Source organism: Bacillus sp. RSS_NA_20 (assembly GCF_020165915.1).
GTDB lineage: Bacteria > Bacillota > Bacilli > Bacillales > Bacillaceae > Bacillus > Bacillus altitudinis.
On sequence record NZ_JAIUKW010000005.1, the window covers coordinates 920,153 to 1,035,495 of the forward strand.

The window sequence follows — 115,343 nt, forward strand, 5'->3', positions numbered from 1 at the left end:
TAGCTTCCAAGATGTTTTGTGATAAATTCTAATATATTGATGGCTGCTAATTCACCAATCTCCTCTTCTCGTTCTTCAGCAAAGTAACGCTGAATGGCAATCATCATCTGGTTTTTTTCTTCTTTTGTTAATGGTTTCAAAGTATCTCCTGCTTTCTTACAGCATGATCACACGCTTTTTAGATGTGCACTTTCACTTATTTTTAGAGCTGCAAATGGTGACACTCACAAATACGAATGTTTGTTCTCTTATCATATCACAAAAACGTGTCCATCACACCCTAAAAGAAAAAGCGTGTTTTAATCAATGGATCAAAATACGCTATCTTTATATAGACTATTTATTTCAATATGGATAGGATCGTCGCTACAGAATGATCTACAAATGAACGCTCTGGGCGAGTTTTCATGAGGACTGTAAGTCCAATAAAAGAAACAACCAGCGCCTGTGCTAAGGCTTTGGCATTCAGACTGCTTTCGAGCTCACCCGAGCGAATACCTTGTACAATTTTTTCTTCAAAAATGACCGAAAGATACATCTGATGCTCTCTTGTGAGAATTTCAAATTTCTCTTCATGGGGGGCAAGCTCGACTATTGTATTGATGCAGAAGCACCCTTTACTCGGCCCATGTCCATATTCCTCTTCTATTAATTCAGCAAATAATGTATGAAATGCTTCCTTTGCAGATAGATTGTTTTGAAGTTTTGTTCGAATGTGGGCAGCATGCTGAGTTGTATATTTGCGTAATGCCGCTTCAAACAATTCCTCTTTATCACCGAACGCTGAGTATAAGCTTGGCCGCTGTATTCCCATTTTTGCAGTTAAGTCGCTTAATGTAGTGGCTCTGTACCCCTTCTCCCAAAAAAGCAACAAAGCCTCATCTAACGCTTTTTCCTCATCAAATTCCCGTTGTCGAACCATCATCAACCCTCATTTCTATCATAAAAATCTCTTCACTAGATCAATCATCTATTTCTTATAAGGATATTTTTTACTTATCGGTACATTATCATTTTATTTTATTGACATATCATTGTCAAATTGACTAGATCTTCACTACATCATCTTGACTTTAAAACGTTTATCTGGTTATCCTTAACAGGAATCATTTTATACCAATCAGTATATTATACTTTTCAGTACAAAAGGAGCTGCTGACATGCATGAAAAAAGAAAAAATGAATGCCGTTGAACATTCTGATCTGGAAACAACTCATTTACAAATAAACACCCGATCAACGATGACTCGCAATATGGCTCTACTGTTTGCGACAGCCTCCGGGATGGCAGTTGCAAACATATACTTTGCACAGCCATTATTAGACTCTCTCGCATCCGAGTTTGGTATCAGTTATTCATCCATTGGTATGGTCATTACGATTACTCAGCTTTGTTATGCGCTAGGACTGCTACTAATCGTACCACTTGGTGATCTGTTCAACCAACGGCGGCTCATCGTAGCTCAAATGCTAGTTTCCGTGTTATCTCTCATTCTAGTCGGTATCGCCCCTACCGCCACCGTCCTATTCATAGGACTAGCTGCGGTGGGACTGCTTGCTGTAGTCACTCAGGTACTCGTAGCATTCGCAGCGACATGGGCCGCTCCTGAAGAACGTGGCCGCATAGTGGGCTTGGTTCAAAGTGGAATTGTGATTGGTATTCTTCTCGCACGAACGTTTGCTGGTGTACTAACCGATCTCGCCGGCTGGAGATCAGTCTATCTCGTTTCCGGCGTGATGATGCTGATCATTACTGGCGTGTTGTACCGGTATCTTCCGCGTGCTGACAGCAAGAGAGTCTCCATATCCTATGTGAACTTGCTCGCTTCAATGTTTATATTGTTCAGACAAGAACGAATTCTACGTATTCGTGGCGTACTGGGTTTTCTGATCTTTGTTGTGTTTGGCACGCTGTGGACTTCACTTGTGCTGCCTCTCAGCACTACGCCATACAATCTGTCACATACGGCGATTGGTGCATTTGGCCTTGCTGGAGTTGCCGGAGCATTAGGTGCCGCTCGAGCTGGAAGCCTTGCTGATCGAGGCTTAGGACAGTTAACAACGTGCATCGCCCTTGTCCTATTACTCTTTTCATGGTGTTTTATTTTTTTCACTGAATATTCCCTCATTTTATTAATCGTTGGTATCATCATTCTTGACCTATCTGTGCAGGCCGTTCATGTGACCAATCAAAGTATGATTTTCATGGTCCGGCCTGAGGCGAGAAGCCGGCTGACTGCTGCTTATATGATTTTTTATTCCCTCGGCAGTGCGCTCGGTTCTATTGTATCAACTAACATATACGCAAACGCTGGCTGGAATGGGGTATGTCTATTTGGAGCCTCAATCAGCGCCTTAGCCCTTTTATATTGGATGATCACCTACCGCTTCACGGCACAGATCACAGGAACATCAGATGTAAAATAAAAAAACACCGCAATTAAGCGGTGTTTTGGATTAAGCATCGATCACTTCGACTTTTTCCATGCCTTGTCCTTGTTCCATATCAAGAACAGCTTCGATACCAGATGTTACTTTGCCAAAAACAGTGTGAACACCGTTTAAGTGCGGCTGTGGGTCATGTACGATAAAGAATTGGCTGCCGCCAGTATCTTTACCAGCGTGTGCCATTGATAATGAACCTCTCTCGTGCTGATGAGGGTTTCCTTCTGTTTCACATTTAATTGTGTAACCAGGTCCTCCAGTTCCATTACCGTTTGGATCGCCGCCTTGGCTTACGAACCCTGGGATCACGCGGTGGAATTTCAATCCGTCGTAGAAGCCTTCATTCGCTAATTTTTCAAAGTTTGCTACTGTACCTGGAGCAGCCTCTGGGTAAAGTTCAAACTCAATTTTCTTTCCATTCGTTAATTGTATGTATCCTTTTTTCGCCATTTTTCACATTCTCCTTTCAGGTTAAACAACGCTCATTATAGCACATTTTCGGTGATGTTAAACATCCCCTGCTTACCTAATGTGATTTACCTCTTTTGCCATCATTGATAAAATAAAAGAGCTTGATCCTTTTCTCCTAAGGAAATGATCACAGACTGAGCAAATCACTTCATCATATTGGAGGTTTCAAACATCTTTAAAAGAAAATTGAAACGTCAGACTGATTTGTTACGTCTATATGATGGAGTACGATTCAAATCATGTACTCAAAGATGAGTTTCTCACCATCGAGAAACGCTTTCGACTTGAAGGAGGTCAACATGTTTAAAAAAACAATGCTTGGTATGATGGCAGCGCTCCTTTTACTGATTGGTGCGCCAAAAGTCAGCTTAGCGGATGCAGCTGTCGGCGATGTCATCGTCACACTCGGGCAAGACTTAACACCGGCTGATCGCCAGAAGGTGCTTGACGAGTTGAATCCACCTGAAAATGCGACAAAAATTGAAGTAACCAATAAAGAAGAGCACGAATATTTAGGAAAGTATATCCCTCGTTCTCAAATCGGGACTCGAGCATTATCATCTTCATCCATCACCATTGAAAAATCAGGTGCGGGTCTGACCGTGGATACACATAACATTAAGACCATTACAGATGAGATGTATTTAAATGCTTTAATGACCGCAGGCGTGAAAGATGCAAAGGTTGTCGTGACGGCGCCGTTTGAAGTATCTGGCACAGCAGCACTGACAGGTCTATTAAAAGCCTATGAAGTGTCAAGCGACAAAGCCATTCCTGAAGATGTGAAACAGGTGGCAAACGAAGAGCTTGTAACAACATCTAAACTGGGAGACTCTATTGGAAAAGACAATGCTTCTGCCCTGATTGCAAAAATCAAAGATGACATTGCCAAAAATGGAGTTCCTAAAACAACAAAAGAAGTGGAAGAAAAAGTAGATCAAGCCGCTTCTGATTTGAACTTAAATCTGACGCAGGATCAAAAAGATCAACTTGTCTCTCTCTTCGATAAAATGAAAAATATCAATATCGATTGGAAACAAGTCGGATCTCAAATTGATAAAGCAAAAGACAAGATTACAAAATTCATAGAATCAGATGAAGGGAAAAACCTTCTACAGAAGATTTGGGATTTCTTTGTCTCTATTTGGAACGCGATCGTCTCTGTATTTACTGGTGGAAAATAAATGTCATAGAAAAAGCTGCCTGATGATCAGGCAGCTTTTTTTAAGTCGATGATTTCACTTTTGATTGATAAGGTAAATCCAATTTGACAATGTCCTCATATGTCTCACGCTCAACGACAAGCTGCGCTTCCCCATCTTCTACAAATACTACAGCCGGGCGCGGGATGCGGTTATAGTTGTTTGACATGCTGTAGCCATAAGCTCCTGTACAAAAGACAGCTAACAAGTCTCCCTGTGATAACTCTGGCAAATCAATATCCCAAATGAGCATATCTCCACTCTCGCAGCATTTCCCTGCAATGGACACCGTTTGATCATGCGTTTGGCTCATTTTATTGGCGCTCGCTGCTTCATATTTTGCTTGATATAAAGCAGGTCGAATGTTATCACTCATTCCGCCGTCAATGGCTACATAATCGCGAATGCCAGGTACATGTTTGGATGAGCCGATCGTATAAAGAGTGGTTCCCGCATCTCCAACAAGGGAGCGGCCCGGCTCAATCCAAATTTCAGGCATCTTAAACTCATAGCGGGCTACATTTTCTTTCACCGCTTGAATAATTTTCTCCACGTATTCAGTTGCTGGAAGTGGTTCGTCCTCTTCTGTATAACGGATGCCAAAGCCTCCGCCTAAGTTCAGCACTGTGGAAATAAAGCCAAATGATTCTCTCCATTCATCCAGCTTCAAGAAAATTTTATCTGCTGCAAGGACAAAACCAGCTGTATCAAAAATTTGTGAGCCGATATGACAATGAACACCTAAAAGCTCGATCACTTCTGATTTAAGCACTTGTTTGACCGCTTCGTCTGCTTGTCCATTATGAAGATCAAAACCAAATTTTGAATCTTCTTGACCTGTTGTAATATAGTCATGCGTATGTGCTTCAACACCCGGCGTGATGCGGAGTAGTACTTTCACCTGTTTTGACAGCTCTTGACCAAGCTGTTCAATGAGTGTCATTTCATAGAAATTATCAACGACAATACAGCCAATTCCGTGCTCTAGTGCCATCTTTAATTCTTCTCTGCTTTTGTTGTTACCATGGAAATGAATTTTTTCTACTGGAAACCCGGCACAAATGGCTGTGTGCAGCTCCCCGCCTGAAACGACATCAAGTGATAAGCCTTCTTCTTTTGCCAGCTGGAACATGGCAATAGAAGAAAACGCCTTACTCGCATATGCCACCTGAGCCTTTAGTTCTTCTTCAATAAATGCTTTCTGAAAGCTTTTTGCACGCTCCCGTATTAAAGCCACATCATATACATAAAGTGGTGTCCCATACGTTTCAGCTAAAGAAACGGCATCAACACCACCAATTTCTAAATGTCCGAGTTCATTTTGTCTGCAAGTGCCGTGTAAATACAATGTCATTCCCTCTTTCTCCGCCTCGGCTGAAAAAAGACAGCTGCACAAGCTGCCTTTTGCCGTTTCTCAAAGTTAAAAATACAATATCACAATCTTCAGCCACTTTCAACGAGCGTTAAGAATTTGGCGGAATTTTTGATCTGTTCTGAGGGTGAACGATGCTTGGCCTTACTTTTGAGCCAGGAACAGACGTCCGAATGAGCACTTGCCATAAAGCCTTTCCATTAAAAGGAATAAACGGCCACATATAAGGCGTCTGTAAGGAACGAATGGATGTTAAATAAATAAGTAACAGCGTAAAACCGATGATCAATCCATTCAGCTTAAAGATCGCTACTAGTGCTAATATGATCAGTCGGATGATTTTATTAGCGACACTCAGTTCATAACTTGGAGTGGTGAATGTGCCGATGGCTGCTAGCGAGACGTATAATATGACCTCTGGTGTAAATAAACCGACATCAATTGCAATTTGTCCAATTAAAACGGCCGCAATCAAGCCCATGGCAGTCGACAAGGCGGTCGGCGTATGGATCGCCGCCATTCGTAAAAATTCCACCCCAAAATCAGCAAGGAATACTTGGAGAATGACAGGGATATGAGAAGGTTTGTTAAATCCAATATAGCTTAGATTGTCTGGCAGAAGATTCGGTTCTAGAATAAAAAGAAACCAGATCGGCAAAAGAAAAGTAGAACATAAGATGCCTAAAAAACGCACCCATCTTAAAAAAGTCCCAACTGCTGGCGCCTGGCGGTATTCTTCAGCATGTTGAACGTGATGAAAAATAGTGGTTGGTGTAATGATGACACTAGGAGATGTATCCGTAATGATGATGACATGCCCTTCTAATATATGGTTAGCGGCTACATCTGGGCGCTCGGTGTATCGCACAAGCGGGAAGGGATTATATCCTTGCTTAATGATAAATTCTTCTATTGTTTTATCAGACATCGTCAGTCCGTCAACTTTAATCCCAGACACTTCCTTTTCGATAATATCAACAAGATCAGGATCAGCAATGTCTTCAATATAACAAACACAGACGTCTGCTTTAGAACGCTCGCCTACTTTAAGCATTTTGTATCGCAATTTTTCATCCCGCACTCTTCTGCGAATGAGTGCTGTGTTCACAATGATGTTTTCAACAAAGCCGTCTCTTGCACCTCTGACAACCTTTTCTGTATCCGGTTCCTCCGGCATTCTGCCAGGGTAGCTCCTGACGTCAATGATAAATGCGTAATTTTCACCTTCGACAACGACTGCTACAAGTCCAGACAACACTTGATCCACTGCTTCATCAAGCGTTTCAACTTTTGAGACTTGCTGATTGACAAGACGGTTTTCTACCACACGTGCAAGATCATCTGATTCAGGTTCGTTGTCATTGATTTCAATCAGTTCTTTTAATAAATAGATCACATATTGTGTATCACATAATCCATTTACATAGTAAAGCTGGATTTCCTGATCATGGACATAAATTTTCCGAACGCCAAGGTCAAAGCTGAGACCCATCCCGACATTGTCTTTGAAAAAATCTTCATTTTTCTTCGGATCTCGGTACACGTGCACCTTGTCTTTCTTCATGGAAACCGCTCCTTTCTAAAATTAATTCGACTGCCTTCATTGTGATGGGGGACCCTTTGCTTAGATCATCTTTCCGTCCCATCTTGCCAATATCTCCAATGCCGACAACAATCGGAAGCTGTAGTGAATCGAGACAATACACTGTATCTCCACTCATTTTGTGTGGTTCCATTTCTGGAAGTCCATGTTTGTCAACGCCGTATTCTGTCAGTTCACCTTCCCGGTCAATGGAGACATGTACCTTTGTCCATTCCGCTTGATGGGTTTTAGATGCCACTGCAATGGCGCCAATCACTTCAATTTCAGGGTGACGTGCTACGTGCTTCATCGCCGTCTCCCCTGTTCCTTCACCTGTTAAGCCAGAATCATCAAACATGACAAACACTGGGTCATACGGCGTTTTTAAAATCATCTGGACCAGTTCTGGTCCTGTTCGTTTGCTCGGATTCCCTTTTGAGCTGGAAATACATCTTCCGCCGACTTTCTTTGCGACAAGCTCAATCGTTTTGGCAGCATATATATCTCCGTCTGTCACTAAAATGACTTTGCGTCTTTGCCCCATATTAGGTTATCCTTTCGGTTTAAAGATAAGTGCAATGATAAATGAAAATAAAATTGCAGCTGATATTCCAGCAGAGGTTAACTCAAAAATCCCAATTCCGATTCCAATAAATCCATGGACATCAGCCTGATGCATCGCCCCATGAAGCAAGCTATGACCAAAGCTTACGATAGGGACGGTAGCACCCGCTCCTGCAAATTCAATAAATTTATCATAAATACCAAACCCGTCTAAAATCGTCCCTGCCACAACAAAGGTCGTCATGACATGTGCTGGTGTGAGTTTCAGTACATCAAGTAAAAGCTGGCCGATCACGCAAATCAGTCCGCCTGCAACAAAAGCAATCAAATAATCCATTAGCTTTCTCCTCCTGCACGCTCAAATACAACTCCGTGCGCAATGGTTGGAATGGTCTCTTTTTGCTGAACCATCATTGGGCTGAGAAGCGCCCCGGTTGCTACAACCAATACTCTTTGTAAATTCCCTGCTTTCATTTCTTGAAAGATGTGACTGAATGTCACGACAGCTGAGCAGGCACAGCCGCTGCCTCCAGCGAATACATTTTGATCAGGTGTGTATATGATTAATCCGCAATCATCATGCTTTCGTCCAAGCTGAATGCCATCTTCTTTCAGAAGATCCTTTAAAATAGGCGATCCAATTCCAGATAGATCTCCTGTTAGGATGAGATCATAATCATCTACTGTTCTTCCTAAGTCTTCTAAATGTTGTTTGATTGTGTCTGCCGCTGCAGGTGCCATAGCTGAACCCATATCGAATGGATCTGTAATCCCAAGATCCATCACCCGTCCGACGGTGGCACTTGTAATTTGAATTTGGGAAGGTTCTTGGCTGATGACGACAGCACCGCTCCCTGTCACTGTACTTGTGGCTGTATCTGGTTTTTGCCCACCATATTCTGTTGGATTACGAAATTGCCGCTCTGCCGTCGCATTGTGACTGCTTGTCGCAGCAAGTGCTCTATTGGCAAACCCACCATCTATTAACGCTGAGGCAATGGCGACTGATTCCATAGATGTGGAGCAGGCACCAAATAAACAAAGAAACGGGATTTTGAGTTCTCTTGCCACATAGTTGGCTGTCACGTTTTGGTTCAGTAAATCTCCTGCCAGCAAAAGGTCAATATCACTTTTTTGCAAATTCGCTTTTGATAAGGCCATTGATATGGCATCATCCATGAGCTGCCTTTCAGCCATTTCCCAGTTCTTTTGATAACAGTGCATTTCATCATAGGTTTTATCAATGAGATGACCGATTGGGCCTTCTTTTTCTTTCGGTCCTGCAGCTGTTCCTTCCGCATTCACATAAAGCTTGTGTTCAAATACCCAAGATTGCTTACCTGTTAGTTTCACGTTTTATTCCTCCTACGAAAACATCTTTTCCAAGACGTATCGAATAATCCCTACGACATATGCCGAGACGACACCAAACACAATGACGTTCCCAGCCAGTTTAAACATGTTGGTCGCTACACCTAACACAAGCCCTTCACTTTTATGCTCAAGAGCCGCACTTGTCATGCTATTTGCAAATCCTGTCACCGGGACAGCTGATCCCGCTCCAGCAAACTGGCCGATTTTATCGTAAATACCAATACCAGTTAAAATAGAAGAAATTAAAATAAGGGTCGCCACCGTTGGATTCCCTGCTGTCTTCTCATTAAAATCAAAAAAAGTAATATAGAAATTTTGCAATCCCTCGCCTATCGCACAAATCAAACCGCCGACAAGAAAAGCCTTGATGCAGTTCAGTACATAAGGAGGTTTCGGCTGATACGTTTTCACTTTAGATGGATAGTTCTCTTTTAAACTTGACACGTGTTGTTCCCTCCACATTTTTAAATATAAATAAGCCAATGAAATAGCGAGCCAAACACCTTTCCTAAGACGATGGCCATGAGCAGCAGCACTATTTTCCCGTCCATTCCAATTCTTTTCGTTAAGATAGGAAGTACATTTAACACTTCAGTGAGTGCGGCAGCAAGCATGCCGACAAAAATGCCAGATAAAAGACCGATCGGTAGCGCCAGCCATTTGGATAAATGCAAATGGACTTGACTTAAAGTAGCCCAGCCGCCAACGACCGCTCCACTTATCACGGCAGCCTCATATCCTTGAATAAAACGCTGCGTTTTCGTTAATTGCATTAATCGAGGGATAATACCAAGCACTGTGAGAAACGCCACAAATCCTGCCCCTACCGTTAAACCGCCGCCGAGCCCAACAAGCACCACAAAAAGCCATTTACCGATCATGGATATCTTTCAATGTTTCTTTGTTTTCATTGAGTGCGACATAATGATCAAGATCGAGCTGATATTTAAACATTTCCACTTCAAGCGGGCTTGGCTCTTCGTTTAAACGCTTTTTAAACACATGATTGAAAAATAAAATCATGCCCAAACCGAGTCCAAAGCTATATGGAATTTGTAATAAATACGGATGCTCAACCGTGTTTCCAGTAATCATCTCGTAAAGGCGGATATGAACAAGCCGCATACTAACATCCTCATGGAAATTCATGATGGCAAGGGCCGCTCCGACAAATAAGAGGAGCCATACAAACACGAATAATACGGGGGACAGCTGACGTTTGCCTGTGTCTATTTCAACAATGACTTCTGAGCCTCCGACTGTTTGAATGTCGATGTCAGGCCATGTTTTTTTGATCGTTTTGACCACATGCATGATATCTAACACAACGATGTGACGATCCTTTTTGCTGACATGGTATATTGGCATTTTGCTCAGCTTTTGCACAGCACTGTCATCTCCAGTGATTTGGGCAATATCCTCTAAATAGATAAGCTGATCATTACCAGTCTTAATCCGATGGCGCAGCCGAATAAAGATTTGTCCGTCCATCCAAGTCACTTCCTATACGATGGGTTAAAAATAGTATGTGGTGAAAAATGGTTCTCATACTGAAAGAACTTGATTTACCGGTAATTACCACACAAAAAAAGCCAGCCGAATTGGCTAGCTGTCTTTTTGATCCATTTGCATTTGGATTTGTTTTAAAATTTTCTTTTCAAGCCGTGAGACTTGCACTTGGGAAATTCCGAGTCTTTCTGCTACTTCTGATTGTGTTTGGTCTTTATAATACCTTAAATAGACAATCAGTTTCTCACGCTCTTCTAATTCTTTAATCGCCTCTTTTAGCGCAATTTTATCAAACCATCTTTCTTCTGAATGATCGGCAATTTGATCGAGCAACGTAATCGGATCGCCGTCATTTTCATACACGGTTTCATGAATAGATGATGGTGAGCGGACCGCTTCTTGAGCGAGGACAACATCCTCAGGTGTGATGTCCAGATATTCAGCGATTTCCTGAACAGTCGGCATTCGTCCATGAGATTTAGACAATTCGTCCCTTGCCCGCCTAATTTTATTTCCAAGTTCCTTTAAGGACCTGCTGACTTTGACGGTTCCATCATCACGAATGAAACGCTGAATTTCACCAATGATCATTGGAACGGCATAGGTCGAAAACTTCACATCATAAGACAAATCAAATTTATCAACAGATTTCAGCAGGCCAATACAGCCTATTTGGAACAGATCATCTGGTTCATATCCTCTATTTAAAAAGCGCTGAACAACGGACCAAACAAGACGCATGTTTTTTTCTACGAGGAGGTCTCTTGCTTGTTGATCTCCGCCTTGGCTTTTTTTGATGAGCTGTTTCACTTCATCATTAGACAGCTGTGCTTTTTTTGCTTGCTTTTTTACCTCCACATCCATATGAGCAGCTCCTTAATTACAAAGCGCTTTGCTTTTTGATAGATGCTTTGTTAAGCGGATTGTTGTGCCCATTTCTGGAGATGAGTCCACCATGACATCATCCATAAAGTTCTCCATGATCGTAAAACCCATCCCGGAACGCTCTAAGTCTGGTTTCGTCGTAAAAAGCGGCTGCCTTGCTTCCTCAAGATCTGAAATGCCCATGCCTTCGTCTCGAATCGTCAGATACACAATATGGTCATCCAGTGTGACGCTAATGTGCACCTTGCCGTCTGGATTCCCGTCATACCCGTGAATGATCGAGTTCGTGACCGCCTCTGATACGACTGTTTTGATTTCTGTTAGCTCATCTAATGTTGGATCGAGCTGAGCGATGAATGCTGCCACCGTTACTCTCGCAAAGGATTCGTTTTGACTTAAAGCAGAAAAAGTCAGATTCATTTCATTTGTCATGATGCCACCCCCAATGTTTGCAGCGCAGTTTGCTCTGAAGGCTCCATACGAATAATTTTAAACAAGCCGGACATATCAAATAAACGGTTCACTGCTGGCGAGATCGCACAGACGACCATTTCACCGCCAAGCTGTTTAATTTCTTTGTATCTTCCTAAAATCACTCCGAGCCCAGAGCTGTCCATAAACGATAAATCAGCTAAATTCAGCACGATGTGGCGAATGTCCTCTGTTTCCAAATAATTCGTCACCTTTTGTCTCAATGTCTCTGCGGAGTGATGATCAAGCTCCCCTGTCAACCGAATGCAAAGTACGCTCTCTTTTATTTGAAAATCAATACCAAGGCTCATCTTTTATTCCTCCTTGCTCTATTTTCGGATAAAGAATGTTTCTCTTTCTTCACATGCAAATCCTTCACCATGACAAAACTAGTGATCATTCGTCACATTTAGATGTTCTTTTCGTTCATAGCAAAAAAGACTGCCAGTTGCAGCAGTCTTTCACCTTTTACTTCCATTTAACAAATTCGGCCATCGCCCGTTTGAAGAACGTCCAAACACCGGCTTTTTCCATATCTTCTTTCGCTTCAACAGGACTTTCATGAAGCACTTTTCCATCTTTTTTCAAGATGATGGTGCCAAGTTTCGTTCCTTTTGAAAATGGGGCTGTGACATCTTGAGTTAATTTAATTTCTTTTTTGATCTGATCGACATTTTCGCCTTTTTTCGTTAGAAGAGAAATCGGTTCAGACGTGACAAGCTGAATTTTTTTCTTTTTCCCTTTGCTCACTTTGATCTCTGCTACGTCTTGACCACGCTTGTACAAAGGATGCGTTGTATATTGACTAAAAGCGTAATCCAGCATTTTGACGACTTGGGCATTTCTGTCTTTTGGTGTACTTGCGCCGAATACAACAGCAATGACGCGCATGTTCCCTTTTTTAGCGGAAGCCGTTAGACAGTATTTCGCCTCGCCTGTAAACCCTGTTTTCACCCCATCCACACCTGGATAAAATTTAATGAGACGGTTTGTATTCACAAGCCAGAATTTTTTATCCGTGTTCTGACGAAGATAGTCTTCGTATACACCTGTGAACTTGGTGATCTCTTCATATTTCAACAGCTCTTTTGCCATTTTTGCCATATCATGAGCCGTGCTGTAATGATCTTTTTCAGGAAGTCCTGTTGGATTTTGAAAGACCGTTGAGGTGAGCCCTAGCTCTTTTGCCTTTTTGTTCATTTGCTCAACAAACTGTTCTTCAGATCCAGCAATATGTTCTGCCATGGCAACTGAAGCATCGTTTCCTGACGCAATCGCAATGCCTTTTAGCATGTCTTTAACCGTCATTTCTTCTCCCGGTTCAAGGAAAATTTGTGAGCCTCCCATAGATGCTGCATGATCGCTCGTTCTTACTTTATCAGTCATTTTTAATTTTCCTTGATCCATCGCTTCCATGATGAGAAGCATCGTCATGATTTTGGTCATACTTGCAGGGGCAAGCTTTTCATCACTGTTTTTGTTGTAAAGCACTTTTCCCGTGTCACGTTCCATTAAAATCGCTGATTTGGCTTCATGCGCCAATTCTGATGTTTGTTTTTCTCCTGGCTTTTCAATCTTTTCTTTTGCCATCGCTGATGGTGAAACCATTGAGATAAGGATCATTAAAGTAAACAATGCACATATATGACGTTTCAAGTGGCAGACCTCCATTATCGTAATCCTTTCTATTTTTTCCTCATAAAGGCTGTTTTATTCAGAGATCGTTTGATTGCCATAAAAAAAGCCCTCTGTTTCATGAACAGAAGGCTTTTTCACACGATCTATGAGAGTTGTTTGACAACATCTTTCACTAAATCAAGGAAACTTGCTTTCACTTTTTCCGTCACTTCGATCACTTCATCATGAGAAAGCGGCTGATCTAAAATACCTGAAGCCGCATTAGAGATGCATGAAATACCAAGTACTTTTATGCCTGCATGACGTGCTACAATCACTTCTGGCACAGTCGACATACCGACTGCATCAGCGCCAAGCGTTCTGAGGAAACGAACCTCTGCCGGTGTTTCATATGAAGGGCCTGTCATTCCTGCATAAACCCCTTGCTGCACAGATATGCCTAAATGTTTAGCCGTTTTCTCTGCAAGTGCCAGCAAATCTTTATCATACGGTGCAGACATATCAGGGAAACGAACCCCTTGACTGTCGTTTGGTCCAATTAACGGATTGGTCCCCATCATATTGATATGATCTGTAATCAGCATAAGATCGCCAGGATGGAAGGATGTATTCACACCACCCGCTGCATTTGTCACAATACATGTCTCAATGCCGATTTCTTTCATCACACGGACAGGAAATGTCACCTGCTTCATATCATACCCTTCATAGTAATGGAAACGTCCTTGCATGGCACAAACGACCGTGCCTTTCAGCGTTCCAATGACGAGCTGGCCTGCATGCCCTTCTACTGTTGAAACAGGGAATCCAGGAATATCTTCATATTTCAATTTGATTGGATTTTCAATCTCATCGGCTAAAATGCCAAGACCTGAACCTAAAATCAATCCAACTGTTGGTACATATGTCGATGCTTGTTTAATATATGCCGCCGCTTCTGAAAACTGTGCTCCCACGTGATTTCCCCCTATTTGAGTTTAGATAAAAAGCTTGTGCCGTATTTTGGCATCGTTGTCTTGAAATTGTCTGCGACCGTTGCCCCAAGATCAGCAAATGTTTTCGCTGTTGGCAGCTCATTCGCTTCTTGATGCTTTTTGCTGTAAGCAATAAGCGGAACGTATTCTCTTGTATGATCTGTTCCGTGATGAACCGGGTCATTTCCGTGATCTGCTGTGATCACAAGCAGATCATCCTCTTTTAATAGATCAAACACTTCAGGTAGACGTGCGTCAAATTCCTCTAGTGCCTTACCGTAGCCTTCTGGATCTCTTCTATGTCCATAAAGCGCATCAAAGTCGACCAGATTTAAGAAGCTCAGCCCAGTAAAGTCTGTCTTCAGCGTCTCCACTAGCTTGTCCATTCCATCCATGTTGGATTTCGTTCTGAGTGAAGAGGTGATTCCTTCACCATCATAAATATCAGAGATTTTTCCGATCGCAATGACATCAAGTCCATCATCTTTCAATTCATTCATGACGGTACGGTCGAATGGTTTTAATGCATAGTCATGACGATTTGGTGTTCTAACAAATGCCCCCGGCTCTCCGACAAATGGACGAGCGATGATGCGCCCTACCATATATTTTTCATCTAAAGTCAGTTCACGTGCGATTTCGCAAATGCGGTAAAGTTCGTCTAATGGCACAACTTCTTCGTGTGCAGCAATTTGCAGCACAGAATCTGCTGAAGTATAAACGATTAAATCGCCTGTTTTCATGTGCTCTTCGCCAAGCTCATCCAGAATTTCTGTACCAGACGCTGGTTTATTTCCAATGATGCCGCGCCCTGTTTTTTCTTTTAATTCATTTAACAGTTCATCTGGAAAGCCGTCTGGAAAGACTTTAAATGGTGTGTCGATGTAAAGACCCATGATTTCCCAATGTCCTGTCATTGTGTCTTTCCCATTGGATGCTTCTTGCATTTTCCCATAATACGCAAGCGGTGTTTCGTCCGCTGGAATTCCTTTAATTTCTTTAATATGACTTAGCCCAAGCTTCGCCATATTCGGCATATGAAGCCCGTTCATTTTTTCAGCAATATGTCCAAGTGTATCTGCACCTACATCATTAAAATCAGCAGCATCAGGTGCTTCCCCGATTCCTACTGAATCCATCACAATGAGGAAAATACGTTTATACTGATAATCAGGCATAAAAAAGCGCCTCCTTCAATATTCTTGTCCTTTCACCTTTCACAACTGGAGAGGTCAGACATCTCAAGTATAAACCGTTTTCAAGTCAATTGACAACCATAAACGGTCCAAACATAAAAAAGCATGATACACGTTCACCGTGCCATGCTTTACTTATGCCCTTGGATGGAATTTGTGATACACGTCTTTTAATCTTGTTTTTGTGACATGTGTGTAAATTTGAGTAGTAGAAATATCGGCATGTCCGAGCATTTCCTGTACGGCTCTAAGATCCGCACCGTTTTCAAGCAAATGTGTCGCAAATGAATGTCTGAGCGTATGAGGCGTCAATTCTTTTTGAATACCTGCTTCTATGGCTCGTTTCTTTAAGTTCTTCCAAAAGCCCTGCCGCGACATTTTTTTTCCGTGATGATTCAGAAACAAAGCATCGGCCGGCTGTTTTTTGAGCAGCTTGTTTCTGCCTTTTTCTATATACACTTCAATCGCACTTGCAGCAGCTTCACCAATAGGCACGATCCGCTCTTTTCTTCCTTTTCCAAAACAGCGGATAAACCCCATGGTCAGATGCACATCTGCAAGAGTCAGATCAAGCATTTCACTTACGCGAATACCTGTTGCATATAAAAGTTCGAGCATGGCTTTGTCACGGTAGTCAAATGGTGTTTGCTGCTTAGGTGTATCGAGCAGCTTTTCTACCTCATCTAATGATAGAACTTTCGGTAATTTCCGCTCTGTTTTTTGTGATTCAATGTTCCATGACGGGTCATCTGTTGTCACTTTTTCACGGAGCAAAAATTGATGAAAGGAGCGTATCGATGATAGATGACGGACGGACGTTTTACTCGATTTCCCTTCGTCTTTTAACTGTTTTAAATAATGAATAATATGAAGGCGAGTGACGTCTTTTACATCTGTCAATTGTTCATGCGTCATTAAAAAAGACAAATAGCTCTGTAAATCTCTTTTATAAGAGACAATGGTATTTTCAGAGAGTCCTCTCTCTACTGTCATAAAATGAATAAAGTCGGATAATTGATCCTTCAATGGTTTCTACTCCCCGTTTTGATAAAAATAAATCAATCGATCCTGCCAGCTGTCTTGTTTCGGCTGATCCATTTCCATCACTTTTATCGCTGCACCTTCTGGTTTATCATAACGATGATAGCTTTCATATTCTGAATTTATCCATATCATAGCATAATAGAACAGGACGGTAAAACCAGTGAACAAGATAAATACTTTCATTACTTCCCCTGTTGTTTTGAGCCATTTTCGCATGTTCTTCATGTCCTTTCTCGTGTTCTCATTACTTCAGCATATGCCAGGTGGGACAAGGAATATACAGCGAACATGCAAAAAACCTTTTCATTTTGAATGAAAAGGTTCCAATTCGGATTATTTGCCGGATTCATCATCATGACACCGGTGGCAAATACCATGGAATGTCAATCTATGATCCTTAATTTTAAATTTCCAATCGCGTTCAATAATTTCTTCAACATCTTCTAATAAATCATCTTCTATCTCATCGACTGTCCCGCATTCCATGCAGACAAGATGGTGATGGAAGTGAGCGGCTCCTTCTTTGCGAAGATCATATCGCGAAACGCCGTCTCCAAAGTTAATTTTATCAACAACTTTCAGTTCAGTAAGCAATTCTAACGTCCGATAAACAGTAGCAAGACCAATTTCAGGAGACTTCTCTTTTACGAGGAGGTATACATCTTCTGCACTTAAATGGTCTTCTTCATTCTCAAGCAGTACTCTTACTGTTGCTTCACGCTGTGGCGTGAGCTTATAGCTGGAAGAATGAAGCTGTTTCTTAATTCGATCAATCCGATTTTCCATTGACTTTCCCTCCTACGCCACATTACTTGATCATTATATCAAATGATGTGCAGAGAGCCAACTATAATCATTTTAAATTGATAAATAAATTGATTATTATTTAATAACGATTATAAAATCATCAAAACAGAACACCTGCCAGCTTTTTCATCAGCATGAATGATAAGTATGATTCAAAAAAGGACGAAAGAGCAGCGAGGGTTAAAATCATCAGTAGAACAGAAGCATACCGGCCAAACCAATGGATTGGCGCTTGACTGATGGTTTTTTTCATAAAAAGCTGACCAATTAAACGAATGGAGAACGCAATCGCACAAGTTCCGATCACTAAATACGCTGGAATGAGCAAGATATTTTGAGGAAGCACCGAGACAAAAGATAGAAAAAAACCGCTAAGCCCCATTTGATTGACCAAAAAACCGACAGTAAACCCAACTACAATCCCTTTTAAAAAAATCATCAGAAAAATAAGCGGCAGGCCAATGATGGAAATTCCGAGTATCCACATGAGGCCCAAATATTTCATATGATGCAAAAAGCTTTGCAAAAACATTTCTTTTGATTCTGCTGCTTTCTCATTCGTCAGTTGACCAAAAAATTGATTTAAATAATAGAATAAATCCTCTTTCTGACTCATTGTCATACTATTGACGATAATGGCTCCAAAAATGACGCCCATTAAAAATAGTACAGAAACAAACAAATAAATTGATAAATGATCTTTCACGTGCTGAAGAAGATGTTCTTTCCAAGACTTTTTCCGCATGCGCCTTCCTCCCAAATAGTAAAGGTTACTAGATTCTATGAGAGAGCAGACGAAACATGACAGTTTTATAAAAAGAAAAACGAGAAAGCAGCTGTACACTGCTTTCTCGTTTCCTTTATCGTGCAGCTTTTTGTACGTTCACAAGCCCAGCGCCATAATAAAAAGGTTCGCCAAGTTTTGTTGCCGTTTTTGTCAGCCTTTCACGCAATTCATCATTTGTCAGATTCGGATGTTTTGATAGAATGACTGCCGCAGCACCAGCTACATGAGGTGATGCCATAGACGTTCCACTCTTATATCCATATTCGTTATGAGGAATGGTACTTAATGTTGAAACACCTGGTGCTGATACTTCCACTTCTTCCCCAACAGAGGAATCAAAGGCTCTTTGCTTTCGTTGATCCACAGATGCGACTGCCATGACAGAGCTGTATTTGGCCGGGTAATCTATCGTATTAAGTGACCCGTAGCTCCCAGCATTTCCTGCAGATGCGACAATGAGAATCCCGTTGTCATATGCTCGATCGACCGCTTCTTTCAGCGCCTCCGATTCACTTGCTCCCCCCATACTAATATTGATGACATCCATCTCATTCTCAATCGCCCATTCAATGCCTTTAATGATCCAGCTATAGTAGCCGTCACCATTTTCATCTGCCACTTTCACCGCATAGATCGAAGCTTTTGGTGCCACACCAACCACGCCTACCTTATTATCTAATGCTGCGATCGTGCCTGCAACGTGGGTTCCGTGTTCATGCGGGTCAACGAGCGGATCGGACTCTGTTGGAACAAAGCTGACACCACCAGTTACATGTAAATCTTCATGCTTGCCGTCGATTCCACTGTCAAGAACAGCTACTTTGACATTCTGTCCGGCATATCCTCGTTTATGTACCTTTTGTGCTTTAATGCTTTTGATGCCATAAGGGACGCTTTGACCGCTTGTTTTTGCTTTTTGGTCTTCCTCAATAAAAGTAACTTCTTTTGCTTGATGTAGTTTTTCTTTTGATGCTTCGTTCAACGAAACTTTCATCATATCTATTTTATCTATTGATTCTTTCACATGACCGCCAGCTTTTTCAACAAGCTGTTTTTGTGTTTTGTCTTGAACGGAAGAAGAAAAACCGATCATATACTCTTTTTTTGCTTGATCCTTTGCAGATACATCTGATGCGCCGAATGTCATCGATGCCAGTAGCATACTTGCCATACAAAGCCCTGCTCCAAATGATTTGACCTTCACGATACCCACTCTCCCTTTCATTTCTTTTTGTCATTTAACTACATTTTTAGACAAAAAGAAACGACCGTTTGTCCTATTTTTTAAAATTTTTCCAATTATTTGATCTACTTGTCACAAAAAAGCAAAATAAAAATGCTTATGATCCTGTTCATAGCGATCATAAGCATTCCTACCTTTATGTTTTTTCATCATATGCTGCAAGGCTTCTTGTTTTGTTTTTGTCTTTCTTTCGTGTGTACTAAAATGCGGCATATTTCCTCTCGATTGTTCTGGATTTCGGCTGTGCTGCCTTTGAAGGTGTTCTCTCTTTTTCTTTGCTTTGCTTTTTCCCATTTCGCAAAACCCCTTTCGTTGTCGTTATGATACATGAACGCATCTAAAAAAGATAGACGTATACACGCCTATCTTTCTTTTCTCACCATATCAAGATGCGGAATTCCATCCTCATCATAACAATCTGAGACAGCTTCGAAGCCAAACGATTCGTAGAACGATTTCAAATAAGCCTGTGCTTGGATTTTAATCTTTGTTTCGCCTAATTCACTGAGCTTTTTTATCGCCTGATCGAGCAGGATCTTCCCGTAACCTTTTTTCCGGCCGGTCTTCGTCACAAGGACACGGCCAATGGATGCCTCTTTGTACATGATCCCGCTTTGGAAAATGCGGCAATAAGCCACAATCGTGCCGTTCTCTTTTGCGATGACATGCAGCGCCTCTTGATCACGATGATCAATTTCAGGATAAGGACATGTTTGTTCTACAACAAACACATTTACCCTTTCCATTAAAATCAAGTAAAGGTCCTCTTTAGACAGTTGTTCAAATGTGTGACATGTCCATTTAAGTTGATTCATGATTGATATCCACCTTACCGTAGACTCCGCCTCCGCCAGCGATCAGTCCAACTTCACCTTTTCTTGCTTTGATGATGTAATCGGCTGTTTTCTCAGGCAGGACCGCTTTTAATTCTTGTTCTGTTGCTTGATGAAGAATATTCATCTCTGTATGAAAGACAGCTTTTAACTTTTCTAACGTTTTGGCTCCAACACCTGGAATAAATTGAAGGGGAAGCTGGTGAACATAAGGAGGCCTTATTCCTTTGTCACTTTCTTGGTCAGCAAGCTCCTTTAACCGCTCACTCACCCCTTTTGTCATTCGGGTATGGCCGCATGCTTGGCACTTTTCTTGCTCCTGACTGTCAGGTCTTACCCCGCATTTCTCACAGGTCGTATGATAATACTTTCCGAGCCGCGGAGCGAGCCCATAATTTCCAGTGATATTTCTGCCATCTTTTCCTTGAAGCGCTAGCTCAAATTCAGCAAAGGAGGCATGATCCATTCGGATCTTCGTATATTCCCGCGCAATTTTCCCTAAAGAATGGGCATCTGAATTTGTTAAAAAAGAATAACGGTTTAGCTCACTTAGCTGGGAGGCCATAGACGTATCACAGCTAAGGCCAAGCTCAACAGCATCAATGAGTTCTGGATCGAATACTTCGGTTAAAGACGTATTGACCCCTTTGCCGTATAAACTTTTATGTGGCGTAAAAATATGGGCAGGAATAAATAATCCCCCTAGTTCCTTCACCTTATGCTGAAGCGTTCTCCCATCCACATATAACCGCTGTGAACTCAAATGCACATTTTTCATATGAAGAGAAAGCCATGCGGAAAACTCAGACATTTTACGAAGCGTGGGCATAAAGGCAAGCACATGAATCGGACCTTTTGATTGGTCATCATTGATTTCTAGCTCACTGCCTAAAAGCAAAACGGTCTTTCCAAATGATAACCCGCCATCGCTTAGTTCCGTGTATATGCCTTCCTCTACACCTTCTATCAATTCTTCTAGGACTTCAGGAGATTGTGCATCAATCACACCAATCATTCCCATCCCTTTACTTTGAGACGCTTCAATGAGAATTTGGTCAATGGTCAGTGACCTTGCACCTGTAATTTTGACAGCCCTGCCTGTTCTTGTTCGACCAATATGAATATGGATATCTGCAAAGAATTCCCTCATTTTGTAGACTTAAGTACCTCTTGCAATTGTAAGTATTGAATGGCATAGGCTGTTTTCGCATCATAAATATGTTGTTTTTCGATGAGGTGCAGTGCTTCTTCTAGTGAAACTTCCATCACTTCGACAAATTCATCCTCATCCAGCTCTCGTTTTTCTTCAAGCGGGACGAGCTGATCAGCAAGGTAGATGTGAACAATTTCATCCGCAAACCCTGGTGATGTATAAAAGGCTGTCAGCTTTTGGAGCGCCTGAGTTGTATAACCTGTTTCTTCTTCTAATTCTCTCAGTGCTGTATGTGCCGGCTCTTCTCCTTTTTCTAATTTTCCAGCCGGAATCTCAACGATGGATCTCTCCAGTGCTTTACGGTATTGCTTGACCAAAATGATTTTATTTTCGTCTGTACGTGCAATGACTGCTACTGCACCTGGATGTTTAATGATTTCGCGTTTGCCTGGTTTTCCGTTCGGCAATTCTACATCTTCAAGAACCAAGTCAATGATTTTTCCGTTATATAATGTTTTTGACGATAATGTTTTTTCTTCAAAGTCCTTCAATTTTGTCAGCTCCTCGTTCTACTTTCACTTTTTACTTCATTCATTTTAACATAGATGTTTTAGGAGAAGCCAAAATGCGGATGCCTGCTTCAATGCGCCTTTTGAAATCACCTAGCTTGAATTCCAGAATTGTTTCACTTAATGTGAAAGGATAGGAGTGTGATTGAATTGAAAAAAAGACGAATTGGCACCTCTGATCTCTTGGTTAGTGAGGCGGCACTAGGATGTATGTCCCTTGGGACTGAAAAAGAAAAAGCGCTCTCTTTATTAGATGAAGCCATTGATCTTGGGATTAACTATTTGGATACAGCTGATTTATATGATTTTGGAACAAATGAGGAAATCGTCGGGGAAGCCATTAAGAACAGACGCCAAGATCTGATTTTGGCCACAAAAGGCGGCAACCGCTTTGAAAAAGGCAAACCTGGCTGGGATTGGAATCCTTCAAAAGCATATATAAAAGAGGCAGTGAAACAAAGCCTGAAACGACTTCAAACAGATTATATTGATTTATATCAATTGCATGGCGGCACAATTGACGATCCAATTGACGAAACCATCGAGGCATTTGAAGAATTGGTTGAAGAAGGTGTCATTCGCTATTACGGCATATCGTCGATCCGTCCAAATGTCATTAAAGAATACGCCAAAAAATCAAACATCGTGAGTGTGATGATGCAATATAGTTTACTCGACCGCCGCCCAGAAGAATGGTTTTCTCTTCTTGAAGAACAAAGCATTAGTGTCGTGGCAAGAGGTCCTTTAGCAAAAGGATTATTAACTGAAAAACCCCTTTCGCAAGCAAGTGCGGCGATTCAAAAGAACGGGTATCTTGACTATTCATTTGAAGAGCTTCAGCAAATCATTCCTTCGTTAAAGAAAGTCGCTTATGACCTATCACTGACAGAGCTGTCCATTCAATACTTGCTTAAGCATTCTGCAGTCAGCTCTGTTGTTTTTGGCGCAAGCTCGGTGAAACAGTTAAAAGAAAATGTGGCAGCGGCAAATGCACGTTCATTAAGCGACCAAGAAGTTAAAGCTTTGTCATATTTCACAAAACAGTCTGTGTATGAGACGCATCGTTTGAATCAATAGAAGACAAATGGAAGAACAGCTTGTCACTTATGTTTTATTTTGAATGTACAACCCTATTGATGCGATTCTGAAATGAAATGATACGAGGGAGTTAGACGTGTTTTCTCTCAGGCTCATGTAGTATGTATTCATCTCAATGATATAACATAAAAAAGGGAGCATCGCAGCTCCCTTTTTTAACTTTTATACTTTCTCCAGTCTAAATGACTTTCATCTAGCAGCTCTGAGAAGCTTTTATTTTTTTCTTTTTCTTTCTGTTGCCGAAGGAGGTCTTGTCGTTTTTGTTCTTCTCTTTTTTCTGTCTCGGCGGCCAGATTCTGCTTCATTTGAAGGAGCTGCTGTTTCACATCATCCTTTATGCCGTCCTTTAGCTTTGCTTGATCTTGATTGGTCTTTTTCACTTTGCCTCTCTCCTTTTGCTTTAGTGTATCACCCGTTTTATTTGCTCAGCAAGAGTCACGCCAAACTCCCAACATGTGGTATGATCTTCATAGAAACCCTTCGGAAAGGAAGAATCAGCTTGAAGAAGAAATGGCTCGCTATACTCGCCTTGGTATTATTTCCACTCGCTGCAATCGGCATTTTTTTTACCAATAAAATGATGTATATACGAAAATTAACGGATGAAGAGCTCATCAAACGAGAATCAGATGAAGGGCACTATCATCACGAGGAGTTTCAACAGCTGCAAAAAGAGAAAGTTTGTATTCCTTCAGCATTTGGTTACGATCTTCATGGCTATTTTGTACCGCTCCCTCATACAACACGCACCATCGTTCTTTGTCACGGGGTTACCGTCAGTTTGATCAATTCCGTGAAGTATATGAAATTATTCCAAAAGCTTGGATGGAATGTGCTGCTCTATGATCATAGAAGACATGGGATGAGCGGCGGAAAAACAACGAGCTATGGATATTATGAAAAAGAGGATTTGGCTCAAGTCGTCAAGTGGCTGAGAAAAAAGCTTGGGGAAAAAGCAATCATTGGGATACACGGAGAATCGATGGGCGCAGTCACAACTTTATTATATGCTGCAAAACCGGATGCAAACGCCAATTTTTACATCGCTGATTGTCCTTTTGCTTCTTTTGAGGATCAGCTTCTGTATCGATTAAAAACAGATTTTCGTCTTTCAGGACAGTGGATTCTTCCACTAAGTGATCAAGTGTTGAAATGGCGGGACGGATACAGCATTCGGCAAGTTTCTCCACTTGATGTAATCGATCAGGTGAAAGAACCTATCCTTTTTATTCATAGTCTCCACGATGACTATATCCCTTGTGAGCAAAGCGAGCAGTTATACGCACGCAAAAAGGGTGATAAACGGCTATTTATTGCGCCACATGGTGCGCATGCGATGTCTTATAGCGACAATAAGGAAGTCTATGAACAAGAGGTCGAAGCATTTCTGGAAGCATTTCAATTTAATCAAAATGAAAGAGGAGAATGAACAGCCGTTCGTCTCCTCTTTTTGCTAACTTATACGATAGTCACCACTGTTGTATGGTGTCTGCCCGCCAGCTCCATATGGCTCTCTTCCGATTGCTGCTGACTCATGACCGATAACCCTGCAGTTGCTGCCAATAAAAGAACTATCAAACTCATTTTCATATAAATGACCTCCATTTTGAATTTTTGATATGGCTTGAATTTTCCTTTCGTAATACCGGGTAGAAACTTCAAATAATCCAAGCTCATTATAATAATGAGCCGCATCAAGTGCCAGTTCCTCAATATCTGGGTATAAACGCTTGTCCTCCAACAAATCTAATGTATCGTCTATGATTTTTATTTCTGCATCAACGTATAATGCTTTTAAAAACTGAAACTTGCAGATGTAAATTTCATCTTCTAATTCACAGGCTTTCATAATACCTTGTTGATAGAGGGTTAACGACTCTTCTATTTGTTTTTGTTTAAACAGGATTTGGGTCAGCATAAATAGTGGGTCTAGAGAGCGATTCAGATGGGTTAAATTCTCCTTTTCAAACACTTCAAGAGAGTCTTTGAGATAGCGACTTGCTGTAGCAAGATCGTTCATTTGGTAATAGCAGTTACCTAAGTTGAAAAGGGCCGAACCTATGACTCGAGGGTTTCCAATTGAGCGTGCTCGCTTTAGAGCATTTTTAAAGTAGGGCAATGCATGTTCATAGCATTTCAAATCATCATAGTTTGCACCGATGACAAATTCACAGTGGATGATTCTCAGCGTGTACGTTCTGTAGGCAGAGTACGTATCTAACGCTTGCAAAGCATAGTGCATCGAAAAGTGGGTTTGTTTCATGTGGTAGTATATTTCTGCTAATTTAAAATAAAATTCTGCTCTTTCTATATCATCTGATATGAGATTGAGCTTTTTTTCTGCGGAACGGTAATAAGCAATGGCGCTCAAATAGTTTCTCTGTTCAAATTCAAACATTCCTGTAAAAAAATGAACATAGTATTCAAGCATATCTGTTAATTTGGTCTGCGAATGTTCAATTGTTTCTAGAAGCTTCTTAATCTCCTCATCATTCGAGGCTTTTTTTGCCGGTTCAAAATATTCAAGCATGACCTTATGTCGAAAATCCATCAGCTGGTAAAAAAGCAGCAAGTTCTGATCTTGCTCCATCTCAAGGATTTCCTGCTCGATCTCGGCCTTTAGCTTCTCTGCTTTCATGACATGAAATCCGCAAATCTGCCTATACCATTCGTTTATTTTGATTCCAACCTGAGGCGATGACAGCTTGAGCTTCAATTCACCTTAGCACCTCCCTCCTCATGTACGATACATGTTGTATTCTATCATATTTCCTCGAATGGAAGAAATATGAAATTTCGTTTTTCGTAAAGTTTTCGGTATCCCGCAATAACCGCTTCCATTGCCGATTTTTCGGCATTTACAGTCTCTATTTTTCTCTTTCTATTCTTCTCATTTTGTCTAAATGTTTGTTAAAAATGACTTTTTATCGTTGAAAAATCTCATTTTTCAAATTAGACAGTTCTTCTGTTTGATGAGATGATGATGGCACAAAAAAAGCCCTCTTCAGCAAAGGGCTTATAACACATCTGTTACGTGTTCCATATTCTCTTTTATCCAACTGACTGCTAATTCAAGCGTTGGAAATTCTTCCGTTTCAAATGTGACTTCATCTTGGAGAAGCCAGACGTCCTTTTTTACTGAATCCATTCCACCGATTGACCAGTGCAAAAGGCTATATGGATGATTATTATTTAAAAACGACACCCACGTTTTATTTTGTGCCGTATTTTGTATCACTTTCAGCTTTTGATCCACTACGTTTCCACCTTACTTTACAAGTATACCCATTCTCGGGCTGAGTATTTGTTGAGGACTTTTCAACATAAGTGTATTGGCTTTTTCATTAAAATCAATCGTCATTTCCTCGTCAAAAAACACCTTTTGTGCTGTGTGTATATATAGTTTTAAATGTTGGCTATTTTTAAGTGGTTCCCATTCACCTGTTCTTTCACTTGTTAACCAAAGCATTGGTACGCCACTCACTGCACAGCCACAACCTTCTGAATCGTAGCGAAGCAGTAACTCCTTCGTCACGTTTCCTGTTTGCTGTTTTTCTATATACGTTTTAGCCAGTTCTGTGATGTGAATATACATGGCGAACATCCTTTTTAAATTGATGCTTACATTGTAACACATAAAACACCATAAAACATGACACACGACTAAATCCGAAAGTCACACTCTTTGAAATACACCCTCTTCTCACTATGATTATATCTATCTATTGGCTCTTTCTGCATCCTGTTTTTTAGAATTATACTGATGACGCTATCAATTTTAAAAGAAGAAACAGGAGGTTTTAGATCGTGAAAAAAAGATTATTTCTCTGCTTTATCGGGGCGCTGATATTGATGTTGAGTTTCACTATGCCCAACATGAAAGCGGCATCTATCCTTGATGAAGTACGAGAAAGCTATGCGACTTATACGGGATCTGGTTACTCAGGGGGCGCCGCTTTATTAGATCCTATTCCCTCTGACATGAAAATTACGGCTTTAAATCCCCATGACTATAACTATAAAGAGGTAAATGCGGCACTTGCAGGGGCTTATCTTGAAGTAACGGGGCCAAAAGGAAAAACCGTTGTGTATGTAACCGATAAATATCCAGAAGGAGCAAAAGGAGCTCTTGATCTTTCTCCTAATGCCTTTACCAAAATTGGCAATATGGAAGATGGGAAAATCCCGATTAGTTGGAAAATTATAAAAGCACCGATTAGCGGAAATGTAGCTTACAGAATAAAAGAAGGTAGCAGTGAGTGGTGGGCTGCGATTCAAGTGCGCAATCATAAATATCCGGTTATGAAAATGGAATATTACAAAGATGGACAATGGGTGAACATGGAAAAGACAGACTACAACCATTTCCTTGGCTTTCATATGGGGTCTACATCTCTTCCTGTTCGAATCACAGATATTCGCGGGGTCATAGTAAAGGATCAATTACCCGCTCTTCCATCTACTGCTGCTTCACAGGCCTATATTGTAAAAGGCAATGTTCAGTTTCCTAATTAACGAGGAGAAGAGGCAGCTTATTTAAGAGCTTCCTCTCTTCCTTCTTTATCCCAGCGATATGCCTCATTTTCTATTTCTTTTATGATTTCATTCTTTCCCGCCATATAGCTTTGTATATCTTCCGGATACTGTTTTGCTAATTGTTCCTTGACAGACGCATACGCTTCAGATCGTTCTGGGTGGAGTCTTAAGTAATCTCGAAACAATAAATGTCTTTTTACATCAGGATGATTTCTTTCATAAACATGGACATGATGCGTACGATTCAAGCCACCCTTTTGAAAAAAACGTCTCCCTTTTATACCATTTTCACCGAGCACTTCGTATCCAAGGTGTTCAAATCTCTCTTTTTTCCTATCAATCTCTTCTATATCGCTTACTTCTATTAATATATCTATAATTGGTTTGGCAACAAGTCCTGTAACTGACGTGCTGCCAATATGGTATCCTTCTATCCAGCTCTTTTGAATGATTTGCTTGAGTCGCTGCTTTTCTTGACGGAATTCTTCATGCCATTCTTTTTTGAATTCGACAACCTCAACCTTGCGTCGCGGTGTCCATTTCATTTTTGATAGGGTGAGCTCTTTTGCCACATGAATCACATTTGTTTCAAAAAACCCCAATTTTTCATATAGCCTTTTTGCAGGGGTGTTTTCTTGCCCTGTGGTCAGTTCTATCGGGACATTCTTCTCCATAATTGTCGACATAAGTCTTGTTCCAATCCCCTGCTTTAGCGCTTTTGGATGCACAGCCAATCGACTAATGATCAAACAATCTTTCAGCTCTTCATAAGAGGCTACACCTAATAAGAGATCATGTTGCTGAAAACCAATAAATTGCTCTTTTGCTTTCATGACATCTTGAATGGTCTCTTTTAATGGCGGAAGATCAGCATAACCAATTTGTTCAGCTTCTTGTTGGTATGCAGCTAGTTGAATATGTAAGATCTGCTTTGCTACATCACTTATTGTGTGATCTAAATGAACAATCATTTCATCGCCTCCAGCTTCTTCACAAATAACACACGGTCTTCATGAATGCCATCGTAATCTGAAAAGACTGAGATGCCATCTACTGTTTTATCTCCCTTTTCTATCTGAAACCCGAGTTTTGTATGATAAGCAATGGAGACTTTATTGATAGGAGCTGTGACAGCTTTAATGGTTGTTCTTCCTTCCTTTTCAGCCGCTTCATAAAAAGCTTGATAGAGGATTTTACCTATCTTTAATTTACGGTGATCTGGGTGGACGCCAACAAAGTGAATATAGGCTTCATCCGAATGAGATTGCGATAAAAAGCCAACCAAAAAGCCGATCAGCTCTCCCTTTTCAACGACAACAAAACTTGTTTGCTGGAAATGTTCAAAAAAGAGCTTTGGCAATTTTGCACGCAAATCTCTGCCTCCCCACCAGTTTTGAATGACGGATGTGACTGCGTAAAAATCTGACGGTTTCACTTGACGTATCATGATGGCCTCGCCCCTTTTTCCATTTTGGCTTTCCTTTGATTCGTTTTTTCTCAAAAATGCGATTGTTTCAATAGTCTACTGTCTGATCAAATGGTTGTAAAGACAGCATGCCCGTCTTTTTTCATGTTCACTTGTTGGTTCTTCGTCTTTCAGCCGTCATCTCCTTTTAAATCTTCACACTTATTTCAAAAAGTTCACTTTTTGTGCGAAAGTTTCATTCATTTGTTATGTTAAGATGGTTCATATAGGAAATGGTACAAATGTTTATTGGAGATGATGAGATTGGTTTGGGTTGTTATTTCGCTTGTTGTGTTTAGTCTTTTAAAGCTGCTTGTCACCTCTTTGCCTTCTGGTGTTGTTGAGCGCCTTTTTAGCCGCTACGCCGTACATGCTAAAGTAACAAGTGAGCAAACAAATATTACTTTTCAAGGTCGTTCGCTTGATAAGCAGCGAGCAGCTGAAGTCATTCAACATTTTAATGATGCGATCTTTATTGAACGCTATTATATTTACCCAGGTGATGAAGAACGTTTTCTTCATCCGAATGAAGGGCCAACGCCGCTTACTATGCAAACAAAGCATGGGAAACATGATGTCACCCTTTATCTGTTCCATTATGATGACCATGTGGATGTGGTTCGGCAGTTTACACATAAGCCAAAGAAAAAGCTGATGGCTTATCGTCTGCGTTCTGAACCGCTCCAAACATTCCACAACATGGCACATGCCTAACAATCGTTGCAGCAGACGAGACGAAGTGTTCATCACTTCGTCTTTTTTGTATGGACAGCTTTTGAATGATTTACCAGTATGAATTTCACCTCATGTTGTTTACAATAGATACAGAACATACGTTCTAAGAGGTGAAGTACAATGAATGAACGAGCCATTCTGCTTGTGGATATGCAGTCATTTTATGCATCAGTTGAGAAGGTGGAGGCGCCTCATTTGGAGAATGTGCCGCTCATTGTCTCTGGAGATCCAGAACGAAGAAGCGGAGTCGTCCTGGCAGCCTGCCCTCTCGCGAAGAAACGTGGCGTACAAAATGCATCAAGGTTATGGGAAGCACAGGAGAAATGTCCTGAAGCAGTGGTCGTACGTCCACGTATGCAGCGCTATCTCGATATCTCTGTCATGATTACAGAACTGCTTGAACAATACACAGACCTTGTCGAGCCATATTCCATTGATGAACAGTTTCTTGATATTACAGGCAGTCTTACACTATTCGGCTCTCCACATGAGATCGCTCAACATATACAAACAACGATTATGAACCAGACTGGCATTTACGCACGTGTGGGCATAGGCCCTAATAAAGTGCTCGCTAAAATGGCCTGTGACCATTTTGCCAAAAAAAACAGAACCGGCATCTATGAACTGAGTGCCGACCGAGTTGCTGCTGATTTATGGCCGCTTCCAATCGGGAAATTATTTGGCGTCGGCAAACGAATGGAGCATCATTTGAAACGAATGGGCATCAGTACCATTGGCACACTTGCTACTTATCCGTTAGACCGATTAAAAAAACGCTGGGGAATCAATGGGGAGCTTCTGCAGCGAACAGCTTTAGGACACGATCCCTCCCCAGTCACTATTCACACACATGATCAGCAAAAAGCCGTTGGGCATCATATGACCCTTCCCCGTGATTACGCATCTTTTGAGGAGATCAAAGTTGCTCTTCTTGAATTGAGTGAGGAAGTCGCTCGGCGGGCACGTTTTAAGCATTATCTCGGTCAAACGGTGTCTGTTGGTGTAAGAGGGGCTGATTTTTCACATCCAACAGGCTTTCATCGACAAATGAAGCTTCATTCACCGACACAGTATGGCTCAGATATTGCAGAGGCAGCGATTCAGCTATGCCAGCAGCACTGGGATGGCCAGCCCATTCGCAGTGTAGGCATTACCCTCTCACAGCTGCAGCCTGACAGCCACTATCAGCTGACTTTATTTGATCATCATTTGAAGAAAGATCAACTCAGCAAAGTATTTGATGCGATCCATCTGAAATATGGACCTGCGGCATTATTGCATGCTTCGTCACTGACAAGCGCAGGGCAGGCATATCACCGCGCCGAAAAAATTGGCGGGCATTACAAATAACGGAGGCGAACAAGCATGAATCCCAATAAATTAACACCTGGATACAACATCATGTGGGAATCAAGCCGAATGATGCTACCAGAGCACCGGGAGCAACTACTTGCTCAAAAACGAAAGAAAAAAGAATATACACCTCTACCGCTCAGCTCCGATCAGCTAGAGGAAATGAATGTTTTGATCACACAGTCGATTACCGAGGATCAAGCGATTTGCGTGACATATGTCTCATCCGGCATGAAAGCACAGTTTTGGGGCTGGGTGAAAGCCATTCATTATGAAACACGCCAAATGAAAATCGTGAATGACGAAGATGTTCTAAACCTTTCCTTACATCAAATTATTGCCATCGATCTCAATTGATTTTCACAAAACGAAAACATGATCATTGAAAAACCCGCTTCGTTTTTCTGAAAAAATCATGACCCATCAAGGCTTAAAACCTTGAAAACGAGGCATATGCTCTTCGAATGAACGGAACGGTTCAAGCTTCTCTGTCATTTGACGGATGACTCCTCCATCAAATTGTGTATTTAATTTGCACAATTTTTCATGTATGATTGGAACATCTTACAAACTCAGGGGAGACACAGCATGAAAAATAACTTACGCACTTTACATCCACTTAGTTGGACGATCATCATCGGCACGATATTTGGCCGAATGGCGACATCCATGAGCATTCCCTTTTTAGCCGTTTATTTGACACAAGTCAAAGGCGCCTCAGCCTCTTCAGCTGGATTGATCATTGCCGTCAGCTCTCTTATTGGGATTGTTGCGAGTTTTTACGGCGGCTATGTTTCCGACCGAATCGGCAGAAAAAAGGTCATGCTTTTATCCATCTTTGGCTGGACACTTGTCTTTGTTGGCTTCGCGTTTGCAGATGCCATTTGGGTCTTCTTTTTTATGAATGCTTTAAATGGACTGTGCCGGGCGCTGTTTGAACCAACGTCTAAAGCACTCTTATCCGATGTCACCCCATCGAGCATTCGGTTGTTTGTCTTTAACTTACGGTATACGGCCATTAACATTGGTGTCATTTTCGGCCCGCTGCTTGGCTTATATCTCGGGTCATCAAAAACGACTTTTCCATTTCTCGTCGCTGCCCTCATTTACTTGTTGTACGGGTTAACGCTGGCATGGCAATTTCAAAAGCATCCAGTGGCTGCTCCAGAAAGCACCAAACAAATCGGCGTCAAAAAAGCTCTTTCCATTATTCAGAAAGATACGGTCTTTAGCATCATCCTCATTGGCGTTACTTTATGTTCATTTGGCTATTCACACCTAAGCTCAACACTGCCTCAATATTTATCGGCATCCCCTATGATTGAGGATGGCCCTAAACTGTTTGGGTATCTTTTATCCTTAAACGCAGTGGTTGTCATTGTCGTTCAGTACCCGCTAATTATGATCGCTAAGCGCTATTCAACGATTTTGTCGTTAACGACTGGGAACGTGCTTCTAGCAGGCAGTTTGTTTGCCATTGCTTTTTCACAAAGTCTCGGTACGCTTGCTTTTATCATTGTCGTGTTTACGATTGGTGAAGTGCTGCTCTTTGCGATGATGGATCTGTTTGTAGACAATATTGCAAAACCTGAAGTGAAAGGATCATACTTCGGCGCAATGGGGTTTTCTCAGCTCGGCAGCGTCGTCGGACCGTTTGTCGGAGGATTGTGTATTGACTTATTTGGCGCAGCCCATCCCCTTTCTATTTTTTCAGTCTTGGCGATTGTCACCGCTGCAGGCGTTCCGTTTTTACTTATCGGATACTACCGCCTAAAAAAACGAACGGCGGCTGCCGTGGCTGTGAAAGTAAGTGGAGGTCATTAAAAAAACCGCTCTCAATTGAGCGGTTTTCTTTATACCCTGCGGATGGCGATCTCTTCCACCTTATGCTGATCGCCTTTTTTTAAAATCAAATCGGCTCTATATTTTGTCGGCAAAATATTTTCATATAAATTTGGCCGGTTCACTGTATTCCAAATCGTACTTGCCATCTGATCTGCTTCTTCATCCGTCAAATCTTTGTATTGATGAAAGAAGGATTCAGGGTCTTGGAAGGCTGTTTCCCGCAGCAAACGGAACCGTTCTTTATACCAGCATTGAATTTGTGTCTCAGCGGCATCTACATAAATCGAAAAATCGAAGTAATCTGATACAAACACGCGCGGCTCATCCTTCAGATCATCCAGTGCCGGTGATTGCAACACATTGATCCCTTCAATGATGACAATATCTGCATCCTCTACTGTTTCATACACCCCTTCAAGACGATCATAGGTCAGATGTGAATATACAGGTGCATGCACAGTTTGTTTCCCTGATTTTAATTCATTTAAAAACGAAAGTAGCGCTTTAACATCATAGCTTTCCGGGAAGCCTTTCTTTTCCATCAGCCCCCGATCTTTTAACTCTTTTTGAGGATACAAAAAGCCGTCCGTTGTTACGAGACTCACCTTCAGCCCATCTCCAAGCCTTGATAAAAGTGTTTCAATAATACGTGCTGTCGTGCTTTTTCCGACGGCCACACTTCCTGCAATCCCAATTAAAAAAGGGATTTTCGCATGATGCGGGTAGTTTAAAAAAGCATTGACATGCTGATTTTTTTGTTTTTCTGCAAAGACGTGTAATGTCAGAAAACGAATAAGCGGTATGTAAATATCTCGAACTTCTTCTAGCGATAAGTAGTCGTTTAATCCTTGAAGTGCCCTCACTTCTTCTTCTGAAACAGATACCGGCATATATTCTCCAAGAGCGGCCCATGCCTCTCTCGTATGGCGTGTATATAGTGTATTAAAATCTAGTCGTTCGTCACCCAAAGTCTTTCCCACCAATCTAAACTAAACTCATAACCAAAAAGACGATAATCCGATTGTAGCTTAAAATGAAGGCGCTGTCTTTATTTTTCAACGAAAGTTTGCTTCTTTTGCGAAAAAAAAAGCATTAAATAAAGGAAAATGAGGGTAAATAAGAGTATTCAGTTTGATAGATAGAAGGGAGCACACCAAATGAAATATGTGATGATTGGCGGAGATGCAGCAGGAATGAGCTGCGCTATGCAAATATATAGAGAGGATCCAGACGCGCAAATTGTAGCTTTTGAAAAAGGAGAGATTTTCTCATATGGACAGTGCGGACTCCCCTACTTGATCGGCGGTCTCATTGATCATCACAGAAAACTCATCGCACGTAGCGCTGAAACTTTTCGTGACAAATACGGAATTGATGCCAGATGCTTACACGAAGTGACCTCAATTGACCCGGAGCAAAAAACAGTATCGGGTATTCATTCTAAAACAAAAGAGCCCTTTACAGAAACGTATGACCGCCTGTTAATTGCGACAGGAGCAAGCCCCGTCACACTTGATCTAGACAGTCATTCATTAGAAGGTGTCCACGTATTAAAAACAATCCCGCATGCGCTGTCTATTTTAGACAATCTAAAAAAAGACGTCACACATATCACGATCATCGGCGGAGGATATATCGGCTTAGAAATGGCAGAAAATTTAAAAGAGCTAGGCAAAGACGTTCATATCATTCAGCGGGGTGCAACACTTGGGCCAGGCTTTGATCCCGATATGGCAAAATATCTGAAAGAAGAAGCGGACAATCAAGGCATTCAAGTAGTACTTGGTGAAACAGTGCAAAAGTTAAAGGGTAAGACACATGTAACAGCTGTTCAAACAGACAAACAGACCATTGAAACAGATATGGTCATCATTGCCGTTGGCGTCACTCCGCAAACATCCTTTTTAGACAGCACAGGAATTCAGCGACTTCAAAATGGCGCAATTGTTGTGAATGAATACATGCAGACGAATGTACAAGATATCTATGCGGCGGGTGACTGCGCAGCAACCTATCACCGTATCAAAAAGGAACTGGACTATATTCCGCTCGGCACGACAGCAAATAAACAAGGAAGAATCGCAGGCTTTCATATGACAGGAACAAACCGTGCGTTTCAAGGCGTCACCGGCACAGCGGTGATGAAATTTATGGACGTGACAGCAGGGCGAACAGGTTTGTCAGAGAAAGAAGCAAAAGACGCGGGCCTTCCTTTCTCCACCATCACCATCGACAGCACTGACCACGCTGGATATTACCCAGATGCAGAGAAGATGAAAGTGAAACTGATTTACAGAAGCGATGATCACACCTTGCTTGGCGCACAAATCATCGGTAAAGAAGGTGTTGATAAACGAATTGATGTCATGGCAACTGCTCTTTATCAAGGGTTGACTGTGACAGACCTTGAAGATTTAGATATAAGCTATGCCCCTCCTTTTAACAGTGTATGGGACCCACTTCAGCAAGCGGCAAGACGAATATAGAAAAAGGAGTGAAGCCATTGACCATTCAACAAATTGCTACTATTGAAATTCCTGTGACTAATATCCCCCGGGCTGTCTCTTGGTATGAACAGATTTTAGAGATGATCGTTCTACATCAATCAGAAGAAGCCGCCATGCTCACTTTTACTCATGGCGAGGGACCTTCTTTTTATCTCGTCAAAACAAAACACGAGAAACGAATCTACTTTATGAACTCTTTTACAGGAGTTCGGCATAGTATAATTGATTTATTTGTGAAGGATTTAAAAAACTTTCACCAGTATTTAAGCGAGCATAACGTCACCGTATCGGATATTCAAATATTAGCTGACCCAGACTTAGGCGGTTTTAGCTTCGAAGATGTTGATGGCAATGTCTTTGGCGTCACCAATATCAAGCCCCATCAAACAAAAAAAGAAACCAGCCTGTGACCGGTTTCTTTTTTTGTTATTTTTTCATCATCGCTTTCCGTGCTGCTTTTTCAAATAAAAACGGGAATAATTGATACAATTTACTGCCAGCATTCATCCATCCTGGTAAATTAATCTCTCTTTTTTTCGTCATCATGGCGGATACGACCTTCCCTGCTACCTTGTCAGCACTGAGCATCATAAAATCAACATTTTTCACATATTCACCACTGCGGTCTGCAATGGTAAAGAAGTCTGTGGCAATCGGTCCTGGATTGACGGTTGTGACATGAATTCCGCTGTCTGCCAGCTCCATTCTGAGGCTGTTTGAAAATCCGAGAACCGCATGCTTTGATGCGGAATAGATGGCGGATTTAGGGGTGGCAATTTTGCCTGCCTGTGACGCAATATTGATAATATGTCCCTTCCCTCTTTGTTTCATCTCAGGAAGGACCTTTTTTGTGCAGGCAATTAAACCAAAGACATTGACCTCAAACATCGACACCATTTCCTCAATGGATGCGTCCTCGACGAGATCGAACACACCAAAGCCGGCATTGTTCACCAAAATATCAACAGCACCCACTTGTTGATAGGCTTGATCAATGTCCTCAAGCTGACTGACATCAAGCTGAACGATGTGACATACGCCGCCAGCACTTATAATCTTTTCTTTTACACCTGTGAGCTTTTCAATTCGTCTTGCCGACACAATGATTTCTGCTCCTTCGGCTGCTGCCAAGTACGCCATCTTTTCACCAATACCGCCTGAAGCACCTGTAATCCATATTCTCTTTCCTGTTAGTCGCCCCATTTATTTCACTCCTTCAGTTGCTCGATAGTAGAGGGTTCCGTCTTTTTGCACTTCTTCAATTTGTCCAGCCGCTAAAAGCACATCAAGCTGTCCGACTGTCTCAGACATTGTCAGAAATAATGCTTCTTCATACAGGCCCGGAAATAAGGTGCGACAAAGATGAAAGGCGGTCATTTCCTTTCGTTGAAGCAGCTGATACATCGTATTTGCCCGTTTTTCCTGTTTTTTAAATCTTTCTTCGATCAATTCGTGATGAGAGGTAATGAGCTGGCCATGCCCTGGATAAATCGCCTGAATGGGCAAATGCAATAAACGTTTGAGTGATGCTTTATATTGAAGCAGCGATTTTTGACGTTCTGTTCCTTTCACCGGTGCTTCCATTAACGGATTGGAAGAAATGGTCGTAAGCAGCAGATCACCGCCGATGAAATTTCCTGTTGTTTCATCTAAAAAAGAAAGATGAGATTGTGCATGTCCCGGTGTCTCCAGCACTTGGAAGTGCTCATGTCCCTTCAAACGATCGCCTTCTTTTATGACGTCATCGACATGTGCCGTACATGAATATGTATAGGACTGCCTCACCATTCTTTCACACTCACCTTGACGAAGCGGCACACCTAACTGCTGAAAAAAATCATTCATAAAATGGATTTGACGCTGTTTAAACGCTTCATCCTGACTAATATAGGGCTCATTCAACTCGTGTCCGATGACACGGACATGAGGTTTCATCAGATCTAAAAGACCGACATGATCTGCATGATGATGTGTCAAAACCACTTGATCAATATCATCTATTGATAAATGATGTTCCTTTAATTGCGTGACAAAGGCATGCTGCGCCTCTTGTGTCATCGGTCCGGAATCAACTAAGGTCACGGCATCGCCTTTTAATACATATGCATGGACATCCCCCACCGCAAACGGTGTAGGGATGGATAATTGAATCATTTCTTCTTTCACTTTTATACGTCATCTCCTGATTTTTGTCTCATAGATCATCTGAACTCACTCTTCTTTATTCATTGTATCTTGCAAAGGGCAGACTGTCATGCGGTTTAGATGGTCAATTTTTTTATCTCTCCCTATTGACACAAACTTGTCCATCGTTGCATAATGAACAACAAATATAAGATGCGCGATGACAAGGATTAGTAAGCAAAATAATGATGCAAGAGAGTGAGGTCCGCCGGCTGTAAGACTTCACCATCCTCTTATTTGCTGAACCTGCCCTTTGAGCTGTTAGGCAAACCTAAACGTTTCCCGCGTTAAGGGACTAGAGCTGAGTATGTATGATTGCATGCTAATTGAGGGTGGTACCGCGAAAAACCTTTCGTCCTTTGCAGACGAGAGGTTTTTTTATTTTCTACAAGGAGGAGCAGCTTATGAGTAAAATTGGATTTATTGGTGCAGGCTCAATGGCCGAGTCTATGATTAAAGGTCTTTTAAAGAGCGGCATTATGTCAAATGAAGATATCATTGTCACAAATAAAACAAATGAAAAACGATTAGAAGAATTACATGCACGTTATGGAGTCAAAACAGATTTCGCGCGTTCCTTTATTTATGAAGAAGCCGATATGCTGGTGTTTGCTTTAAAACCAAAAGATGCGGAAAGTGGCATTTCTGAAGTAAGGCCCCATTTAAATGGACAGCTGATTATTTCTATTTTAGCGGGCATTTCTATTGAAACCATTCAGCATTATGCTGGCGCAAAAACGGCGGTGGTTCGTGCGATGCCAAATACATCAGCAGCCATACAACAATCAGCTACTGGCATTGCTGTCAGTGATGAAGTCACAGAGGCGCAAAAGGAAAAAGCAGTTCAGCTGTTTGAAACGATCGGTCATGTGACGGTTTTAGATGAATCACAGCTGAATGCGGTCACAGCCATTGCCGGCAGCGGTCCTGCCTTTATTTATCATTTGATTGAAGGAATGGAGCGAGGTGCATCGGAACTTGGGATGAACCAAGAGACAGCGAAATTGCTCATTTGTCAAATGATTGCAGGCGCTGCAAATATGCTTCAGGATAGCGGTAAGGAACCTGCTGAACTTCGCAAAGAAATTACGAGCGAAGGCGGAACGACAGAAGCAGGACTTAATACCCTTGCTTCCTATCAATTTGAAGAAGCGATTGTCGATTGTGTGAAAACAGCGACGAAACGTGCAGCAGAATTAAACGATATGTTTTCAGCGAGTACGTATAAGTAAGTGAGAAAAGCACCTGCCTTGATGACAGGTGCTTTTCATCTATCACTCGATGCTCTCATGGACATAATGGCTTTGATTTGATCGAGGTGATGAATTTCATGTAAAGCAATGGTTTCAGCTAATATTTGGACTGTCATCACCCCTTCTTCAGGATGGAGACCTGAAAAATCCCATGTATCCTTTTCTAATCGTTGTAGTGTTTTGTTTCTGCTCTCTTTTAAGCGTTCGATCAATGCACTGACCTCTTGTGCGGTATACGTTTCATAAGCTCTTCCCTTCACATATATCTCTGGATCATATGATGCGAAAAGCGTGTGCTCATTTGATATTGCCTGCTCTATCCGCTCTGACCAGACTTCTTCTGTATCATACAAATGTCCAACAATTTGTTTAATCGACCACTTGCCTTCCCCAAAAGATTCATCTAATGTATCCTCATCACATGTCCATACTAACTCCTCAAGCTTACGCAAACTCTCATGAAGTGATGTCATGATCTCTGTTTTTGTTAGTACTCCTGTTTTCACTCTCACAATCCCCCTTCAAATATATGTAAGTATTATTCTATATCATACTCTATTTCTTTAGACAGAAGGTGATTGATATCAAAAAGAAAAGCCCTATCATGACGATAGAGCTTTCACTTAATTCTTTTCTAATAAAGCATGAATTGTTGATTGTAAGAGCGACGGCAAAACGCCAAAAGAAAATGGGACATGCAGCCGTTCTGTCCATTTGTGCGCATCCTTTCCTAATGGACCAACGTTGATGACAGGAACGTTAAGAGCTTCTTTTTCTCCTTGTGGTAACGAGTAGCCTTTTTGGTATAGCGGCATGTTGGCTGTATAATCGTCTATATCTTGATTTTCAAGCTGTAAGTAGCTTAAATCAGATAAACCAGGAAAATATTTGACTTCTTCTACTTCGATTCCATAGATCTCTTTTGCTTCTCTTTGAATCTTCTTTAAGGTCGTTTGAATATGCAGATCGTTTGTTGAAGAAACAGATGGGTAAAATGGCGGACTATAAAACAACACAATCAGTGCTCCATCTTCCTTACAAAGGGTCGTCAGTTCTGATACAATTTTGGTTGAAAAATCACGATCCCCTAGCTCACCCCGGTTGGCAAAGGCGTAGTTGACAATTCGCTCGACCTCCTGCTTGCCGGATCGTTCAGCAGCTTTTTCGTACAGTTCATGATACGTTAACACCGTGATGTTTGTATCGATGGGTGTAAAATGTTTAAAGCGTTGAAATGCAGCGGTTTTCTGTTTGAGATTGGCTTCGATTTGAGCTGCTGCTTGTTTCGCAGTTTCATAGAGGAGCCCGTGAAGCTCTTCACTAGAGCGGTTCATCATCAGCACATTAAATAAAGAAACAGCCGTGTGAGGCGTTTGAACAGAGTAAGCTTCTTTCAAATCCTTTTGCATCAAATTGGTCGGAGGCGGTGTCACTTCACCATCTACTTCCTCACAATAATCACTATTCAGTTCTAACAGCCTGTTTAATTCAGATACCATAAAATTTGCATTTAATCCTGAGAAGGGCTCACCTACATGTGTTTCAATTCCTTTGCAGAAAAATCCCGCAAGTACCTTCCCTATACTACCTGTATAGATGTATTGATGCGCATCCCCGGGATACTTTTCAAACATCGGCTCACTGTTTAAACAGGCGGTATACTCAAGGTCATACTTCTGCTTGAGCTCCTTTAGTTTCGGAACAGCCTCCAGCATCCCCTGTGAATTCACTTCTTCATCTGGCACTGTGACGAGCAGAATATTTCCTTCAAACCTCCCCGCCATCGCTCTTTCCAGCATGGAAAGCTGGACAGTCAGGCCTGCTTTCATATCCATGGACCCTCGTCCAAACAGCCAGTCACCTGAAGCTAAATCCTCTCTTGCCCTTTTTGGAAGAAGTGCACTTTTTTGAGAAAAGGACGCCATTAACTCTTCGGGCTTACACGCCATATTTTGAAATTCTCCGTAATCCTCTGTATCGACGACATCAAAATGGCTGAGGAGTAAAACAGTACGTGGCAGCGTATTTCGTTTGACAAGTGCCGTTAAAAAATACCGGCCATCTTTCATTGGATGCAAAGCCAAGTGATCAGGGTGCTGCTCAAAATATGGACGCTCCCTCAGCAAGTAATATAAATATTCCGCTAATGCGACTTCTCCCGTTGTACCAGATATGCTTTCATACTGCATCAGAGCTGTGAGTAGCTCCTTTAGTTCACTTTCCGTTTGCCATTTCATCCGTTAATCCCCCTTTGATGTCCATATCTTTCATTATACAAAATCATGTTCAAAAGCTATATGGTTTGAGCACCTTTTATGACGAATGTTTGAATGACTGTTATAATCGGCTATACCATTCTATGAGGAGGCGAAGGTAATTGGAAACAAAGCTTTTTTCACCTTGGACATTAAAAGGTGTCACACTCAAAAACCGCATCGTCATGTCCCCGATGTGTATGTATTCATCCTATGACCGTGATGGAAAATTACAGCCTTTCCACTTTGCACATTATGTTTCCCGTGCGCAAGGTCAGGCCGGATTAATTATGGTCGAGGCAAGTGCTGTTTCACCTGAGGGAAGAATTAGTGATCAGGACCTCGGAATTTGGAGTGATGAGCACATTGAAGGGTTTGCCTCATTAAACGAACAAATCAAAGCGTACGGAACAAAAACGGCCATCCAGCTAGCCCATGCAGGACGCAAGGCTGAGCTAGATGGTGACATTCTTGCTCCATCCAGCATTCCATTTGACGAGCAATCTAAAACACCTCTTGAGATGTCTATCGATCAAATAAAAGACACAGTTCAGGCATTTCAAGATGCCGCTGTCCGCGCCAAACAAGCTGGATTTGACATCATTGAGATTCATGGTGCGCATGGCTATTTGATTAACGAATTTCTCTCACCGCTTGCCAATCACCGGACAGATGAATATGGCGGTTCACCAGAAAATCGTTATCGCTTCTTGGGAGAAGTGGTTGATGCAGTCAATGAAGTGTGGGATGGACCATTATTTGTCCGTGTATCCGCTTCTGATTACACAACAAAAGGACTAGATATTGCAGATTATATTGGCATTGCCGCATGGCTGAAAGAGCAAGGAGTCGATCTAATTGATGTGAGCTCAGGCGCTGTGGTGCAAGCCAGTATTAAAACATTCCCCGGCTACCAAGTCACCTTTGCTGAGAAAATAAGAGAAGGTGCCGGCATCCAAACAGCCGCTGTCGGTATGATCACATCTGGTGTACAGGCCGAAGAAATTTTACAAAATCAGCGTGCTGACTTGATCTTTATCGGCAGAGAATTTTTACGGGATCCGTATTTCCCAAAAACAGCCGCTAAAGAGCTTCGTACATCCATCGAAAGCCCGCGCCAATACGATCGTGCTTGGTAACATCTTTAAGCAAAAAGGTGTCTATTTTTTGAAATAGGCATCTTTTTTGTTTTTAAGAGAAACATCTTTGCCTTTTGTGCCGTCTTTTAGCTAAAGAACCACTTAGAGGAGATGGAAGAATGAACTCGGCATTGATTGAAAGAACTTATCATATAGATGGACATCACTTTTATACAAGGCATCGTCAAGGAAAAAAGCAAGCCACCATTATTTTTGAAGCAGGATATGGAATTTCAGGCGATACGTGGGCGAATATCGCTCGTGATATTGACCCAGAGCTTGGTGTTTTCTTTTATGACCGTTTAGACAATGGAAAAAGCAGCGAAAGCAAAGAAGGAAGAACTTTGCATGATCTTGCGGATGATTTAGATACACTCTTACATCAAGCCAATATTCAGCCGCCATTTCTCATTGTGGCGCACTCATTTGGCTCTCTTGTCAGCCGCTTATGGGCAAGCCGCAGAAAAGAAGATGTTATCGGTATGGTCCTTCTAGACCCAGCAAGTGAGGATCAAGAGCAGGTCATTCTGCCGCTCTTATCAAAGGAAGAACGCACTTCATATATGGCTCAGTTCACAGCAGAATGTACACATGAGGACTTTGAGCAAATGCTGCGTACGATCAAAGAGGAGCAAACGCATTATGGAATGATGCCCCTTCTTGTCATTTCATCAGGCAAAAGCCGCTTGTTTCATCCAGCACATGAAGCTTGGCTGAGGCTCCATAAACGAATGCTCACATTGTCATCCCAAAGCGGATGGATTCAGGCGCAGAACAGCTCGCACTATATTCATCACGATGAACCACATATTGTGCAGCTTGCGATTTATGATGTATGGTGTGCAGCAAAACAGCCTGCCACTTATTATCAAACAGCTAACTAAAAACAAAAACTCCTTGACCGGACATCAGTCAAGGAGTTTTTTCGTTATACCGTTGGTGCTGATTGACTTTTCTCAGACAGCAGCTTTTCAATGCTGACAAGCTGAACGCATAACGTAAAGATGTCAATCGCCTGCTCTAGTTCTTCAAGCGTTGGGAACGTTGGCGCAATACGGATGTTACGATCAAGCGGGTCGTTACCATAAGGATATGTCGCCCCTGCACCTGTTAGTGTCACACCGGCTTCTTTCGCTTTTTGCACAACAGCTTTTGCACAATGATCGAGTGTATTTAAGCTAATAAAATATCCGCCATTTGGTTTGTGCCACTCAGCGATGCCTGTTCCACCAAGCTTTTCATCAAGGATCGAAAGAACGAGGTCAAATTTCGGCTTAATAATCGCTGCATGCTTTTTCATATGTTCCTTCAATCCTTCTGGATTCTTGAAGAAACGAAGGTGTCTTAATTGATTGATTTTATCTGGCCCAATGGTTTGAACTGATAGCTGTTTTTGAATAAAGCTGACGTTGTCCTGACTAGATGCCATCAGTGCAACACCCGAGCCTGGGAACGTAATTTTAGAAGTAGAGGCGAACATAAACACACGGTTTGCATGTCCTGCTTTGTCTACTGCTTGAAAAATATCTTTTAACGTATCAGGCGTATCTGTTAGATGGTGGACTGCATAGGCATCATCCCAAAAAATACGGAAGTCGTCTGCTTTTGTCTGCATGGAAGCAAGACGGTCGACAACCTCATCTGAATACGTAATGCCGTCAGGGTTGCTATATTTTGGTACACACCAAATCCCTTTGATGGCTTCATCTTCTGCAACCAATTTTTCTACCTGATCCATGTCAGGTCCATCCGACTTCATATCTACCGTAATCATCTCTATGTTAAAATGCTCACAAATGGCAAAATGACGATCATACCCTGGGCTTGGTGCAAGGAATTTTACCTTTGGAAGCTCTCCCCAAGGTGTTTTGCTGCCATATACGCCGTGAGTCATAGCACGTGCAATCGCGTCGTGCATCATATTCAGACTAGAATTACCGCCAATGATGATTTGTTCTGGCTTCAGGTTGAGCACACTTGCAAAAAATTTCTTTGTTTCAGGAAGGCCTGTCAAGCCGCCATAGTTTCGCACATCTGTACCATCCTCAGCTGTCATTGCATCCTTTGATGTCACGACATCGAGCATGCCCATAGATAAATCGAGCTGTTTTGGTGAAGGTTTCCCTCTAGACATGTCTAAGTGTAAGTTTTTACTTTTGTACGTTTCATACTCTTTTTGTCGTGCTGCATATAGGTCATTTAATTCTGCTTCACTTAACGCTGTAAAACCGCTCATCTTTGATTGTGCCTCCCGTATTCTTCATAATGTAATTCGTCATTTGTTTTTTCTTCACCATTTTACCACTACCTGAAAAAGAGCGTCATCATAAATATCAAAAAAATCACACAACTATTTTTGACGATTCATCCAATTTTTACAGGGTACGGTCAATAGGAAAAGAAGAGAAATCATGTGCAGCTTCAGTCAGCGGGAATATATCGCGGGCTTCTTTGAGTAATTGTTTCAGTGACTCTTCCCCTTGGTATCGTGCACTAATATGGGTCAAAATCAGTCTTTTTGCGCCTGCTTCCTGCGCTGTTTTTGCTGCCTGTTCTGTCGTACTGTGATAATAATTATAGGCTAGTTCTGCATCTTCTTTCCCAAATGTTGCTTCATGGACTAACACATCCGCATTCTTGGCAAGCCTTGTTATATTCTCGCACAAACGGGTATCTCCTGAAAATGCAACGATTCTCCCTTTTTTAGGGGGTTCCAAATAATCGGTTCCATCAATCATTCTTCCATCTTCGAGTGTAACGGTTTCCCCATTTTTCAACTTCTGATACAAAGGTCCAGGTTTTACACCGATTTTTTTTAGGTCTTCGGCTTTTAGTGCACCAGGTACATCTTTTTCCACGACCCGATAACCGTAAGCTGGGATCCCATGAGACACTCGTCTTGCTTCTACTTGAAAGGTCTCATCTTCAAAAACGATCCCTTCCTCTATTTCTATGATATGCAGCGGATAAGTCAAATGCGTTTGTGTCACTGAAAGTGCCGCATTTACAAAAGCTTTAATGCCGCTTGGACCATATATCGTCAATTCATTCTCTCCGCCTTGAAAGGACCTGCTGCCAAGCAGACCCGGGAGACCATATACATGATCACCATGCATATGCGTGATAAAGATCTTCTCAATTTTTCTTGGTTTAATTGTTGTATGTAATATTTGATGCTGCGTCGCTTCTCCGCAATCAAAAAGCCACACGGCTTTTCTCTCTTCTAAAAGCTTCAGCGCAGTGCAAGTGACGTTTCTTGTTTTTGCAGGAATGCCTGCACCTGTTCCTAAAAAGAGCAGTTCCATTACGATTTCCTCCTACAGCCGGTATACAATCTCTTCATTCATATAGAATACATGAAGACAGGATAAATGTGAATTCAGCGGAATTTTTGAAAAAAGTCAAACTTGGGCAGAAAAAGTCGAATCAAATGTTTGCTTTACGAACAATGAACCTTTAAAATAAAGAAAATGTACATACATTCTCGGTTTTTACAACAATGCTACGAATAAAGTGAGGTACTTTTCGTGAATACAGAAACTAACTATCCAAAAGCAGTCATTGTCATTTTTGGCGCAACAGGAGACCTTGCAAAACGCAAGCTCTACCCTTCTATACATAGACTTTATCATAGCGGAAAGCTTGGAGATCAATTCGCCGTTGTAGGTGTTGGACGTCGTCCTTGGTCTCATGAAGACCTAAGAGCTGTGGTAAAAGAATCAGTCTCTTCTGATGATGCAGAAGCAAAAGCAGAGGAATTTATTTCTCATTTCTATTACCATGATTTTGATGTTTCAAGTCCCGCTTCCTATCAAGCACTGAACACACTTCTTTCTGGTCTTGAAGATACATACAGTATCCCGAATAACCGGATGTTCTATTTAGCGATGGCACCAGAATTCTTCGGAACCATTGCGAAGTTTTTAAAAAGCGAAGGCGTATCAGAAACGACTGGATGGTCTCGACTTGTCATTGAAAAGCCGTTTGGTCATGACCTGCCTAGTGCCAAAACATTAAATGAAGAGATCCGAGATGCATTTACAGAGGATCAAATTTATCGTATTGACCACTACCTCGGTAAACAGATGGTGCAAAACATTGAGGTGATTCGTTTTGCGAATGCGATCTTTGAACCGCTTTGGACAAACCGCTATATTTCAAACATTCAAATCACATCGAGTGAATCATTAGGTGTCGAAGACCGTGCGAGATATTACGAGAGTTCTGGTGCACTGAGAGATATGGTACAAAACCATATGCTTCAAATGGTTGCACTTTTAGCCATGGAGCCACCGATTAAGCTCAATACAGAGGAAATCCGTAGCGAAAAACGGAAAGCATTGCGTGCGCTTCGTCCATTCTCGAAAGATGAAGTGGATCAATTCTTTGTCCGCGGACAATATGATGCAGGAACGATTGATGGCAATATGGTTCCTTCCTATCTTGAAGAGCAAAATGTGGACCCAAACTCCAACACAGAAACATTCGTTGCAGGAAAACTTCTCATCGATAACTTTAGATGGGCCGGGGTACCATTTTACATTCGTACAGGAAAACGTCTAGAAAAGAAATCCACTCAAATCGTGGTGCAATTTAAAGACATTCCGATGAACCTGTACTACGGAAACGGGAATTCCATGCATCCAAACTTACTTGTGATTCACATTCAGCCAGACGAAGGCATCACCCTTCACCTGAATGCTCGCAAGCTTGATGGCGGAACGTATGCTAAACCAATTAAGCTTGACTATCAAACAAATTACAACGACATCATGAATACACCAGAAGCGTATGAAAAGCTAATTCATGACTGTTTGCTAGGTGACGCAACAAACTTTGCCCACTGGGATGAAGTGGCACTGTCTTGGAACTTTGTTGATCCAATTTCAGAAAAATGGGCTGAAACCAAAACGTTAAAACCAAATTATCCTGCTGGTTCTATGGGACCAAAAGAAGCAGATCAGCTTCTTGAAAAAGATGGATATCACTGGTGGAATATATAAAATAACAAAAAAGAGCAGTCTCCCGATTGAGGGGGTTCTGCTCTTTTTTTAAAGTCGTGTTTTCGTAATTTCAACCGTTGAAAAATCAAATTTATCATAGCGATGATGGCTAAAGGAGTATTCAAACGGCCGGCCTGTGTTTAAATAAGCCACCTGCTCCACTTCCAGCACCGGATCCGTAGGGTCACAGCCTAAATATTGCTGATCAAGCTGATCTGATTTAGCCGCTCTAATTTTTTTGTGCGCTCCTGCTACTTTTAATTGCAGTGTGTTTGTAATGTAGCTATAGATGGAACCCAATAAAACCTCTTCATCTATTCCCTTAATGACATTGACAGGCATAAAGGTTTTTTCTAATACATATGGCTCTTCTTCTACCAAACGGAGCCGAATAATGTCATAGACGGGTGTGCTTGAGTCAATGGATAAATGAGCTGCCACCTCTTCACTTGGAAAATGCACATCAAAGCGAATGATTTGGCTCGTCACGTTTTTATCTGCCATCACTTTCGTGAACCCTTTATTTTCATGACCTGATACGTTGATCGCACCTTGATTTAGCGCTGCCTTCACAATAAATGTGCCATGACCTCTTTTTCTAAAGAGCAGACCTTCCGCCACTAAAAGATCGAGCGCACGCTTCATCGTCATTCTGCTGCATTTAAATTCAGCGGCAAGCGAGTTTTCATCTGGAATGGGTTGATCTTCTGGATAATATGCTGTCCCTATTCTTTTTCTAATTTCTTCTGAAATGAGTTCGTACTTTGTCATCTCACACCACCAACTGACTTGTTTTTTCATATCCTATTATAGCGCTTTCTAGCCTTCCTCTCATTCTACACTAAGCCTAGTGCGCTTAAAAGGTTAGAGCCACTTTCATTTCAACCCTTTCATCTTTACATAAGAAAAATACTTGCCCTTTTCAAGGAAAGAGCAAGTATCTTGATTAGAAACCATTATTCTCTGAAACCGATTGAAACCAGTAGCCACTTTTTTTGATGGTACGTTTCCCGTCTTTCTCAAGGTCCACTGAGACAAATCCATAGCGATTTTTATAGGCATTCGACCATGACCAATTATCCATAAACGTCCACAGATGATAGCCTTTTACATGACTTCCTTCTTGAATGGCTTGATGCACCCATTTAAGATGCTCAGAAATAAAATCAATGCGATAATCGTCATGAATCATTCCTTCTTCATCTTGAAACCGCTCTTCTCCTTCAACACCCATTCCATTTTCAGAAATAAAGCATTCAATATTCCCATAGTCTGTCTGGACTTTTTTCAATATATCGTAAATACCCTTTTCATAGATTTCCCAGCCGCGGTACACATTCATTTTTCTGCCCGGCATTTCAAAAGAATCGAAATAATGATCTGGCATAAATGGTGCATCAGGGTGAGGCATATGTTCCTTTGCTTTCACTCTTCTTGGCTGATAATAGTTGATGCCGAGAAGGTCGATCGTGTTCTCTTGAATGAGTTCAAGGTCTCCTTCCTCCATAGCCGGCATCAATCCTTCTTTCTTTAACACGTCCACTAGCTTTTCAGGGAAATGTCCTTTCACTGCTGGATCTAGGAAGGACCGGTTAAAGAAGGCGTCAGCCATCTCAGCTGCTTCGACATCCCGCGGATTCTGGCTTCGCGGATACGAAGGAGTAAGGTTGAGGATAATGCCTATTTTCCCATCCTGCTTCATCTCTTTATAAGCCGCAATGGCCTTAGCATTTGATAAAATCTCATGAAATCCAACTTGCACTGCCTTTTGGAAATCAACTTCGTTTGGATAATGGAAGCTATACATATATCCACCCTCTACAGGAACAATCGGCTCATTATGGGTAAACCATTTTTTCACCCGGTCGCCAAATAGCTGAAAACACAATGTCGCATAGCTGACATAATCGTCTACGACCTGCCTGTTTACCCATCCTCCCGTCTCCTGAAGCGCCATTGGCATATCAAAATGATACAAGTTCACAAACGGTTCAATGTCACTCGCTATCAGTTCATTGATCACATCATTGTAAAAAGCCACAGCTTCTTCATTAACGGCCCCTTTTCCCTCAGGTAAAAGGCGTGACCATGAAATAGATAGACGAAACGAGTTGTGCCCAATCTCCTTCATGAGGCGGATATCCTCTTTGTATTTACGATAAAATTGCGAGGTTACACCTGGACCGACGCCCTGAAAAAAACGATTCGGCTCTTTTTCAAACCAGTGGTCCCAAATGTTCGGTCCCTTTCCATCTCCTGGATAACTGCCTTCTGTTTGCGTAGCAGAGGCAGAAGATCCCCACCAGAAACCTTCTGGAAATGTATATGATTGACTGTTAGTTTCCATCGACATGTATTGAGTCTCCTTCACCTTTGATGTTTGTTTGTTTCGTTTTTTCTGTCGTGACTATTTTTTCATTTTTCACATTCATACGATCAATAAATTTTAGGAACGGGAACCAAATGACAAACACAATCATTAAATTAAACAGCTGAAGCAGACCGCCCGCTAATGAATTTGTTGCCATGACTCCGCTAATAAAGATCGGTACTGTCCAAGGAATATTCACGCCTGTCGGAGGCGGCACAATACCTGCGGCCATCGCAAAATAAGAAATACAAGTAATCACCATTGGCGCCAAAATCCATGGAATGAGAATAAGCGGGTTCATCACAATCGGTAAACCGAAGATAATGGGTTCATTGACGTTAAATAAACCTGGTCCTAAGCCGAGCTTTGCTACTTGTTTCAATTGCTTACTTTTAAGAAAAATTAAAATCGTAAACACAACAGCTAGCGTCATACCGGTTCCACCCATACCCACTGTATAGATTTCGATAAACTGCTTGCTGATGATGTTCGGAACCTCACCTGTTTTTGTGTAGCTTTCTAGATTTTGAATGGACAATGTATTCCAAATCGGGTCCATGACAGAGTTGATAATAATTTGGCCGTGGAGCCCAAAGAACCAAAGAATTTGTATAAAGAAAATAGCGATCAAGGTCGGAATGATACCGCTTCCAAGTCCGACAAGCGGCGCCTGAATCGCATTGTAAATCAAGTCATGCATGTTGGTTTTGAACCCTTGTGTAATGATGATATTGATCAGTAGAAAGGTTGTGAGTGTCAAAGTAGCCGGGATGAGTGCAGCAAAAGACTTAGAAACAGCTGGCGGAACCCCTTGCGGCATATTGATGACAAATTTCTTTTGGACAAAATAGCGATAAATTTCAGCAGACAAAAAGCCTGTGATCATTCCAAGGAACATTCCCTTTGCGCCCAAACGATCGACTGGGATGACGCCTGCAATGGATGCACCGCCCTCTTGTTCTAGTAAAAATGGCGTAAGGAGCAGAAAAGAGGCTAAAGCGATCACACCGCCAAAGACAGCTTCCACATCATAGCTTTTCGATAAATAGTAGCCAATCCCAAATACAACAAACACACTCATAATGCTGATGGTCGCACTAGGTGCAATATTCAGTGCAGACTGAACACCTTCCAGTGCTGTTTGACTCATGATCTTATCTAAAAATGGCAAATTCATTAATACGACCATGATGGAACCAAAAATCGTTAATGGGAACGCAAGCATAAAGGCATCCCTTAATACCCCTAGATAGCGATTGTTGTTCAATCTCCCAGCAATCGGAACCAAAATCGCACTTATTTTATCAAACATTGGTTTCCCCCCTTGTTTACACCCTTTATTGTTTCAATGATTGCAATATCGGTAAGAGCTCTCCCACAAGCTCTTTTATTGTCATCGTTGACATGAAATGATCTTCGGCATGCATGAGCAGCAAGGAGAATGAAATCGTTTCTCCGCTTGCCTCTTGCTGTACCATTTGAAAATGAATATCATGTGCATTCCGCAAGTCATCTTCCGCTTCTTTGAGAAGGTCAGATGCTACTGTTTCATGACCTTCTCTGAATTGTTTAAGAGATTGAAGCAATTTGCTTCGTGCATTTCCGCTGTGTAAGATCAATTGAAAACTGATTTGTTCTTCCGTGAGTCCTTCGAGCGTTTTCTTTTCCATCCTTTAAGATTCCCCCATCAATGAAACCGCTTGTTCATACGCTTTTTGTCCATCTGCTAGCCCATACGCCTGCATATCGATGACCTCTACTTCAATCCCATATTTTTGAGCTTCTTTTTGAAGATCCCCTTTTAAAAAGCTCATTTGCGGTCCAATTAATACAACATCGGCATGTGCCATTTCTTTTTTCGCTTGGTCTTGTCCGACTGCCCAAATCTCTGCTTCTTCCCCTATAGACTCAGCATGTGCCTTCATCTTTGTGACTAGTAAACTCGTAGACATACCTGAACTGCATGCTAATAAAATACGTTTCATTTCTCTCACCCCATTGTTGTAATAAAAGCGCTTCCAGTTAATATTATATATTTTTATTTTTAAATGTCTAGACATTTAATTTTATATGTATGTATTTTATTTTAAAAATGACCGTATCATTACTCAAAACAAGCTTTCAAAACGAAAGAGATCTCATCCAGATATGAACGAGACCCCTTTTCTTTTAAAAAATACTCTCCGAATGAACCATAAAGTAGCTTCTTCTTCAGAAGACAGTCTTTGAGAATTTTGTTAAAATAAGTGCGAATGACTTAGCTCATTCAAAAACCCATAAATCATGAGAAGTAACTGCCCAGAGATGGAAACAGATTCTATTCCCACTCAATTTGACGGATAGGTAAACGTCTTTTGCTGCTACTTTTCGAATCTATTCATATCTTTGCAATCAAAAGGAGTGGATATCATGGCAGTCACTCATTTGTGTGAAGCCTGTAAAAGAAACGAGATTGATGTTGTAAAAATTTCTGATGAACCAGCTCAGCCTTATCGATTATGCAATGATTGTCACAGGCGGCTCTTAACCTATTCTTTACGTCCAATTGAATGGTATCACTTAGCGATCATCCACTCTCCAAAGAAATTTTTATTGCACGATGATTTTTATGAAGAAAACGGAGAGGCTTGTCAGCCAGAAGAAGATGTATTGGTCACAGCAGAAGAGCAAATACCCACATTACAAGCGGTTCAACATGATTTGGAGTCTTTATTAGATTTCTCAATCACAAGATGGTTTCTTCACAACGATGTCATCAATGCCCTGAAAAAACACGATACACAAAAAATGTTGATGTCTGTAAAAGCTAAATTTTATGGAACGAAAAATCATGAAGTCAAATCAAGAATGCTGGAGATCACAGCTGATGTTTTAGGTACTGCAGCTTCGGATTGGGTAAGAGAGCTTTGGGAGAATGATGCCGATGAATTTTTTCATCCGCTTTCTTGGGCAGCAGCCAGTAGTTTCCCAGCCGAGGAAGGAATGAGACGTATTTTTGATCAATTGAAATGTGTAAGTGAAAAGGAATTGCCAATGACGGCTCTCTCCAGCCTATATCGTTTCCGTTCACATCACATACTTGATTGGATGGAGTCTCATTGCTCCTCTTTTCACGACAGTTGGGGCAGGTTGGCATCAGCATGCTTTCCAACATGGCTCAGAATGAAATCTTGGCTAAACAAAGGAAGACCTTTCAGTTTAATTGCACTCGATACAATGGCGAACTGTCTAGCAGTTAAAAACGATCCATTTATCGAGGAGTTATCACCTAAAATACTTCGTACAGATATCAATGAAATAGAACCCATTTTATATGATTATCTTCAAAAAGATGGCGTTCCTCGTGTCAAAACGAAAGTAGGCATCATCGTGAAGAACAAAGAAGCCATATTTAAAAAAGGCGAATAAATGGATAAAAGCGTGTGCAATGTTTATGCTCACGCTTTTCACTAGCATGACAACATACTAGATCATAATTTGATGTTGTGTTATCCTCTGAGCCCAGCCCGTGATCAACATATGCACGATTATCCTTTTCCTGCTTGGAATCCCGGGTACTTGGTCATACCGCCGTCTACATATAACGTCAACCCTGTCACATAGCTCGCTTCTTTTGATGCAAGCCAGACAGCACATGCTGCCACTTCTTCAGGCTTTCCGATATAGCCAATTGGTATCAGCTCAATGACGCCCTTTTTCAATGCTGGATCATTAAATTTTTCGGCATTGATGGGGGTATCAATTGCACCTGGTGCAATACTGTTTACACGGATTTTTTTAGGGGCATATTCTAGTGCCAGCGTTTCTGTCAAAAGCTTGGCGCCTCCTTTACTTGCTGCATAATGGACAAAATGAGGCCACGGAATTTGCTGATGGACCGACGACATGTTAATAATCGACCCCTCGATCCCGTGTTCTGTCATATACTTTAATGCATCACGGCACCCTAAAAACATACCTGTTAAATTGGTGGACATCACTTTGTTCCAGTTATCTAGCGTCATTTCAGTTGAAGGAACTTCATTTTCAATTCCTGCATTATTGATCATGACATCAAGACTGCCATATGTATCAACAGCTTGATTAATCATCGCCTTCATATCCTCTTCTTTTGATACATCCCCTTGAATTTTGACAGCCTGTCCGCCACTTTTTTGAATCTCAACAATTGTGTCGTCCGGGTTTTCTTTATCGGAGAAATAATTGATCACTACATTGGCTTTTTCTTGTCCAAACCGGCGCGCCATCGCCTGACCTATCCCTGTACCTGCTCCTGTGATGAGAACTGTTTTTCCTTCCAAATCTGGATACATTCGTTTAACCTCCTATTTTGTAAAACCTAGTAGCACACCACCTGCGATAATCATCAAGCAGCCTGCAATAACAAAGCTTGTTTTAGATGCTTTCTCTTTTAATAAATAAATACCACCTAAAGTCGAGATGACAATTCCTGTTTGAGACATGGAAAAACTTACTGCTACGCCAATGAGTGGAATCGCCAAAAGAAGCCCTAGATTTCCTGTCGACCACACAAGACCAGCAATGATATTTCTGAATGTATATTTGCTAAATGGGTCTTGCTTTAGACTGATCGCTAACGATGAAAGCAGCATGCCGACAGATTGCGGAACGAGCGCAGACCAGCCATCTATATGAAACCATCTTAAAATGACAACATATCCGACGTAGCCTACGGTTGAGATGAGCAAAATGATGATTCCCTTTTTAAAATTGCCGCCTTCGTTCCCGCCACTCTTTTTTTGACCAAGTGATGTCATGACAACACCAGCAATAATAAATAAAATGGCACAAGAACCAATAAGTATGACCGTCATGGTCTGCCATTCTTTGAAGACAATGACACCAAATAATGTCGTGCTCACAAGCTGCATACCCGTTGATAAAGGAACAGCCTTTGACACCCCTAGAAAGGCAACACTTGAAAGCTGATTCATTTGCCCAATACTCCAAAAGATCCCAGAGATTACGGAAACCGCAAAAATAAGCGGTGTCAGTTCCGGCATTTTGATCAAATAGGCGCCGATTGAAAACAAAAAAGCGCCGAGGGTAATGCCGAGTGTTTGCTGATAAGCATTCCCGCCAAGTTTGACACTAATGAGAACAATACTTCCCCAAAATATCGCTGGGAGAAGTGCATATAAAATGCCCACTTCTATCCCTACTTTCTGTTCTTTTTTACTTAGCATCCCTCTTTTTCGGATTTTTAGCCGAATAGATGTAAACACAAAAAAGACCTTACCAAAGGTAAGGTCTTTTGAGGTTGTATACTTACTTCATCCATTCAGTATGGAAGACGCCTTCTTTATCTGTGCGCTCATACGTATGTGCGCCGAAGTAGTCACGCTGTGCTTGAATTAAGTTAGCTGGAAGGACAGCTGTACGATAGCTATCAAAGTAAGCTAGTGCACTTGAGAATGAAGGAACAGGAACACCTTGTTCTACTGCAAGTGAAATCACTTTACGAAGTGATGATTGATAGCTTTCTACGATATCCTTAAAGTAAGGATCAAGCAATAGGTTTTTCAATTCAGGGTTACGGTCATATGCTTCTTTGATTTGCTGCAGGAAGGCTGCACGAATGATACATCCACCGCGGAAGATCATCGCAATTTCACCGTATTTCAAATCCCAGTTATACTCATCAGACGCTGCTTTCATTTGCGCAAAACCTTGTGCATATGAGCAGATTTTACTCATGAATAGGGCTTTTCTAACCGCTTCGATCAGCTCTTGTTTATTCTCTGCTGATTGCGCTGGCTTAGGACCTTCAATTAATTGACTTGCTTCAACACGCTCATCTTTCATTGCTGAAATGTAACGCGCGAAAACAGACTCCGTAATGATTGGAAGCGGAACACCTAGATCAAGAGAGCTTTGGCTCGTCCATTTCCCAGTTCCTTTTTGTCCAGCTTTATCTAAGATCACATCCACAAGCGGCTGATTTGTTTCTTCATCCACTTTTGTGAAAATGTCAGCTGTAATTTCAATTAAATAGCTGTCAAGCTCGCCTTTATTCCACTCTGAGAATACTTCATGAAGCTCCTCTGCTGACAATCCTGCCACATGCTTCAAGATAAAGTATGATTCAGAGATCAATTGCATGTCTCCGTACTCGATACCGTTATGAACCATTTTGACATAATGTCCTGCTCCATCTGGACCGATATACGTTGTACAAGGCTCACCATCTACTTTCGCAGAGATGGCTTCTAAAATTGGTTTCACAAGCTCGTGCGCTTCTTTTTGACCGCCAGGCATGATAGAAGGACCTTTAAGTGCGCCTTCTTCACCGCCAGAAACACCTGTACCAATGAAGTGAATACCACTTTCCGCAAGCTCTTGGTTACGTCTTTGTGTATCCTTGTAATATGTATTTCCACCATCAATTAAAATGTCACCTTTCTCTAGGTGAGGCAATAATGATTGAATGGTTGCATCTGTTGCTGCACCCGCTTTTACCATTAAAAGAATTTTACGCGGCGTTTCAAGCGATTGAACAAATTCTTCAATGCTGTATGTGCCTACAACGTTTTTCCCTTGTGATTCTTGAAGAAACTCTTCTGTTTTGCTGCTAGATCTGTTATAAACGGACACGGAGAAACCGCGGCTTTCAATATTTAGGGCAAGGTTTTTCCCCATAACGGCTAGTCCAACGACACCGATTTGTTGTTTTGACATAATTCTGACGTCCCTTCTAACACACTATATTGATTACTGCTGAAATGATGTACCCTTTGAAATTACCACAACATCACCTCTTTTATCAAGTTTTCAGGCTAGTCATTTCCTCTTTCGTCCTGAAAAAAGTCTTTATTAAAACTTGTACCACTTGTTTTGCTCTCTTTTTCCTTAATGGTTACTCCTCTTTGGATGAGTGGTTTACCGTATTTTTCTTTCAGTCCGTCTAAAAGAGATTGGAGCGGTTCGTCTTTTGCATCTTCTGTATAAGAGAATAAATCAAGCTGCTTGACGGCTGATTTTCGTTCCACAAGATCGGTCCCCGTCACACCTAAAAGTCTTACTGGCTGGTCATTCCAATGCTTTAGGAATAGCTGCTTTGCCGTCTCAAATAGATCTTCCTTTCGATCAGTTGGATTCGTGAGTGTGACGCTCCGTGTGATATTTTTCCAGCTTGCATACCGAATCATAATGAGCAGCCGATTTGCCATCACTTCTTTTCTTCGTAATCTGACACTCACCGATTGCGACAGTTTCTCTATTAATGAGACGAGTTCATCTGTATCATCAGAATCGTGAGGAAGAGTGGAAGAATTGCCGACAGATTTAAATTCGTATATTCTTTCTGGGTCGACAATGCCGTCATGCTCTCCGTTTGCTTTTTGCTTTAACCTCGGTCCATTGATGCCTAATAACTCTTTCAGCGCATATTCATTCGCTTTTGCTAAATCTTCAATAGTATGTATTCCGATGGTTTTCAGCTTATCTGCCGTTTTCTGTCCAACCCCATGCATGTCACCTGCAGGGAGCGGCCAGAGCATTGTCGGGACATCTCGTTTACGCAAAATGGTTATGCCCATTGGCTTTTTCCAATTAGACGCCATCTTCGCTAGAAATTTATTTGGTGCAATGCCAATACTCGATGGAAGCATGAGCTCTTCTACGAGCCTCGTTTGAATATCATGAGCGGTTTTCACGGCATGCTCAGCATAAGGGGTATCGGTTAAATCAATATAGCCTTCATCAATTGAAACGGGTTCAACTAAGTCACTATATTCTCTTAGTATGGTAAACATTTCTTGTGAGGAGCTGCGGTACCGGTCGAAGTTGGGTGTACGCACAATCAGTCCCGGGCATAGCCGCTTCGCTTCCCAGAGTGGCATCGGCGGCTTCACCCCGAGTGCTCTTGCCTCGTAGCTGCAGGTCACAACTATCCCTTTGCGCTCTTTTGCATTTCCGCTAATGGCTAAAGGTTTCCCTCTCAAAGAAGGATCATACGCCATTTCTACCGATGCATAAAAACTATTCATATCAATATGAAAAATGATTCGCCCCTTCTTTTGAGAATCAGCCATTTGCTTGCCTCCTTAGGTGATCTACTTTCCTTCACTTCACCGTAATTTCACCTGTTTGTTCCATTAGACATTTCATATGGTGTATAGTACACTGTGAGTAATGAAATGGATGTGATAATCATGATTATTGATACATTCAATGAAGTCTTTTTCCTTGTTGAATTCTTTACGATTATTCTTCCAGCGCTGACCGCCATCGGTATTGCTTTCTTATTAAAAGACTGCCGAATGAACGAGCACCTCGGAGGACATCGTTTCGAAGAGTTGGATGCATCTTGTTTGAATCGAACAGACTTTCTGTTTATCATATATGATCGCATTACAACTTGGATTAGTAAAGTCATTCGAATGAAAAGATCATCAAATGATGATGAAGACCATTCGCTTCCTCTCTCTTATTAGACTTTATTATTGAGGAGGAAACGAATTGAAACGTTTATTGACTATTTGTACGACTTTATTTTTGATGATGGTAGCGTCACCGGCATTTGCTGCCAGTGCGCAAACAAATACAAGCTCTGATGGGTTTTTCCATCATTATTTTGTTCAGCCTTTTTCTGAGTTGATTATCTGGCTTGCGAACTTTTTCCATGATGACTACGGTTTATCTATTATGTTCGTGACATTGATTGTCCGGCTGCTTATTTTCCCGCTTTTTGCAAACCAATTTAAAAAGCAGAGAGTGATGCAAGAGAAAATGGCACTCGTTAAACCTCAGATTGACCAAATACAAAGCAAATTGAAAAAAACGAAAGAACCTGAAAAACAAAAAGAACTGCAAATGGAAATGATGAAAGTATATAAAGACAACAATGTGAACCCGCTGGCAATGGGCTGTCTGCCGATGCTGATTCAAATCCCAATTGTTCTTGGCTTTTACTCAGCAATTCGCTCAACACCTGAGATTGCAACGCATTCGTTCTTATGGTTTAACTTAGGACAAACTGATCTTTTGGTGGCGATCTTTGCAGGGGCCATGTATTTCTTGCAATTTTATGTCACACAAAAATTCGCAAAGCAATCAGGCACCCAAACAGAAGCTGCACTGAAACAAGCAAAAATCATGGGCATGATTTTCCCCGTCATGATGCTGTTTCTATCAATTAATGCTCCCGCTGCTCTTCCTTTATATTGGATGACAAGTGGACTTTTACTCACCATTCAAACGATTATTTTAAATGTGATGTACCAAAAATCAAAAACAAAAGCTGCGGCAAACGATTCAATTAACCCAGCAGCTGAATAAATTATAGCCCCCTTACCCGAACAAGGTAAGGGGGCTTTATTTGTCTTCTGTTCAGCGTGAACGTAGAGTGGAGCAAATAAGCTCGGGCACGCAAAATGACCCCTTATCCATGGATAAGGGGCCTTTGTTTATGCCAATTCCTCTTTCAATCGCTCAGGCAATTGATCAAGATCCTCGATTTTTCCTAGAAACTTATTAGGGTCCACTTGTAAAATCATCTTGTTCTCTCTCTCAACGACGCCGAAGAAATATTCAGATGCTTTTGTGTTCATATGAAATGGCTTGATCTCACTTAACTCGATATCAATGATATCTTTTGCATCAGAAACAAGGCAGCCAATCATTTGATCGTTCAATTCAAATAGTAGAACCTTAGACTGTTCGGTTACATCCAGAGGTTTTCCGTGCAGCATGACACCTGTGTCACTGACTGGAATGACCTCTCCTCTTAACGACATGAGTCCTTTAATCTCTTTTGGAAGGTTCGATACTTCTTGTAAATAAGGGACCTTCTCAATTGAGCGTATATGTTCTACGCTGATACCAAAATCCTCTTGTCCCACTTGGAAAATAATGATCTTTTGCGTGCTCACAGAGTCTCCTGCCTTTACGATGGATTTGTCGTTTCTTCGATAATGGCGAGAACCATTTCAGCTGTCTTGACTAATTCTTCAATCGGCATTTTCTCATTTTTCGTATGAATATCTTCATATCCAACAGCTAGGTTGACGGTCGGGATGCCATTTCCAGCAATGACGTTTGCATCACTGCCTCCCCCGCTTGTCTGTAGTTCTGAAGGACGGCCAATTTTCGCAGCCGCTTTTTTCGCCACTTCAACGACTTGATCGCCGTGTGAGAATTTAAAGCCTGGATACATGATGTCAATTTGTACATCGGCACTTCCGCCCATTTCTTTAGCGGTTTTTTCAAAGGCTTCTTTCATTTTCGCTACTTGCGCTTCCATTTTTGCCGGTTCTAAAGAACGTGCCTCTGCCAAAATATCCACTTGATCACAGACAATATTCGTTTGTGTTCCGCCTTCAAAGCGGCCAATATTCGCCGTTGTTTCTTCATCAATACGGCCAAGCGGCATGCTGGCGATCGCTTTTGATGCAATCGTAATTGCAGAGACGCCTTTTTCAGGTGCCACACCTGCGTGAGCTGTTTTCCCGTAAATGGTTGCACGTACTTTCGCCTGTGTTGGCGCAGCCACGATAATGGTACCGACCTTGCCATCTGAATCAAGGGCATAACCATATTTTGCTGTCATCAGTTTCGGATCTAACGCTTTTGCTCCTACAAGTCCTGATTCTTCACCAGCTGTAATGACAAATTCAATCTTGCCATGCGGTACATTTTTCTCTTTTAGGACACGGATCGCTTCAAACATTGCAGCAAGCCCTGTTTTATCGTCAGCACCAAGAATGGTTGTGCCATCTGTCTTGACATAGCCGTCTTCAATGACTGGCTTAACACCATTACCTGGTACAACTGTATCCATATGAGAAGTAAAATAAATCGTATCTGCCTCTTGATTCCCTTCAAGTGTGCAAATAAGATTGCCTGCTCCATGGCCGGTTGTCTCTTTTGAATCATCTTCGACTACATTAAGCCCTAAACCAGTAAATTTCTCTTTTAGGACTTCAACAATTTTTTCTTCATGTTTCGTTTCTGAATCGATTTGAACAAGTTCTAAAAATTCGTCTAATAAGCGTTTCTCATTGATCATGATGATGTTCCTCCTCTTATAGCGGCATGTTTCCATGCTTTTTTAACGGTCTATCTTCTTCCTTACTGCGAAGCAGGTCAAATGAGCGAATGAGCCGCTCTCTCGTTTCATCTGGCATTAAAATATCGTCGATTAATCCTAATTGTGCTGCCTTCATGACACTAGGTTCATTGTCCACCTCACGCAAAGCAGGATGAACAATTTCGTCTGCAAACGATTTTCCCATGACATCAATTTCTGCCTCTGGCCATGCATACACAAAGTCAGCACCTAAGCCCTTACTATTCATCGCAACGTATGCACCGCCAAATGCCTTTCGCAAAATCACAGTGATCTTTGGAACGGTCGCCTCAGCGTACGCATACAGAAGCTTTGCGCCGTGGCGGATAATGCCTGCATGCTCAGCTTTCTCACCTGGCAAAAAACCAGGAACGTCCACAAGGGTTAAAATGGGAATATGAAATGCATCGCAAAATCGAATAAACCGAGCCGCTTTATCAGCAGCATCGAGGTCAAGGCTTCCTGCCAGCACCTTAGGCTGATTGGCTACAAGACCAATGGAAGACCCTTGTAATCTGGCAAAACCTGTGACGATATTTTTGGAGAAACAACGCTGCGTTTCAAAAAATGAGCCGTGGTCGGTGATCGCTGTCACCACTTGTTTGACATCATAAGTACGTGATGGCTCCTTTGGCAAGATGTTCCCAAGATCGCTCGCATCATGCTTTTGCACCTTACGATGAATGACAGGCCGTCGTTTCGTTGGTATGTACGTTAAAAGCGTTCGAACTGCTTTTAACACGTCTTTCTCATCTTTCCCTGTATAGTGCACATTCCCGCTTGTTTGATGCTGAACTGCTGCACCTCCAAGCTTGTCAGGACAGACCGTCTCTCCTGTTGCTTTTTCTATCACTTTCGGTCCAGTTAAAAACATATGAGCTGTTTGCTCCGTCATGAATACAAAATCCGTCAATGCAGGTGAATAAACTGCACCTCCCGCACAGGAGCCTAAAATAACGGATATTTGTGGAATTTGACCAGAGTACAGCACATTCCGTTTAAAAATCTGACCGTATCCCTCTAATGATACCACACCCTCCTGAATTCTCGCACCACCTGAGTCTTTTAGACCGATAACAGGCATTTGATTTTTAGCAGCCAAATCCATTAAAGCCGCTATCTTTTTCGCATGCATGTCCCCTAGTGAACCCCCGTACACGGTCGCATCTTGTGCATATACGCCTACTTGTCTCCCATGAATCAGTCCCGTCCCAGTGACAACGCCATCCCCTAAATGTTCTGAGCGGCAGCCTTTAGCGAATGACTGAATTTCCATAAAGCTTCCTTCATCAAGAAGTTCATGAAGCCGCTGCCGAACAGTCAGCTTTCCTTTGTTTCGGTGAGCCGCTACTCGTTTTTCACCACCGCCACTTAAAGCTTTCTCGCGCCATTCAGTCAAGTCATTGAACGATTCATGCATCTTCCTGTTTCTCTCCTTTCAAAGGCTCACACAATTCAATTAGCACACCTGACGTTTCTTTTGGTGAAATAAACGCAATGCGCTTTCCGTTCGCACCATTTTGTGCGCCCTTTTGAATGAGTTGCATGCCGAGCTCGTCAAGTTGACTGAGATTAGCCTGAATGTCACCTGACTTTAATGCAATATGATGAAGCCCCTCTCCTCTTTTTGTTAAAAAGGTATGTAATGTGCTGTGATCCGACATCGGTTCAATCAATTCAATGTGCAGATTACCTAGGGAAGCAAAAGATACTTTGACCCCTTGATTCGGAAGTACTTCTATGTCTGAAAATTCCCAGTTAAACAGCCTGGAGAACGTACGTGCTGTTTTTTGAATAGAAAAAACGGCAATGGCTATATGATCGATTTGATTCATCCGTTCACTTCCTTTGTACATCACTTGTCGCCTGCGTAAAAACGAGCTAGAATAAAGAAAGGTGCGCTCGTCGCAAAAACATTTGATTATAGGGGTGCGATATGTCTCAGAAATTCATGAAATTTATGGTATTGCTCATGATTAGCTTACTGTTAATTTCTTCACTTTTAGCAGGAGCGGCAGCATTTTTATAAAGTGTTGATAAAAAAGCAGACAAGCAGGTGATTCGTTTTTTAACGAATGGCCTGTTTGTCTTTGGCCAGTTTTTCAAATGCATGGCTTGATGTCGTGATCCATACCTTTGTACCAACTGGAAGCTGATCAAATAGCCGTTCTACATCTTGATTATGAAGACGTACACAGCCTGCCGTAATAAATTTCCCTATCGATGTCTCATCACTTGTTCCATGAATGCCATAGGTTCTCCCGTCGGTTCCTCGCGCATCAAATCCAATCCACCTTCGGCCGAGTGGGTTATTCTTTGCGCCGCCTTCAATATTTTTTCTTCTGTAATAAGGATCTTTCGCTTTGATCATAATTGTAAATTCACCTTCTGGCGTTAAATCAGCTGTTTTGCCAGTAGAAGCCGGGTAGACTTTTTGAATTTTCCCATGATCAATATACGCAAGCTCGTTCGTTTGTTTATTAATAATGACATACGGGTCTCCTGGAAGCGGGTTTTGCCCGAGCGGCCAGATGGGTGAAAGGGACATGGTCAGCACAGTATAAAATAAAAGACGCATAGGCTCCTCCTTTTTCATTAGATTGACCAATGAAGGAGGAACTCATGCGTCTTTATTCTTTCATCCCTTTAAAATAACTTTTCAGCACCAAATATTGTTCCATTTCTCCGAGAAAATGAAAGAGTGCGGCTCTAGCTTCAAATTCTTCACGTGTTTGTGGAAGTGGCAGTGCATCAAACTCTTCTTTCATATCAATCAGGCGTCTTAAGAACTTATGCGCCGTGTTCCCTGGGTGAATATGTTCTCGTAAATCTCTAATATATTCTGCAATGATTTGCCCATGCTCCGTTGTAACAGAAATGGACGTAATTTTCGGAAGCACCCGCTCAATGATTTCAAATTGCTTTTGTCTCATGTTGAAATAATGATAATACAGATTTTCATGTCTTAAGACATGATTTTCAACATCACGGTATGCAAGAGCCTTCGCTTCTTTAATCAATTGATGCGTCTCTGGAATTTCTTTTCCTGTCCAGTCTTGTTTTCCGGTCATTAAATATTGCTCGATTTCTTCAAAGATTTTCGCAAAATTCGCTTCAATTTGTTCACTGTATTGTTTCAGCTTTTTATCAACGCTAGGCATATACAGGTTCATAATGAGTGCGACCCCTACACCAATGGTGATGAGTAAAAGCTCATTCCAGATGAGATGAAGCGTAATGCCTCCAGACATATACAAATGAAGGATAATCACTGAACTTGTGACAATCCCTTCTTTAATCCGAAGCAAGACCGTTGTTGGAATAAAGACGAGCAGCATCAGTCCAATGACGAAAGGATGATACCCAATCAGATCAAAAAATAAATAAGAAAATAAGATGGCAAGACTGCATGCGGCAAAGCGGGCCCCAGATGCGAGGAGTGACCTTTTTTTCGTCACCTGAATACATAGGATCGTAATAATGCCGGCAGCTGAATAGTTTTGCAGACCGAGCATTTGTGCAATGTAAATGGCTAGAGCTGTTCCTAATGCTGTTTTCAGCGTTCGGTAGCCGATTTTAAACATGATGTGATTCACTCTTTTCTGTCTACTTTTGTGAAATGATGAACTTTTTTTACTTTCCCCATTATAATCAAAAAAAGAAGGAGATGTTAAGTCTCCTCCTCGTTTTTTTCATTATAATATTTTTTGTAAGAAATCTTGAGCACGCTGTGAAGACGGAGATTCAAAGAATTCTACAGGATTGGCATCCTCTACAATTTTCCCATCATCCATAAAAATCACACGGTCTGCCACTTCTTTTGCAAAGCCCATTTCATGTGTGACGATCATCAGCGTCATCCCAGATTGAGCGAGCTCTTTCATGACCTCTAATACTTCCTTTACCATTTCTGGATCAAGAGCAGACGTCGGCTCGTCAAAAAGCATGATGTCTGGTGTCATCGCAAGGGCACGTGCAATGGCGACACGCTGCTTTTGACCACCTGACAGCCGGTTCGGATAATCATCTTTTTTCTCTAAAAGTCCGACCTTTTTTAAAAGATCCTCTGCCTGCTTGATGCTGTCTTCCTTCGATTGGTTCTTTACATTCATTGGCGCATACGTAATATTTTCTAGCACTGTTTTGTGCGGGAATAAATGAAAATGCTGAAATACCATACCAATATTCTCGCGCACTTTTAGTGCATTTGTTTTTGGATTGGTAATTTCCGTCCCCTGAATCGTAATCACTCCAGAAGTCGGTTTTTCAAGTAAGTTAATACAGCGAAGAAATGTTGATTTTCCTGAACCAGACGGCCCGATGACAGCTACCACTTCGCCTTCTTTAATCGTGGTATCAATCCCTTTCAACACTTCATTTTTACCGAAAGATTTTGTGAGTTTCTCTATTTTAATCATTTGATTTTAACTTCCTTTCCACCGATTTGCCGACGAAGGTAAGAATAAGCACGATGACATAATAGATGAGACCCGCAAAAATAAGCGGTTCAAGATAGTTATAGGTGACGGCACCTGCTTGATAGGCTCGTCTCATGACATCGCCCAGTCCAATGACTGTGACAATCGCTGATTCTTTTGTCAGTGTAATCGTTTCGTTCACAAGTGCTGGTGAAATATTTTTGAATGCTTGCGGAAGCAATAAGTCCTTCATCATTTTAGCATACGGGATACCTAAAGCAACGGCCGCTTCTTTTTGCCCTTTATCAATGGCATTGATTCCTGCACGAATGATTTCAGATACGTACGCCGCCGACCGAGTTTAGTGAAAAGGCGGCTACAGCTGCCCAGTATTGATCAATTTGAAAGCCGAGCAGCTGAGGAAGACCAAAATAAATAATCAAAAGCTGAAGCACAAGCGGTGTGCCTCGGAAGATTGACGTATAAAAATCGGCTAGCCAGATAAGTGGCTTAAATACACTAATTTTACAGAGCGTTAATAAGATTCCTAAAATAAAACCAAGAAACAGTGATACCACAACAATAGAAAGCGTTACTTTAAGACCTTCTAAAATAAAGGGCATCTGAGGTATGACATCTTTAAAATCCATCATGATATTCTCCTTTTTTTCCATCAGATAAAATCAAAGAATAAACAGGAAAAAAGTTCAACACATGTTGAACTTTTCAGCGCTTTCTACTTGATTTTCATGAATGACGCTGATCCTTTTCCTGACTTACTTTTCATCAGCAAACCATTTTTTAATGAGTTTATCAAGTTCGCCATTATCCTTCATTTCTTTTAAAGATTTATTGAATTTCGCTGTTAAGTCGCTATTTTTTTTGAATGCAATGGCTGAACCTTCGTTTGAGCTATTCAATCCAAATGCTTGGAAATCTTTTTCCTTTTTCAAGTAGCCAGCCGCTACTTTATCTTCAATAATGGCTGCATCAAAACGGCCTGCTTTAATTTCTTGAATGATATCAGAGATTTTATTACGATCTTCAACCGTTAAGTTATATTTCTTTTGCAATCCGTTTGCTTCATCTTGCTGGATAGAACCTAATTGAACGCCAACCGTTTTGTCTTTTAAATCTTTCTCTGCTTTTATACCGCTAGATTTTTTTGATACAACCAAGTTTTCAGCATTGTAGTAAACATCTGAGAAATCAACTTGTTTTTTACGCTTTTCAGTAGGTGTCATGCCTGCAAGCACAATATCAGCTTTATTTGTTTTAAGAGCTGACACGAGGCTTGCAAAGTCCATATCTTGAATTTCTAGCTTGTAGCCGTTCTTTTTCGCTAGAGCTGTAGCAAGGTCGACATCAAAACCGATAATTTTATCACCGTCTTTTGATTCAAATGGCGGATAATCTGCTGAAGTCGCCATAATGAGTGTTTTGTCGTCTCCTGATGCGTTTGAATTATTAGAAGAAGTTCCGCATGCTGCTAATGCAGCTGCAAGACCAGCTGTCATAAGTAATAATAACCACTTTTTCATATGATAATGCCTCCTAGTATTTAAAATCATGAGTAGATTTGAATATTTATTCACTATAATGTATTTTAAACACTTTCTTTTTGATATGCAATAGTATTTTGCTAAAATTATTTTGATTCGTATGTCATGTAAAACAAAAAAACAGACCGATCAAAAGACCGGACTGCCTCTAAATGATTCATTCAAAAGTAACATGTTACACTTCTTCGCAATACTCATCGAAAGCGGCTTGAAGTTTTGACACCACTTCCATCGGTTCATGTCCTTCGATTTCGTGACGTTCGACCATTTTAATGATCTTCCCGTCTTTTAATAGAGCAAATGATGGTGAAGATGGCGGGAAGCCTTCAAAGTATTCACGTGCTCTTGCGGTTGCTTCTTTGTCCTGTCCAGCAAACACTGTGAGCAATTGATCTGGACGCTTATCGTAATGAACAGAATAACCAGCTGCTGGTCTAGCAATACCACCTGCACAGCCGCACACTGAATTCACCATGACAAGTGTCGTTCCTTTTTTCGTCAGCGCTTCATCGACTTCTTCAGCTGTTGTCAGTTCCGTATAACCTGCCTGTTTAATCTCTTCTCGTGCTTGTTTCACAATATCATTCATAAATAAATTAAAATCAATATTCATAACCGTCCACTCCTTCTACGTACCAAACCATTTTAACTACATCATATCAAGGAAAACGCCGGCGGGCAAATGTCTTGTTTCGCCCCCTTCACTTTTTTCAAACGTCGTTTATGACCTGTGGAATTGGGGAAAAGTGATGGTAAAGTGATGAAAGGGAGAACTGCGTGATGGCACAATTCAAAAAAGCGATACTCATTTATAACGGAAATGCTGGACAAAAAAACATGGAAAAAACACTAGGTCAAACAGTGCCTCTTCTTTCTTTACATATTGATGAACTCATCCTTAAGCCTACAAAACAGCCGAATGATGCCTATCATTTCTGCCGCGAGATGGATGAGTCGATTGAATTGTTGATTATACTAGGCGGAGACGGAACCGTCCATGAATGTATGAATGGAATTGGCGGTTTAGAAAAAAGGCCAGCTGTAGCGATTTTACCTGGCGGGACGTGCAATGACTTTTCTAGAACGCTAGGCATCCCGCAGCAGATGCCAAAGGCCGCTCAAATGGTGATAGATGGCACTGAAAAAAAGGTCGATTTAATCAAAGCAGATGATCGATACCTTTTAAATTTTTGGGGGATTGGTCTCATCGCAGATACCTCAAACAATATTAATGATAAAGAAAAAGCTGTCCTCGGAAAAATCAGTTACTTCACGAGCGCTCTTCGAACCCTTCAGCAGACAGAACCTTTCTATGTACGCATTGAAACGGAAGAGGAAAACTGGGAAGAAGAAGCTGTGATTGTCCTTGTCATGAATGGGCACTTTATCGGTACAAATAAAATAGATCTGCCAAATGCTTCAATTGATGATGGAAAAGCCGAAATTTTAATTTGCAGAAATACGAGTTTCTCTGCTTTAAAAGAGATTTTTTCAATGAACCGCGAAGAGCTAGAAGATTTTAAAGGTGACCTGTCTCTTATACAAGCATCCCGCATTCATATTCATACTAAAGAGGAAATGGATGCAGATACAGATGGTGAAGTATACATGACCGCTCCTTCTTCCCTTGAAGTATTAAAACAGCATTTGACCTTTATTGTTCCGGCAGAATAAAGAAAACGCCTGCATCATTTCGATGCGGGCGTTTTTTTGATATAACGTCTGTATAAATATTCAAGTGCATACCCTAGCAGTGTACCTATCAGAAGGGAAATGCCTAATAAACTATTGGCGACTCCTTTAAATCCACCTATCATCAACAAGCAATAGGCGATTTGAATGATTGAAACGATCGATATGATGAGCAGTAAGCGTTCAGGATGATTGCGTGATTTGGAAATATACCGAAGAAAAGCGAACGCAATGGCTGTGATAAACATCAGACCAATCGTAAGAAAAGCAAAGAAATCTAATCCAGACATCTCATCGCTCCTTTCTGATTGATATGGAAATCCCCCTCTCATTGTGAGAAGGGGACATATAAATGAGCTTAATAGACGGACGTCTGCTCGTCAATGCCTTCAAGAATTTGTTTAATTCTTTGCAGGAATCTACCGCATACAAGACCATCGAGTACTCTATGATCTAATGAAAGACAAAGATTCACCATATCTCTTGCGGCAATCATACCATTTACAATCATCGGGCGCTTTACAATAGATTCTACTTGTAAAATGGCTGCTTGCGGATAGTTAATGATCCCCATTGATTGAACCGAACCAAATGATCCTGTGTTGTTCACAGTGAAAGTGCCGCCTTCCATGTCACTTTGCTTCAGTTTGCCTTGTCTGACCTTGGAAGCAAGTTCATGAATTTCTTTGGCGATTCCCTTAATCGTTTTCTCATCCGCATCTTTAATCACTGGGACAAAAAGAGCGTCATCTGTTGCAACAGCAATGGAGACATTGATCGCTTTCTTTTGAACAATTTTATCACCAGCCCACATGCTGTTCATTTCAGGGAATTCCTTTAAGGCCTGAGCCACTGCTTTGACAAAGAACGCAAAGAACGTCAAATTAAAGCCTTCTTTTGCTTTGAATTGATCTTTTAGCTGATTTCTTCTTGTCACAAGGTTTGTCACATCCACTTCCATCATCGTCCAGGCATGTGGAATTTCATGCTTGCTTCTTAGCATGTTTGCGGCAATCGCCTGTCTAATCGGAGTGACCGGCAGTTCAACATCTCCAGGCATTGAAGAGATGGAAGGAGCCGCTTTTGCTTGTGACGGCTTCGCAGGCTCTGGTTGACCCGTACCACCACTCACAGGTGCTGCCGTTTCTTGTGCGCCTCCACTTTCGATAAGCTTCAGCAAATCTTTTCTTGTGATTCTGCCGCCAGCTCCCGTTCCATGAACAGCCGCTAAATCAATTCCGTGCTCATCTGCTAAACGCAGGACTGCCGGAGAGTATCGTTTCTTTTGACTCTGATCCACATTTGTTTGGTCAGGTTCTGGTGCTTCATCTTGCGCAGGCGCCTCTTCTGTTTTCGCACTCTGCTGCGCACTGCCTTCTACTTCAATTTCACAAAACACTTCTCCTACTTGAAGTGTATCACCCTCTGCAGCCGCTAGTTTAGTGATTGTTCCTGTAAAGGATGACGGAACCTCTGCATTTACTTTATCTGTCATGACTTCCGCAATCGGATCGTATTTATTCACATGATCGCCAGGTGAAACGAGCCATTTGCTAATGGTTCCTTCTGTTACACTTTCACCAAGCTGAGGCATTTTCATTTGTTCAGTTGCCACTTTGAAACCCTCCTCTTTCTTAAAACGCCGCTAGTTCTCTCATTTCAGCTTCTACCTTATCCGGATTAACCATGAAGAATTTCTCCATTGTCGGTGCATAAGGCATTGCAGGGATATCAGGTCCTGCTAGACGTTTAATTGGCGCATCTAAATCAAACAAGCAGTGCTCTGAAATGATGGCAGCTACTTCACTCATGATGCTTCCTTCTTTTGTATCTTCTGTTAACAAGAGTACTTTCCCTGTTTTTGATGCCGCTTCAATAATCGCTTCTTGATCAAGCGGGTACACTGTACGTAAATCGAGAATATGAGCAGAAATTCCGTCCTTCGCAAGGCGCTCTGCTGCTTGGAGGGCAAAATGAACACAAAGGCCATATGTAATGACCGTAATGTCATCGCCTTCTCGTTTCACATCCGCTTTTCCAATAGGGAGCGTATAATCCTCTTCAGGCACTTCTCCTTTAATGAGACGGTATGCACGTTTGTGTTCAAAGAACAATACAGGATCTGGATCACGCACTGCGGCTTTTAACAACCCTTTGACATCATAAGGTGTAGAAGGCATCACAATCTTTAAGCCTGGCTGATTGGCAAAAATGGCTTCGACCGATTGTGAATGATAAAGCGCCCCGTGTACGCCGCCCCCGTAAGGAGCACGAATGACCATTGGGCAGCTCCAATCATTATTGGAACGATATCTAATTTTTGCAGCCTCTGAAATGATTTGGTTGATGGCTGGCATAATAAAATCCGCAAATTGCATCTCTGCGATCGGACGCATTCCATACATAGCAGCCCCAATACCTACACCTGCAATCGCTGATTCGGCAAGAGGTGTATCCATGACGCGCGCTTCTCCAAATTGCTCGTAAAGACCCGCTGTTGCTTTAAATACGCCGCCTTTTTTCCCGACATCCTCTCCGAGCACAAACACTTTCGGATCTCGCTCCATTTCTTCTTTCATCGCTAGTGTAATAGCGTCTATATATGACATAACAGGCATTTTTCTTCCCCCTTACTCCGCATACACGTAACGAAGTGCGCTTTCTGCATCGGCATAAGCTGCATTTTCCGCTTCATCAGTGGCTTCGTTTACGATTTGCATGATTTCTTTTGTCATCTCTTCTTTCATTTCAGAAGTCATGACATTTCCTTCGATTAAGTACGTTTCATATTGAATGAGCGGATCTTTCTTTCTTGCTTCGAGCACTTCTTCTTTTTCTCGATAGCTAGAATCATCGTCATCACTTGAATGCGCAGTTAACCGGTAAGAAATGGTTTCGATCAATGTTGGGCCTTCGCCTCTTGCCGCACGGTCTCTCGCTTCTTTGACCGCTGCATACACTTCAAGCGGATCATTTCCATCAACCGTCACACCCGGCATTCCGTACCCTATTGCACGATCTGAAATACGCTCACATGCCACTTGTTTGTCATACGGGACAGAAATCGCATACTTATTGTTTTCACACATGAAAATAACAGGCAGCTTATGCACCGCAGCAAAGTTGGCGCCTTCGTGAAAGTCTCCTTGGTTTGAAGAGCCTTCACCGAACGTGACAAAGCTAACAAAATTCTTTTGCTCTAGACGCCCGGCAAGTGCGATCCCAACCGCATGAGGAACCTGTGTTGTCACAGGTGATGATCCAGTCACAATTCGGTTTGATCTTTGCCCAAAATGACCTGGCATCTGTCTCCCGCCTGAGTTTGGATCGTCTTTTTTCGCAAAACCAGACATCATTAAATCTTTCGCCGTCATCCCGAATGCAAGGACAACCCCCATATCACGGTAATAAGGTAAAACGTAATCCTCTTCCCTATTGAGGGCAAAAGCGGCACCGACTTGCTGCGCTTCCTGTCCTTGACAAGAGATGACGAATGGAATTTTTCCAGAACGGTTTAACAGCCACATCCGTTCATCAATTTTTCTTGCTAAAAGCATGGTTCTATATATGTCAATCGCTTGTTCATCTGATAATCCTAATTCCTGATGACGCATGTTACTCATCATGTTTCCCTCCTTGATTAAAAATGGATCGCCTTTCCGTCAACAGCCAGTGCTGCCTCGCCAATTGCCTCTGACAAGGTTGGGTGCGGGTGGATCGTCTGCCCCACTTCCCACGGAGTTGCATCTAATACTTTGGCTAATCCAGCTTCAGATATCATATCTGTTACATGAGGACCAATCATATGAATCCCTAAGATATCATCTGTCTTTTGGTCAGCAATGATTTTGACAAATCCATCAGACTCTCCAAATACAAGCGCTTTTCCGATGGCCATAAAGGGAAACTTCCCAATCTTGACTTCGTAGCCTTGCTCTTTTGCCGCCTGTTCAGTCAGTCCAACACTAGCGGTTTCTGGGTGAGAGTAAACACATTTAGACACGAGCGTTTCATCAAGCGGCTTTGGATCTTGACCAGCCATATGTTCTACTGCAATCATGCCTTCATGTGATGCGACATGCGCCAGCTGAAGACCGCCAATGACATCACCTATTGCGTAAATATGCGACTCTTTCGTTTGGTAATGCTCATTCACGACAATGCCATGATTTTCTGTCTGGATGTCCGTGTTTTCAAGACCTATGCCTTCCACGTTTGGCACTCGGCCAACTGAAAGAAGCAGTTTCTCTGCTTCAAACGACTGAGTGTCTCCACCTTGTTCCACTTGGATCTTGACCAGATTCTCATGCTTTTCGGCAGTATCTGGCAGAACCTTCGCATTTGTCACTAAGGTGATGCCCTTTTTCGTTAAAAGCTTTTCCATTTCTTTAGAAATATCTTGATCCTCTGTTGGCAAAATGCGATCTGCAAATTCGATCACTGTGACTTTTACGCCAAAATCGTTAAGCATGGAAGCCCATTCGATCCCAATCACGCCTCCGCCGACAATCAGCATGGACTGAGGGAGTTCTTGCAGTTCAAGTGCTTCGTCTGATGTAAGGATGTGTGTTCCATCCGCTTCAAGTCCGGGCAGGACGCGCGGTCTTGATCCAGTCGCAATGATGACCTGCTTAGGAATCAGCATTTCATTTTCATCGCCATTCGCCATTTCTACCGAGATGGTGCCTGGCATTGGCGAAAAGATTGAAGGGCCTAGGATACGGCCTATTCCTTCGTATACATCAATTTTTCCTTGTTTCATTAAGTGTTTGACGCCGCCTGCTAATTTGTCGACAATCTCTGTTTTTCTTTTTTGTACGCTTGCAAATTGTAAGGCAATTCCGCTTGCTTCAACGCCAAAATCAGCGGCACGTTTGACCGTTTGATAGACTTCTGCACTTCTAAGCAGCGCTTTAGATGGGATACAGCCTTTATGAAGACATGTTCCACCGAGCTTTGATTTTTCTACGACTGCTGTTTTCAATCCAAGTTGAGAGGCACGAATGGCCGCTACATAGCCGCCTGTGCCTCCACCAAGAATGACGAGGTCATATTCAGTTGCCATGACTTGTCACTCCTTTCTCCGCCTTTTGATCATTTGGGTATTCTTTTGGTGATTCTTCTTCTTTTAAGATGCGAAGCGCCCCTTCTGCTAAGGATTGCAATTCATTTTCACCTGGGTACACAACAACATCTGAAATCCAGTCAATGTATCCTCTAATGCTTGACGTAATTTGTTTGCTGTAGGCAAGGCCGCCTGTTAACACAATGACGTCTACAGCTCCTTTTAAGACCGCACTAGCCGCACCGATTTCTTTGGCAATTTGATAGCACATCGCTTCATAAATAAGCGCCGCACGCTCATCACCTGCTTCGATCATGCGCTCTACTTTTACTGCATCTGTCGTACCAAGATAGCCTGCAAGACCGCCTTCGCCAATAATGCGTTTGAGCATTTCCTCTTGCGAATATTCACCAGAAAAGCATAAATTAACAAGGTCACCTGTTGGAAGAGTTCCTGCCCGCTCTGGGCTGAAAGGACCCTCGCCATGAAGACCGTTATTCACATCAATGACTTTTCCTTTTTGATGTACACCAATCGTAATTCCGCCGCCCATATGGGTAATGATCATGTTCAAATCTTCGTAACGCTTTCCAAACGAAGCAGCCGTTTTTCTTGCGACTGCTTTTTGATTTAACGCATGAAAAATGCTTTTCCGCTCAATTGTTGGCAGTCCTGAAATACGAGCAATCGGCTGTAGTTCATCTACGACTACGGGATCAACAATAAAAGCTGGGATGTTAAGGCCAAGTGCAATTTCTCGGGCAATAATTCCGCCTAGATTAGAGGCGTGCTGGCCAGCATACCCTTCTTTTAGGTCTTCAACCATTTGCTCATTTACTTCATATGTGCCACCTTCAATCGGGCGAAGCAGACCACCACGTGCGCAAACTGCATCAAACTTTGAGATGTTCATCCCCTGTTCATGCAGTGTTTTCAAAATGGTTTCTTTCCGGAATGAAAATTGATCAATGATATGAGGAAACTGCTTGATTTCCTCATCTGTATGTCTTAATGTCGTTTCAAAAATAGATCGTTCATTATGAAACACACCGATTTTTGTTGAGGTAGAGCCAGGATTAATCGTGAGAATACGCCATTCTTTTGTCAGCAAAAACAAAACCTCCGTTTCAACTCATTCATCCATTTAGCGACGACTTAAAATATGTTGACCATTTTGCAGGAATTGGCTTCTTGATTTGCGCATTCTTTCAATTCGCTCTTCAGCCAATCGGTCAGCCGCTTTATAAGTTGGAATGGCATCACGGTTAGAGATTTCAATCACTCGCTCAATGTTTTGGTAAATGCCTTCTACTTTTTTCATTGCACGATCTGCATTATAGCCATAAAGCTCATCTGCAACATTAATCACACCGCCTGCATTGATCACATAATCAGGTGCATACACAATGCCCATTTCATGAATAAGATCTCCATGATGTGTTTCTCTCAGCTGGTTATTCGCTGCACCTGCAATGACTTTTGCCTTTAATTTAGGAATCGTCACATCGTTAATGGTTGCACCGAGTGCACATGGTGCGTAAATATCACATTCTTGATCATAAATATCATCAGGGTCTACCGCTTTTGCACCGAAGTCTTCTACAGCTCGCTGAACTGAGTCTTTGTTGATATCAGTAACGATAAGCTGTGCGCCTTCTTCATGCAGGTGTTTACATAGGTTGTAAGCCACGTTTCCAACACCTTGAACGGCAATTGTTTTTCCTTCTAATGAATCTGTACCGAATGCTGCTTTTGCAGCTGCTTTCATGCCTTTATATACACCGTAAGCAGTCACTGGAGATGGGTTTCCTGAAGAACCAAATGCAGGAGAGATGCCTGTGACAAAGTCTGTTTCTTCATGGATAAGATCCATATCTTCTACCGTTGTACCGACATCTTCAGCGGTGATATAACGGCCATTTAATCCTTGAATGTAACGGCCAAAAGCACGGAACATTTCTTCATTCTTGTCTTTTCTCGGATCGCCAATGATGACCGTTTTACCGCCGCCAAGGTTAAGCCCTGCCGCCGCATTTTTATAAGTCATACCTCTTGCAAGACGCAAGGCATCTTCGATCGCTGCTTCTTCATTTTCATATGTCCACATTCTTGTTCCGCCGAGTGCTGGCCCAAGTGTTGTATCATGAATGGCAATGATGGCTTTTAAACCAGACTGTTCATCCTGACAAAATACAAGCTGTTCATAATCGTATTGTTCCATATATTTAAAAAGTTCCATTTTCTATTCCTCCTAATACTTTCACTTAATTTGATGTACAGATGGCAAGTGCAATTGAATAGAGCTTGCTTTCAGCTGAATCAGACCGGCTTGTTAAAGCAATCGGTGCTTTCGCTCCTGCCACCACAGCTCCCACTTTTGCATGAGCAAAGTAGATGAGAGATTTATAAAGAATGTTACCTGCTTCAATGGTTGGCACAAGCAAAATATCTGCATGACCAGCCACATCACTCGTAATATTTTTATGAGAAGCTGCCGTTTGAGAAATGGCATTATCTAAAGCAAGCGGCCCATCAATCAGACAGCCAGAAATTTGACCTCTTCGATTCATTTGCGCAAGGCTTGCAGCTGTGAGCGTCGAATCCATCGCTGGGTTTACGACTTCTACCGCTGATAATACCGCCACTTTGGGCATATCATTTCCGACAGCTTGTGCGACTTGAACGGAATTCACCGTAATTTCTTTCAGCATATTTAAATCAGGCGCAATGTTCATCGCAGAGTCCGTTACATAGATAAAACGGTCAAAGCCTGGTACTTCGAAAGCTGCAACATGTGAAAGGACACTCGCTGTCCGAAGCCCATACTCTTTATTTAGGACAGCTTTTAACAGTACGGCTGTCGGGACATGACCCTTCATGAGAATATCTGCATGATTTTCACTTACTGCCTGAACGGCAATTTTGGCAGATTCTTCGGGTGAATCTGAATGAATAATATCTATCCAGTCTTCATTGATCTCATGCTGTTTGACTAGCTCCTTTAGGTTGCGTTTGTTTCCAACCAGCAGGAAGCGAGCGACTTTTCGTTCGATTGCCATTTTGATGGCATGAAGCACTTCTTCGTCTTCTGCATGAGCCACAGCCGCTGTTTTATTCTGCAACTGCGAGGCTTTAATAATCAGATCGTCAAGCTTCATACTTGCCCACCTTTCCTTGTGCTCGGTTCCTCTTTTTATATGCAAGTTCCGTGCCAGCTTGAAATGTGTGAAAAATAAGCCTTTCCGCAAAGAAATTATGCAATTTCTTGCAGGTTACGTGCATGTTACTGCATGCTATCTTTTGCAAGCTGATACTTATCCATTTTATAGTAAAGATTTCGAATGCTGATCCCTAACGTTTTCGCTGTTTTTGTGCGATTGAATTGATGTTTTTCAAGGGTTTGTTTGATCAGCTGCGCTTCAAATGCTTCTACAGCCTCTGAGAGCGTCTCCCCCTCAAATTGACTAACAGCCAGTTCCTGCTGCTCTTTTTCCTCATGCTCGTCTGACTCCATGAAGGCGATATGCGCTTCATCGATCCATTCTTCTTGCGGATTCAAAAAGATCATCGCTCGTCCAAGCACATTTTCAAGCTCTCTCACGTTGCCTGGCCAGCTATATGATCGAAGTCTATGAAGCGCACGATCTGTTAAGCCGCTGACGTTTCGCCCATAGTCTAAATTGATCTTCTGGATGAGGCGTTTACTTAATGATTCAATATCTTCGAGACGCTGTCTGAGCGGTGGGATCGATATCGGGTATCTATTCATTCGATAATATAAATCCTCTCTGAACTTCCCTTCTGCCATCGCCTTTTCAATATTGACATTTGTCGCTGTGATCACACGCACATCGACCGGTATCGCTTTCGTTCCGCCTACCCGAACAATTTCTTTTTCTTGCATGACACGCAGCAATTTCGCTTGTGTACTTGGCGTCATTTCACCGATTTCATCTAAAAAGATGCTGCCTTGATTGGCTTCTTCAAACAGCCCTTTTTTCCCGCCTCGCCTTGCACCAGAAAACGCTCCTTCCTCGTAGCCAAACAGTTCTGACTCTAAAAGAGTTTCTGATAAGGCAGCACAGTTGACACGGACAAAGCGGTTGTACTTGCGATCACTTTCATTGTGAATGGCATGTGCAAACAGCTCTTTCCCAGTACCTGATTCTCCGCGGAGTAAAATGGTTGCCGGCGTTTTTGCACCCAGCTTTGCCTGCTCAAGTGCGACAAGCATTTGTTCACTTTCTCCAATAATGTCTTCAAATGTGTACTTTGCTTCAAGTGTTCGGATGAGCTGTCTTGCTTTATTTAATTCATTCGTCAATGATTGAATTTCGGATACATCGTGAATGACGCCGACACTGCCTTTTAGAATGCCGTCCACAATAACAGGTGCTACATTGACGATGACATCTTTTTTATTTGGACCAACCTTCATTCTGACGCCACGAACAGGTCTTCTTGTTTCAAGCACCTTTAAGTGCATGCTTTCCCCTTCGGAAATATCAGCACCAGCTGGTTTACCTACGACCTCTTTATCCGTTAAACCGGTCATTTTCGTATAAGCACGGTTGATCAAAATACCTTTCCCCTGCTCATCGACAACCGATATGGCTTCATCTGATGATTGAATAATCGCCTCAAGCATCGTTCTTACTTCTTTGAGGTTTGTCACTTCTTCCGCAAGCTCCACCGCATCTGTAATGTCTTTAAAGATGGATAAAGCACCTAACATTCTCCCCGCGTCATCAATAATCGGCAGACGGGTGGTCACAATTTGAATTTGCTGATTCAAAAATTGCTTTTGGTTAAATTCCGGCTCCCTTGACCTTAATATATCGGGAAGTTTCGTGTTCGGAATCACTTCTCGAATGTGACGGCCAATCGCATCCTTTTGCGAACACCCCACCATTTTGGCAGCCGATCGATTAAACAGGACCACTTCTTCATCCATATTAATAAAAATCATGCCATCATTCGTTGCATTAAAAATGCGGTCATGTTTATAGGTTTGTTCCTTCAATATTTGAATAAGCTGTTGTTTCTCTGCCATTAATTCTGACATGACATATGCCATCGAGCTTGGCACAATCACAGCATGCTCTGGTTTTTGTTCAATTAGTTCCTTCAGTACAGCAGAACTGCCTGTGGTTTCAATGATGATATCAATGTCATCTTTTATGTATTCTTTCCAATCCGTCGTCGTCTCAATTCCATTCTTTTTCGCTTCATCCATCCCCGGTGCCTCGAGATCAAGGTCGGCGATCGCAATGATTTGAACCGTATTTGTTTTCAGCAATGTTTCAAGCAGTGCTGATCCACCTTGTCCTGCACCGACAATCAAGACTCTCTGCATCCCGTTACCCCTTTATATGAAAAATTTTGCACACCATATTTTTCCGTTGCAAAAAATTGCACAACACCTATATTACCACGTTTTCCTTTCTTGACAAAATATTTTTTGAATTAGACAATGGAAGTAAATGACGTTTAAGGGGACATTTGATGGGGAGAATACTGGCATTAGTGATTATTTTAATACCTGGAGCCTTTGCAGCACTTGGCATTAAGCTGCTGCGTGACACTGTTTTCGGCATCATCATTGCACCATTTCCATATTTATGGCTGCAAGGAATTGCAGGGTTGTTATTTTTAGGGGGAGGTCTTTATGTTGTTGCAGGATTTATTTTATATAGAGACCGTAAACGAAATAAAGTAACAACTCGTTTTAAGCAAAGGTAATCATGAAAAAGACCCGCTGTTGATAGCAGGTCTTTATTTCATTTCTTCTCTTATTTTGACGGCTCGATCAGGAAAATCAGTAAAGATTCCATCAACACCCAAGGTCAACATATTTTTTATTTGCTTCTCACTGTTTACAGTAAACGGTCTGATCACTTGTTGGTCCGCATGGAGAGCGGATACAACTTCTTTTGTCACCCCAGCACCCTTTATATTCGGATGGTACCCCTTTGCCGGGATTGTTTTTAAATACATCTCCGGCTGATGAATCACATCCATCGTGAGGACCGCCAGTTCAATGTGCGGCATCAGCTTGTGAAAAAGAGCTAAGCTGCCGTGATGAAATGATGAGACAAGCACTCGATCCTCTATTTGAAAGTGCTCAATTTGCTCTTTTACTTTTTCTTCAATCCCTGGATATCGATAAATAGAGTTTTTTAATTCAATGTTGATCATAAAGGATGATCTCTGCGTCACTAACTCTAATACTTCTTCTAAAAGAGGAATGGTGACCGCACCCGTTTCTTCATAGAAAGAATGACTGGCATCTCCTCTTTTTAACTCTTCATATGTATAGTCTTTCACTAACCCTTTCATATTGGTCGTTCGGTTCAGTTTTTCATCGTGAATAACAGCCAGCCTGCCGTCTTTGGTGAGCTGAACATCAAGCTCAATTCCATCCGCTCCAGAATGGAGTGCGTGCTCAAAGGCAATCATCGTGTTCTCTGGATAGTTTCCTTTAAAGCCTCTATGCGCAAAAATTTTCGTCATATGCCACCTCTAAATATGATGATTACCTATATTATGACGTGTCTTTTTTCGTTTTGCCAGTTTGAGCACATAAAAAAACCTCTTCTAATAAGAGAGAAGAGGTTGACAGGTAAATTCGATCACGTAATCGCTCTGATGGCTTGCTCTGTCGTCTCTGCGTCAAGAGCAAAAAGGGAAGAAACAACTGCGACTGCTGTAACGATTGTTACACCTAACAACAACTTTTTCATAAGATAACCTCCACTTTCTTTTGAAGTATTTGCGCATCGAATTTCTTTTCAAGAAAACGAATGGCATTTTGATAATCATTTCGTTCCTTGAAGTATTTCGATATTTGTTCAGACAAATCCTCAAGCTCCACATATAATCTATTTTTTTCTATGTAGTCTAATTTTTCAGAGAATACGTCTGCTGCTCCACTATTTTCGCACATCAAATCCAAAATTTCAAATTTTACTATATATTCATTATTTTGGATATCGCAGCTATATTGAATCCCCTCTTTAATATATTCTTTCGCCTCATGATCTCCTAAATGAACTAAGGCATTTGCGAGAACATATAAAGATTGGATGAAATAATGGCTATTGTCGCGATGAATTTGAATGCTCATCCCTTTTTTGGCGTATTGCGCACTTTTTTCATAATCAGGTTTTGCGTAATAAAGAACCGCTAAATTGTGATAGCACTTCCCAATCAGCACTTCATTGTTAATGCGCTTACTTTTCTCAAGTGCCTCTTGGTACTTTTCCTCAGCTTCATCAAACTGTAGTAAATCAATACAGTTGCTCGCATGTAAGATCAAGCTGTCAATCGCCTGTGCGGTATATTCTTCATGCGCTTTAAATGTATCAATGGCTTTTTTAATATGATTAATGGAAATGAAATTTTGCTTCAGTTCGTAATAAATGGAAGCGACTTTATGATGAAAAGTTCCGACTTCAAGATCTTCATTCACACGTTTTAGCCGCTGCTCAGCAATCTTATAAAAACTAATCGCCTCATCATATTTTTTGACATAGGCAGCATATTGGCCTTTATAAAAGTAAAAATAAAAATTAATAATGTCATCTGCTTTTTCATCCAGCGTTCCGACACTTTTCATAATCTGATTGGCTTTTTCAATATTTCCAAGTAACATTTCATGTCTGCCGTCGACTAGCTGATAATAAAGAAGAACTTCTCGATCCTCATCTGTATTTTTTAGCAAATTCTGAATTTTCTCTTTATAGACAGCAGATTTTTCTAGGTCATTCTGAGAAATGACCCTCGTCCACTTGCTAATTTCGTTCGCAACCTCAGCAGAGTGGATTTTCAGCTTTCCCATAACCTCACCCTCTTCTTTTCATTATTATAGCATAGTAAAAGAATGTGAAAATTATTAAATTCGACAATGGGAATATTCAGTTCAAATGGCACAATCTCTAAGAAGCCAGTGACTTTAAAACGCCAACCAATCGGGTCAATAGAAATAGAACTTTCGATCTCATTTACTTTATTTACTAATTACATAAGACCTTTTCCTCTCATCCTTTTTCTTACGAATGAGCGTTTTCTTCTTCTATAAACCAATTGATTAGCGTAGCTGATTACCACTATTTTATGTCCTATTCATTTCTTTCATGCTTTATTTTTCATTTTATTCTGAAAATAAAGCAGCCCGTTTGTCCAATTTAAACATTAAAGATGATTTTATCAACATAACCATTTTTTAGCAATATTTTACGAAAATAAAAAAACGCCTCATTGAAGAAACGTTTTTTTATGGACGTTGACTTAGCTTGCTCTATGCTCTAAACGCAGACGATCAGCTACCATGGCAATAAATTCGGAATTGGTCGGTTTGGCTTTTGACATGCTGACTGTGTAGCCAAAGAGTGAGGAAATGGAGTCAATATTCCCTCTACTCCAAGCCACTTCAATGGCATGACGAATCGCTCGTTCTACCCTGCTGGCTGTCGTGTTAAATTTCTTTGCAATGTCTGGGTACAATACTTTTGTAATACTGCCGAGTAGTTCAATATCATTGTACACCATCGAAATGGCTTCTCTTAAGTATAAATAGCCTTTAATATGAGCTGGCACGCCAATCTCATGAATAATCGTCGTAATGCTCGCATCTAAGTTCTTACGTTTCGGTTCAGGTTTGCTGCGAAGGACACTGTTTTGGATAGATGAAGATCGGTGGCTGACTTGTGTGCCGTTTCCACTGACTTGACGAATATGACCTACGAGGTTTTCCATATCGAATGGTTTCAAAATGAAATAGGATGCGCCCAAATCGACTGCTTTTTTCGTTACGTCTTCTTGTCCAAAAGCCGTCAGCATAATGACACTTGGCTGTTTGGTCATTTCATTGTTTTCACGGAGGCGTTCCAGTACAGCAAGACCGTCTAAATGAGGCATGATAATATCTAAGAGGAGAACGTCGGGCTCTTTATCTTTAAATAATGTCAGACATTCCTGACCATTATACGCCACGCCAAGTACTTCCATATCTTCCTGTCCCTCAATATACTCTGTCAAAAGGCCAACAAGTTCTCGATTGTCATCAGCTACACACACTTTAATTTTCTCCACGTTCTTTCCTCCCCAATGTCGATTCCTTAGTCTTTTGCATTTCTCTTCTGAGTGTTCAATTCGACAAAACCATGCTATCCCCTTTAAAAAAGTTTAATTTTCCGAATAATAGAGCATTATCTAGCTTTTTCTACGTTTTTCTTAATGAATCGACGATTATTGCAATTTGACAACACACTGTTTTCCATTTTGTCGAAAAATCTCTTTTTCCTTATTTTATAACATGATGGAAGAGAAAGAAAGGGTAGAAAAAAACTGCCGGAAGATTCGCGGCAGTTTTTCATCAGCTTGCTTTTTTGTTTTTTTGATAAAGGTCAATTCCTGCTTCTGACAGCATCCATTCAATGTGTACGCCGTATCCGCTTGTCGGGTCATTGACGAACACGTGAGTGACCGCTCCAATGACTTTGCCATTTTGGATGATCGGACTACCGCTCATTCCTTGAACGATCCCGCCCGTTTTGCTTAATAAGCGTTCATCTGTTACTTTAAGCACCATTCCTTTTGTTGCCGGGAATTTTTGTGGTGTTGTGCTGACGATTTTAATATCAAATTTCTCTACTTTATCATGGTCCACGACCGTTAATATTTCGGCTGGACCTTCTTTTACTTCATTTGATAATGCGACTGGAAGTGGTTTGTCTGCTACATGATTTTCAAGTTTTTCGGTTAACGTACCAAATATACCGAATGGACTGTTACGTGAAATATCACCTATCGTTTTTCTTTCGGAAGAAAACCTGGCCAATTTTTCTCCAGGGTTGCCTCCTGTCCCTTTTTCAATGGATGTGACAGTTGATCTGACAATTTCACCATTGTCGACCACGATTGGTTTTTTTGTATCCATGTCAGAAATCACATGCCCAAGGGCGCCATATTTTTTAGAAGATGGTTCAAAGAAGGTCATCGTCCCGATTCCTGCTGCGGAGTCACGAATATAAAGACCAATTCGATAAGTACCTTCACTTGAATCTTTAGCGGGTGTTAATGTCGTTTGAAAGGTTTTATGGTCTCTTTTTATGAGTAAATGAAGGGTTTCCCCCGTTTTTCCGGCTTTCTGAATAAATGGGGTGAGGTCATTCATCTTCTCCATTTTCTGACCATTGATCTCAATGATCATATCCCCTGATTGAATGCCTGCAGCTTCACCTGGTGATTTTTTGCCGTCTGCTGTTGTGATTTGATGAAAACCGACAACGAGAACTCCGACAGAGTGGAGTTTGACGCCAATGGATTGTCCTCCAGGAATGACTTTTAATTCGGGAAGAACATCGACTTTTGTTTTCTTAATAGGAAATCCTTTAAAATCATAAACAATTTCGGCTTTTCCCGCCTTTTGTCCCGTTACTTCAAGTTGATTCTTTTTCTCTGAAAGACTAAAGGCTGGTGAAGAAGCATTGGCTGACGCTTCAATGGATGTATCAATCGAATGCTTCTCGTGTTCAAATACTGCGACAGTTGTTGGAATGCTGATATATTCCTTCACTATGCTCATAAACCCTGTACTTATTAAAGAAACAAGGAGAATCACACCAATGGCTTTTCTCATCTTTTCGGGCATTCATTTTTCACTCTCCTCGCTCCTTACCCACACCAGAACATTAATGTTTTGGCTACATCTTTACTTTTGCCTTCTTAGCGAGGATTTATAACCGGCACCTTTAGAAAATGATTGGATAAATTGATAAAAGAAAAAGACGATTTCATGCGTATATACGGCGAATATGAGACAATATAAAAAGGCAGCTGTTGTTTCAGCTACCCTGTCGTTTTGACATCATTTGCTTGGTGCAGTAATTCTTTTGCATGCTGTTTTGTGAGCTCAGTGACTTCTACACCAGCAATCATTCGGCCAATTTCACTCACTTTTTCATCATCACTGAGTGGTTTGACGTTCGTCATTGTTCTACCAGCTTTAGCGCGTTTAGAAATAAAAAGATGTGTATCAGCCATAGCTGCGACTTGCGGAAGATGGGTAATACAGAGTACTTGTGAGCCTGCTGCTACTTTATAAATTTTTTCAGCAATGGCTTGTGCGACTCTGCCGCTAACACCCGTATCCACTTCATCAAATATAATGGACGTCACTTCTTGTTTCGCTGAGAAAATACTTTTCACTGCCAGCATGACACGTGAAATTTCTCCTCCAGATGCTACTTTTGACAAAGATTTCATCGGTTCACCCGGATTTGTAGAAATGACAAATTGCGCTTGATCTATGCCATTTTTTCCGAGCTGTACGGGTTTTCCATCTAAAAGCGGGCAGTCCGTACTGCCAAAAGGTGCATATCGAATCGTAAAAGCGGTATCAAAAGAAGACTTCTCCATATATAAATCCTTCAATTCAGCTTGAATATGCTTCGCCAGTTTTTTCGCCCATTTTTTACGGAGCTCTGACACGTTAAGCGCTTCAAGCAATGCATCCCGGCTTATCGCATCAAGTTTGTTTTTAAGTGTCTGCAAATGGCTGTCTCGATTTTGGATTTGGTCTATCTCCTCTTCAATCTTAGCCGCATATTCTAAAATTTCCTCAACGGTTGTGCCGTACTTTCGCTTCAGCTGCTTCATCTCATTTAACCTAGACTCAATAAAATCAAGCCGGGCTGGGTCAAATTCTAATTGATCAAGCACGCTGCGCATTTGAAAAGTAGAATCTTCTAATAAATAATAGGAGTTTGACACTTGCTCAGAGAGCTTTTTCAGATCGTCGTTGATCTCAGAAACTTGATCAAGCTCGCTTGAAGCCATCCCAACCCAATCAAGTCCTCCCTGCTCATTACGCAGAGCATTATACGCGTTTTGAAGCGAGGAAAAGATTTTTTCAAAATTGCTGATTTGATGACGTTCCTCTTGAAGCTTCTCATCTTCCCCAGGCTCTAATTGTGCCGCTTCAATCTCTTCCAGCTGAAATTGCAATAAGTCTAACCGGTGAACCATTTCTTGTTCATTTTCAGACAGCTGTTTGAGTTTTTGCGCCGTCTTCATATATTGATCATACGCTTCTTGATACTGCGAGAGAGCAGGTGCAATTTCTTCTGCTCCAAATTGATCAAGCAAATGCAAATGATTTTCATCCTCCATTAACAGCTGATTATCGTGCTGTCCATGTATATCAAGCAAAAGCCGGCCAACTTCTCTTAAAAGTGAGATGGTGACAAGCTTCCCATTGATGCGGCAAATGCTTTTCCCGCTTTGATTGATATCACGGCGAAGAATCATCATTTCATCAGATGCATCAATTCCTTGCTCCTCGCAAAGGGTAAATACAGGATGATCTGCTGGTACAAGAAAAAGACCTTCCAGCTCTGCTTTTTTTTCGCCATAACGGACAAATTCGGATGATCCTCTTCCCCCTACGAGAAGTGAGACAGCGTCAATCATGATTGATTTTCCGGCACCTGTTTCCCCTGTTAGAACTGTGAGTCCTTTTTCAAACGAAACCGTTAACTCCTCAATGATTGCAAAGTTTTTAATGGTTAGTTCTGCTAACACTCATTTGACACCTCTTTTTGTAAACCTGATCTCTTTATAGAAGCTCTAAAATTTTGGACGAAACGGTATCCGTATCATCTGGCGTGCGGCAAATGATTAAGATGGTATCATCCCCACAAATGGTTCCCATAATTTCTTCCCAATCTAAATTATCCATTAAAGCACCGATGGCTTGAGCGTTCCCAGGCATTGTTTTTAGAACGATTAAATGACTGGCAGCATCCATTTTAATAAATGCGTCCATTAAGGAACGCTTTAATTTTGATAGCGGGTTAAACCGCTGATCTGCAGGAAGGCTGTATTTATATGTTCCATTATTTGTTGGCACTTTGACTAAATGCAGTTCTTTGATATCTCTTGATACGGTCGCCTGTGTGATGTTATATCCATCCGCTTTCAAAATATCGACTAATTCGTCTTGTGTTTCGATTTCTTGACTTGCGATAATTTCTCTAATCTTAATATGTCTTTGACCTTTGTTCATTTTGACCCCCCTAGGCGTTAGAATCTCAGTTTGTCTTTACGTTCTATGTTATATGATGCACACTTCAAAAAACAAGCATTACGTGAGAAACGGTCAATTCTGATCTTTTGACCATGTAAAAAGGAATAATAGCGAGCTATTATTCCGTTCAGCATGTAGACAAACCCTCGCATTCTTTGTCAGTCCTGCGCTCTGGTGCTCACGAATGTCAAATTCGCTCCGCGCCAGTACTCGTCCTTCCTAGGGCTGCAAAGGTTTTCTATCACGCTGAAAAGAAGACAAAGGGCTAAAATCAAGTTCATTTTAGCCCTTTGTCAACAATCTAAAAGGAATAATAGCGAGCTATTATTCCTTTTGTTTCAATAATTCATGTGTCAGCCGGCTCAGGACTGTTTTTCTTTTCTTTCAATACGGCATGGGCTTCTTTGACGACTTTTTCAAGTTCAGATACTGGAAGTGCCGTATTCTCTTCTTGATCGGGATGCAGGACCAAGTGGAGGAGAAATTCGATATTTCCATCTCCGCCTGTAATGGGTGAAAACGAAACATCCTTTACATCATAGCCTTCTTTTGCAGCAAATTGATTCATTTCTTCTAGCACACCAAGATGTACAGAAGGTTCTCGCACAATGCCTTTTTTTCCAACAAGCTCTCTGCCCGCTTCAAACTGCGGCTTTACTAGCGCAATACAGTCGCCGCCTGGGATAAGAATATGCTTTAATGCGGGCAGAATGAGTTTGAGCGAGATAAATGATACATCGATAGATGCAACCTCTGGTAATCCTTCGGTGAAATCTGCCGGAACAGAATGGCGGAAGTTGGTGCGTTCCATGACGATCACCCGATCATCCTGTCGTAATTTCCACGCAAGCTGATTGTAGCCAACATCCACAGCATAGGATTTGACTGCTCCATTTTGGAGTGCGCAATCTGTAAATCCCCCTGTTGATGAGCCGATATCAATTAAAAGCTTTCCTTCAACGGTTAAATCAAATTCTTGAAGTGCCTTTTCGAGCTTTAGCCCACCTCGACTGACATATTTCAGCGGATTCCCCTTCACAGTCAACGGGGTATCACGAGCGATTTTTTCTCCTGGCTTATCCAAACGGTTTTCATTTGAGTAAACGATCCCTGCCATAATGGCGCGTTTTGCTTTCTCTCTCGTTTCCATTAGTCCTTGTTCGACTAATAAAACGTCAAGTCGTTCTTTCTTTGATGTCATGATCCAATTCCTTTTCTTGGTGCTGCGGGAAGCAGGTCACGTAACGTTTCAGCAACCTGTGTTTTCGTCAGTCCAATTTCCTCAAGTAGCGCATCGACACTTCCATGCTCAATAAATTCATCTGGAATGCCCATACGTTCTACTTTTATATGAGACGCTTTTTTGTCGTGAATATATTCTAATACGCTGCTGCCAAATCCACCTTGAAGCACCGCTTCTTCTATTGTTAAAATTGGCAAACCTTCAGACAGTATCTCATTTAACATGCCTTCATCAAGAGGCTTAATGAAACGTGCATTGACAACACGGATTGATTTACCTTCTTTTTGCAGTTCTTCTGCTGCCTGCAGCGCCATTTTAATGGTTGTACCGAATGTTAAAATGACAGCATCTTTCCCGGGACGAAGAACTTCCCAAGAACCAATTGGGATGGTTTTCAGCTGTTCATCCATTTTGACGCCTAGTCCATTTCCACGCGGGAAGCGCATGGCGATTGGACCATCATCATATTGAATGGCTGTGTTGACCATATGTTGTCCTTCATTTTCATCCTTTGGCATCATGAGAACCATATTCGGCATATGACGCATGAAAGCAATGTCAAACACACCTTGATGTGTTTCTCCATCTGCACCGACAAGACCTGCACGGTCAATTCCAATGAACACATTGAGATTTTGACGACAAATATCATGCAGCACTTGATCATAGGCTCTTTGGAGGAATGTTGAATAAATCGCTAAAAATGGCTTCATGTCCTGTGTAGCAAGTCCAGCAGCCATTGTTGCAGCGTGCTGCTCTGCAATTCCAACATCAAACATTCGCTCAGGGAATTCTTTTGCAAACCCTTCAAGCTTTGAGCCAACAGGCATTGCAGGTGTAATTGCGACAATCCGCTCATCTTCCCTTGCCAGCTTTCTGACGGTTTCACTGACGAGACCACTCCATGACGGTGCAGCTGCTGTCGGTTTTACAAAGTCACCTGTGTCGATTTTGTATGGGCCTGTTCCGTGCCATGTGCCGATCTTATCAGATTCGGCCGGCTTATAGCCTTTTCCTTTTTTCGTGATGACATGAAGGAGAACCGGGCCTTTTGTTTTCTTTGCGTACTCAAGATTCTCAAACAAATCTTCATAGGAATGTCCATCTACTGGTCCTAAGTAAGTAAAGCCCATTTCCTCAAAGAACATACCAGAGACAAGCAAATATTTCAGACTGTCCTTGATACGTTCTGCTGTTGCAGCAAGCTTCCCGCCTACTGCTGGGATACGCTTGAATAAGTATTCAAGCTCATCCTTTACCCATTGGTATTTACCAGCTGTACGTAGTCTGCCAAGCATTGTATGGATCGCCCCAACGTTTGGCGCAATACTCATTTCATTGTCGTTTAAGATCACAATCATGTCTTTTTTTTCATCCCCGATATGGTTCAGTGCTTCTAACGCCATACCGCCGGTTAGTGCACCATCGCCGATAATCGGGAGAATGTATTCATCTGTTCCTTTAATGTCACGCGCTGCTGCCATTCCCATTGCACCAGATAATGAGGTTGAACTGTGTCCAGTCTCCCAAACATCATGTTCACTTTCATTTCGTTTAGGGAACCCGCAGAGCCCTTTATATTGACGAAGCGTATCAAACTCGGCTCCTCTTCCAGTTAACAGCTTGTGAACGTAAGACTGATGTCCAACATCCCAAAGAAATTTGTCTTTCGGGCTGTCAAATACTTTGTGAAGTGCAACAGTAAGTTCAACGACACCAAGGTTTGGACCAATGTGCCCACCAGAGTTCGCTAACGACTCAATTAAAAACGTGCGAATGTCCGCACTCAGCTCCTCTAATTCTGCATTTGACATTCCTTTTAGAAACGTTGGATTTTTTATTGATAAAAGATCCAATCAGGATCAACTCGCTTTCAACAAAATTTCTATCTACATATATAATGCCTTATTCCTATGAAAACCAATTCAGGAATAAGAGTTGTCTCATCATGATAAACTGTTTACAGTTTACCACAATTGCTCGAGGACCCTCAAATCTAGGCTGTTTTTAGTGATCTCGTGAGGCAATCAGATCGCATAAATCATGCAGCAAGTTTTGCTCCAACTCAAGATTTGAGACAATTTCTTTCGCACGAGTGATATGTTCATCCAGCTTTTCTTTTGCTCCTGAAAGCGTTAATAAAGAAGGATATGTCGACTTTTCATTTGCTGTATCGGAGCCGATCCGCTTTCCTATTTTCTCTTCGCTGCCTTCAAGATCTAAAATATCATCACGGATTTGAAAAGCAATGCCAATATGATAGCTGAATTCTCTCAGCTTTTCGATCTCATCATCAGGTGCACCTGCCAGTATCGCACCAGCAACCACACTAAAGGTGAGTAGCTTTCCTGTTTTGCGGGCATGAATCGATTCTAATTCAGAAAGAGGGATTTGTTTCTGTTCTGCTTCCATATCATCAAATTGCCCGCCAACCATTCCGAGTGCACCTGCTGATGTAACAAGTTCATCGATGATTCGAAGCTTTTGATCAGCAGGTACATCGTCAGATAATTGCGATGTGATCAGACGGAAGCTTTCAGTGAGCAGCGCATCACCTGCAAGAACAGCTGTTGCCTCGCCGTATACTTTATGGTTGGTCGGCTTTCCTCGGCGCAGGTCATCATCGTCCATACAAGGAAGATCATCATGTATCAACGAATACGTATGAATCATTTCCACTGCACAGCCTACTGGTATACCGTCTTCTTCCCTTTTTCCATACGCATTTAAAAGAGCAAGAACAAGCACAGGACGCAGTCTTTTTCCGCCAGCTTTCAGAGAATAAAGCATAGAAGATTTCAGCTCTTCTGGAATAGACAATTCCTGCACATATGTAAATAAATAATCTTCAATTGCTTGTTTTCGTGTTGTTAAAAATTCGTTTAAGTTACTTGTCACCAGCATCTGCCTCCTTCACAGAAAAAGGAGCCAGTTCACCGTCCTCTTTTAAAATGAAATCCATTTGCTTTTCAACATGCTGTAATTTTTCATGGCAAAGTTTTGAGAGTGTCATACCCTCTTGGAAATAGTGGATGGCTTGTTCAAGCGGTACATCGCCTTCTTCGAGCTTTCCCACAATCTCTTCAAGTCCTTTCATGGCCTCTTCAAATGTCATTTGTTCTTCTTTTTGTTTATTTGATTCTGTCATGATGATTGCCCTCCTTCTCAATAACCTCACAAATCAGACGTCCATCCTTCATTGTAATCGTCAGTTGATCCTTCGTTTCTACTTGATTCACACTTTTAATGAGCTCATCTTCTTTATAGGCTAAACTATAGCCTCTTTCCATGACTTGAAGCGGATTTAATGCATTTAGTTTACCAAGAACCGATTGGAACTGCGAATGAATTGTTTTCATTTGCACATTCATGCTCCGAACGAGCTGTTCTGTTTCATTGGCGTGACGTTTTTTCGCCTGAAGCAGCTGCTCTTTTGGATGAAGCGGCTTCAGTCTATATGTTTGGCGGTCAAGTTGACTGCGTTTTTGTTCCATTTGTCTTGTCAGCTGTTTTTGAAAACGATCAAATACCATATCGAATTGCTGCTCTTTTTGCTCTTGTAATCGTTTTGGAAAACGGAAAGCATAGGAGGATTGAAGTGCCACAAGACGGTCTTTTGCTTGTGACGTTCGATTTTTTACCGCTCTTGTTAACCGAATGTCGATTGATTTGATTCGTTCGATTAAGTCGGCAGTGCTTGGAACAGCTAGTTCTGCTGCTCCTGTTGGTGTGGGTGCTCTCATGTCTGCAGTGAAATCACTAATGGTAAAGTCTGTTTCGTGCCCAACCGCAGAAATGATTGGAATGTCTGATGCGAAGATCGCTCTTGCGACTGCTTCTTCATTAAAGGCCCAAAGTTCTTCAATCGATCCTCCGCCTCTCCCGACAATCAAGACATCACAAAGCTGTTTTTCATTGGCTTCTTTAATCCGTTCCACAATCGAACGCGGAGCATTTTCTCCTTGGACTAATGCCGGAAGCACAATGATCTTGGCCTGCTGATAGCGCCGATTGATCGTGGTAATGACATCTCGAACAGCTGCTCCTGTTGGGGATGTAATAACACCAACAACCTCTGGAAATTCAGGAATTGTTTTTTTATAGCGCTCATCAAATAAGCCTTCACTTGCTAGTTTCTTCTTCAGCTCTTCATAGGCAAGATGAAGAGCACCAACACCATCAGGCTGCATTTCTTTTGCATATAATTGATAGCTTCCGCTCGGTTCGTAGACTTGAATTCCGCCTCGTACGAACACTTTCATCCCGCTCTTTGGTGAAAAAGGCAGCTTGGACGCGGAGCGCTGGAACATGACGGCTTGCATACGTGCATTTTCGTCCTTTAAGGTGAAATAAACATGCCCTCTTGAATGAATCTTCACATTTGATAACTCACCTTTGATCCAAATATCTTCTAAATGAGGGTCAACATCAAATTTTCTTTTTATGTATTTTGTAAGGGCTGTGACCGTCACAAAGGCTTTTTCACTCATGACGTATTCCTCCTCTTCAAAAACGCACATTCATCCACCGGCAGCACGCAGGTGGATGAATGGATCAAGCTTATGATAATGTACGTTTTGCTGATTTAACCGTATTGTGTGCAAGCATCGTAATTGTCATTGGACCCACTCCGCCAGGGACTGGTGTGATGTATGAAGCTTTTTCTTTTGCTGCTTCAAAGTCAACGTCCCCTACAAGTTTCCCTGTTTCTAGACGATTGACTCCTACATCAATGACAATAGCGCCTTCTTTAATTTGGTCAGCTTTAATAAAGTTTGCTCGACCGACGGCAACAACTAAAATGTCCGCTTTTAACGTATGTTCTGAAATGTTCGCCGTTCTTGAATGACAGTAGGTGACGGTTGCATTTTCGTTTAGTAGCAATTGTCCAACTGGTTTGCCGACGATATTGCTTCGTCCTACAACGACCACTTCTTTGCCAGAGAGATCCACACCTGTTTTGTTCAATAATTCAACAATACCTGCTGGTGTGCAAGGGAGGAATGTGTCTTCCCCAAGTAGCATTTTCCCGATATTTAGCGGATGAAAACCATCTACGTCTTTCTCTGGTGAAATTCGTTCAATGACGGCTTTTTCAGAAATATGTTTTGGCAGTGGAAGCTGAACAAGAATTCCGTGGAATTGATCATTTGCATTGTACTGATCAATCATCTTTAGCAATTCCTCTTCTGTTAAAGAAGCATCTAAATGATCAAGCTGGAAATGCATGCCCATGGCTTCTGCTGCTTTTTTCTTCCCGCGTACGTAAGAAAGTGAAGCCGGATCATCACCGATTAGAATAACGGCAAGACCAGGTGTGACTCCTTTTTGTTTTAGCTCTTCTACTTCTTTTGCTAATTGTTCACGCTTTTCTTTTGCTGTTTCTTTCCCATCGATGATTGTTGCTGTCATGTCGAATCCTCCTATTACTGCTTTAGGTCGTTTTTAATGTTTGAAAGTACACCATTTACAAATTTCGGCGCCTTATCGTCACCGAACAATTTAGCAAGTTCAATGGCTTCATTCATTGAAACACTCACCGGGATATCTTCTTGATATACCATTTCGTACACAGACAGCCTTAAAATGGCTCTGTCTACGTTCGCAATACGATCAAGTTTCCAATTCACAAGATGCTGTGAAATCATGTCATCGAGCTTGTCCTTTTGTTCGAGCACACCGAAAACCAGTTCCTCGAAAAAAGGATCTGATTCTTGTTCATCCAGCGCATGTGTAATGGCCTCTTTCGGATCAATATTGCTGACATCAATTTGAAATAATGTTTGTAGCGCCTTTTCTCTTGCAGTTCTTCTTTTCATTATTTACTCCTTTAACCACTTTATCCGCTTGTCGTTAAGCCATACAGAGATCATAACATATTTTGACCGCAGTCGCACCAAGATCCATGCGTGACGTAATCATCATGTGGAATTTTCCCAAAAATGGGCTTTAAAAAACCAAAGAGGCAATGCCTCCTTGGTTTCACTTCAACCCTTTTTACATTTCTTGATCAACTTCGGCTTCAGCTGTTTTTGTATCAAATTGAATGCCGACGACATGAATGTTGATTTCATTAATTGTTAAGGCCGTCATGTTTAAAAGGGTTTGACGGATATTTTCTTGAACAGCAGTGGATACCTTTGGAATGGATAGGCCAAATTCAACCACACAATACACATCAATTGTGATGCCTTCATCAGAGACATCTACTTTCACACCTTTACGGTGATTTTTCTTCCCAAAGCGTTCTGCCACATCAGCAGCGAAGTTGCCGCGCATTTCCGCAATTCCTTCGACCTCTGATGCAGCGATCCCAGCAATGACTTCAATCACTTCTGGCGCAATTTGCACTTTTCCCAATTGATCTTCATCAAGGTTCATTTCAAGCAAATTGTTTTCTGACACGATCATTCACCTCCGAAAGCTGTTATTATTTCATAATTTGATATGTTTCTAAAAACTTCGTATTAAAATTACCGCTCACAAATGTTTCGTGCTCTAGTAATCTGAGGTGGAATGGAATCGTTGTGTAGACTCCTTCAATGACGAATTCTTGAAGCGCACGTTTCATTCTTGCAATTGCTTCTTCTCTCGTTTTACCATATGTGATCACTTTCGCAATCATACTATCGTAATATGGCGGAATCACATAACCAGGATAAGCGGCAGAATCAACACGTACTCCTAAACCGCCTGGCGGAAGGTACATTTTAATTTCACCAGCAGAAGGCATGAAATTTTTCTCAGGGTTCTCTGCATTAATACGACATTCAATCGCCCAGCCTTCGTATACGACATCCTCTTGCGTAAGGGAAAGCTTTTCACCTGAAGCTACTTTGATCTGTTCTTTGATCAAATCAACACCAGTGACCATTTCCGTTACAGGATGCTCTACTTGGATACGTGTATTCATTTCCATGAAGTAAAACTTCTCTTCATTATAATCGTAAATGAATTCAACCGTTCCGGCACCTGTGTATTCAACAGCTTCGGCTGCTTTTACGGCAGCTTCACCCATTTGCTCACGAATATCTGCATTTAGTGCAGGTGATGGCGTTTCTTCCAGAAGCTTTTGCATTCTTCTTTGGATAGAACAATCACGTTCACCTAAGTGAATAGTATTTCCATGTTGATCAGCAAGGACTTGAATTTCAACGTGTCTAAAGTCTTCAATGAATTTCTCCAAATAGACACCTGGGTTCCCGAAGTTTTGAGCTGCTTCCTGCTGCGTGATGGTGACACCGTTAATGAGCTCTTCTTCTGTGCGAGCCACACGGATACCTTTACCACCGCCGCCTGCAGTTGCTTTAATAATGACAGGATACCCAATACCAGCTGCTGTTGAAACAGCATCATCAAGATCTTTTACAATTCCTTGAGAACCAGGGACAATTGGAACACCAGCTTGCTTCATTGTTTCTCTTGCCACATCTTTCGTTCCCATTTTGGAAATTGCTGACGCAGTTGGTCCAACAAAGATGACATTACATTCCTCGCAAAGCTCTGCAAAGTCTGCATTTTCAGCAAGGAAACCATATCCTGGATGAATGGCATCTGTACCTGTTAGTTTTGCCACACTGACAATATTTGTCACATTTAAATAACTATCTTTTGAAGCAGTCGGTCCGATGCAATATGCTTCATCAGCCATTTGAACATGCAGCGCATCACGATCCGCTTCAGAAAATACCGCAACTGTTTCAATTCCAAGCTCTTTACAAGCACGGATGATTCTAACTGCGATTTCTCCTCTGTTTGCAATTAATAGCTTTTTAATCATGATCGTACTCCTTACTCTGCTTTCACTAGAAAGAGGGGTTGTCCGAATTCTACAAGCTGACCGTTTTCAGCTAATACTTCGACGATTTCGCCTTTTACTTCTGCTTCGATTTCATTAAACAGTTTCATCGCTTCAACGATACATACAACTGAGTTTTCCTTCACTTTAGAACCTGTTGTCACATATGGATCTGCTTCTGGTGAAGAAGAAGCGTAAAATGTGCCAACCATTGGGGATGTGATTTTATGCAGGTTTTCAGACGCGGCTTTCTCTTGTGCAGGGGCTTCGGTCTGAGCTGGAGCTTGTGCTTTAGGAGCTTGTTGAGCTGGAGCTGCTTGGACAGGAGCCACTGGTGCTTGTGCCGCAACTTGCTGAACGACTTCTTTATTTTTCTTTAACTTGATTTTTGCACCTTCATTTTCGTACGTAAATTCATCAATTGTTGATTCGTCAATTAATTTAATTAGTTCATGAATCTCTTCAATTTTTAACATGGATTTGCACCCCTATGTATGGATTTATCTTTTTTTATAGGCTAGTACTAAAAGTACATACTATAACCATCTTACAGGAGGATTTCGTTGAATTCAACTATTAATGTGATGAGACACCTCGCGCAAGCACCTGAAAAAGGGCGTCAACCCGCATGAAAAAACGCCCTTTTCAGAAAAGGGCGCTTGTGCATTTTTTATTGATTCGATGGCTCAAAAGTGACGGCTACGTTATCAAGCCCTCTCATTTCTTTTGTGACCAAATCAATAATATCTGCTGCTTGGGACTTTGATTTTTTATCAGAACGAACCGTGATGTTCACTTTATCTCCTTCTGCACTGACGAGCGCATCTTTATATCCTTTTGTTTTGATTAATGTCTCCAACTGACGCTCTGTTCCTTCTGCCTCACTAAGCGCTGTCATTTGATCATAAGCTTCACTTTTCTCTTGCGCTGTTGCATCATCGCTAGACACGATTTCGTTATACTCTTCACGCTGCTTGCTGCGCTTATCTTCCAGTTCAAGTCTGTAGGTTGTGAAAAGTTCATCGTCAGTCTGCTCTGAAACAGCCTTTCCTTCTTCTCCACTTGTTTCAACATCTTCTTGTTTCGCATTGGTTTCTTTGTCAGTTGATTTCTCTTCTGCGTTCTTTTCGGTTCCTTTGTCAGTCCCTTTTTCTGGCTCAGCCTTTTTCTCTTCCATTCCTTTTGATTTTGTATCCTCTACTGTCACAGCATTCTCACCTTGTGGAGACATGATATAGTACACACTTAATACGACAACTAAACTTAGCATCGTTAATAGCCAAACCGTTTGTTTTTTTAACATCATTCCGAATCCTCCTTAATTTTTTTAGGGGCAACAGCCACTCTATGGCTCGGTACATCAAGCACTCGTGTAACCGCTTCAATGATGGTTTTCTTTATTTGAACGTTGTCTACTCCTTGAGCAACAACGAGGACACCTCGAATGTCTGGCTTTTTCGTTTGGACAACAACAGGTGTTTCTTCATTGCCATTTTTAATAATGACAATCTCTTCTTCTTTTGTTTGATCCGTGACACTGCGCACGCCGCCTTCTTTGTCTGTTTCCTCGGTCGTAGTGCTTTTATTGGATTTGTTTTTTTCAAACACTTTTAAAGAAGTTGCGTCTACATTTACCACAATGGATACATCCTCAACACCAATGATCGTTTCTAAAATCTCTTTCAGCTGATTTTCGTATTCTTGTTCAACATCCTCTATCGAGTTGTTTGACTTACCTGAAGAGGATGGTTTGAACACCGCCTGCTCTTCTGAGGATGTTTTTTTAGACGCAGGAACAGCAGCCTCTTGTTTGCTTGATGGCGGTGACAGAATCTGACTGACTAACATGAATGACACGCCGATAATGAAGACAAGCAGTAAGTAATGGTGCTTCGTTAATTTTGGTTTCCCTTCACCTTTTTCAGGTGCTTGGAACATTGATTTCAGTTTTTGTCTCCAGTCTTTGTTATTCATGATCTGCTGCGTCACCTCCCTCAATGTTCAGCGCAATGTGTTCAGGCCGTGTATTCCATACATCTGCAAGCGTCTCTTTCACCCTCGCCATCTCTTTTGCTGACGCCCCGGCGCTTTCCTCCTTTTGCCTGGAGAGATCAATGTCGACCTTTGCCACCGTTTCTACAGAATCACCTGTGAGCGGGACAAGGACTGCTTTGATGCGAAATTGATCTGCCTCCATATTCTGATCAAGGTGCTCCTCATCTGCCAACACTTCTACGTGTTTCATTTCATAGCTCTCCTTCTCCAGTGGCTCCTTTGCGCTTTTTTCTAGTTGGACAGCCATTTGCTTTAAAATATATGCACGCTGTGAAGCTTGTATTTCTTTTTTTTCTAAATTCATCTGATTTTTTATTTCTTCTGATTGCGCTTGGTCCTTCCCTTTCATGATTTCTGAGAAAATTTGGTCTGGATCTGCCCGGAATAACGCAAAGATCGGATTGAGCATCACGACAATTAACAGTAAGCTGACGACCATTTTTGCATACTTCTGCATGCTTGAATTGGGAAGCAAAAGATCAATCACAATCGCAAATAAAATAAATAGAATAATACTTGTGATCCATTCTGTGAGAAAACTCAAATGGTGTCCCCTCCTTACTTCATCATCATGGTGAGGTTGCCAGCTGTGATGATAACGGTAATGCTTAAAAAGAACATAAGCGATACAACAGCTAATGCAGCAAATATATAAAGAACACTTTTTGAAATGACATCAAGGCAGCTTATAATCGGCCCGCCTCCTAAAGGCTGAAGAATCGCAGCGGCCAGTTTATAAATGAGAGCGAGCGACAGCACTTTAATTGCTGGGAAAGCCGCAATTGAAATCAAAATGGCGACGCCTACAAGACCAACCGTATTTTTCAGCAGCACAGAGGCGCTGATAACGGTATCTGTCGCATCAGTAAACATTCTGCCAAGGACAGGGATGAAATTTCCGGTAATAAACTTGGCTGTGCGAAGAGCGATTCCATCAGTGATAGCAGCAGATGCCCCCTGTACAGAAATGACGCCGAGGAATACAGTTAAAAAAACAGCGAGCCCGCCAATGGCGACATTTCTTAACAGCTGGGCAAGCTGGGTCACTTTGTATTGTTCGGTCAATGTACTGACGATGCTCAAGATCGCTGATAAAAAAATAAGCGGAAGAACGACATATTGAATAAAAACACCGCTCGTGTTCATTAAAAACAAAATCACAGGATGAAAGAATCCGGCTGAGACAAGCCCGCCTGATGAGGCAATAAGTGCTAATAAAAGAGGAATAAGAGCAAGAATAAAACTAGTCATCGTTTGAATGGCTTCTGTTGCATAAGAGATCGCAACATGAAAACTGTTTAATGCAATAATGATAAGCACCATATAAACAAGAGCGTATGCAACTTTACTAACAGTGCTTTGTTCAAACGCATTTTGCAAAAGCTGCAAAAGCGAACAAAAGATGGTGAGTAATATAAGTGTGCCTAAGAGCTTTCCATTGGCAATCAGCTCATGAAACAGATAATGAACAAAAGCCTTCAGCCACGTTTGGGGAGACAGCTCTTTATCGCCATCGATCATTTCCTTCACTGTACCTTTTTGGCTTTCAGGCAGAAAGCCGCCATACTCATCCAATATCGTTTCCCAAAAGTCACTGATAGAATGAAGCTCTAAGGCATCAGCCTGTCCACCCGCAACTTCTTCTGCGACCGGTTCTTCACTTGATAAAGGCACACTTTCTTCTGCACCTGCATACGGAACGATCATCCAAAAGAACATCATAAACCCTAGCACAGCTGTCACCCGTTTCATCATCATCACCTCTTTTCCATCAAGTCATAGACGGGATCATACCTAGGATCGTCTCAATGATGACCGTTAAAATCGGTACCGCCATGACCAAAATAAGAATTTTGCCGCCAAGCTCTATTTTTGAAGCGATGGCGCCTTGTCCAGCATCCTTTGTGAGCTGGGCACCAAATTCTGCAATATAGGCAATGCCAATGATTTTCAAAATGGTTTCAACGTATTTCATATTGACGCCTGCACTTGCTGCAATTTTTTCAATCATGGAGATAATGGCATAGATTTGATCGATTAAATAAAGGAAAATGACACACCCAGTAAACACAACAAGCATAAAGGCGAAGGTTGGCTTTTGTTCTTTGACGATTAATGCTAGAAAAGTAGCGATTAAACCAAGTCCAACAATTTGAATGATTTCGATTTGTAAGCCCTCCCCTATCCTTGAAATAGAAATACGGCTTTAATCTTCTTAAACAAATCATCCACAATGGTAGCAACCATAAATAAAATGTAGATAAATCCAAGCAGTGTCACCCACTGTGCGTACTCTTTTTTCCCCATTTGATCTAAAATCGTATGGAGAAAAGCCACGACGATACCCACTCCCGCAATTTGGAAAATGACGTTTACATCAACGCCCATGCTCTCGACTCCCTTCTTCTCACATCAATAACAGAATCAGTAGTAACCCACTTAGAAAACCAAGACTTCTCACCATTTTTTCATTTTTCGCTTGGGCAACTTCAGCTTCTTTTTCCTCTGATTCCAAATGGCCTAAAGCTAGCTTGATATATTTTTGCTGAGCCGTCACATCATGCTGACCAAGGGTTTCTCCAAAGTGCTTCAGCGCCTCATATTCGCCTTTTTTTAATACGGTTTTTTTCCATACATCCTCTAGACTTTCATTCCATGCATGCCTCGCAGAAAAAGTTCCGACGTTGAGTTTTTCTGCAAATTGTTCAAATAGCCGATTCACAGGCGGTCCTACTTGGGACGCAATTTGGTCAGCGGCTCTAGCTAAAGGAGTTTGACCATACATAATTTCAGCTTCAAGAGATTGGAGTGCAAATCGGAGCTGGCGGATTTGCTTTGGCCGATCACTGTACCGCTTCGCAAACTCGAATCCTCCCCATGTCGTAGCCGCAACAATGAAAATAGCACCAATAAGCTTTAACATACGTCCACTCCCCGCCTCCGCTTCAGCTCTTGTCCCTCTTGGTCAAATATCCGTCCGATCGTGCCAGGCCCTTTTTCTCTATTTAATTCCACATATCGCTCAAACACACGAAGCTGCCATAACGGTTCAAATGATGGCCGTTTAGATAAGTCTTCAAGTGAATACCCATGAGCTGAGACGATAATGGTGACTCCAGCATGGATTGCTTCTAACAGTGCCTGTACATCTTCACTTTTTCCGATTTCATCGACAATGATGACTTCCGGGCTCATGGATCTGATCATCATCATTAATCCTTCAGCCTTTGGGCACGCATCAAGTACATCAATCCGGTGCCCAAAAGAATGCTGCGGCACTCCTCTTATACAACCTGCGATTTCAGATCGTTCATCTACAATCCCTGTTTTTCTAGGAGAAATGGCTGTTGTTCCTGTACTGACAAGACGTGCTAGATCACGCAGCAATGTCGTTTTCCCGGTTTGCGGCGGACCTATAATCAGTGTGTTACACCAATGTTTTTCATATAAATAAGGGAGAAACGGCAGAGCAATTCCGATCTTCTCTTTTGCGATGCGAATATTAAATGAAGAAATATCTCTTAAGCCTTTGACGAATCCATTTTCGACGATGACCTTTCCAGCAAGCCCAACCCGATGTCCGCCAGATATGGTGATATAGCCCTGTTTTAACTCTTCCTCAAGTGTGTACATGCTGTAATTACTGAGCCTGCCTAATAGCTGAGCCGCATCTTCACCTGTTGTATAATAGGAAAGAAAGCGGGGTTTTCCTCCTTGCATCAGCTCAATCGGGCGATCGGTGCGAATGCGGATTTCTTCTATTTGCGCCCACTCTGCTTCTTTTAACATGCTGAGTTCTTGTCCAATTGAGTGCGGGAGAATATCCAACAAACTCCGCAACGAATTCCCCTCCTTTTTTTCTTCTCTAAAATGTATGATGCATGCCGTTAATTATGCCAAGCCATTTCACTTATAAATTCCAACAAGAATAAATACGACACCAATGAAAATAAACACAAGCTTCGCATAGGATAACTGCCCTGCAATTTGGTAGATTCCAATCGTCATCGTGATAATAAAAATGAGCGGCCCGATGATCGCTAATATACTATTGATGACAACCGCTTTACGCACATCATTTGTCACTAAAATGAGGATGGCGGCCGTCAGTTCAATCGCGGCAGACAAAAACCTCATCCCTGCCATGGCAGCGACTGATGGGTGTATACCCGGGAGAAATTGTTTCATATAGAACCTCCAGCTTTTTTTACACTATATGCTTCACTAGCTAGAAGTAGTCTTGTTTTTCAAAAGGAAGAGAGATGGATGAGAGAATAGAGTAGGGGTGTCATAACGAGGCGTCCTATTTTTCAAATAAAAAAAGACTGTAAACACGAGGTTTACAGTCTCAGATAGTTGTCAAAGGGCTAAAATGAACTTGATTTTAGCCCTTTGTCTTCTTTTCAGCGTGATAGAAAACCTTTGGAGTCTAGGAAGAACGAGCACTGGCGCGGAGCGAATTTGACATTCGTGAGCACCAGCGCGCAGGACTGACAAAGAATGCGAGGGTTTGCCTACACGCTGAGACTGTAAACACGAGGTTTACAGTCTCTCTCCGTTCATTACGCTCTTGAAACGTATGAACCGTCAGATGTATTGATCACTAGTTTATCACCTTGGTTCACAAAGAAAGGAACGTTCACGATTAAACCAGTTTCTGTTTTTGCAGGTTTTGATCCACCTGATGTTGTATCACCTTTAATACCAGGCTCTGTTTCTACTACTTCTAGTTCTACAGTGTTTGGAAGTTCTACTCCAAGTGTTTCATCACCGTACATGACGATTTGAACCGACATATTTTCAAGCAAATATTTCAGCTCATCTTTGATTTGCGTTTCGCTTAGTTCAAGTTGTTCGTATGAACTTGTATCCATGAATACATGCTGATCGCCATTTGCATATAAATATTGCATTGTTTTTGTTTCAATTTGAGCTTTCGCTACTTTTTCACCTGCACGGAACGTTTTCTCTTGAATCGCACCTGTACGCAGGTTACGCAGTTTCGAACGGACAAACGCTGCGCCTTTTCCTGGTTTTACGTGTTGGAAATCCACTACACGCCAAATACCGCCGTCCACTTCAATTGTCAGGCCTGTACGAAAATCGTTTACTGAAATCATTTTGTCATCCTCCTACATTTCACCATCATAATATGATAAGTTCTTTCGGTGAGTGGGTCAATCGTTTATTGCCGTCAGCTGTCAGGACAATATCATCCTCAATTCTCACGCCGCCGACATCCGGCAAGTAAATGCCTGGTTCAACTGTCACAACCATTCCCTCTTCTAACACGACATCTGAGCGTGAGGAAAGGCCAGGTGCTTCATGTACTTCCATACCAAGCCCATGTCCAGTCGAATGCCCGAAGTATTGACCGTAGCCATACTTTTCAATGATGTCTCGTGTGATGCGATCAGCTTCTTTTCCTGTTAAGCCTGGCTTGATTTTATCCACACCAGCGTTTTCTGCTTCTAATACGATATGATAAATTTCCTTTAATTTGTCGCTTGGTGTTCCTACAGCAATGGTTCTTGTCATGTCTGAACAATAGCCTTTATAATAGGCACCGAAATCCAGTGTCACCAAGTCGCCAGATTCAATCACCTTTTCGCTCGCTCTCCCGTGTGGCAGGCTTGAACGAACGCCAGAGGCAACAATCATATCGAATGAAGATCCTTCTGCCCCTTCTTTTCTCATGAAAAATTCAAGCTCGTTCATGACCGCAATTTCTGTCAGGCCCGGCTTGATGTACGTGAGAATATGATCAAAGGCATGATCTGCAATCTTCGCAGCTTCCTCTAATATCTTAATCTCTTCATTAGACTTAATCAAGCGCAACTTTTCAACTGATTCTGAGACTGGAACAAGCTCGATACCGCTTGCTTTCCCCGAGTACTGCTGGTAGGTGGCAAATGTCATATGGTTTTGTTCAAAACCAAGACGTTTCACCCCAAATTCGTTTGCCGTTTGGACAGCAGTTTCCACAATGTTTCCTTTATGTTCAATGATGTCATAGCCCTTTACTTGATCCTTTGCTTGCTCCGTGTAACGAAAATCCGTAATAAAGGCGGCACGATCCTTTGAAACGATGGCAAGACCGGCTGATCCAGTAAAACTCGTCATATAATGTAAATTAAAGCTGCTCGTAATCACTAAACCATCTATGTCTAATTCGGCTAAAAGTTTTCTTAGTTTTTCAAGTTTCATGATACTGCTCCCCCTTCACTGACTAAATAACGAATCGCCAATTTATATCCTTCTAAACCAAGTCCAACGATTTGACCTTGGCATACTGGAGCAAGAACCGAATGATGGCGGAATTCCTCTCTTTTATGAACATTTGTGATATGTACTTCGATGACAGGTAACGTAATACTTGCAATGGCATCTCTCAGTGCATAGCTATAGTGGGTAAAAGCACCCGGGTTAAACACGACGCCATCGTACTGATCTTCTGCTTCATGGAGCGCATCGACCAAATCTCCCTCGTGATTCGATTGAAAGAACGTCAATTGAATATTTGCTCTTTCTGCAAACTGAAACAAATCCGTTTCTAAATCTGTTAATGTTTTACTTCCATAAACTCCTGGCTCTCTCTTGCCGAGCCTATTTAAGTTGGGCCCATTCAGCACTAGAAAATGAGGCATATGACCACTCCTTCACCCTAATTCACTCTATATCGATGTCTGTTTCTTTTTCCTTAGAAACCTTTCGTTTCCAAAAATAATTTTATCATATGAATGGTGGATTTACACTTTATTCTGTCTTTTTCCCGAGTGCCCTTGCAAGCTTCTGACTCGTTAATTCATTGTATTCAAATGAAATACTGTATCCGACAAACATGCCATATAAAATATATAGGCAAAATGTCGTCACAATGGTGCTTTGCTGCAAATCTTGCACTTGCTTCACATCGGGGAATATAGGATTAAATACATAAAAAACAAGTAGCCACAAAACCCCTCCATAAATCAGTCCCATCCAAAAACCTTTGATCCGTTTGAGCAGACCATAATAAATAAAGGCTGCCCCAATAGATAAAATCCCTAAAAGAACAATACTCATAAATGTACCAAGTCCGCCTTTTTTCCATTCACCAAGCACAAATGGCTGCAACAGCATATTTGGACTCACCTCTGAAAAATGAAACATATGGGTCAGAAATCCGATAAAGCCCCAAAAAACTCCGCCAACAAAACCTGTAGCTGCTGCCCTTGCCACCATTGAAGACGTTTGTACTGATTGATTTTTTTCTTCTTGGTTTTTCTTTTCATCACGTTTCATATGAACACCTCCAGCAAGTAGTATGTCCAAAATGTCATGAAAAAAAAGGATTTCCGTGCGAGAGTGTAAAATTTTTATAACAGGGTATACTGGCTAAAAAGAGGTAGATAGAATTCTAGTAGATAATCGACCTGTGAGCTAGTGATTTCCCCTCTTTTCCTGTACAATAAAGGTATAAGGAAATGCATGTAAATTACAGGAAACAGGCAGGTTGATGAAATATGTCCAATCAAACAAAACCTCCAGCATATGGAGGGCAGGCAGTTGTGGAAGGTGTCATGTTCGGAGGTAAAATGAACTATGTGACAGCGATTCGGCGTAAGGATGAGTCGATTGAGTTTTTAAAGCTTCCCCGGACCTCCAATAAACGAACCGCCTTTCTTAAGAAAATCCCTTTTGTCAGGGGTGTTGCTGCACTTGTTGAAGCAAGCGCAAACGGCAGTAAGCACTTAAACTTCTCCAGCGAGCGCTATGACTTAGATCCTTCTGAAGATCATTCTCTTGAAAAAGAACAAAAAAGCTCGAAATTATCAATGATCTTCGGCATTGCTGTGATCGGAGTTCTCTCTCTTCTTTTTAGTAAATTTGTCTTTACTTTAGTGCCTGTCTTTTTAGCTGAACTTGTGCGTCCGGTGTTTTCTGGAAACTTCGCACAAATTGCAGTGGAAACATTCTTTAAATTGATCCTGTTATTAGGCTATATTTACTTTATTTCCATGACCCCTTTAATTAAAAGGGTATTTCAATATCATGGGGCAGAACATAAAGTCATAAACTGCTATGAACAGAATCTTGACATCACAGTGGAAAATGTCCAAAGCCAATCTCGCCTGCATTATCGATGCGGCAGCAGCTTTATTTTATTCACTGTCATTGTCGGCATGTTCGTCTATTTACTCGTACCGACAGATCCTTTATGGGTGAGAGTTCTGAATCGCTTGGCGCTTATTCCGGTTGTTCTGGGCATTTCATTTGAAGTGCTTCAGCTCACAAACAAACTCCGTGACGTGCCAGTGCTTAAAGTGCTTGGCTATCCTGGCCTTTGGCTGCAATTGCTTACAACAAAAGAACCCTCTGATGATCAAGTCGAGGTAGCCATTGCAAGTTTTAATGAACTTCTTCGCTTAGAGGAAGCATCTGCGAAACAAGCATCAGATTCTGCTCATCAAGTGATCTAGCTTATAAATCCGGTAAATTCTTTCGGAGGTGGACAGTTATGAATCGCCGAGTACATCCTGCTTTTACCATTATTTTCGCTTTAGGTGTTTTGGGATTTGTGTATTTACTCACAACGAATCCAAGCAGACTTTTTACAATGCTGCTATCAGTTGTGATCGTTGGAGCGGTTCTATTTTTCTTATTTAGATGGCTGATGAATCGAAGAACTGGAACAGAAGGAAATCTTTATCGTAAAGCAGTCAAACAATCAAAACGTCGCTACCAGCAGCCTAAACCAAAAACGAAAAGCCAGATGAAAAACCGGGTCACTCATTTGCGAAGCGTGCCGACTGACCACAAGTCGAAGCCCGTCCTTCTCAAAAAGAAAAGCCAAACACATTTGACAGTCATTGAAGGCAAGAAAAACAAAAAGAAAAATCGCGCCTTATTTTAAAATGTCCAGCTCTTTAAAAATTGCTCGGCCTTCTGTCTGCCTAGATCGACGAGCGCCTTTTTCTTTTCTGTCATCAGCTGAAAATCAGTGGCAATGACGTGTTCTACAGGAATAAAAATAATATGACGTTCGTGTTTTGTGGCAATATGTCTTTCGTCATGAGCACCACGCATCGTTTCAAATAGAGCGCCAAACAGTTCAAACGCATTGCGGATGGAATGTTGAGGGCGTTCTTTTTCGTTTGGGGTTAATGTGACACCGACAAACGGTCTTTTTTTCTCTTCAGCAAAAAGCCAAATCGGAAAGTTGCTGAGCACGCCGCCATCTACTATGGTACAAATTCCTTTTGAAGACCTCAGTTTGACAGGTTCGAAAAAATACGGCAGACTGCAGCTCATCCGAATGGCTCTGGCAACAGAAAACCGTTCTGGATTTAACCCATAGGAAGGAAGGTCATCTGGAAGGACGAGGATTTTGCCATTTGTTAAATCAGAAGCGACGATTTTGAGCGTATCTTTTTTCAGATCCCCGAATACGGTGACGCCTTTTCGTTTTAACACGTCTGTCAGCCATTTTTCTAGACGGTCACCTTTGTAAAGGCCAAGACGCCAATAAATAGACACCCACCTGAGCATTTTAAACGGGATGAATTGACACCTTCGATCAAGCAATTGATGCTCATCCATTTCGTCTAACAGCTCCCGAATCTCCTGACTCGTAAAACCCGCTGCGATGAGTGAAGCAATGATCGCTCCCGCACTTGTTCCAGCGAGACGGACAAATTGAAATCCTCTTGCTTCAAGCGCTTCATAGGCGCCTGCAAGTGCTGCACCCTTAATGCCTCCACCTGAGAACACACCATCTATCTTCATCAAGGAGCCCCCTTTTCTGTCACACTATTAATAGTGTAGGAGCAATTGCCTTTCATTAGAACTATATTCAAAAAGGACACCCTTCGACAGGTGTCCTTTCAGCGTGTAGACAAACCCTCGCATTCGGTGTCAGTCCTGCGCTCCGGTGCTCACGAATGTCAAATTCGCTCCGCTCCGATGCTCGTCCTTCCTAGACTGCAAAAGTTTTCTTTCACGCTGAAAAGAAGACAAAGAGCTAAAATAAAGTACATTTTACCCCTTTGTCAACAATTTAAAAGGACACCCTTCGACAGGTGTCCTTTTTCTTAAGATTCTTGATTTGTTTGTTCGTTTTTCTTTTGAATCGCTTTCAGCTGAACAGATCGCTCATCGTTTTCTTCAAAGAATTGGACGAGGTCGCCAATACGGTCAATGCTGTTCCAGCTGAGATGATGCTCAATACCTTCTACATCATCATAAATTTTCTCTTCATCTACACCAATGATTCTTAAAAATTGCTCTAGCAGTTCATGTCTGTATACGAGACGTTTTCCAATTTTTTTGCCTTTCGGGGTTAAAATTAGACCACGATATTTCTCATAAATGAGGTATTCATCTTTATCTAGCTTCTGAACCATTTTTGTTACAGAGGAGGGATGGACAGCGAGGGCTTCTGCAATATCAGATACTCTTGCATATCCTTTTTCTTCTATCAGCATATAAATTTGTTCAATATAATCTTCCATACTAGGTGTAGTCATAAAACCCCTCCAAAATGCACCTTTACTTAATAATCATAACAATTCTACACCATCGCCCATTAAAAAACAAGAAGAGTCCTTCGTCTTAACGCTTGTAATTCCAATCATCTGTGGCGTATTTCGTTTTGGCGAGGTGATGAACAAATGCCAACTCTTCATCTGTCAGCTCATAAGGCACAAGCTCGATATTTAATCCTTTTTCAAATCCTCGTTTAAATGCAACACGCGCATCGTCTATCGTGCATGTTCGATCTGAAATTTCATTGATCGCCACCGCTTTGTTTTTAAAGCTGCGCTGCATGCGCTCTCTCACCCGGTCGTTTGGATACAGAAATAAATCAAACAATTTATCCTCATCAAGATCAATTAAAATCGAGCCATGCTGGAGGATCACACCTTTTTGCCTTGTTTGCGCACTGCCTGCTACTTTTCTGCCTTCTACAACAAGCTCGTACCATGAAGGCGCATCAAAACATACAGACGATCTTGGATTTTTTAAGCTTTCTTTTTCTTTTTCTGTACGAGGAATAGCAAAATACGCATCGAGTCCCAGTTCTTTAAAGCCCTCTAAAATCCCTTCTGAAATGACGCGGTATGCCTCTGTCACCGTCGCCGGCATCTCTGGGTGCTCTTCTGACACGATGACACTGTAGGTCAATTCCTGATCATGAAGAACGCCGCGGCCTCCTGTAGGCCTGCGAACAAATCCAAGACCATAGCGCTCAACCGCTTCCATGTTGATTTCTTTTTCAACATGTTGAAAATATCCAACAGATAATGTCGCTGGATTCCAACCATAAAAACGGATCACAGGCGGGATCAGCTTCTCGCTATGCCAATAAAGCAAGGCTTCGTCCATTGCCATGTTAAAGGCAGGGTCTTGGTTTCCTGTATCAATGAAACACCATTTCTCTTTTTGCATATAAAATCCCTTCTCTTTTACGTAGTCAATGTTAGATGACGGTGGTGACCACCGATTTTCTCTCTTCATCAGTCTATCAAATAGGGAAGGAATTGAAAATAATTCTTACCATTTATGATGACAAGTTTCTTTTGCTTTACTATAATAGTATTTGTCTAAAACGTACCATCAGACAGGTGACTGTGCTGATGCTCAAGAAGGAGTCGAGTCGTATTGCCAATATTCAACTATATCGTCCTCTCACTTTGTGGACTTTTCGTTCTTTATTCCATCGGCAGTTACATTTATCAGCAGCGCATTATGAAAACGCTGACGGAAGCAGAATTTATCAAAGGTTACCGCAAAGCCCAACTCATTGATGTGAGAGAACCAAATGAGTTTGAAGGTGGACATATTTTAGGCGCAAGAAACATTCCCCTTTCACAATTAAAGCAGCGCAAAAATGAAATACGCCCTGACAAGCCTGTTTATCTCTATTGCCAAAATAATTTGAGAAGCGGAAAGGCTGCTCAAACGTTACGTAAAAATGGCTGTCGTGAGATTTATAATTTAAAGGGCGGCTTTAAAAAATGGGGCGGCCGCATTAAAACAAAGAACTAACAAAAAAGACTCTGGGAGCTATTGCCCCCATGAGTCTTTTTATTTTCTTTCAAAAACTAGCACTGGATTCCGTGCTGCCTTTGTTTCATCCATTCGTTTCACAACGGTTGTATGTGGTGCTTCCTGTACGATTTCTGGGTTCTCTTCCGCTTCTTTTGCGATTTGAATCATCGCTTCAATAAATGCATCAAGGGTTTCTTTTGATTCTGTTTCAGTTGGTTCAATCATGATACATTCCTCTACATTTAGCGGGAAGTAAATTGTTGGCGGATGATAGCCAAAATCAAGTAATCGTTTGGCAATATCAAGTGTCCGCACACCTAGTTTCTTTTGACGTTTACCTGAAAGGACAAATTCATGCTTACAGTGGCGATCAAATGGCAAATCATAATGAGCACATAAGCGGCGCATCATATAGTTTGCATTCAACACCGCATGATCAGTTACAGCCTTTAAGCCGTCTGGTCCCATAGAGCGGATATACGCATACGCTCTGACATTGATACCAAAGTTCCCATAGAACGGTTTCACACGGCCGATGGATTCTGGACGATCGTAATCAAAGAAATAACGATCATCTTTCTTCACAAGCACTGGCTTTGGCAAATATGGAATCAAATCCTTTTTCACGCCAACTGGACCTGAACCAGGGCCTCCTCCTCCGTGTGGACCTGTAAAGGTTTTATGAAGATTTAAGTGAACCACATCAAATCCCATATCCCCCGGTCTTGCTCTGCTTAATACAGCATTTAAGTTCGCTCCATCATAATAAAGCTTCCCGCCTGCTCCGTGGACGATTTCAGCCATTTCTAAAATATTTTCTTCAAAAAGGCCAAGTGTATTTGGATTTGTGAGCATGAGAGCCGCCGTTTCTTCATTGACAACACGGCGCAGGTCGTCTAAATCGACAAGCCCATGTTCATTAGATGCCACCGTAATCGTTTCAAATCCAGCTACTGTTGCAGATGCGGGATTTGTCCCATGAGCAGAATCAGGCACGATGACTTTTGTTCGTTTATGATCTCCTCTTGCTTCATGGTATGCACGAATCATCATGAGCCCCGTCCATTCGCCATGTGCTCCTGCCGCAGGCTGTAATGTCACAGCGTCCATTCCTGTAATTTCTTCTAAATGGTCACCTAAATCATAAAGTAACTCTAATGCACCTTGCACAGTGTCTGCCTCTTGAAGTGGATGCACATGCGAGAAGCCTGCAAGACGTGCCACCTTTTCGTTAATCTTAGGATTATATTTCATCGTACAAGAGCCTAGAGGATAAAAGCCAGAATCGACCCCGTGATTACGTCTAGATAACGCTGTGTAGTGACGCATAATATCCAGTTCAGAAACCTCTGGCAGCTCCGCATCTTCATGGCGGATATACGTTTCATCAAATAAATCTGGGAGCTTCTCCTCAGGTACGTCTAAATCAGGCAGGCTGTAACCAATTCTTCCTTCTTTGGATAATTCAAAAATAAGCGGCTGATCTTGTTTATTCATGACGATCCCCCAATTCCTTGATGAACGTATCAATTTCTTCTTTTGTTCTTAGTTCTGTCACAGCGACAAGCATATGCTGCTGAAGCTCTGGATAATCCCGTCCCAAGTCATATCCGCCGATGATTCCTTTTTCAAGTAATCGTTTATTGGCTTCTTTCACAGGTTCATTCAGTTTCAACACAAATTCATTAAAATGAGCGCCCTCTATTTCAGCCTGTAACCCGTGTTTTTCTGCCTGCGTCTTGGCATAATGGGCTTTTTGTACGTTTTGATAGGCAATGTCTTTGATACCTGTTTTTCCAAGCGCCGTCATCGCAACAGAAGCGGCTAACGCATTTAATGCTTGGTTTGAACAAATATTTGAAGTCGCTTTGTCTCTTCGGATATGCTGCTCGCGCGCTTGAAGGGTCAGCACAAATCCTCGCACACCGTTCTCGTCTTCTGTTTGTCCGACTAAACGCCCCGGCACTTTCCGCATTAATTTTTTCGTCACAGCGAAATATCCACAATGAGGTCCGCCAAATGCAGCTGGAATGCCAAATGGCTGCGCATCACCAACGACAATATCTGCTCCAAGCTTTCCTGGAGGTGTCAGTAAACCAAGTGCAAGCGGGTTACTTGAGACGATGAACAGACTTTTCCCTTTATGTGCAATCGGTTCAATGTCTTTTAACGGTTCGACAACACCGAAGAAGTTTGGGTATTGTACAAGGACCGCTGCTGTTTCCTCGCAGACAGCTTCTTCTAATGCAGCTAGATCGGTCTGACCTTTTCGCGCAGGTACCTCGACGACTTCAATATGCTGTCCTTTCGCATATGTTTTCAGCACCGCTCTTGATTCAGGATGAACCGTTTCAGAGACCACAATCTTTTTCTTCTTTGTATGTCCTGCAGCCAGCATCGCCGCTTCAGCTAATGCCGTTCCGCCATCATACATCGAGGAGTTGGCAAGATCCATACCGGTCAGCTCAGCAATCATTGTTTGAAATTCAAAGATTGCTTGCAATTCACCTTGAGAAATTTCAGGCTGATAAGGTGTGTACGCTGTATAAAATTCAGAACGTGAAATCACATGGTCTACAATCACAGGCTGGTAATGATCATACACACCAGCACCTAAAAACGAGGCATAGGCCACTGTATCTTTATTTTTTGCAGCAAGACGAGACAATTCCCGCACTAGCTCTGTTTCAGATGCGGCTTCTTTGATGTTGTATGCACCTTTGAATCTGACTTTCTCTGGGATATCTGAGAAAAGCTCATCAATCGACTGAACACCGATGACATCCAGCATTTCTTTTTGATCTTGCTCTGTTTGCGGCAAATACCTGTGCTTCATCCTCTATTCCTCCTCGTTATTTGGCTCTTTTATAAAATGGTGTGGCGACGATTTTGGCTTTTAGACGTTTTTTACGAACTTGCACTTCCACTTCTGTCCCAAGCTGCGCCTCTGATGTTTCAATCAATGCAAGCCCAATATTTTTCTTTAATGTTGGAGATTGTGTACCGGTTGTGACTACACCAATCTGCTTATCTCCTGAGAAGACTGGATAGTCTGTCCGCGGAATCCCCTTATCTATCATTTCAATCCCGACAAGCTTTCGCTTCGGACCTTCTTCTTTTTGTTTTTTAAGTGCATCTTTTCCGATAAAATCTGCTTCTTTATCCGTTTTAACAGCAAAACCAATGCCGCCTTCTAAAGGAGAAATATCCTTCGTGAGCTCTTGGCCATAAAGCGGTAGTCTTGCTTCAAATCTTAAGGTGTCACGTGCACCGAGTCCACATGGAATCAGTCCTTTCGGCTGTCCTGCTTCTAATAAAGCGGTCCAAAGGTGAACAGCATCTTCTGACTGGCAGTAGATTTCAAAGCCATCTTCTCCTGTGTAGCCGGTTCTTGATACAAGCACCTCTTTTTGCGCAATGATTGCTTTTGATAAAAACGTAAATGGCTTCAGTGATGTTACCTCTTCATCCGCAACACCTTTGATGATGTCAGCAGCAAGAGGTCCTTGAAGGGCTAACAAGGCGGTTTGATCAGAGACATTTTTAATCGAAACGTCTTCCTCACCTTGATGTTTCAGCAGCCAATCCACATCTTTTTCAATATTTGAAGCATTGATCACAAGCAAATAGTTGTTCTTTTCTTTTTGGTAGACGAGCAGATCATCCACCGTTCCGCCATCTTCATAACACATGGCTGTATATAGTGCCTTACCGTCTGTCAGCTTTGACAGATCATTGGTTAATAACCTTTGTAAAAAAGGAAGGGCTCCCTGACCTGTGACTTCCACCTCACCCATGTGAGACACGTCAAACAGCCCTGCTTTTGTTCGAACAGCTTCATGTTCTTCTTTAATGGAAGAAAATTGGACAGGTAATTCCCAGCCCCCGAAGTCAATGGTTTTTGCGCCAAACGTTTCATACGCATGAAAAAGCGGTGTTCGTTTCAACATCAATCGTTTCCCCCTTTTTTCTTACAGTGCACATCACAAGCTGAATTTTCAGAAAAAAATCACAGCAAAAAAGGACAGAGCGCTCCCTTTTATCAAAAAGAAGTCTCTGTCCTTGCACCTGAAAGTTTACAGCACAACATCATTGTGCGTTTTCCCCTTTGGTGGTTTGCTAAAAATCGCTGCGCAAACACTCTCCAGAGTTGCGTCCGGTAAGAGTACTTTTGCCTGAGAGATTCACTGAACCAATTCAGCTTGCTCCTTCGGCGCCTGTCAGTGCAAAATAACCGCTAGGTCTCTCCCCATACCATCATCCGCTCATATTCTTCACCTTTATTGGACATACTATCAAAATGGGTGACTTATTCTCTAGATCACTTACCAACATCCTACCATTAGAAATGGATGAAGAGCAACAGAAAAATCATTAACATTTTTAAAATAATCATTCATTATCGTTCGCTTTTATTGATATATAACATCTTTTAAATCGCTATCAAAAAATGAAGCGTTTAAAAACAGAACGATTTTATCATCACTCTACCAGAAAGGCAGGCGGTCACATTGAATATTCAAACGATATTTGATCAAAAATGGGCAAGTGAATTTCAAAAGCGGCTTACAGCAGACGGCCCCTGGGCGAATTGGGATATGTACCGTTTAGCAGCACAGGTACAAAAAGTGACAGCCATTGATTCATTTGAAGGACTGCAAGCACCTGCGCACCTGCCTGCATTTACTCCTTTAAAACACCAGCTCGAAGTCGCTAGAAGAGTCGTAGAAGAGATGAATGGGAAAGCCATTTTAGCAGATGAAGTGGGTCTTGGAAAAACCGTTGAAGCAGGACTGATTATCAAAGAATACATGATTCGCGGACTTGCCAAAAAGATTCTCATTCTCGTACCCGCCTCCCTTGTGTCCCAATGGGTACAAGAACTGCGGACAAAATTTTACATAGATGCTGTCGAGCAAAAGAAGAGCTATGTGTGGGAGCAGTGCGATGTTGTGGTTTCCTCAATTGATACAGCCAAAAGACAGCCGCATCGAGACACGATCTTATCCATCTCCTACGATATGGTCATTATTGATGAAGCACACAAACTGAAAAACAATAAAACGAAAAACTATGAGTTTGTGAGAAATTTGAATAAAAAGTTCTGCCTACTGCTCACAGCCACACCTATCCAAAATCGGATAGGAGAAATTTTTAATCTCGTCTCTCTGTTGAAGCCAGGCCATTTAGGTAATGAAACACAATTTAAAGACCTCTTTGCCAAAAAAGATCTTCAACTTGAAGACCATGACCGGCTAAAACAGTTAGTCAATAAAGTCATGATTCGGAACCGGAGACAAGACACTGGCATCGAGTGGTCAAAGCGTCATGTGAAGACAATTTCTATTGATTTCTCCCCAACAGAACAAGCATTATATGATGAAATTTGTAAGTTAAAAGAAAACCCTTCCTATACGAAGCACATGTTTTCA

126 protein-coding genes, 1 pseudogene, 1 riboswitch and 1 other annotated feature (2 of these 129 running past the window's edge) are annotated in these 115,343 nt (G+C 41.7%); of the genes and pseudogenes, 25 read left to right on the forward strand and 102 right to left on the reverse strand.

What is annotated here, in order from left to right:
* Positions 1-140, reverse strand: the 5' portion of a protein-coding gene (locus LCD32_RS10210; protein WP_017359788.1) for a DUF2164 domain-containing protein. The gene continues 97 nt to the left of window position 1, outside the view; only the first 140 of its 237 coding nucleotides appear in the window; the start codon lies at positions 138-140; its stop codon lies off the left edge, out of view.
* A gap of 200 nt (positions 141-340) precedes the next feature.
* Entirely contained in the window at positions 341-922 is a 582-nt protein-coding gene (locus tag LCD32_RS10215; RefSeq protein ID WP_060781160.1) for a TetR/AcrR family transcriptional regulator, read from the reverse strand.
* Positions 923-1,164: 242 nt separating this feature from the next.
* On the opposite strand from LCD32_RS10215, the gene LCD32_RS10220 reads away from it, so the two are divergent.
* The gene (locus LCD32_RS10220; protein WP_060781161.1) at positions 1,165-2,427 is read left to right on the forward strand and encodes an MFS transporter; all 1,263 of its coding nucleotides are present in this window, start codon (positions 1,165-1,167) and stop codon (positions 2,425-2,427) included.
* 30 nt (positions 2,428-2,457) lie between these two features.
* On the opposite strand, the gene LCD32_RS10225 is transcribed toward LCD32_RS10220, so the two are convergent.
* Positions 2,458-2,895 (reverse strand): peptidylprolyl isomerase, encoded by a 438-nt coding sequence (locus LCD32_RS10225; RefSeq protein ID WP_007501040.1) that lies wholly within the window; start codon positions 2,893-2,895, stop codon positions 2,458-2,460.
* A gap of 320 nt (positions 2,896-3,215) precedes the next feature.
* On the opposite strand from LCD32_RS10225, the gene LCD32_RS10230 reads away from it, so the two are divergent.
* Positions 3,216-4,100, forward strand: a complete 885-nt coding sequence (locus LCD32_RS10230; RefSeq protein WP_060781162.1) for a DUF1002 domain-containing protein — start codon at positions 3,216-3,218, stop codon at positions 4,098-4,100.
* A 40-nt stretch (positions 4,101-4,140) separates the two neighbouring features.
* On the opposite strand, the gene lysA is transcribed toward LCD32_RS10230, so the two are convergent.
* The 23 genes from lysA to LCD32_RS10345 form a co-directional block, all read right to left on the reverse strand.
* On the reverse strand, positions 4,141-5,466 hold the full coding sequence (lysA, locus tag LCD32_RS10235) for a diaminopimelate decarboxylase (RefSeq protein ID WP_224564600.1): 1,326 nt from the start codon (positions 5,464-5,466) through the stop codon (positions 4,141-4,143).
* A 115-nt stretch (positions 5,467-5,581) separates the two neighbouring features.
* A complete protein-coding gene (locus tag LCD32_RS10240) occupies positions 5,582-7,054 on the reverse strand; it encodes a spore germination protein (protein WP_007501043.1) in 1,473 nt (490 codons plus the stop codon).
* Positions 7,008-7,616, reverse strand: coding sequence for a stage V sporulation protein AE (locus tag LCD32_RS10245; RefSeq protein ID WP_007501044.1), 609 nt, complete (start codon positions 7,614-7,616; stop codon positions 7,008-7,010). The genes LCD32_RS10240 and LCD32_RS10245 overlap by 47 nt, the downstream gene beginning before the upstream one ends.
* Positions 7,617-7,622: 6 nt before the next feature.
* A complete protein-coding gene (gene spoVAE, locus LCD32_RS10250) occupies positions 7,623-7,973 on the reverse strand; it encodes a stage V sporulation protein AE (RefSeq protein ID WP_007501045.1) in 351 nt (116 codons plus the stop codon).
* Positions 7,973-8,989, reverse strand: coding sequence for a stage V sporulation protein AD (gene spoVAD / locus LCD32_RS10255; RefSeq protein ID WP_024718928.1), 1,017 nt, complete (start codon positions 8,987-8,989; stop codon positions 7,973-7,975). The genes spoVAE and spoVAD overlap by 1 nt, the downstream gene beginning before the upstream one ends.
* A 12-nt stretch (positions 8,990-9,001) precedes the next feature.
* Positions 9,002-9,454: a stage V sporulation protein AC gene (spoVAC, locus tag LCD32_RS10260; RefSeq protein ID WP_024718929.1), complete on the reverse strand. Its 453-nt coding sequence runs from the start codon at positions 9,452-9,454 to the stop codon at positions 9,002-9,004.
* Between the two features lie 20 nt (positions 9,455-9,474).
* Positions 9,475-9,891: a stage V sporulation protein AB gene (locus LCD32_RS10265; RefSeq protein ID WP_007501049.1), complete on the reverse strand. Its 417-nt coding sequence runs from the start codon at positions 9,889-9,891 to the stop codon at positions 9,475-9,477.
* Positions 9,881-10,501 carry a stage V sporulation protein AA gene (locus LCD32_RS10270; RefSeq protein ID WP_224563724.1) on the reverse strand — a complete coding sequence of 207 codons (621 nt, stop codon included), beginning with the start codon at positions 10,499-10,501 and terminating at the stop codon, positions 9,881-9,883. Before LCD32_RS10270 ends, LCD32_RS10265 begins: the two co-directional genes overlap by 11 nt.
* Before the next feature lie 114 nt (positions 10,502-10,615).
* Entirely contained in the window at positions 10,616-11,383 is a 768-nt protein-coding gene (sigF, locus tag LCD32_RS10275; protein WP_125590490.1) for an RNA polymerase sporulation sigma factor SigF, read from the reverse strand.
* A gap of 12 nt (positions 11,384-11,395) precedes the next feature.
* Entirely contained in the window at positions 11,396-11,836 is a 441-nt protein-coding gene (gene spoIIAB, locus LCD32_RS10280) for an anti-sigma F factor (protein WP_007501052.1), read from the reverse strand.
* Entirely contained in the window at positions 11,833-12,186 is a 354-nt protein-coding gene (gene spoIIAA / locus LCD32_RS10285) for an anti-sigma F factor antagonist (RefSeq protein ID WP_008344431.1), read from the reverse strand. Before spoIIAA ends, spoIIAB begins: the two co-directional genes overlap by 4 nt.
* 157 nt (positions 12,187-12,343) lie before the next feature.
* Positions 12,344-13,498 (reverse strand): D-alanyl-D-alanine carboxypeptidase family protein, encoded by a 1,155-nt coding sequence (locus LCD32_RS10290; RefSeq protein ID WP_201297801.1) that lies wholly within the window; start codon positions 13,496-13,498, stop codon positions 12,344-12,346.
* A 158-nt stretch (positions 13,499-13,656) separates the two neighbouring features.
* Positions 13,657-14,469: a purine-nucleoside phosphorylase gene (locus tag LCD32_RS10295; RefSeq protein WP_008344425.1), complete on the reverse strand. Its 813-nt coding sequence runs from the start codon at positions 14,467-14,469 to the stop codon at positions 13,657-13,659.
* Positions 14,470-14,480: 11 nt separating this feature from the next.
* On the reverse strand, positions 14,481-15,665 hold the full coding sequence (deoB, locus tag LCD32_RS10300) for a phosphopentomutase (protein WP_060781165.1): 1,185 nt from the start codon (positions 15,663-15,665) through the stop codon (positions 14,481-14,483).
* A 153-nt stretch (positions 15,666-15,818) separates the two neighbouring features.
* Positions 15,819-16,709 (reverse strand): site-specific tyrosine recombinase XerD, encoded by an 891-nt coding sequence (gene xerD / locus LCD32_RS10305; protein ID WP_035702861.1) that lies wholly within the window; start codon positions 16,707-16,709, stop codon positions 15,819-15,821.
* A gap of 6 nt (positions 16,710-16,715) precedes the next feature.
* Positions 16,716-16,943 (reverse strand): YqzK family protein, encoded by a 228-nt coding sequence (locus tag LCD32_RS10310; RefSeq protein ID WP_008344420.1) that lies wholly within the window; start codon positions 16,941-16,943, stop codon positions 16,716-16,718.
* A gap of 117 nt (positions 16,944-17,060) precedes the next feature.
* Positions 17,061-17,513: a ferric iron uptake transcriptional regulator gene (fur, locus tag LCD32_RS10315; protein ID WP_003215577.1), complete on the reverse strand. Its 453-nt coding sequence runs from the start codon at positions 17,511-17,513 to the stop codon at positions 17,061-17,063.
* A gap of 121 nt (positions 17,514-17,634) precedes the next feature.
* Positions 17,635-18,279, reverse strand: coding sequence for a stage II sporulation protein M (spoIIM, locus tag LCD32_RS10320; RefSeq protein ID WP_017367532.1), 645 nt, complete (start codon positions 18,277-18,279; stop codon positions 17,635-17,637).
* A 115-nt stretch (positions 18,280-18,394) separates the two neighbouring features.
* Positions 18,395-19,525 (reverse strand): S8 family peptidase, encoded by a 1,131-nt coding sequence (locus LCD32_RS10325; protein ID WP_024718936.1) that lies wholly within the window; start codon positions 19,523-19,525, stop codon positions 18,395-18,397.
* A gap of 111 nt (positions 19,526-19,636) precedes the next feature.
* Positions 19,637-19,858 carry a hypothetical protein gene (locus LCD32_RS10330; RefSeq protein ID WP_008344413.1) on the reverse strand — a complete coding sequence of 74 codons (222 nt, stop codon included), beginning with the start codon at positions 19,856-19,858 and terminating at the stop codon, positions 19,637-19,639.
* Between the two features lie 68 nt (positions 19,859-19,926).
* Entirely contained in the window at positions 19,927-20,379 is a 453-nt protein-coding gene (locus tag LCD32_RS10335; protein ID WP_008343848.1) for a GNAT family N-acetyltransferase, read from the reverse strand.
* Positions 20,366-21,547, reverse strand: a complete 1,182-nt coding sequence (locus LCD32_RS10340) for a TIGR00375 family protein (protein ID WP_058214175.1) — start codon at positions 21,545-21,547, stop codon at positions 20,366-20,368. Before LCD32_RS10340 ends, LCD32_RS10335 begins: the two co-directional genes overlap by 14 nt.
* Positions 21,544-22,101, reverse strand: a complete 558-nt coding sequence (locus tag LCD32_RS10345; RefSeq protein WP_116307106.1) for an NUDIX hydrolase — start codon at positions 22,099-22,101, stop codon at positions 21,544-21,546. Before LCD32_RS10345 ends, LCD32_RS10340 begins: the two co-directional genes overlap by 4 nt.
* Positions 22,102-22,269: 168 nt before the next feature.
* On the opposite strand from LCD32_RS10345, the gene LCD32_RS10350 reads away from it, so the two are divergent.
* Positions 22,270-23,196 carry an aldo/keto reductase gene (locus LCD32_RS10350; RefSeq protein WP_116307108.1) on the forward strand — a complete coding sequence of 309 codons (927 nt, stop codon included), beginning with the start codon at positions 22,270-22,272 and terminating at the stop codon, positions 23,194-23,196.
* 176 nt (positions 23,197-23,372) lie between these two features.
* On the opposite strand, the gene LCD32_RS10355 is transcribed toward LCD32_RS10350, so the two are convergent.
* Positions 23,373-23,597 carry a YqkE family protein gene (locus LCD32_RS10355; RefSeq protein WP_008343840.1) on the reverse strand — a complete coding sequence of 75 codons (225 nt, stop codon included), beginning with the start codon at positions 23,595-23,597 and terminating at the stop codon, positions 23,373-23,375.
* Positions 23,598-23,716: 119 nt separating this feature from the next.
* On the opposite strand from LCD32_RS10355, the gene LCD32_RS10360 reads away from it, so the two are divergent.
* Positions 23,717-24,646 carry an alpha/beta hydrolase gene (locus LCD32_RS10360; RefSeq protein ID WP_079919587.1) on the forward strand — a complete coding sequence of 310 codons (930 nt, stop codon included), beginning with the start codon at positions 23,717-23,719 and terminating at the stop codon, positions 24,644-24,646.
* Between the two features lie 24 nt (positions 24,647-24,670).
* Here LCD32_RS10360 and LCD32_RS10365 read toward each other — a convergent pair whose 3' ends face one another.
* The 3 genes from LCD32_RS10365 to LCD32_RS10375 form a co-directional block, all read right to left on the reverse strand.
* On the reverse strand, positions 24,671-25,933 hold the full coding sequence (locus LCD32_RS10365) for a tetratricopeptide repeat protein (protein WP_024718943.1): 1,263 nt from the start codon (positions 25,931-25,933) through the stop codon (positions 24,671-24,673).
* A 300-nt stretch (positions 25,934-26,233) separates the two neighbouring features.
* Positions 26,234-26,473, reverse strand: coding sequence for a YqkC family protein (locus LCD32_RS10370; RefSeq protein WP_008343836.1), 240 nt, complete (start codon positions 26,471-26,473; stop codon positions 26,234-26,236).
* 12 nt (positions 26,474-26,485) lie between these two features.
* Positions 26,486-26,812 carry an iron-sulfur cluster biosynthesis family protein gene (locus LCD32_RS10375; protein WP_224563727.1) on the reverse strand — a complete coding sequence of 109 codons (327 nt, stop codon included), beginning with the start codon at positions 26,810-26,812 and terminating at the stop codon, positions 26,486-26,488.
* Positions 26,813-27,069: 257 nt separating this feature from the next.
* On the opposite strand from LCD32_RS10375, the gene LCD32_RS10380 reads away from it, so the two are divergent.
* The gene (locus LCD32_RS10380) at positions 27,070-27,732 is read left to right on the forward strand and encodes an expansin EXLX1 family cellulose-binding protein (protein ID WP_224564603.1); all 663 of its coding nucleotides are present in this window, start codon (positions 27,070-27,072) and stop codon (positions 27,730-27,732) included.
* A gap of 17 nt (positions 27,733-27,749) precedes the next feature.
* Here LCD32_RS10380 and LCD32_RS10385 read toward each other — a convergent pair whose 3' ends face one another.
* Together LCD32_RS10385 and LCD32_RS10390 are read right to left on the reverse strand one after the other, a co-directional pair.
* Positions 27,750-28,724, reverse strand: a complete 975-nt coding sequence (locus tag LCD32_RS10385; protein ID WP_224563730.1) for a bifunctional GNAT family N-acetyltransferase/GrpB family protein — start codon at positions 28,722-28,724, stop codon at positions 27,750-27,752.
* Entirely contained in the window at positions 28,721-29,200 is a 480-nt protein-coding gene (locus LCD32_RS10390) for a GNAT family N-acetyltransferase (protein ID WP_081114352.1), read from the reverse strand. The genes LCD32_RS10385 and LCD32_RS10390 overlap by 4 nt, the downstream gene beginning before the upstream one ends.
* Positions 29,201-29,482: 282 nt before the next feature.
* Between LCD32_RS10390 and LCD32_RS10395 the strand changes: the two genes are divergently transcribed.
* The 4 genes from LCD32_RS10395 (at position 29,483) to LCD32_RS10410 (ending at position 33,133) form a co-directional block, all read left to right on the forward strand.
* A complete protein-coding gene (locus tag LCD32_RS10395; RefSeq protein ID WP_008343832.1) occupies positions 29,483-29,932 on the forward strand; it encodes a YfmQ family protein in 450 nt (149 codons plus the stop codon).
* Between the two features lie 141 nt (positions 29,933-30,073).
* On the forward strand, positions 30,074-31,306 hold the full coding sequence (locus LCD32_RS10400; RefSeq protein ID WP_224563734.1) for a DNA polymerase IV: 1,233 nt from the start codon (positions 30,074-30,076) through the stop codon (positions 31,304-31,306).
* 15 nt (positions 31,307-31,321) lie between these two features.
* On the forward strand, positions 31,322-31,666 hold the full coding sequence (locus LCD32_RS10405) for a YolD-like family protein (protein ID WP_017367544.1): 345 nt from the start codon (positions 31,322-31,324) through the stop codon (positions 31,664-31,666).
* A gap of 231 nt (positions 31,667-31,897) precedes the next feature.
* A complete protein-coding gene (locus tag LCD32_RS10410) occupies positions 31,898-33,133 on the forward strand; it encodes an MDR family MFS transporter (protein ID WP_008343828.1) in 1,236 nt (411 codons plus the stop codon).
* Between the two features lie 29 nt (positions 33,134-33,162).
* On the opposite strand, the gene coaA is transcribed toward LCD32_RS10410, so the two are convergent.
* A complete protein-coding gene (coaA, locus tag LCD32_RS10415) occupies positions 33,163-34,122 on the reverse strand; it encodes a type I pantothenate kinase (protein ID WP_008342294.1) in 960 nt (319 codons plus the stop codon).
* Between the two features lie 189 nt (positions 34,123-34,311).
* Here coaA and LCD32_RS10420 point away from each other — a divergent pair, with 189 nt between their 5' ends.
* Together LCD32_RS10420 and LCD32_RS10425 are read left to right on the forward strand one after the other, a co-directional pair.
* Positions 34,312-35,640, forward strand: a complete 1,329-nt coding sequence (locus tag LCD32_RS10420; RefSeq protein ID WP_060781170.1) for a CoA-disulfide reductase — start codon at positions 34,312-34,314, stop codon at positions 35,638-35,640.
* Between the two features lie 8 nt (positions 35,641-35,648).
* Entirely contained in the window at positions 35,649-36,071 is a 423-nt protein-coding gene (locus LCD32_RS10425; protein WP_224563737.1) for a VOC family protein, read from the forward strand.
* Between the two features lie 16 nt (positions 36,072-36,087).
* Here LCD32_RS10425 and LCD32_RS10430 read toward each other — a convergent pair whose 3' ends face one another.
* Positions 36,088-36,864, reverse strand: a complete 777-nt coding sequence (locus LCD32_RS10430) for an SDR family NAD(P)-dependent oxidoreductase (RefSeq protein WP_007501086.1) — start codon at positions 36,862-36,864, stop codon at positions 36,088-36,090.
* Positions 36,865-37,827 carry an MBL fold metallo-hydrolase gene (locus LCD32_RS10435; RefSeq protein ID WP_060781172.1) on the reverse strand — a complete coding sequence of 321 codons (963 nt, stop codon included), beginning with the start codon at positions 37,825-37,827 and terminating at the stop codon, positions 36,865-36,867. It lies immediately after the preceding gene.
* 169 nt (positions 37,828-37,996) lie between these two features.
* Positions 37,997-38,208: a binding site (T-box leader), on the forward strand.
* 41 nt (positions 38,209-38,249) lie between these two features.
* Here LCD32_RS10435 and proC point away from each other — a divergent pair.
* Complete coding sequence (proC, locus tag LCD32_RS10440) at positions 38,250-39,077, forward strand: pyrroline-5-carboxylate reductase (protein WP_025207584.1); 828 nt, start codon at positions 38,250-38,252, stop codon at positions 39,075-39,077.
* Positions 39,078-39,112: 35 nt separating this feature from the next.
* Here the strand turns inward: proC and LCD32_RS10445 are convergent, their stop codons facing one another.
* The gene (locus tag LCD32_RS10445; RefSeq protein WP_060781173.1) at positions 39,113-39,604 is read right to left on the reverse strand and encodes a DinB family protein; all 492 of its coding nucleotides are present in this window, start codon (positions 39,602-39,604) and stop codon (positions 39,113-39,115) included.
* Between the two features lie 117 nt (positions 39,605-39,721).
* Positions 39,722-41,335 carry a M20/M25/M40 family metallo-hydrolase gene (locus LCD32_RS10450; protein WP_060781174.1) on the reverse strand — a complete coding sequence of 538 codons (1,614 nt, stop codon included), beginning with the start codon at positions 41,333-41,335 and terminating at the stop codon, positions 39,722-39,724.
* Between the two features lie 140 nt (positions 41,336-41,475).
* Between LCD32_RS10450 and namA the strand changes: the two genes are divergently transcribed.
* Positions 41,476-42,492 carry an NADPH dehydrogenase NamA gene (gene namA, locus LCD32_RS10455; RefSeq protein WP_057079329.1) on the forward strand — a complete coding sequence of 339 codons (1,017 nt, stop codon included), beginning with the start codon at positions 41,476-41,478 and terminating at the stop codon, positions 42,490-42,492.
* Between the two features lie 119 nt (positions 42,493-42,611).
* Complete coding sequence (locus LCD32_RS10460) at positions 42,612-43,376, forward strand: alpha/beta fold hydrolase (protein ID WP_224563740.1); 765 nt, start codon at positions 42,612-42,614, stop codon at positions 43,374-43,376.
* 44 nt (positions 43,377-43,420) lie between these two features.
* On the opposite strand, the gene LCD32_RS10465 is transcribed toward LCD32_RS10460, so the two are convergent.
* Both LCD32_RS10465 and rnz read right to left on the reverse strand, forming a co-directional pair.
* Positions 43,421-44,728: an aminotransferase class I/II-fold pyridoxal phosphate-dependent enzyme gene (locus tag LCD32_RS10465; RefSeq protein WP_008342274.1), complete on the reverse strand. Its 1,308-nt coding sequence runs from the start codon at positions 44,726-44,728 to the stop codon at positions 43,421-43,423.
* 139 nt (positions 44,729-44,867) lie between these two features.
* The gene (rnz, locus tag LCD32_RS10470) at positions 44,868-45,797 is read right to left on the reverse strand and encodes a ribonuclease Z (RefSeq protein WP_060781176.1); all 930 of its coding nucleotides are present in this window, start codon (positions 45,795-45,797) and stop codon (positions 44,868-44,870) included.
* Between the two features lie 222 nt (positions 45,798-46,019).
* On the opposite strand from rnz, the gene zwf reads away from it, so the two are divergent.
* On the forward strand, positions 46,020-47,495 hold the full coding sequence (zwf, locus tag LCD32_RS10475) for a glucose-6-phosphate dehydrogenase (protein WP_008342269.1): 1,476 nt from the start codon (positions 46,020-46,022) through the stop codon (positions 47,493-47,495).
* Positions 47,496-47,543: 48 nt separating this feature from the next.
* Here zwf and LCD32_RS10480 read toward each other — a convergent pair whose 3' ends face one another.
* From LCD32_RS10480 to LCD32_RS10500, 5 genes are all read right to left on the reverse strand, one after another.
* A complete protein-coding gene (locus LCD32_RS10480) occupies positions 47,544-48,266 on the reverse strand; it encodes a GntR family transcriptional regulator (RefSeq protein ID WP_008342268.1) in 723 nt (240 codons plus the stop codon).
* 175 nt (positions 48,267-48,441) lie between these two features.
* The gene (locus LCD32_RS10485; protein WP_035390766.1) at positions 48,442-49,848 is read right to left on the reverse strand and encodes a glycoside hydrolase family 1 protein; all 1,407 of its coding nucleotides are present in this window, start codon (positions 49,846-49,848) and stop codon (positions 48,442-48,444) included.
* A complete protein-coding gene (gene celB, locus LCD32_RS10490) occupies positions 49,832-51,178 on the reverse strand; it encodes a PTS cellobiose transporter subunit IIC (protein WP_007501108.1) in 1,347 nt (448 codons plus the stop codon). The genes LCD32_RS10485 and celB overlap by 17 nt, the downstream gene beginning before the upstream one ends.
* A 25-nt stretch (positions 51,179-51,203) precedes the next feature.
* Entirely contained in the window at positions 51,204-51,536 is a 333-nt protein-coding gene (locus tag LCD32_RS10495; RefSeq protein WP_017357943.1) for a PTS lactose/cellobiose transporter subunit IIA, read from the reverse strand.
* 3 nt (positions 51,537-51,539) lie between these two features.
* Positions 51,540-51,851 (reverse strand): PTS sugar transporter subunit IIB, encoded by a 312-nt coding sequence (locus LCD32_RS10500; RefSeq protein ID WP_017367558.1) that lies wholly within the window; start codon positions 51,849-51,851, stop codon positions 51,540-51,542.
* 424 nt (positions 51,852-52,275) lie between these two features.
* Here LCD32_RS10500 and LCD32_RS10505 point away from each other — a divergent pair, with 424 nt between their 5' ends.
* Positions 52,276-53,274: a hypothetical protein gene (locus LCD32_RS10505; protein WP_060781178.1), complete on the forward strand. Its 999-nt coding sequence runs from the start codon at positions 52,276-52,278 to the stop codon at positions 53,272-53,274.
* Positions 53,275-53,393: 119 nt separating this feature from the next.
* On the opposite strand, the gene LCD32_RS10510 is transcribed toward LCD32_RS10505, so the two are convergent.
* From LCD32_RS10510 to LCD32_RS10525, 4 genes are all read right to left on the reverse strand, one after another.
* Complete coding sequence (locus LCD32_RS10510) at positions 53,394-54,179, reverse strand: SDR family oxidoreductase (protein ID WP_060781179.1); 786 nt, start codon at positions 54,177-54,179, stop codon at positions 53,394-53,396.
* A gap of 12 nt (positions 54,180-54,191) precedes the next feature.
* Entirely contained in the window at positions 54,192-55,037 is an 846-nt protein-coding gene (locus LCD32_RS10515; protein WP_024718904.1) for a GRP family sugar transporter, read from the reverse strand.
* 118 nt (positions 55,038-55,155) lie between these two features.
* Positions 55,156-56,565 (reverse strand): NADP-dependent phosphogluconate dehydrogenase, encoded by a 1,410-nt coding sequence (gene gndA, locus LCD32_RS10520; protein ID WP_017357947.1) that lies wholly within the window; start codon positions 56,563-56,565, stop codon positions 55,156-55,158.
* 98 nt (positions 56,566-56,663) lie between these two features.
* Positions 56,664-57,920 (reverse strand): DNA polymerase IV, encoded by a 1,257-nt coding sequence (locus LCD32_RS10525; protein ID WP_224563744.1) that lies wholly within the window; start codon positions 57,918-57,920, stop codon positions 56,664-56,666.
* A 120-nt stretch (positions 57,921-58,040) separates the two neighbouring features.
* Between LCD32_RS10525 and LCD32_RS10530 the strand changes: the two genes are divergently transcribed.
* Entirely contained in the window at positions 58,041-58,322 is a 282-nt protein-coding gene (locus LCD32_RS10530; RefSeq protein WP_060781181.1) for a hypothetical protein, read from the forward strand.
* Between the two features lie 25 nt (positions 58,323-58,347).
* Positions 58,348-59,166 (forward strand): membrane protein insertase YidC, encoded by an 819-nt coding sequence (locus LCD32_RS10535; protein ID WP_007501121.1) that lies wholly within the window; start codon positions 58,348-58,350, stop codon positions 59,164-59,166.
* Positions 59,167-59,294: 128 nt separating this feature from the next.
* Here the strand turns inward: LCD32_RS10535 and LCD32_RS10540 are convergent, their stop codons facing one another.
* Genes LCD32_RS10540 through mce form a run of 4 tightly spaced genes read right to left on the reverse strand, consistent with a single transcriptional unit; the run spans position 59,295 to position 62,790 of the window.
* Positions 59,295-59,759 carry a chemotaxis protein CheW gene (locus tag LCD32_RS10540; protein WP_008342245.1) on the reverse strand — a complete coding sequence of 155 codons (465 nt, stop codon included), beginning with the start codon at positions 59,757-59,759 and terminating at the stop codon, positions 59,295-59,297.
* Positions 59,760-59,773: 14 nt separating this feature from the next.
* Positions 59,774-60,895, reverse strand: coding sequence for a tripeptidase T (locus tag LCD32_RS10545; protein ID WP_035390776.1), 1,122 nt, complete (start codon positions 60,893-60,895; stop codon positions 59,774-59,776).
* 16 nt (positions 60,896-60,911) lie between these two features.
* Positions 60,912-62,375 carry an acyl-CoA carboxylase subunit beta gene (locus LCD32_RS10550; RefSeq protein WP_224563747.1) on the reverse strand — a complete coding sequence of 488 codons (1,464 nt, stop codon included), beginning with the start codon at positions 62,373-62,375 and terminating at the stop codon, positions 60,912-60,914.
* Complete coding sequence (mce, locus tag LCD32_RS10555; RefSeq protein ID WP_048001401.1) at positions 62,368-62,790, reverse strand: methylmalonyl-CoA epimerase; 423 nt, start codon at positions 62,788-62,790, stop codon at positions 62,368-62,370. The genes LCD32_RS10550 and mce overlap by 8 nt, the downstream gene beginning before the upstream one ends.
* 101 nt (positions 62,791-62,891) lie before the next feature.
* Between mce and prli42 the strand changes: the two genes are divergently transcribed.
* Complete coding sequence (prli42, locus tag LCD32_RS10560) at positions 62,892-62,984, forward strand: stressosome-associated protein Prli42 (RefSeq protein ID WP_017357951.1); 93 nt, start codon at positions 62,892-62,894, stop codon at positions 62,982-62,984.
* 39 nt (positions 62,985-63,023) lie between these two features.
* Here prli42 and LCD32_RS10565 read toward each other — a convergent pair whose 3' ends face one another.
* From LCD32_RS10565 to LCD32_RS10590, 6 genes and pseudogenes are all read right to left on the reverse strand, one after another.
* Complete coding sequence (locus LCD32_RS10565) at positions 63,024-63,533, reverse strand: L,D-transpeptidase (protein WP_048001400.1); 510 nt, start codon at positions 63,531-63,533, stop codon at positions 63,024-63,026.
* 52 nt (positions 63,534-63,585) lie between these two features.
* A complete protein-coding gene (locus LCD32_RS10570) occupies positions 63,586-64,539 on the reverse strand; it encodes an aromatic acid exporter family protein (protein WP_007501130.1) in 954 nt (317 codons plus the stop codon).
* 111 nt (positions 64,540-64,650) lie between these two features.
* On the reverse strand, positions 64,651-65,373 hold the full coding sequence (locus LCD32_RS10575) for an amino acid ABC transporter ATP-binding protein (RefSeq protein ID WP_008342240.1): 723 nt from the start codon (positions 65,371-65,373) through the stop codon (positions 64,651-64,653).
* A pseudogene (locus tag LCD32_RS10580) lies at positions 65,366-66,023 on the reverse strand (amino acid ABC transporter permease). Before LCD32_RS10580 ends, LCD32_RS10575 begins: the two are co-directional and overlap by 8 nt.
* Positions 66,024-66,149: 126 nt before the next feature.
* Entirely contained in the window at positions 66,150-66,914 is a 765-nt protein-coding gene (locus LCD32_RS10585; RefSeq protein ID WP_041506979.1) for a transporter substrate-binding domain-containing protein, read from the reverse strand.
* 196 nt (positions 66,915-67,110) lie between these two features.
* Positions 67,111-67,548 carry a BrxA/BrxB family bacilliredoxin gene (locus LCD32_RS10590; protein WP_007501138.1) on the reverse strand — a complete coding sequence of 146 codons (438 nt, stop codon included), beginning with the start codon at positions 67,546-67,548 and terminating at the stop codon, positions 67,111-67,113.
* A 167-nt stretch (positions 67,549-67,715) separates the two neighbouring features.
* On the opposite strand from LCD32_RS10590, the gene LCD32_RS10595 reads away from it, so the two are divergent.
* Positions 67,716-68,609: a YegS/Rv2252/BmrU family lipid kinase gene (locus LCD32_RS10595; RefSeq protein ID WP_008342237.1), complete on the forward strand. Its 894-nt coding sequence runs from the start codon at positions 67,716-67,718 to the stop codon at positions 68,607-68,609.
* A 14-nt stretch (positions 68,610-68,623) separates the two neighbouring features.
* Here the strand turns inward: LCD32_RS10595 and LCD32_RS10600 are convergent, their stop codons facing one another.
* The 9 genes from LCD32_RS10600 to LCD32_RS10640 form a co-directional block, all read right to left on the reverse strand.
* Positions 68,624-68,917 carry a YesK family protein gene (locus tag LCD32_RS10600; protein WP_008342236.1) on the reverse strand — a complete coding sequence of 98 codons (294 nt, stop codon included), beginning with the start codon at positions 68,915-68,917 and terminating at the stop codon, positions 68,624-68,626.
* Between the two features lie 68 nt (positions 68,918-68,985).
* Complete coding sequence (locus LCD32_RS10605) at positions 68,986-70,242, reverse strand: dihydrolipoamide acetyltransferase family protein (protein ID WP_224563750.1); 1,257 nt, start codon at positions 70,240-70,242, stop codon at positions 68,986-68,988.
* Positions 70,243-70,261: 19 nt separating this feature from the next.
* On the reverse strand, positions 70,262-71,245 hold the full coding sequence (locus LCD32_RS10610) for an alpha-ketoacid dehydrogenase subunit beta (RefSeq protein WP_007501148.1): 984 nt from the start codon (positions 71,243-71,245) through the stop codon (positions 70,262-70,264).
* A 12-nt stretch (positions 71,246-71,257) separates the two neighbouring features.
* Positions 71,258-72,250 carry a thiamine pyrophosphate-dependent dehydrogenase E1 component subunit alpha gene (locus LCD32_RS10615; protein ID WP_017367570.1) on the reverse strand — a complete coding sequence of 331 codons (993 nt, stop codon included), beginning with the start codon at positions 72,248-72,250 and terminating at the stop codon, positions 71,258-71,260.
* Positions 72,251-72,267: 17 nt separating this feature from the next.
* The gene (gene lpdA / locus LCD32_RS10620) at positions 72,268-73,692 is read right to left on the reverse strand and encodes a dihydrolipoyl dehydrogenase (protein ID WP_017367571.1); all 1,425 of its coding nucleotides are present in this window, start codon (positions 73,690-73,692) and stop codon (positions 72,268-72,270) included.
* The gene (gene buk / locus LCD32_RS10625) at positions 73,682-74,803 is read right to left on the reverse strand and encodes a butyrate kinase (RefSeq protein WP_017357958.1); all 1,122 of its coding nucleotides are present in this window, start codon (positions 74,801-74,803) and stop codon (positions 73,682-73,684) included. Before buk ends, lpdA begins: the two co-directional genes overlap by 11 nt.
* 33 nt (positions 74,804-74,836) lie before the next feature.
* On the reverse strand, positions 74,837-75,931 hold the full coding sequence (bcd, locus tag LCD32_RS10630; protein ID WP_035390779.1) for a branched-chain amino acid dehydrogenase: 1,095 nt from the start codon (positions 75,929-75,931) through the stop codon (positions 74,837-74,839).
* A 25-nt stretch (positions 75,932-75,956) separates the two neighbouring features.
* A complete protein-coding gene (gene yqiS / locus LCD32_RS10635) occupies positions 75,957-76,850 on the reverse strand; it encodes a phosphate butyryltransferase (RefSeq protein WP_008342231.1) in 894 nt (297 codons plus the stop codon).
* 125 nt (positions 76,851-76,975) lie between these two features.
* Entirely contained in the window at positions 76,976-79,048 is a 2,073-nt protein-coding gene (locus tag LCD32_RS10640; protein WP_060781183.1) for a sigma-54 interaction domain-containing protein, read from the reverse strand.
* Between the two features lie 149 nt (positions 79,049-79,197).
* On the opposite strand from LCD32_RS10640, the gene LCD32_RS10645 reads away from it, so the two are divergent.
* Positions 79,198-79,434 carry a DUF2627 domain-containing protein gene (locus tag LCD32_RS10645; protein WP_017357960.1) on the forward strand — a complete coding sequence of 79 codons (237 nt, stop codon included), beginning with the start codon at positions 79,198-79,200 and terminating at the stop codon, positions 79,432-79,434.
* Between the two features lie 33 nt (positions 79,435-79,467).
* Here LCD32_RS10645 and LCD32_RS10650 read toward each other — a convergent pair whose 3' ends face one another.
* From LCD32_RS10650 to LCD32_RS10790, 29 genes are all read right to left on the reverse strand, one after another.
* Entirely contained in the window at positions 79,468-80,205 is a 738-nt protein-coding gene (locus tag LCD32_RS10650) for a glycerophosphodiester phosphodiesterase (protein WP_035390781.1), read from the reverse strand.
* A 226-nt stretch (positions 80,206-80,431) separates the two neighbouring features.
* Positions 80,432-81,532 (reverse strand): Rap family tetratricopeptide repeat protein, encoded by a 1,101-nt coding sequence (locus tag LCD32_RS10655; protein WP_019743381.1) that lies wholly within the window; start codon positions 81,530-81,532, stop codon positions 80,432-80,434.
* Between the two features lie 449 nt (positions 81,533-81,981).
* Positions 81,982-82,785: a sporulation transcription factor Spo0A gene (gene spo0A, locus LCD32_RS10660; protein ID WP_008342226.1), complete on the reverse strand. Its 804-nt coding sequence runs from the start codon at positions 82,783-82,785 to the stop codon at positions 81,982-81,984.
* Positions 82,786-83,068: 283 nt separating this feature from the next.
* On the reverse strand, positions 83,069-84,346 hold the full coding sequence (gene spoIVB, locus LCD32_RS10665) for a SpoIVB peptidase (protein ID WP_017367575.1): 1,278 nt from the start codon (positions 84,344-84,346) through the stop codon (positions 83,069-83,071).
* 197 nt (positions 84,347-84,543) lie between these two features.
* Entirely contained in the window at positions 84,544-86,277 is a 1,734-nt protein-coding gene (gene recN / locus LCD32_RS10670) for a DNA repair protein RecN (protein ID WP_060781184.1), read from the reverse strand.
* 34 nt (positions 86,278-86,311) lie between these two features.
* Positions 86,312-86,761, reverse strand: a complete 450-nt coding sequence (gene ahrC, locus LCD32_RS10675) for a transcriptional regulator AhrC/ArgR (protein ID WP_007501163.1) — start codon at positions 86,759-86,761, stop codon at positions 86,312-86,314.
* Positions 86,762-87,128: 367 nt separating this feature from the next.
* Positions 87,129-87,983, reverse strand: a complete 855-nt coding sequence (locus LCD32_RS10680) for a TlyA family RNA methyltransferase (protein ID WP_007501164.1) — start codon at positions 87,981-87,983, stop codon at positions 87,129-87,131.
* Positions 87,980-89,881 (reverse strand): 1-deoxy-D-xylulose-5-phosphate synthase, encoded by a 1,902-nt coding sequence (gene dxs / locus LCD32_RS10685; protein WP_007501165.1) that lies wholly within the window; start codon positions 89,879-89,881, stop codon positions 87,980-87,982. The genes LCD32_RS10680 and dxs overlap by 4 nt, the downstream gene beginning before the upstream one ends.
* Positions 89,882-90,032: 151 nt before the next feature.
* The gene (locus LCD32_RS10690; RefSeq protein WP_206761467.1) at positions 90,033-90,929 is read right to left on the reverse strand and encodes a polyprenyl synthetase family protein; all 897 of its coding nucleotides are present in this window, start codon (positions 90,927-90,929) and stop codon (positions 90,033-90,035) included.
* Positions 90,913-91,173 (reverse strand): exodeoxyribonuclease VII small subunit, encoded by a 261-nt coding sequence (locus LCD32_RS10695; protein ID WP_003215880.1) that lies wholly within the window; start codon positions 91,171-91,173, stop codon positions 90,913-90,915. The genes LCD32_RS10690 and LCD32_RS10695 overlap by 17 nt, the downstream gene beginning before the upstream one ends.
* A complete protein-coding gene (gene xseA / locus LCD32_RS10700) occupies positions 91,157-92,515 on the reverse strand; it encodes an exodeoxyribonuclease VII large subunit (RefSeq protein ID WP_017357964.1) in 1,359 nt (452 codons plus the stop codon). The genes LCD32_RS10695 and xseA overlap by 17 nt, the downstream gene beginning before the upstream one ends.
* A 70-nt stretch (positions 92,516-92,585) precedes the next feature.
* Positions 92,586-93,437, reverse strand: coding sequence for a bifunctional methylenetetrahydrofolate dehydrogenase/methenyltetrahydrofolate cyclohydrolase FolD (folD, locus tag LCD32_RS10705; protein ID WP_007501171.1), 852 nt, complete (start codon positions 93,435-93,437; stop codon positions 92,586-92,588).
* A 14-nt stretch (positions 93,438-93,451) separates the two neighbouring features.
* Positions 93,452-93,844 (reverse strand): transcription antitermination factor NusB, encoded by a 393-nt coding sequence (nusB, locus tag LCD32_RS10710; protein ID WP_008342218.1) that lies wholly within the window; start codon positions 93,842-93,844, stop codon positions 93,452-93,454.
* Between the two features lie 178 nt (positions 93,845-94,022).
* Positions 94,023-94,430: an Asp23/Gls24 family envelope stress response protein gene (locus LCD32_RS10715; protein ID WP_017357965.1), complete on the reverse strand. Its 408-nt coding sequence runs from the start codon at positions 94,428-94,430 to the stop codon at positions 94,023-94,025.
* A gap of 25 nt (positions 94,431-94,455) precedes the next feature.
* A complete protein-coding gene (gene accC / locus LCD32_RS10720; RefSeq protein ID WP_007501177.1) occupies positions 94,456-95,805 on the reverse strand; it encodes an acetyl-CoA carboxylase biotin carboxylase subunit in 1,350 nt (449 codons plus the stop codon).
* Positions 95,806-95,816: 11 nt separating this feature from the next.
* Entirely contained in the window at positions 95,817-96,299 is a 483-nt protein-coding gene (gene accB, locus LCD32_RS10725; protein ID WP_008342216.1) for an acetyl-CoA carboxylase biotin carboxyl carrier protein, read from the reverse strand.
* A gap of 194 nt (positions 96,300-96,493) precedes the next feature.
* Positions 96,494-97,126 (reverse strand): SpoIIIAH-like family protein, encoded by a 633-nt coding sequence (locus LCD32_RS10730; RefSeq protein WP_024718861.1) that lies wholly within the window; start codon positions 97,124-97,126, stop codon positions 96,494-96,496.
* On the reverse strand, positions 97,126-97,761 hold the full coding sequence (gene spoIIIAG, locus LCD32_RS10735) for a stage III sporulation protein AG (RefSeq protein ID WP_370539206.1): 636 nt from the start codon (positions 97,759-97,761) through the stop codon (positions 97,126-97,128). The genes LCD32_RS10730 and spoIIIAG overlap by 1 nt, the downstream gene beginning before the upstream one ends.
* A gap of 28 nt (positions 97,762-97,789) precedes the next feature.
* Complete coding sequence (gene spoIIIAF, locus LCD32_RS10740) at positions 97,790-98,422, reverse strand: stage III sporulation protein AF (protein WP_058214154.1); 633 nt, start codon at positions 98,420-98,422, stop codon at positions 97,790-97,792.
* Positions 98,423-98,436: 14 nt separating this feature from the next.
* Positions 98,437-99,630 (reverse strand): stage III sporulation protein AE, encoded by a 1,194-nt coding sequence (spoIIIAE, locus tag LCD32_RS10745; RefSeq protein WP_017357967.1) that lies wholly within the window; start codon positions 99,628-99,630, stop codon positions 98,437-98,439.
* A 19-nt stretch (positions 99,631-99,649) separates the two neighbouring features.
* The gene (gene spoIIIAD / locus LCD32_RS10750) at positions 99,650-100,063 is read right to left on the reverse strand and encodes a stage III sporulation protein AD (RefSeq protein WP_087978339.1); all 414 of its coding nucleotides are present in this window, start codon (positions 100,061-100,063) and stop codon (positions 99,650-99,652) included.
* The gene (gene spoIIIAC / locus LCD32_RS10755) at positions 100,060-100,266 is read right to left on the reverse strand and encodes a stage III sporulation protein AC (RefSeq protein WP_003153142.1); all 207 of its coding nucleotides are present in this window, start codon (positions 100,264-100,266) and stop codon (positions 100,060-100,062) included. Before spoIIIAC ends, spoIIIAD begins: the two co-directional genes overlap by 4 nt.
* Positions 100,267-100,285: 19 nt before the next feature.
* Complete coding sequence (gene spoIIIAB / locus LCD32_RS10760; protein ID WP_007501189.1) at positions 100,286-100,801, reverse strand: stage III sporulation protein SpoIIIAB; 516 nt, start codon at positions 100,799-100,801, stop codon at positions 100,286-100,288.
* Entirely contained in the window at positions 100,795-101,718 is a 924-nt protein-coding gene (spoIIIAA, locus tag LCD32_RS10765; protein WP_082181649.1) for a stage III sporulation protein AA, read from the reverse strand. The genes spoIIIAB and spoIIIAA overlap by 7 nt, the downstream gene beginning before the upstream one ends.
* Before the next feature lie 66 nt (positions 101,719-101,784).
* Entirely contained in the window at positions 101,785-102,066 is a 282-nt protein-coding gene (locus LCD32_RS10770) for a YqhV family protein (protein WP_017367580.1), read from the reverse strand.
* 374 nt (positions 102,067-102,440) lie between these two features.
* Positions 102,441-102,998: an elongation factor P gene (efp, locus tag LCD32_RS10775; protein WP_008342209.1), complete on the reverse strand. Its 558-nt coding sequence runs from the start codon at positions 102,996-102,998 to the stop codon at positions 102,441-102,443.
* A 25-nt stretch (positions 102,999-103,023) separates the two neighbouring features.
* Positions 103,024-104,085 carry a M24 family metallopeptidase gene (locus LCD32_RS10780; RefSeq protein ID WP_007501193.1) on the reverse strand — a complete coding sequence of 354 codons (1,062 nt, stop codon included), beginning with the start codon at positions 104,083-104,085 and terminating at the stop codon, positions 103,024-103,026.
* On the reverse strand, positions 104,082-104,525 hold the full coding sequence (gene aroQ / locus LCD32_RS10785) for a type II 3-dehydroquinate dehydratase (protein WP_007501195.1): 444 nt from the start codon (positions 104,523-104,525) through the stop codon (positions 104,082-104,084). Before aroQ ends, LCD32_RS10780 begins: the two co-directional genes overlap by 4 nt.
* A 109-nt stretch (positions 104,526-104,634) precedes the next feature.
* Positions 104,635-105,162 (reverse strand): YqhR family membrane protein, encoded by a 528-nt coding sequence (locus tag LCD32_RS10790; RefSeq protein WP_060781186.1) that lies wholly within the window; start codon positions 105,160-105,162, stop codon positions 104,635-104,637.
* Positions 105,163-105,383: 221 nt separating this feature from the next.
* Between LCD32_RS10790 and LCD32_RS10795 the strand changes: the two genes are divergently transcribed.
* Both LCD32_RS10795 and LCD32_RS10800 read left to right on the forward strand, forming a co-directional pair.
* Positions 105,384-106,340 carry a DUF1385 domain-containing protein gene (locus LCD32_RS10795; protein WP_017357970.1) on the forward strand — a complete coding sequence of 319 codons (957 nt, stop codon included), beginning with the start codon at positions 105,384-105,386 and terminating at the stop codon, positions 106,338-106,340.
* Between the two features lie 38 nt (positions 106,341-106,378).
* Positions 106,379-106,774 (forward strand): SA1362 family protein, encoded by a 396-nt coding sequence (locus tag LCD32_RS10800; RefSeq protein ID WP_007501201.1) that lies wholly within the window; start codon positions 106,379-106,381, stop codon positions 106,772-106,774.
* On the opposite strand, the gene LCD32_RS10805 is transcribed toward LCD32_RS10800, so the two are convergent.
* The 3 genes from LCD32_RS10805 to LCD32_RS10815 form a co-directional block, all read right to left on the reverse strand.
* Positions 106,771-107,646, reverse strand: a complete 876-nt coding sequence (locus LCD32_RS10805; RefSeq protein WP_008342205.1) for a patatin-like phospholipase family protein — start codon at positions 107,644-107,646, stop codon at positions 106,771-106,773. The two genes, LCD32_RS10800 and LCD32_RS10805, sit on opposite strands and share 4 nt — an antisense overlap.
* 305 nt (positions 107,647-107,951) lie before the next feature.
* On the reverse strand, positions 107,952-108,386 hold the full coding sequence (mntR, locus tag LCD32_RS10810; RefSeq protein WP_003215946.1) for a transcriptional regulator MntR: 435 nt from the start codon (positions 108,384-108,386) through the stop codon (positions 107,952-107,954).
* An 85-nt stretch (positions 108,387-108,471) separates the two neighbouring features.
* A complete protein-coding gene (locus tag LCD32_RS10815; RefSeq protein ID WP_017357972.1) occupies positions 108,472-109,308 on the reverse strand; it encodes a biotin/lipoate A/B protein ligase family protein in 837 nt (278 codons plus the stop codon).
* A 219-nt stretch (positions 109,309-109,527) separates the two neighbouring features.
* Here LCD32_RS10815 and LCD32_RS10820 point away from each other — a divergent pair, with 219 nt between their 5' ends.
* The gene (locus LCD32_RS10820; RefSeq protein WP_024718853.1) at positions 109,528-109,908 is read left to right on the forward strand and encodes a rhodanese-like domain-containing protein; all 381 of its coding nucleotides are present in this window, start codon (positions 109,528-109,530) and stop codon (positions 109,906-109,908) included.
* Between the two features lie 39 nt (positions 109,909-109,947).
* Here the strand turns inward: LCD32_RS10820 and gcvPB are convergent, their stop codons facing one another.
* Genes gcvPB through gcvT form a run of 3 tightly spaced genes read right to left on the reverse strand, consistent with a single transcriptional unit; the run spans position 109,948 to position 113,861 of the window.
* On the reverse strand, positions 109,948-111,408 hold the full coding sequence (gcvPB, locus tag LCD32_RS10825; protein WP_017357973.1) for an aminomethyl-transferring glycine dehydrogenase subunit GcvPB: 1,461 nt from the start codon (positions 111,406-111,408) through the stop codon (positions 109,948-109,950).
* Positions 111,401-112,747, reverse strand: a complete 1,347-nt coding sequence (gene gcvPA, locus LCD32_RS10830; protein ID WP_017357974.1) for an aminomethyl-transferring glycine dehydrogenase subunit GcvPA — start codon at positions 112,745-112,747, stop codon at positions 111,401-111,403. Before gcvPA ends, gcvPB begins: the two co-directional genes overlap by 8 nt.
* A gap of 16 nt (positions 112,748-112,763) precedes the next feature.
* Complete coding sequence (gene gcvT / locus LCD32_RS10835) at positions 112,764-113,861, reverse strand: glycine cleavage system aminomethyltransferase GcvT (protein ID WP_017357975.1); 1,098 nt, start codon at positions 113,859-113,861, stop codon at positions 112,764-112,766.
* 203 nt (positions 113,862-114,064) lie between these two features.
* Positions 114,065-114,172: riboswitch (glycine riboswitch) on the reverse strand.
* Positions 114,173-114,422: 250 nt separating this feature from the next.
* Between gcvT and LCD32_RS10840 the strand changes: the two genes are divergently transcribed.
* Positions 114,423-115,343 carry the 5' portion of a DEAD/DEAH box helicase gene (locus LCD32_RS10840; RefSeq protein ID WP_017357976.1) on the forward strand. 750 nt of this gene lie beyond the right edge of the window, so the window shows 921 of its 1,671 coding nt (coding positions 1-921); the start codon lies at positions 114,423-114,425; its stop codon lies beyond the right edge, outside the window.

Excerpts from the sequence above, each read along its gene's own strand:
- LCD32_RS10215 (WP_060781160.1), bottom strand. The coding sequence starts at position 922 with ATGGTTCGACAACGGGAATTTGATGAGGAAAAAGCGTTAGATGAGGCT.
- LCD32_RS10220 (WP_060781161.1), top strand. The coding sequence starts at position 1,165 with ATGAAAAAAGAAAAAATGAATGCCGTTGAACATTCTGATCTGGAAACA.
- LCD32_RS10225 (WP_007501040.1), bottom strand. The coding sequence starts at position 2,895 with ATGGCGAAAAAAGGATACATACAATTAACGAATGGAAAGAAAATTGAG.
- LCD32_RS10230 (WP_060781162.1), top strand. The coding sequence starts at position 3,216 with ATGTTTAAAAAAACAATGCTTGGTATGATGGCAGCGCTCCTTTTACTG.
- LCD32_RS10240 (WP_007501043.1), bottom strand. The coding sequence starts at position 7,054 with ATGAAGAAAGACAAGGTGCACGTGTACCGAGATCCGAAGAAAAATGAA.
- LCD32_RS10245 (WP_007501044.1), bottom strand. The coding sequence starts at position 7,616 with ATGGGGCAAAGACGCAAAGTCATTTTAGTGACAGACGGAGATATATAT.
- spoVAE (WP_007501045.1), bottom strand. The coding sequence starts at position 7,973 with ATGGATTATTTGATTGCTTTTGTTGCAGGCGGACTGATTTGCGTGATC.
- LCD32_RS10265 (WP_007501049.1), bottom strand. The coding sequence starts at position 9,891 with ATGATCGGTAAATGGCTTTTTGTGGTGCTTGTTGGGCTCGGCGGCGGT.
- LCD32_RS10270 (WP_224563724.1), bottom strand. The coding sequence starts at position 10,501 with ATGGACGGACAAATCTTTATTCGGCTGCGCCATCGGATTAAGACTGGT.
- sigF (WP_125590490.1), bottom strand. The coding sequence starts at position 11,383 with ATGGATGTGGAGGTAAAAAAGCAAGCAAAAAAAGCACAGCTGTCTAAT.
- spoIIAB (WP_007501052.1), bottom strand. The coding sequence starts at position 11,836 with ATGACAAATGAAATGAATCTGACTTTTTCTGCTTTAAGTCAAAACGAA.
- spoIIAA (WP_008344431.1), bottom strand. The coding sequence starts at position 12,186 with ATGAGCCTTGGTATTGATTTTCAAATAAAAGAGAGCGTACTTTGCATT.
- LCD32_RS10290 (WP_201297801.1), bottom strand. The coding sequence starts at position 13,498 with ATGATCCTTATCTCAATGGTTTCACCATCAGCGATGGCAAAAGAAAAG.
- deoB (WP_060781165.1), bottom strand. The coding sequence starts at position 15,665 with ATGCCTGATTATCAGTATAAACGTATTTTCCTCATTGTGATGGATTCA.
- LCD32_RS10310 (WP_008344420.1), bottom strand. The coding sequence starts at position 16,943 with ATGCGAAAATGGCTCAAAACAACAGGGGAAGTAATGAAAGTATTTATC.
- fur (WP_003215577.1), bottom strand. The coding sequence starts at position 17,513 with ATGGAAAATCGGATTGATCGAATTAAGAAACAGCTTCATTCTTCCAGC.
- spoIIM (WP_017367532.1), bottom strand. The coding sequence starts at position 18,279 with ATGCGGAAAAAGTCTTGGAAAGAACATCTTCTTCAGCACGTGAAAGAT.
- LCD32_RS10330 (WP_008344413.1), bottom strand. The coding sequence starts at position 19,858 with ATGGGAAAAAGCAAAGCAAAGAAAAAGAGAGAACACCTTCAAAGGCAG.
- LCD32_RS10335 (WP_008343848.1), bottom strand. The coding sequence starts at position 20,379 with ATGAATCAACTTAAATGGACATGTCACACATTTGAACAACTGTCTAAA.
- LCD32_RS10340 (WP_058214175.1), bottom strand. The coding sequence starts at position 21,547 with ATGAGGGAATTCTTTGCAGATATCCATATTCATATTGGTCGAACAAGA.
- LCD32_RS10375 (WP_224563727.1), bottom strand. The coding sequence starts at position 26,812 with ATGTATATTCACATCACAGAACTGGCTAAAACGTATATAGAAAAACAG.
- LCD32_RS10380 (WP_224564603.1), top strand. The coding sequence starts at position 27,070 with ATGTTGAGTTTCACTATGCCCAACATGAAAGCGGCATCTATCCTTGAT.
- LCD32_RS10385 (WP_224563730.1), bottom strand. The coding sequence starts at position 28,724 with ATGATTGTTCATTTAGATCACACAATAAGTGATGTAGCAAAGCAGATC.
- LCD32_RS10390 (WP_081114352.1), bottom strand. The coding sequence starts at position 29,200 with ATGATACGTCAAGTGAAACCGTCAGATTTTTACGCAGTCACATCCGTC.
- LCD32_RS10400 (WP_224563734.1), top strand. The coding sequence starts at position 30,074 with ATGAATGAACGAGCCATTCTGCTTGTGGATATGCAGTCATTTTATGCA.
- LCD32_RS10405 (WP_017367544.1), top strand. The coding sequence starts at position 31,322 with ATGAATCCCAATAAATTAACACCTGGATACAACATCATGTGGGAATCA.
- LCD32_RS10410 (WP_008343828.1), top strand. The coding sequence starts at position 31,898 with ATGAAAAATAACTTACGCACTTTACATCCACTTAGTTGGACGATCATC.
- LCD32_RS10420 (WP_060781170.1), top strand. The coding sequence starts at position 34,312 with ATGAAATATGTGATGATTGGCGGAGATGCAGCAGGAATGAGCTGCGCT.
- LCD32_RS10430 (WP_007501086.1), bottom strand. The coding sequence starts at position 36,864 with ATGGGGCGACTAACAGGAAAGAGAATATGGATTACAGGTGCTTCAGGC.
- proC (WP_025207584.1), top strand. The coding sequence starts at position 38,250 with ATGAGTAAAATTGGATTTATTGGTGCAGGCTCAATGGCCGAGTCTATG.
- LCD32_RS10450 (WP_060781174.1), bottom strand. The coding sequence starts at position 41,335 with ATGAAATGGCAAACGGAAAGTGAACTAAAGGAGCTACTCACAGCTCTG.
- LCD32_RS10460 (WP_224563740.1), top strand. The coding sequence starts at position 42,612 with ATGAACTCGGCATTGATTGAAAGAACTTATCATATAGATGGACATCAC.
- LCD32_RS10465 (WP_008342274.1), bottom strand. The coding sequence starts at position 44,728 with ATGAGCGGTTTTACAGCGTTAAGTGAAGCAGAATTAAATGACCTATAT.
- rnz (WP_060781176.1), bottom strand. The coding sequence starts at position 45,797 with ATGGAACTGCTCTTTTTAGGAACAGGTGCAGGCATTCCTGCAAAAACA.
- LCD32_RS10480 (WP_008342268.1), bottom strand. The coding sequence starts at position 48,266 with ATGACAAAGTACGAACTCATTTCAGAAGAAATTAGAAAAAGAATAGGG.
- LCD32_RS10485 (WP_035390766.1), bottom strand. The coding sequence starts at position 49,848 with ATGTCGATGGAAACTAACAGTCAATCATATACATTTCCAGAAGGTTTC.
- celB (WP_007501108.1), bottom strand. The coding sequence starts at position 51,178 with ATGTTTGATAAAATAAGTGCGATTTTGGTTCCGATTGCTGGGAGATTG.
- LCD32_RS10495 (WP_017357943.1), bottom strand. The coding sequence starts at position 51,536 with ATGGAAAAGAAAACGCTCGAAGGACTCACGGAAGAACAAATCAGTTTT.
- LCD32_RS10500 (WP_017367558.1), bottom strand. The coding sequence starts at position 51,851 with ATGAAACGTATTTTATTAGCATGCAGTTCAGGTATGTCTACGAGTTTA.
- LCD32_RS10505 (WP_060781178.1), top strand. The coding sequence starts at position 52,276 with ATGGCAGTCACTCATTTGTGTGAAGCCTGTAAAAGAAACGAGATTGAT.
- LCD32_RS10510 (WP_060781179.1), bottom strand. The coding sequence starts at position 54,179 with ATGTATCCAGATTTGGAAGGAAAAACAGTTCTCATCACAGGAGCAGGT.
- gndA (WP_017357947.1), bottom strand. The coding sequence starts at position 56,565 with ATGTCAAAACAACAAATCGGTGTCGTTGGACTAGCCGTTATGGGGAAA.
- LCD32_RS10525 (WP_224563744.1), bottom strand. The coding sequence starts at position 57,920 with ATGGCTGATTCTCAAAAGAAGGGGCGAATCATTTTTCATATTGATATG.
- LCD32_RS10530 (WP_060781181.1), top strand. The coding sequence starts at position 58,041 with ATGATTATTGATACATTCAATGAAGTCTTTTTCCTTGTTGAATTCTTT.
- LCD32_RS10545 (WP_035390776.1), bottom strand. The coding sequence starts at position 60,895 with ATGATCAATGAGAAACGCTTATTAGACGAATTTTTAGAACTTGTTCAA.
- LCD32_RS10550 (WP_224563747.1), bottom strand. The coding sequence starts at position 62,375 with ATGCATGAATCGTTCAATGACTTGACTGAATGGCGCGAGAAAGCTTTA.
- mce (WP_048001401.1), bottom strand. The coding sequence starts at position 62,790 with ATGAATCAAATCGATCATATAGCCATTGCCGTTTTTTCTATTCAAAAA.
- prli42 (WP_017357951.1), top strand. The coding sequence starts at position 62,892 with ATGTCTCAGAAATTCATGAAATTTATGGTATTGCTCATGATTAGCTTA.
- LCD32_RS10565 (WP_048001400.1), bottom strand. The coding sequence starts at position 63,533 with ATGCGTCTTTTATTTTATACTGTGCTGACCATGTCCCTTTCACCCATC.
- LCD32_RS10570 (WP_007501130.1), bottom strand. The coding sequence starts at position 64,539 with ATGTTTAAAATCGGCTACCGAACGCTGAAAACAGCATTAGGAACAGCT.
- LCD32_RS10575 (WP_008342240.1), bottom strand. The coding sequence starts at position 65,373 with ATGATTAAAATAGAGAAACTCACAAAATCTTTCGGTAAAAATGAAGTG.
- LCD32_RS10585 (WP_041506979.1), bottom strand. The coding sequence starts at position 66,914 with ATGAAAAAGTGGTTATTATTACTTATGACAGCTGGTCTTGCAGCTGCA.
- LCD32_RS10590 (WP_007501138.1), bottom strand. The coding sequence starts at position 67,548 with ATGAATATTGATTTTAATTTATTTATGAATGATATTGTGAAACAAGCA.
- LCD32_RS10595 (WP_008342237.1), top strand. The coding sequence starts at position 67,716 with ATGGCACAATTCAAAAAAGCGATACTCATTTATAACGGAAATGCTGGA.
- LCD32_RS10600 (WP_008342236.1), bottom strand. The coding sequence starts at position 68,917 with ATGTCTGGATTAGATTTCTTTGCTTTTCTTACGATTGGTCTGATGTTT.
- LCD32_RS10610 (WP_007501148.1), bottom strand. The coding sequence starts at position 71,245 with ATGCCTGTTATGTCATATATAGACGCTATTACACTAGCGATGAAAGAA.
- LCD32_RS10615 (WP_017367570.1), bottom strand. The coding sequence starts at position 72,250 with ATGAGTAACATGCGTCATCAGGAATTAGGATTATCAGATGAACAAGCG.
- lpdA (WP_017367571.1), bottom strand. The coding sequence starts at position 73,692 with ATGGCAACTGAATATGACCTCGTCATTCTTGGTGGAGGCACAGGCGGC.
- bcd (WP_035390779.1), bottom strand. The coding sequence starts at position 75,931 with ATGGAACTTTTTAAATATATGGAACAATACGATTATGAACAGCTTGTA.
- yqiS (WP_008342231.1), bottom strand. The coding sequence starts at position 76,850 with ATGAAGCTTGACGATCTGATTATTAAAGCCTCGCAGTTGCAGAATAAA.
- LCD32_RS10640 (WP_060781183.1), bottom strand. The coding sequence starts at position 79,048 with ATGCAGAGAGTCTTGATTGTCGGTGCAGGACAAGGTGGATCAGCACTG.
- LCD32_RS10645 (WP_017357960.1), top strand. The coding sequence starts at position 79,198 with ATGGGGAGAATACTGGCATTAGTGATTATTTTAATACCTGGAGCCTTT.
- LCD32_RS10650 (WP_035390781.1), bottom strand. The coding sequence starts at position 80,205 with ATGACGAAAATTTTTGCGCATAGAGGCTTTAAAGGAAACTATCCAGAG.
- LCD32_RS10655 (WP_019743381.1), bottom strand. The coding sequence starts at position 81,532 with ATGGGAAAGCTGAAAATCCACTCTGCTGAGGTTGCGAACGAAATTAGC.
- spoIVB (WP_017367575.1), bottom strand. The coding sequence starts at position 84,346 with ATGCCCGAAAAGATGAGAAAAGCCATTGGTGTGATTCTCCTTGTTTCT.
- ahrC (WP_007501163.1), bottom strand. The coding sequence starts at position 86,761 with ATGAACAAAGGTCAAAGACATATTAAGATTAGAGAAATTATCGCAAGT.
- LCD32_RS10680 (WP_007501164.1), bottom strand. The coding sequence starts at position 87,983 with ATGACATCAAAGAAAGAACGACTTGACGTTTTATTAGTCGAACAAGGA.
- LCD32_RS10690 (WP_206761467.1), bottom strand. The coding sequence starts at position 90,929 with ATGCTGGTGACAAGTAACTTAAACGAATTTTTAACAACACGAAAACAA.
- LCD32_RS10695 (WP_003215880.1), bottom strand. The coding sequence starts at position 91,173 with ATGACAGAATCAAATAAACAAAAAGAAGAACAAATGACATTTGAAGAG.
- xseA (WP_017357964.1), bottom strand. The coding sequence starts at position 92,515 with ATGAGTGAAAAAGCCTTTGTGACGGTCACAGCCCTTACAAAATACATA.
- folD (WP_007501171.1), bottom strand. The coding sequence starts at position 93,437 with ATGACAGCAACAATCATCGATGGGAAAGAAACAGCAAAAGAAAAGCGT.
- nusB (WP_008342218.1), bottom strand. The coding sequence starts at position 93,844 with ATGAAAAGAAGAACTGCAAGAGAAAAGGCGCTACAAACATTATTTCAA.
- accC (WP_007501177.1), bottom strand. The coding sequence starts at position 95,805 with ATGATTAAAAAGCTATTAATTGCAAACAGAGGAGAAATCGCAGTTAGA.
- accB (WP_008342216.1), bottom strand. The coding sequence starts at position 96,299 with ATGTTAAAAATTGAAGAGATTCATGAACTAATTAAATTAATTGACGAA.
- LCD32_RS10730 (WP_024718861.1), bottom strand. The coding sequence starts at position 97,126 with ATGTTAAAAAAACAAACGGTTTGGCTATTAACGATGCTAAGTTTAGTT.
- spoIIIAG (WP_370539206.1), bottom strand. The coding sequence starts at position 97,761 with ATGTTCCAAGCACCTGAAAAAGGTGAAGGGAAACCAAAATTAACGAAG.
- spoIIIAE (WP_017357967.1), bottom strand. The coding sequence starts at position 99,630 with ATGAAACGGGTGACAGCTGTGCTAGGGTTTATGATGTTCTTTTGGATG.
- spoIIIAC (WP_003153142.1), bottom strand. The coding sequence starts at position 100,266 with ATGGGCGTTGATGTAAACGTCATTTTCCAAATTGCGGGAGTGGGTATC.
- spoIIIAB (WP_007501189.1), bottom strand. The coding sequence starts at position 100,801 with ATGTTAAAGCTTATTGGTGCTATTTTCATTGTTGCGGCTACGACATGG.
- LCD32_RS10770 (WP_017367580.1), bottom strand. The coding sequence starts at position 102,066 with ATGAAACAATTTCTCCCGGGTATACACCCATCAGTCGCTGCCATGGCA.
- efp (WP_008342209.1), bottom strand. The coding sequence starts at position 102,998 with ATGATTTCAGTAAACGATTTTCGTACAGGCCTGACAATTGAAGTGGAC.
- LCD32_RS10780 (WP_007501193.1), bottom strand. The coding sequence starts at position 104,085 with ATGAAACTTGAAAAACTAAGAAAACTTTTAGCCGAATTAGACATAGAT.
- aroQ (WP_007501195.1), bottom strand. The coding sequence starts at position 104,525 with ATGCCTCATTTTCTAGTGCTGAATGGGCCCAACTTAAATAGGCTCGGC.
- LCD32_RS10790 (WP_060781186.1), bottom strand. The coding sequence starts at position 105,162 with ATGAAACGTGATGAAAAGAAAAACCAAGAAGAAAAAAATCAATCAGTA.
- LCD32_RS10795 (WP_017357970.1), top strand. The coding sequence starts at position 105,384 with ATGTCCAATCAAACAAAACCTCCAGCATATGGAGGGCAGGCAGTTGTG.
- LCD32_RS10800 (WP_007501201.1), top strand. The coding sequence starts at position 106,379 with ATGAATCGCCGAGTACATCCTGCTTTTACCATTATTTTCGCTTTAGGT.
- LCD32_RS10805 (WP_008342205.1), bottom strand. The coding sequence starts at position 107,646 with ATGAAGATAGATGGTGTGTTCTCAGGTGGAGGCATTAAGGGTGCAGCA.
- mntR (WP_003215946.1), bottom strand. The coding sequence starts at position 108,386 with ATGACTACACCTAGTATGGAAGATTATATTGAACAAATTTATATGCTG.
- LCD32_RS10815 (WP_017357972.1), bottom strand. The coding sequence starts at position 109,308 with ATGCAAAAAGAGAAATGGTGTTTCATTGATACAGGAAACCAAGACCCT.
- gcvPB (WP_017357973.1), bottom strand. The coding sequence starts at position 111,408 with ATGAATAAACAAGATCAGCCGCTTATTTTTGAATTATCCAAAGAAGGA.
- gcvPA (WP_017357974.1), bottom strand. The coding sequence starts at position 112,747 with ATGAAGCACAGGTATTTGCCGCAAACAGAGCAAGATCAAAAAGAAATG.
- gcvT (WP_017357975.1), bottom strand. The coding sequence starts at position 113,861 with ATGTTGAAACGAACACCGCTTTTTCATGCGTATGAAACGTTTGGCGCA.